The organism is Pseudomonas sp. SWRI77 (assembly GCF_014269105.1).
In the GTDB taxonomy this organism is placed as follows: domain Bacteria; phylum Pseudomonadota; class Gammaproteobacteria; order Pseudomonadales; family Pseudomonadaceae; genus Aquipseudomonas; species Aquipseudomonas capeferrum.
The window spans coordinates 1-115,343 of record NZ_JABWRV010000001.1 but is presented as its reverse complement, the minus strand read 5'-3'; the positions used below and the strand labels follow the sequence as shown (position 1 = coordinate 115,343).

Annotated in this window: 98 protein-coding genes, 2 tRNA genes and 1 other RNA gene; 54 read left to right on the top strand and 47 right to left on the bottom strand. The window is 61.1% G+C overall.

Annotated elements, in window-relative coordinates; translation table 11 throughout:
• The first annotated feature begins 693 nt into the window (after window positions 1-693).
• From HU766_RS00505 to HU766_RS00485, 5 genes are all read left to right on the top strand, one after another.
• Window positions 694-4,281, top strand: coding sequence for a DotA/TraY family protein (locus HU766_RS00505; RefSeq protein WP_238338536.1), 3,588 nt, complete (start codon window positions 694-696; stop codon window positions 4,279-4,281).
• Between the two features lie 156 nt (window positions 4,282-4,437).
• A complete protein-coding gene (locus tag HU766_RS00500) occupies window positions 4,438-4,857 on the top strand; it encodes a hypothetical protein (RefSeq protein ID WP_186652622.1) in 420 nt (139 codons plus the stop codon).
• A gap of 97 nt (window positions 4,858-4,954) precedes the next feature.
• Window positions 4,955-5,407, top strand: a complete 453-nt coding sequence (locus HU766_RS00495; protein WP_186652621.1) for a hypothetical protein — start codon at window positions 4,955-4,957, stop codon at window positions 5,405-5,407.
• A gap of 26 nt (window positions 5,408-5,433) precedes the next feature.
• A complete protein-coding gene (locus tag HU766_RS00490; protein WP_186652620.1) occupies window positions 5,434-7,233 on the top strand; it encodes a DUF2235 domain-containing protein in 1,800 nt (599 codons plus the stop codon).
• Between the two features lie 132 nt (window positions 7,234-7,365).
• The gene (locus HU766_RS00485) at window positions 7,366-7,800 is read left to right on the top strand and encodes a hypothetical protein (RefSeq protein WP_238338535.1); all 435 of its coding nucleotides are present in this window, start codon (window positions 7,366-7,368) and stop codon (window positions 7,798-7,800) included.
• A 48-nt stretch (window positions 7,801-7,848) separates the two neighbouring features.
• Here the strand turns inward: HU766_RS00485 and HU766_RS00480 are convergent, their stop codons facing one another.
• Entirely contained in the window at window positions 7,849-9,102 is a 1,254-nt protein-coding gene (locus HU766_RS00480; protein WP_186652619.1) for a DUF6685 family protein, read from the bottom strand.
• A gap of 38 nt (window positions 9,103-9,140) precedes the next feature.
• The gene (locus HU766_RS00475) at window positions 9,141-9,674 is read right to left on the bottom strand and encodes a hypothetical protein (protein WP_186652618.1); all 534 of its coding nucleotides are present in this window, start codon (window positions 9,672-9,674) and stop codon (window positions 9,141-9,143) included.
• Between the two features lie 305 nt (window positions 9,675-9,979).
• Here HU766_RS00475 and HU766_RS00470 point away from each other — a divergent pair, with 305 nt between their 5' ends.
• The gene (locus HU766_RS00470) at window positions 9,980-10,471 is read left to right on the top strand and encodes a hypothetical protein (protein WP_095063818.1); all 492 of its coding nucleotides are present in this window, start codon (window positions 9,980-9,982) and stop codon (window positions 10,469-10,471) included.
• Complete coding sequence (locus HU766_RS00465; protein ID WP_186652617.1) at window positions 10,468-11,175, top strand: OmpA family protein; 708 nt, start codon at window positions 10,468-10,470, stop codon at window positions 11,173-11,175. The genes HU766_RS00470 and HU766_RS00465 overlap by 4 nt, the downstream gene beginning before the upstream one ends.
• Here HU766_RS00465 and HU766_RS00460 read toward each other — a convergent pair.
• Window positions 11,143-11,490: a hypothetical protein gene (locus tag HU766_RS00460; RefSeq protein ID WP_095063816.1), complete on the bottom strand. Its 348-nt coding sequence runs from the start codon at window positions 11,488-11,490 to the stop codon at window positions 11,143-11,145. The two genes, HU766_RS00465 and HU766_RS00460, sit on opposite strands and share 33 nt — an antisense overlap.
• Before the next feature lie 111 nt (window positions 11,491-11,601).
• Here HU766_RS00460 and HU766_RS00455 point away from each other — a divergent pair, with 111 nt between their 5' ends.
• Together HU766_RS00455 and HU766_RS00450 are read left to right on the top strand one after the other, a co-directional pair.
• Window positions 11,602-12,213, top strand: a complete 612-nt coding sequence (locus HU766_RS00455) for a hypothetical protein (RefSeq protein ID WP_095063815.1) — start codon at window positions 11,602-11,604, stop codon at window positions 12,211-12,213.
• 85 nt (window positions 12,214-12,298) lie between these two features.
• A complete protein-coding gene (locus tag HU766_RS00450) occupies window positions 12,299-13,045 on the top strand; it encodes a hypothetical protein (RefSeq protein ID WP_186652616.1) in 747 nt (248 codons plus the stop codon).
• A 26-nt stretch (window positions 13,046-13,071) separates the two neighbouring features.
• Here HU766_RS00450 and HU766_RS00445 read toward each other — a convergent pair whose 3' ends face one another.
• The 9 genes from HU766_RS00445 to HU766_RS00405 all read right to left on the bottom strand — a co-directional run bounded on the left by HU766_RS00445 (window position 13,072) and on the right by HU766_RS00405 (window position 20,986).
• Window positions 13,072-13,521, bottom strand: a complete 450-nt coding sequence (locus tag HU766_RS00445; RefSeq protein WP_095063813.1) for a hypothetical protein — start codon at window positions 13,519-13,521, stop codon at window positions 13,072-13,074.
• Window positions 13,522-13,536: 15 nt separating this feature from the next.
• Entirely contained in the window at window positions 13,537-13,962 is a 426-nt protein-coding gene (locus HU766_RS00440; protein ID WP_095063812.1) for a hypothetical protein, read from the bottom strand.
• Window positions 13,963-14,057: 95 nt separating this feature from the next.
• The gene (locus HU766_RS00435) at window positions 14,058-15,377 is read right to left on the bottom strand and encodes a hypothetical protein (protein WP_186652615.1); all 1,320 of its coding nucleotides are present in this window, start codon (window positions 15,375-15,377) and stop codon (window positions 14,058-14,060) included.
• Between the two features lie 28 nt (window positions 15,378-15,405).
• A complete protein-coding gene (locus tag HU766_RS00430; RefSeq protein WP_186652614.1) occupies window positions 15,406-16,539 on the bottom strand; it encodes a M23 family metallopeptidase in 1,134 nt (377 codons plus the stop codon).
• 13 nt (window positions 16,540-16,552) lie between these two features.
• Window positions 16,553-17,728 (bottom strand): hypothetical protein, encoded by a 1,176-nt coding sequence (locus tag HU766_RS00425; protein WP_186652613.1) that lies wholly within the window; start codon window positions 17,726-17,728, stop codon window positions 16,553-16,555.
• A gap of 7 nt (window positions 17,729-17,735) precedes the next feature.
• A complete protein-coding gene (locus HU766_RS00420) occupies window positions 17,736-18,827 on the bottom strand; it encodes a hypothetical protein (protein WP_238338534.1) in 1,092 nt (363 codons plus the stop codon).
• Window positions 18,828-18,873: 46 nt separating this feature from the next.
• Window positions 18,874-19,629, bottom strand: coding sequence for a hypothetical protein (locus tag HU766_RS00415; protein WP_095063807.1), 756 nt, complete (start codon window positions 19,627-19,629; stop codon window positions 18,874-18,876).
• A gap of 12 nt (window positions 19,630-19,641) precedes the next feature.
• Window positions 19,642-20,475 (bottom strand): hypothetical protein, encoded by an 834-nt coding sequence (locus tag HU766_RS00410; protein ID WP_095063806.1) that lies wholly within the window; start codon window positions 20,473-20,475, stop codon window positions 19,642-19,644.
• On the bottom strand, window positions 20,468-20,986 hold the full coding sequence (locus tag HU766_RS00405; protein ID WP_095063805.1) for a type IV secretion protein IcmW: 519 nt from the start codon (window positions 20,984-20,986) through the stop codon (window positions 20,468-20,470). The genes HU766_RS00410 and HU766_RS00405 overlap by 8 nt, the downstream gene beginning before the upstream one ends.
• Window positions 20,987-21,190: 204 nt before the next feature.
• Between HU766_RS00405 and HU766_RS00400 the strand changes: the two genes are divergently transcribed.
• Window positions 21,191-23,341 carry a YraN family protein gene (locus HU766_RS00400; RefSeq protein ID WP_238338533.1) on the top strand — a complete coding sequence of 717 codons (2,151 nt, stop codon included), beginning with the start codon at window positions 21,191-21,193 and terminating at the stop codon, window positions 23,339-23,341.
• 81 nt (window positions 23,342-23,422) lie between these two features.
• Here the strand turns inward: HU766_RS00400 and HU766_RS00395 are convergent, their stop codons facing one another.
• The 11 genes from HU766_RS00395 to HU766_RS00345 all read right to left on the bottom strand — a co-directional run bounded on the left by HU766_RS00395 (window position 23,423) and on the right by HU766_RS00345 (window position 38,392).
• Window positions 23,423-24,193: an NERD domain-containing protein gene (locus HU766_RS00395; protein ID WP_186652611.1), complete on the bottom strand. Its 771-nt coding sequence runs from the start codon at window positions 24,191-24,193 to the stop codon at window positions 23,423-23,425.
• Window positions 24,194-24,259: 66 nt separating this feature from the next.
• Window positions 24,260-26,110 (bottom strand): 3'-5' exonuclease, encoded by a 1,851-nt coding sequence (locus HU766_RS00390; protein WP_186652610.1) that lies wholly within the window; start codon window positions 26,108-26,110, stop codon window positions 24,260-24,262.
• A gap of 320 nt (window positions 26,111-26,430) precedes the next feature.
• Window positions 26,431-26,745, bottom strand: coding sequence for a restriction endonuclease (locus HU766_RS26115; protein ID WP_346656640.1), 315 nt, complete (start codon window positions 26,743-26,745; stop codon window positions 26,431-26,433).
• Window positions 26,746-27,003: 258 nt separating this feature from the next.
• Window positions 27,004-28,440: a restriction endonuclease subunit S gene (locus HU766_RS00380; RefSeq protein ID WP_186652609.1), complete on the bottom strand. Its 1,437-nt coding sequence runs from the start codon at window positions 28,438-28,440 to the stop codon at window positions 27,004-27,006.
• Window positions 28,433-29,983: an N-6 DNA methylase gene (locus HU766_RS00375; RefSeq protein ID WP_186652941.1), complete on the bottom strand. Its 1,551-nt coding sequence runs from the start codon at window positions 29,981-29,983 to the stop codon at window positions 28,433-28,435. The genes HU766_RS00380 and HU766_RS00375 overlap by 8 nt, the downstream gene beginning before the upstream one ends.
• Before the next feature lie 305 nt (window positions 29,984-30,288).
• Window positions 30,289-33,762: a type I restriction-modification system endonuclease gene (hsdR, locus tag HU766_RS00370; RefSeq protein ID WP_186652608.1), complete on the bottom strand. Its 3,474-nt coding sequence runs from the start codon at window positions 33,760-33,762 to the stop codon at window positions 30,289-30,291.
• A gap of 198 nt (window positions 33,763-33,960) precedes the next feature.
• Window positions 33,961-34,248, bottom strand: coding sequence for a hypothetical protein (locus HU766_RS00365; RefSeq protein WP_186652607.1), 288 nt, complete (start codon window positions 34,246-34,248; stop codon window positions 33,961-33,963).
• Entirely contained in the window at window positions 34,245-35,225 is a 981-nt protein-coding gene (locus HU766_RS00360) for an integrase domain-containing protein (protein ID WP_186652606.1), read from the bottom strand. The genes HU766_RS00365 and HU766_RS00360 overlap by 4 nt, the downstream gene beginning before the upstream one ends.
• 942 nt (window positions 35,226-36,167) lie before the next feature.
• The gene (locus HU766_RS00355) at window positions 36,168-37,424 is read right to left on the bottom strand and encodes an integrase domain-containing protein (protein ID WP_186652605.1); all 1,257 of its coding nucleotides are present in this window, start codon (window positions 37,422-37,424) and stop codon (window positions 36,168-36,170) included.
• 187 nt (window positions 37,425-37,611) lie between these two features.
• Window positions 37,612-38,003: a transfer-messenger RNA gene (ssrA, locus tag HU766_RS00350) on the bottom strand.
• A gap of 98 nt (window positions 38,004-38,101) precedes the next feature.
• On the bottom strand, window positions 38,102-38,392 hold the full coding sequence (locus tag HU766_RS00345) for a hypothetical protein (RefSeq protein WP_186652604.1): 291 nt from the start codon (window positions 38,390-38,392) through the stop codon (window positions 38,102-38,104).
• Window positions 38,393-38,846: 454 nt separating this feature from the next.
• On the opposite strand from HU766_RS00345, the gene HU766_RS00340 reads away from it, so the two are divergent.
• Entirely contained in the window at window positions 38,847-39,095 is a 249-nt protein-coding gene (locus tag HU766_RS00340; protein WP_186652603.1) for a hypothetical protein, read from the top strand.
• Between the two features lie 327 nt (window positions 39,096-39,422).
• Here HU766_RS00340 and HU766_RS00335 read toward each other — a convergent pair whose 3' ends face one another.
• The 3 genes from HU766_RS00335 to HU766_RS00325 form a co-directional block, all read right to left on the bottom strand.
• Complete coding sequence (locus HU766_RS00335) at window positions 39,423-42,233, bottom strand: FAD-binding and (Fe-S)-binding domain-containing protein (protein ID WP_186652602.1); 2,811 nt, start codon at window positions 42,231-42,233, stop codon at window positions 39,423-39,425.
• A gap of 75 nt (window positions 42,234-42,308) precedes the next feature.
• Window positions 42,309-43,454 (bottom strand): FMN-dependent L-lactate dehydrogenase LldD, encoded by a 1,146-nt coding sequence (gene lldD / locus HU766_RS00330; RefSeq protein WP_033701621.1) that lies wholly within the window; start codon window positions 43,452-43,454, stop codon window positions 42,309-42,311.
• A 63-nt stretch (window positions 43,455-43,517) separates the two neighbouring features.
• Window positions 43,518-45,188, bottom strand: coding sequence for a lactate permease LctP family transporter (locus tag HU766_RS00325; RefSeq protein ID WP_033701618.1), 1,671 nt, complete (start codon window positions 45,186-45,188; stop codon window positions 43,518-43,520).
• Between the two features lie 257 nt (window positions 45,189-45,445).
• Here HU766_RS00325 and HU766_RS00320 point away from each other — a divergent pair, with 257 nt between their 5' ends.
• Window positions 45,446-46,213, top strand: coding sequence for an FCD domain-containing protein (locus HU766_RS00320; RefSeq protein WP_047583811.1), 768 nt, complete (start codon window positions 45,446-45,448; stop codon window positions 46,211-46,213).
• Between the two features lie 159 nt (window positions 46,214-46,372).
• Here the strand turns inward: HU766_RS00320 and smpB are convergent, their stop codons facing one another.
• Window positions 46,373-46,855: an SsrA-binding protein SmpB gene (gene smpB / locus HU766_RS00315; RefSeq protein ID WP_012312633.1), complete on the bottom strand. Its 483-nt coding sequence runs from the start codon at window positions 46,853-46,855 to the stop codon at window positions 46,373-46,375.
• 163 nt (window positions 46,856-47,018) lie between these two features.
• Here smpB and HU766_RS00310 point away from each other — a divergent pair, with 163 nt between their 5' ends.
• A complete protein-coding gene (locus HU766_RS00310) occupies window positions 47,019-47,453 on the top strand; it encodes a type II toxin-antitoxin system RatA family toxin (RefSeq protein WP_033701615.1) in 435 nt (144 codons plus the stop codon).
• A 60-nt stretch (window positions 47,454-47,513) separates the two neighbouring features.
• Here the strand turns inward: HU766_RS00310 and bamE are convergent, their stop codons facing one another.
• Window positions 47,514-48,047 carry an outer membrane protein assembly factor BamE gene (bamE, locus tag HU766_RS00305; RefSeq protein ID WP_033701613.1) on the bottom strand — a complete coding sequence of 178 codons (534 nt, stop codon included), beginning with the start codon at window positions 48,045-48,047 and terminating at the stop codon, window positions 47,514-47,516.
• A gap of 97 nt (window positions 48,048-48,144) precedes the next feature.
• On the opposite strand from bamE, the gene fur reads away from it, so the two are divergent.
• A complete protein-coding gene (fur, locus tag HU766_RS00300) occupies window positions 48,145-48,549 on the top strand; it encodes a ferric iron uptake transcriptional regulator (protein ID WP_019470441.1) in 405 nt (134 codons plus the stop codon).
• An 83-nt stretch (window positions 48,550-48,632) separates the two neighbouring features.
• On the opposite strand, the gene recN is transcribed toward fur, so the two are convergent.
• Complete coding sequence (gene recN, locus HU766_RS00295) at window positions 48,633-50,306, bottom strand: DNA repair protein RecN (protein WP_033701611.1); 1,674 nt, start codon at window positions 50,304-50,306, stop codon at window positions 48,633-48,635.
• 193 nt (window positions 50,307-50,499) lie between these two features.
• On the opposite strand from recN, the gene grpE reads away from it, so the two are divergent.
• The 8 genes from grpE (at window position 50,500) to HU766_RS00255 (ending at window position 60,956) form a co-directional block, all read left to right on the top strand.
• Window positions 50,500-51,054, top strand: a complete 555-nt coding sequence (gene grpE, locus HU766_RS00290; RefSeq protein WP_033701610.1) for a nucleotide exchange factor GrpE — start codon at window positions 50,500-50,502, stop codon at window positions 51,052-51,054.
• A 102-nt stretch (window positions 51,055-51,156) separates the two neighbouring features.
• A complete protein-coding gene (dnaK, locus tag HU766_RS00285; protein ID WP_033701608.1) occupies window positions 51,157-53,082 on the top strand; it encodes a molecular chaperone DnaK in 1,926 nt (641 codons plus the stop codon).
• Between the two features lie 212 nt (window positions 53,083-53,294).
• On the top strand, window positions 53,295-54,419 hold the full coding sequence (dnaJ, locus tag HU766_RS00280) for a molecular chaperone DnaJ (RefSeq protein WP_033701606.1): 1,125 nt from the start codon (window positions 53,295-53,297) through the stop codon (window positions 54,417-54,419).
• Window positions 54,420-54,432: 13 nt separating this feature from the next.
• Window positions 54,433-55,239, top strand: a complete 807-nt coding sequence (gene dapB / locus HU766_RS00275) for a 4-hydroxy-tetrahydrodipicolinate reductase (protein WP_033701604.1) — start codon at window positions 54,433-54,435, stop codon at window positions 55,237-55,239.
• 346 nt (window positions 55,240-55,585) lie between these two features.
• Window positions 55,586-56,722: a glutamine-hydrolyzing carbamoyl-phosphate synthase small subunit gene (gene carA / locus HU766_RS00270; protein WP_033701601.1), complete on the top strand. Its 1,137-nt coding sequence runs from the start codon at window positions 55,586-55,588 to the stop codon at window positions 56,720-56,722.
• A 106-nt stretch (window positions 56,723-56,828) separates the two neighbouring features.
• Entirely contained in the window at window positions 56,829-60,050 is a 3,222-nt protein-coding gene (gene carB / locus HU766_RS00265) for a carbamoyl-phosphate synthase large subunit (RefSeq protein ID WP_033701599.1), read from the top strand.
• Window positions 60,047-60,529, top strand: a complete 483-nt coding sequence (gene greA / locus HU766_RS00260; RefSeq protein WP_077068663.1) for a transcription elongation factor GreA — start codon at window positions 60,047-60,049, stop codon at window positions 60,527-60,529. Before carB ends, greA begins: the two co-directional genes overlap by 4 nt.
• Window positions 60,507-60,956 carry an MFS transporter gene (locus HU766_RS00255; protein WP_081874760.1) on the top strand — a complete coding sequence of 150 codons (450 nt, stop codon included), beginning with the start codon at window positions 60,507-60,509 and terminating at the stop codon, window positions 60,954-60,956. The genes greA and HU766_RS00255 overlap by 23 nt, the downstream gene beginning before the upstream one ends.
• A gap of 12 nt (window positions 60,957-60,968) precedes the next feature.
• Here HU766_RS00255 and HU766_RS00250 read toward each other — a convergent pair whose 3' ends face one another.
• Window positions 60,969-61,277, bottom strand: a complete 309-nt coding sequence (locus tag HU766_RS00250) for a YhbY family RNA-binding protein (RefSeq protein ID WP_033701598.1) — start codon at window positions 61,275-61,277, stop codon at window positions 60,969-60,971.
• Between the two features lie 102 nt (window positions 61,278-61,379).
• On the opposite strand from HU766_RS00250, the gene rlmE reads away from it, so the two are divergent.
• The 16 genes from rlmE (at window position 61,380) to HU766_RS00170 (ending at window position 77,337) form a co-directional block, all read left to right on the top strand.
• Window positions 61,380-62,006, top strand: a complete 627-nt coding sequence (gene rlmE, locus HU766_RS00245; protein WP_033701595.1) for a 23S rRNA (uridine(2552)-2'-O)-methyltransferase RlmE — start codon at window positions 61,380-61,382, stop codon at window positions 62,004-62,006.
• A gap of 203 nt (window positions 62,007-62,209) precedes the next feature.
• Window positions 62,210-64,114, top strand: coding sequence for an ATP-dependent zinc metalloprotease FtsH (gene ftsH / locus HU766_RS00240; protein WP_186652601.1), 1,905 nt, complete (start codon window positions 62,210-62,212; stop codon window positions 64,112-64,114).
• 8 nt (window positions 64,115-64,122) lie between these two features.
• On the top strand, window positions 64,123-64,974 hold the full coding sequence (gene folP / locus HU766_RS00235; RefSeq protein ID WP_186652600.1) for a dihydropteroate synthase: 852 nt from the start codon (window positions 64,123-64,125) through the stop codon (window positions 64,972-64,974).
• A 16-nt stretch (window positions 64,975-64,990) separates the two neighbouring features.
• Window positions 64,991-66,331: a phosphoglucosamine mutase gene (gene glmM / locus HU766_RS00230; protein ID WP_186652599.1), complete on the top strand. Its 1,341-nt coding sequence runs from the start codon at window positions 64,991-64,993 to the stop codon at window positions 66,329-66,331.
• A 65-nt stretch (window positions 66,332-66,396) separates the two neighbouring features.
• Complete coding sequence (tpiA, locus tag HU766_RS00225; RefSeq protein ID WP_033701590.1) at window positions 66,397-67,152, top strand: triose-phosphate isomerase; 756 nt, start codon at window positions 66,397-66,399, stop codon at window positions 67,150-67,152.
• 4 nt (window positions 67,153-67,156) lie between these two features.
• Window positions 67,157-67,552: a preprotein translocase subunit SecG gene (gene secG, locus HU766_RS00220; protein ID WP_047583813.1), complete on the top strand. Its 396-nt coding sequence runs from the start codon at window positions 67,157-67,159 to the stop codon at window positions 67,550-67,552.
• A 21-nt stretch (window positions 67,553-67,573) separates the two neighbouring features.
• Window positions 67,574-67,659, top strand: a tRNA-Leu gene (locus tag HU766_RS00215).
• 100 nt (window positions 67,660-67,759) lie between these two features.
• Window positions 67,760-67,836: transfer RNA gene (locus tag HU766_RS00210), tRNA-Met, on the top strand.
• Between the two features lie 130 nt (window positions 67,837-67,966).
• Window positions 67,967-68,425 (top strand): ribosome maturation factor RimP, encoded by a 459-nt coding sequence (rimP, locus tag HU766_RS00205; protein WP_033702568.1) that lies wholly within the window; start codon window positions 67,967-67,969, stop codon window positions 68,423-68,425.
• 59 nt (window positions 68,426-68,484) lie between these two features.
• Entirely contained in the window at window positions 68,485-69,966 is a 1,482-nt protein-coding gene (nusA, locus tag HU766_RS00200; protein ID WP_027595024.1) for a transcription termination factor NusA, read from the top strand.
• A 27-nt stretch (window positions 69,967-69,993) separates the two neighbouring features.
• Window positions 69,994-72,519, top strand: a complete 2,526-nt coding sequence (gene infB / locus HU766_RS00195) for a translation initiation factor IF-2 (protein ID WP_033701587.1) — start codon at window positions 69,994-69,996, stop codon at window positions 72,517-72,519.
• A 116-nt stretch (window positions 72,520-72,635) separates the two neighbouring features.
• The gene (gene rbfA / locus HU766_RS00190; protein ID WP_033701584.1) at window positions 72,636-73,034 is read left to right on the top strand and encodes a 30S ribosome-binding factor RbfA; all 399 of its coding nucleotides are present in this window, start codon (window positions 72,636-72,638) and stop codon (window positions 73,032-73,034) included.
• A gap of 3 nt (window positions 73,035-73,037) precedes the next feature.
• Entirely contained in the window at window positions 73,038-73,955 is a 918-nt protein-coding gene (gene truB, locus HU766_RS00185) for a tRNA pseudouridine(55) synthase TruB (protein WP_033701583.1), read from the top strand.
• Window positions 73,956-74,102: 147 nt separating this feature from the next.
• Window positions 74,103-74,372, top strand: coding sequence for a 30S ribosomal protein S15 (rpsO, locus tag HU766_RS00180; RefSeq protein WP_016489163.1), 270 nt, complete (start codon window positions 74,103-74,105; stop codon window positions 74,370-74,372).
• 247 nt (window positions 74,373-74,619) lie between these two features.
• A complete protein-coding gene (gene pnp / locus HU766_RS00175; RefSeq protein ID WP_033701582.1) occupies window positions 74,620-76,725 on the top strand; it encodes a polyribonucleotide nucleotidyltransferase in 2,106 nt (701 codons plus the stop codon).
• 261 nt (window positions 76,726-76,986) lie between these two features.
• On the top strand, window positions 76,987-77,337 hold the full coding sequence (locus HU766_RS00170; RefSeq protein ID WP_186652598.1) for a BON domain-containing protein: 351 nt from the start codon (window positions 76,987-76,989) through the stop codon (window positions 77,335-77,337).
• 81 nt (window positions 77,338-77,418) lie between these two features.
• On the opposite strand, the gene HU766_RS00165 is transcribed toward HU766_RS00170, so the two are convergent.
• On the bottom strand, window positions 77,419-77,721 hold the full coding sequence (locus HU766_RS00165; RefSeq protein WP_186652597.1) for a putative quinol monooxygenase: 303 nt from the start codon (window positions 77,719-77,721) through the stop codon (window positions 77,419-77,421).
• A gap of 60 nt (window positions 77,722-77,781) precedes the next feature.
• Here HU766_RS00165 and HU766_RS00160 point away from each other — a divergent pair, with 60 nt between their 5' ends.
• Window positions 77,782-78,195 (top strand): VOC family protein, encoded by a 414-nt coding sequence (locus tag HU766_RS00160; protein ID WP_047583816.1) that lies wholly within the window; start codon window positions 77,782-77,784, stop codon window positions 78,193-78,195.
• Between the two features lie 65 nt (window positions 78,196-78,260).
• On the opposite strand, the gene HU766_RS00155 is transcribed toward HU766_RS00160, so the two are convergent.
• The 13 genes from HU766_RS00155 to dksA form a co-directional block, all read right to left on the bottom strand.
• Window positions 78,261-81,191, bottom strand: a complete 2,931-nt coding sequence (locus HU766_RS00155; protein ID WP_186652596.1) for a DUF748 domain-containing protein — start codon at window positions 81,189-81,191, stop codon at window positions 78,261-78,263.
• 78 nt (window positions 81,192-81,269) lie between these two features.
• Entirely contained in the window at window positions 81,270-82,139 is an 870-nt protein-coding gene (locus tag HU766_RS00150) for an oxygenase MpaB family protein (protein WP_033701574.1), read from the bottom strand.
• Window positions 82,140-82,181: 42 nt separating this feature from the next.
• A complete protein-coding gene (gene acs, locus HU766_RS00145; protein WP_186652595.1) occupies window positions 82,182-84,116 on the bottom strand; it encodes an acetate--CoA ligase in 1,935 nt (644 codons plus the stop codon).
• A 154-nt stretch (window positions 84,117-84,270) separates the two neighbouring features.
• Entirely contained in the window at window positions 84,271-85,935 is a 1,665-nt protein-coding gene (gene pgi, locus HU766_RS00140) for a glucose-6-phosphate isomerase (protein ID WP_186652594.1), read from the bottom strand.
• Window positions 85,936-86,131: 196 nt separating this feature from the next.
• Window positions 86,132-86,995, bottom strand: a complete 864-nt coding sequence (panC, locus tag HU766_RS00135) for a pantoate--beta-alanine ligase (RefSeq protein ID WP_186652593.1) — start codon at window positions 86,993-86,995, stop codon at window positions 86,132-86,134.
• Window positions 86,992-87,792, bottom strand: coding sequence for a 3-methyl-2-oxobutanoate hydroxymethyltransferase (gene panB / locus HU766_RS00130; RefSeq protein ID WP_033701569.1), 801 nt, complete (start codon window positions 87,790-87,792; stop codon window positions 86,992-86,994). The genes panC and panB overlap by 4 nt, the downstream gene beginning before the upstream one ends.
• A gap of 246 nt (window positions 87,793-88,038) precedes the next feature.
• A complete protein-coding gene (gene folK / locus HU766_RS00125) occupies window positions 88,039-88,518 on the bottom strand; it encodes a 2-amino-4-hydroxy-6-hydroxymethyldihydropteridine diphosphokinase (RefSeq protein WP_186652592.1) in 480 nt (159 codons plus the stop codon).
• Window positions 88,515-89,903: a polynucleotide adenylyltransferase PcnB gene (locus tag HU766_RS00120; protein ID WP_033701566.1), complete on the bottom strand. Its 1,389-nt coding sequence runs from the start codon at window positions 89,901-89,903 to the stop codon at window positions 88,515-88,517. The genes folK and HU766_RS00120 overlap by 4 nt, the downstream gene beginning before the upstream one ends.
• A 798-nt stretch (window positions 89,904-90,701) precedes the next feature.
• A complete protein-coding gene (locus HU766_RS00115; protein WP_047583820.1) occupies window positions 90,702-92,141 on the bottom strand; it encodes a sigma-54 dependent transcriptional regulator in 1,440 nt (479 codons plus the stop codon).
• A 4-nt stretch (window positions 92,142-92,145) separates the two neighbouring features.
• Window positions 92,146-95,121 (bottom strand): sensor histidine kinase, encoded by a 2,976-nt coding sequence (locus HU766_RS00110; protein ID WP_077068659.1) that lies wholly within the window; start codon window positions 95,119-95,121, stop codon window positions 92,146-92,148.
• Window positions 95,105-95,281, bottom strand: coding sequence for a hypothetical protein (locus tag HU766_RS00105; protein WP_003250005.1), 177 nt, complete (start codon window positions 95,279-95,281; stop codon window positions 95,105-95,107). The genes HU766_RS00110 and HU766_RS00105 overlap by 17 nt, the downstream gene beginning before the upstream one ends.
• Window positions 95,282-95,582: 301 nt before the next feature.
• Window positions 95,583-96,470 (bottom strand): tRNA glutamyl-Q(34) synthetase GluQRS, encoded by an 888-nt coding sequence (gene gluQRS / locus HU766_RS00100; RefSeq protein WP_095063787.1) that lies wholly within the window; start codon window positions 96,468-96,470, stop codon window positions 95,583-95,585.
• A 63-nt stretch (window positions 96,471-96,533) separates the two neighbouring features.
• Complete coding sequence (dksA, locus tag HU766_RS00095) at window positions 96,534-96,980, bottom strand: RNA polymerase-binding protein DksA (RefSeq protein WP_095063786.1); 447 nt, start codon at window positions 96,978-96,980, stop codon at window positions 96,534-96,536.
• Between the two features lie 210 nt (window positions 96,981-97,190).
• Between dksA and HU766_RS00090 the strand changes: the two genes are divergently transcribed.
• Both HU766_RS00090 and sfsA read left to right on the top strand, forming a co-directional pair.
• Window positions 97,191-98,363 carry a pyridoxal phosphate-dependent aminotransferase gene (locus HU766_RS00090; RefSeq protein WP_033701559.1) on the top strand — a complete coding sequence of 391 codons (1,173 nt, stop codon included), beginning with the start codon at window positions 97,191-97,193 and terminating at the stop codon, window positions 98,361-98,363.
• Complete coding sequence (sfsA, locus tag HU766_RS00085; protein ID WP_186652591.1) at window positions 98,363-99,076, top strand: DNA/RNA nuclease SfsA; 714 nt, start codon at window positions 98,363-98,365, stop codon at window positions 99,074-99,076. Before HU766_RS00090 ends, sfsA begins: the two co-directional genes overlap by 1 nt.
• Here sfsA and HU766_RS00080 read toward each other — a convergent pair.
• A complete protein-coding gene (locus HU766_RS00080) occupies window positions 99,066-99,383 on the bottom strand; it encodes a Rieske (2Fe-2S) protein (protein ID WP_186652590.1) in 318 nt (105 codons plus the stop codon). The genes sfsA and HU766_RS00080 overlap by 11 nt on opposite strands.
• A gap of 149 nt (window positions 99,384-99,532) precedes the next feature.
• Between HU766_RS00080 and HU766_RS00075 the strand changes: the two genes are divergently transcribed.
• Genes HU766_RS00075 through HU766_RS00060 form a run of 4 tightly spaced genes read left to right on the top strand, consistent with a single transcriptional unit; the run spans window position 99,533 to window position 103,118 of the window.
• On the top strand, window positions 99,533-100,417 hold the full coding sequence (locus HU766_RS00075) for an ABC transporter substrate-binding protein (protein WP_186652589.1): 885 nt from the start codon (window positions 99,533-99,535) through the stop codon (window positions 100,415-100,417).
• A 50-nt stretch (window positions 100,418-100,467) separates the two neighbouring features.
• A complete protein-coding gene (locus tag HU766_RS00070) occupies window positions 100,468-101,451 on the top strand; it encodes an iron ABC transporter permease (RefSeq protein ID WP_162181160.1) in 984 nt (327 codons plus the stop codon).
• Window positions 101,451-102,218 carry a heme ABC transporter ATP-binding protein gene (locus HU766_RS00065; RefSeq protein WP_186652588.1) on the top strand — a complete coding sequence of 256 codons (768 nt, stop codon included), beginning with the start codon at window positions 101,451-101,453 and terminating at the stop codon, window positions 102,216-102,218. The genes HU766_RS00070 and HU766_RS00065 overlap by 1 nt, the downstream gene beginning before the upstream one ends.
• A 12-nt stretch (window positions 102,219-102,230) precedes the next feature.
• A complete protein-coding gene (locus HU766_RS00060) occupies window positions 102,231-103,118 on the top strand; it encodes a ChaN family lipoprotein (RefSeq protein ID WP_186652587.1) in 888 nt (295 codons plus the stop codon).
• Window positions 103,119-103,296: 178 nt separating this feature from the next.
• On the opposite strand, the gene HU766_RS00055 is transcribed toward HU766_RS00060, so the two are convergent.
• Window positions 103,297-103,575 (bottom strand): TfoX/Sxy family protein, encoded by a 279-nt coding sequence (locus HU766_RS00055; protein WP_047583985.1) that lies wholly within the window; start codon window positions 103,573-103,575, stop codon window positions 103,297-103,299.
• A 215-nt stretch (window positions 103,576-103,790) separates the two neighbouring features.
• The gene (locus HU766_RS00050) at window positions 103,791-105,353 is read right to left on the bottom strand and encodes an AAA family ATPase (RefSeq protein WP_186652586.1); all 1,563 of its coding nucleotides are present in this window, start codon (window positions 105,351-105,353) and stop codon (window positions 103,791-103,793) included.
• 116 nt (window positions 105,354-105,469) lie between these two features.
• Between HU766_RS00050 and mrcB the strand changes: the two genes are divergently transcribed.
• The 9 genes from mrcB to msrQ all read left to right on the top strand — a co-directional run bounded on the left by mrcB (window position 105,470) and on the right by msrQ (window position 115,333).
• Window positions 105,470-107,791, top strand: a complete 2,322-nt coding sequence (gene mrcB / locus HU766_RS00045) for a penicillin-binding protein 1B (protein WP_033701549.1) — start codon at window positions 105,470-105,472, stop codon at window positions 107,789-107,791.
• Window positions 107,792-107,806: 15 nt separating this feature from the next.
• Complete coding sequence (locus HU766_RS00040; protein ID WP_186652585.1) at window positions 107,807-108,595, top strand: tetratricopeptide repeat protein; 789 nt, start codon at window positions 107,807-107,809, stop codon at window positions 108,593-108,595.
• Window positions 108,595-108,921, top strand: coding sequence for a YqcC family protein (locus HU766_RS00035; RefSeq protein WP_186652584.1), 327 nt, complete (start codon window positions 108,595-108,597; stop codon window positions 108,919-108,921). The genes HU766_RS00040 and HU766_RS00035 overlap by 1 nt, the downstream gene beginning before the upstream one ends.
• 414 nt (window positions 108,922-109,335) lie before the next feature.
• Entirely contained in the window at window positions 109,336-111,060 is a 1,725-nt protein-coding gene (locus tag HU766_RS00030; protein WP_033702567.1) for an acetolactate synthase 3 large subunit, read from the top strand.
• 1 nt (window position 111,061) lies between these two features.
• On the top strand, window positions 111,062-111,553 hold the full coding sequence (ilvN, locus tag HU766_RS00025) for an acetolactate synthase small subunit (RefSeq protein WP_003250040.1): 492 nt from the start codon (window positions 111,062-111,064) through the stop codon (window positions 111,551-111,553).
• A gap of 55 nt (window positions 111,554-111,608) precedes the next feature.
• On the top strand, window positions 111,609-112,625 hold the full coding sequence (gene ilvC, locus HU766_RS00020) for a ketol-acid reductoisomerase (RefSeq protein WP_033701544.1): 1,017 nt from the start codon (window positions 111,609-111,611) through the stop codon (window positions 112,623-112,625).
• A gap of 149 nt (window positions 112,626-112,774) precedes the next feature.
• Entirely contained in the window at window positions 112,775-113,626 is an 852-nt protein-coding gene (gene pssA, locus HU766_RS00015) for a CDP-diacylglycerol--serine O-phosphatidyltransferase (RefSeq protein ID WP_027594991.1), read from the top strand.
• Window positions 113,627-113,705: 79 nt separating this feature from the next.
• The gene (gene msrP / locus HU766_RS00010) at window positions 113,706-114,719 is read left to right on the top strand and encodes a protein-methionine-sulfoxide reductase catalytic subunit MsrP (protein ID WP_186652583.1); all 1,014 of its coding nucleotides are present in this window, start codon (window positions 113,706-113,708) and stop codon (window positions 114,717-114,719) included.
• The gene (gene msrQ, locus HU766_RS00005; RefSeq protein ID WP_186652582.1) at window positions 114,719-115,333 is read left to right on the top strand and encodes a protein-methionine-sulfoxide reductase heme-binding subunit MsrQ; all 615 of its coding nucleotides are present in this window, start codon (window positions 114,719-114,721) and stop codon (window positions 115,331-115,333) included. Before msrP ends, msrQ begins: the two co-directional genes overlap by 1 nt.
• Window positions 115,334-115,343 lie beyond the last annotated feature (10 nt).

The window sequence follows — 115,343 nt, the reverse complement described above, 5'->3', positions numbered from 1 at the left end:
CGCTTTTTTCAGTGTTTTATAGTATCCCCCACCATGGCCGGATGTGCCGAGGCGGGTTGAGCGCGAAAAAAACCGCCCATTTTCAAGCTAGGCGCTGAAACCCCAGTGATACGGGCGTTTTCGCCTGTTGTTGCGTTTGCGTGCCTGGTGGGGCTGCGTAAGAGCAATCTACTTTTTTAGCGGTTTTGCAGCCATGTGAAAGCCTAATTGAAGATGAAATTTCGCCATTTCATGGATCATTCGAGAACGGGTCGAGTATGCGAATGGAGGTCGATTTAACCACAGGGGCAGTATGTGCATTTCAAGCAGTATTCATGATTTTTCATGGATTTAAGCTTGTTTATAGCCTGTTTTGATAGGTTTTACTGTGGTGAGCTGGCAAGCTTGGGTGGCTTGTGAGATCGCCGATTTTCAGCAGCGCACGCGTTCTGAAATCGTTTTGTTAGTTTTCTTTCGTAACATTTTTTTGATAATTCTGTGATGTCTGGTTTAAGATTGCCCGACCTTAGCTATCCGCAGGATTACGGCTCACAGGGTGGAACCATGGCTCAAGCTAGAACGCATGCCCGTCTAGGCCTTCGCTTACGCGGCTGCACGACAGCTCATCTCAAGGACGACGGAGCACTCCAAGGGGAATTCGTCGCGAACGATTCAGATAATCCGTCCGCAATTCGATTCAGGTAGGTATTCACAATGGCTCAGATGCCGTTCTCTCCGTGCAGCGATCCAAGCGCCTGCACCGACCAATCGGTCAAGATGCTAGGCCGGATATTCGGCCCGGTCATCGATGCATTGGTCAAAGGCACCGACCCCAATACGGTTGAGGCAAGCGCGAATATCCTTGCGACGATGTTCGGCTTCTTCAACAGCGGGATCCTGATCATCGGCTCGCTGATCGTCTCGTACGTAGCGGTGATGGGCGTGACCAACACCGCCAACGACGGTGAGGCGATGGGCAAGAGCTGGTCCTCGTTGTGGACGCCGGTACGGATCGTGGCAGGTGGCGCCGTGTTGCTGCCGACAACCAGTGGCTTTTCTTTCATTCAGCTCATCGTGCTGATGTTCGCCTTGTGGGGCGTTGGTTTTGCCAACGGCACCTATAAAGCGGGCATGGCCATGGGGGTTCTGTCCCCAAACGGTGTTGTCGAAGGGGTGAACTCCCCCGGCAACTTCTATGGGCTGCGCGATTTTGCCCGCGGCTACCTGGCGGGGTCTTACTGCGCGACGGCGGCCAACTCGATCTATGCCGACAACACCGCCTCAGGTGCACTCCCTGAAGTTGGCGCGAAAAAGAACAGGACCGAAGACAAATTCACCATTGTGGATGGCCGCAAGGAATGGGTTTTCGACCTGAAAGACCGCAACAAGGTTACCAACCTGGCGGGCGGCTCCGCGTTTTGCGGCTCTGTGAAAGTGGCCGAATACCAGGCGCAGACGAAGACGGACGCCACTGCCCAAGCCTTGGAGCAGATGCGCGTGCAGGTTCAGGGCATCAAGCGTGCAGCAGCCATCAACATGATGAAAGAGCTGGATGACTGGGTGCGGCAGTGGCCAGCCACCATCAATGATACGGGCTGGGATCAAGTCGACTCTGGCCAGTTCAACGTCATTGTGAACAAGTGGGAGCAGAAGGTGGCGACCGATATCGTCGCCCAGGTCACCAACCAGGCGTCGGGTGTCAACGGGGGCCTCGACGACTTCCTGAAGACGCTTACCAATGATGGCTGGGCGGCAGCCGGGGGGTGGTTCCAGCGTGTAGGCATGGTCCGCGGGCAAATTGCAGGCGTGCTTGCCGAGCCGGTGGGTGCGGTCAGTGCGCCCTCCCTGGGTGCACTGCCTGGCGATGCCCGGTTCTTTTTGCTGGCCAACAGCGTGACAACGGTCACTGAGGCAATCGACAAAAAGGCAGAAGAGAAAACCAGCTACAAATCTTCGACCTCGGCCAAGCCCGAAGACATCGCGAGCCTGATCCCCAAGGACCCCGGCAGCGATATCAGTGTCAGCACCTTGCGCGCCGACATGGATGCGAAGATGTCGTCGTTCGTCAACGGCGTGATGCTGAACGTGGTGGAGATCGCCACGGGGGCGGGCAGCAATGGGCAGACGCCGCTCTGCGGAACGGCGGGGCAGATGGGTGGCTCGCTCAACCGCATGAAGTGCGTGGGTGATTACCTGGTCGTAGCTCGGGCCGGCATTCTGGTGGCCGATGTCGCCATCAAAAGTGCGGGAACAGCGGTGAGGGTGCTTGCGGGTACGCTTTCGTCGGTCAAAGGCTTGGGCAACGGGTTGGACCTGGACAAGGTCGTGACCCCGCTGTGGGACTGGGTGATGGAAGTGCCGGTCAAGCAACTGGCGTTGATGGCCAGCTACATCGAGCCGCTGGCGTTCTATTTTGCTGTGTTCCTCCCCAGCTTGCCCTACACGCTGTTCATGATCGTTTTTGTTGGCTGGTTGCTCGCTGTGTTGCAGTCGATCATTGCGGCGCCGCTCTGGGCTGTGATGCACATGACGCCGGACCGTACTTTCGTGGGCTCGCAGACGCAAGGCTACCTGCTGTTGCTGTCGCTGTTCGCTCGCCCGGCGCTGGCCGTGCTTGGATTGTTCGCGGCGGTGTTGGTGTCCGACCCGGTGATCGACTACATAGCCCAGGGCTTTTTCGCCATGCGCGGTGCGGTGGTGACCTCCTCGGGCAATGTGGGCATCATTTCGGAGTTTCTGACCTTCGCGTGGTGGTTCATGGTGTTCGGGCTGACGTTGTTGCCCGTGTTGTACATGATCTTCGGCTTGCCCCAGACCCTGCCTGACCAGGTGCTCAGCTGGATCGGCGGGGGCCTCGGCAGCATGGGTGAGACCAGTGCGGTGGCAGATATGCGAGGCGGCATGAGCCGGGTTGGCTCGAGCGTTCAGGGCAGTGGTACCGGCATGCGCCTGGGTGGCGGCACCCAGGGCAGGCTGCCACCGCCTGATGGCGGTTCGCCCAATGATCCCAAGGGGGGGGGGCCTCGCGGCGGCGGTTCAGGCGGCGGCACGCCACTGCTCAGTGCAAACGGCCAAGGCGCAGGTGGGGCGGCATCGCGGGAGTCGGATGCGACCGGCGACAGTGCGCCGAGTGACAGCCGCACGAACGGCCAGCGAGTCAGTGATGCAGCTGGTGTTGCCCTTGGCCGGGCAGTTGCGGGGGGGGCCGCTTCGACAGGCAGGGCCATGCGCAGTGCCGGCAGTGCTGCGCTGTCTGCCGGCCGTGCGGGCGTGGAATCGTTCCGCGGCTCGGAAGCAGGCTCTATTGGTGGGCGCATGCGTGATGGGGTGAAGGCGGGCGCGTTGACGGCCGGTGCCGGTCTGGCGTCTGCTGCGAGCGCCGCCGGGGCCGATTACAAGCAAGCGTTTTCGACCGCTGGTGCGGAAGGCAAGGCGGCGTATCACGAAGGTGCTGACGCACGTATCCAGGCGTTCAAGGAATCGCTATCGGCCGGGGCAGCACCTGTCGGAGGGGGGGGCGATCAGGAATCAGCCGCCTCATCTGCCGGCGGTGCGGATGACTCCGGGCTCAGCGACCATCAGTTCAGCAGCGCGACCCTTGCTGCCGGGGCGTCCTCGGCCAGTAACGAAGGTGGGCAAGCGGCAGCTGCCGACGGCTCCGGCCTGAATGCGCAGGATGGCGGTGCGGGCCAGTCGGCGGGTCGCTCGGCAGCGTCTGCCGGGCAGCCTTATGCGTCCAGCGGCGCTGCACCGGGCGGTGCGGCGACCGGCGCAAGTGGCGGCGATCAACAACCGGCTGCATCATCCGCCGGGCGGGCAGGCGACGCTGGGGTCAAGGACCATCAGTTCAGCGGCGCGACGCTTGCTGCTGGGGCATCCTCGGCCAGTAACGAGGGCGGGCGCGGGGCCGTTGCCGGCGGAGCCAGCAGCAACGCGCAGGCTGGTGCTGCTGGCCAGTCGGCGGGTCGCTCCACGGCGTCTGCCGGGCAGCCTTATGCCGCCAGCGGCGCTGCACCAGGTGGTGCGGCGTCCGTCGCGGATGGCGGTGCTCAGCAGCCGGCTGCAGCCTCCGCTGGGCGGGCAGGCGACGCTGGGGCCAAGGACCATCAGTTCAGCGGCGCGACGCTTGCTGCCGGGGCATCCTCGGCGAGTCACCAAGGCGGGCAAGCGACAGCTACCGAACGCTCCGCCGGCACTGCGCAGGAGGGTGCCGATGGCCAGTGGACCGGTCGCGGCACATCGCGTGCCGGTGAGCCTTATGCTACCGGCCGCTCCAATGTCGGCCACGAAGAAGATCGATAAGCAGGCAGGCCGCCTTGCTCCGAGCGGGTGGCCATTTGCCCACGGATAGCCGGCAGGCGGGGAATTATTCCCGCCCTTGGCTGTCTTGGACGGTGACGCGCAATGGGTGTGCGCAACTTGATACGCGGCTGAGGCCGCGCTGAGCAGAGGCTTCGCATGGTTGATAATCCACTGGAAGACCAGCTTCGACGGCTCCTTACCGGGCTGGCTGATCAGGCCATCGTGCGTGGTGAACAGTTCTTCTACGATGGCGGGGAGTTGTATGCCGACGATGTAGCCGATATCGGCCTGGTGTCCGTGTTGTGCATTGCCCAGGCGTTATCCGAGCGTACGGGGCTGGGCGGGTTCGGCTATGAGTTCGAGCTGGCTGCGCCTGCCAACCCAATCTTTCCGCTGCACGCCAGCCCTCAAGGTGAGCTGCCTGACTTCTTTCGGGTGGCACCCTTCGTGGCGGCGGTTTTCTACGGTGAGGTGCTCGCAGCCAGGCAAGATCTGACGCTGTTGTACCGCGCTGCTGTACAAGCTTTGCAGGATGGCCCTGGGCGTGCCTTTGACAAGGTGGGGGTGGCGAGCTGATCGCTGCATCTTTTTGTCAAAATAGCCTGTTAGAAAATTGATTTTCACCATATCTGTAGTTAGTATTCAGGCTACAGTGCCGCGCTAGGAGCATCCCATGCACGACGACGAAAACACGCGTCAAGCGTCTGGTCCCCACGAAGAACTACCCCCTGGGGTATTTCCGCCGATGCCAGGCTACACCACTGCTGACCTGCTCGCGGTTGCCAACGCCCCCGTCGAAGCATTGCTCGAAGAGCGCGCTATCGACCCCGGCCTGATCCGCGAAACCGTCATTGCGTTAGCCGAGCATTTGTATGCAGCATTCGAGCGAAATGACATTCAGTACCAAATTGCCACGTGGTACCAGAAGCCCTACGACCACCCAGAAATGCGCACACGCAGTATCGAAATAATTGCGGAGCAATTCGGCGTCATTGCGCTGGATGCGGCGGCAGATTCTTTGGACGGCTCACCCTTGCTCCACCTGGGTGAGGCGTTCTACGGAGATTTTATGGAGCGCGCGGGTAACGCAATAAAGGCCCACATTCTCAAGTTGAATGAAGCCTGAGCCGTCGTTGTTCATAGGGACATGAAATGAGTAAATCTGTGTACTTTAGTGTGTACCTGGATGGTACGGCTAATAGCAAAGATAATGATAAACCCACGGGTAGCCACACCAATGTAGCCCGGCTCTTCGAGCTGGATACCGCGCAAGGTACCAATCTGGCTGTCAACTCCGACCATGTGCCCTTGAAGTACGACCCGGCGCAATACGCCGGGCAGTCGGAGAAGATCTACCTCGATGGCGTGGGCAGCCAGAGGTCGAGCACGCCCAATGCGTTGCTCGAACGGGGAACCGGTTTGGGTGGCCAGAACCGTATCGAGCAGGCCTACGACGCCTTCGTCGCCTTTTGCAATAAAAACCAGGACCTCGATATCGATGTCAACGTGATCGGCTTCAGCCGTGGTGCGGCGCAGGCCCGCGCGTTGGCGAACGAGATCATCGACCGGGGTGTGCCAAGGCTCGACAGCAACTGGAAACCCACCCGTGAGTATCTTGTCCCGCCGGGCCAGGCCGAGATTAACAAGCTCGGCATATTCGACACCGTTGCTTCCTATGGCATCCCCATCACCGATAGCCACCCGAACAAAAATCTGGAGATAAGCAAAAACGTCAAGTCGACCACGCATCTGGTGGCGATGCATGAATATCGCTCAACGTTCCCTTTGACCAGTGCGCTGCGTAATGACGACAACTCGCGCATTGAAGAGGTGAAGTTCGCGGGCGCGCATTCCCAGGTCGGTGGCGGCTACCGTAATGATCTGTTGGCCGCTGGCCCGCTGGCGTTCATGTACGATCGCTTGAAGTCGGCGGGCATCGAGATGGGGCCAATGCCGCCGGAAGAGTTGAAGCGTATCGAGCAGTACAATGCATTGATCAAAGACCCCGAACGGCTGCAGGAAGCGTTGATCGACTCTCGCCTGATCAAAGGCAACGAGGCATTCAAGCGCAATGCCGATGGGTCGTTCACGCTTGTCAATAATCAAGCCTTCCCGACCGAGCGCGGTACGCTCTTGCCGTTCAGGCGGCAGGACCAGCCGTTCGGCCAGCAAGTCAATGGTCGCAAGGTCATCTTTGAAAACGATGACTCGCTGGGCGAGCCGCTTGTCCAGCGCATCGGCAGAAAGGTAGGTGAGAAATTCTTCGCGTGGGACGAGAAGGCTGAAAATAGCGCGGCCACCCCTGAAAACCCAGCCGGCAGCAACATCAAGGACAGGCTGGCGACCCGCAAGGCTGAGCACGCGTCACGATTGGCAGCTCAGTCTCAGCAGCAAGTGGCGGAACTCTCGTCGTTGCTCGCAAGCTCCAAGCCCGAAGTCGAACACCTCAAAAGGTTGGCGCTTGAAGAGGTTCCGGTACCCAAGCCGGCCTTTTCAGCCAACTATGCCGTGGTACGCATTGACCCCGAAGGCTCCTCGGCATTTGCCGATCTGGGTTTTGAATACGAGGCCAGCCGCATTGTTGCCGATGCGGCTATCGGCGCCCTTGCCAAAGCGCCCTTGGGTATCGATGATCCGTTCATGCTGCATGACACCAACGGCAATGTGGTGGGCACCCTGGAGGCTGTGCATGAGGCGCCATCGTTTGCCAGTGCGCGCGGCGTGCTGGTCGCGATCGACCTGCAGCATATAGACCCGGCGGCGCAGGCAGGGATGCTCTACGATGGCTTCAAGCAAGCTGCAACCTGGATCGCCGAGCGACCAGAAGGCACCTTGAAGGACGCCTGCGAGATACCCGGCGTGGATGGCAAGCCATTGGCGCGTGCGATGATTGCCTATTCTGCCGAGCGCGAACTGGAGCGTACCGTCACTTGGGATGCCCCCGAGCCGTGAAAGGGCTCGACGTTGCGTTGCATCAACAACAGGTGTCGGTAGGCGCATGCGGTTACGCTTTTTGCAGGCTGCTTGCTTAGAATGCACCTGTTACCGACGTGGGTCGGTCAGTCAATCCGTAAGGGCTACATGATGAAAATCCACAAATACCAGCCAGGCACCTTTATCGAGGTCGATGACATGGCCGGTGGCCGCCGGGTGGGGATGGTCTGCAAGGATGGCGTGACGTTCTGGGATTTACTCGATTCCGACCTCTGCACACCGCTGACGATTCACCCTTCCATGGCGCCGCAGGCGCTGGGCACCTTGACCCAGTTTGGCCAGGGCAACGGGTTGGTCAAGGCGACTCAGGCGCTGGTCGGCCATTTGCGTGCAGTGGGTGATCAGCGCCTCGATAGCGACCCGCTGTTTGTCATGCGCGCGTTGTGGTTCGTGTCGCAGCGGGCGAGCGGGGCGCAGGCCGTGCCTGACGCCGCGACACTGCTTTGGGCGTGCGAACAGGCTCAAGGCCAGGCGCAAGCAGCAGCACGCATCCACCAGATGGCCAAGCAGTATTGTTCAGCGTAGCGACTGCACCCAACTGCTTGTTCGAGCCGAAACGTCCGAGCCCCGCCTTCAGTCGGGGCTCGGTGCATCTGGGGTTGCCTGGCTGTCCAGTTGCCGCTCATGAAGGGCTGCATAGCCGTCCACGGTAGCGCGCAGGGTGTTCTGGGAGTGGCGGGAGACAGCGCCTGGGCTGTGCTGGCAAAGGCCCTCGAACACGCTCTGGGCGTCAAGCCGATGCACGCCAAAGGCTTCCTCCAGCGTCGCTCGCTCCACGGCTGGCCAGTCCACCTGTGTCGCCAGTTCGTGGCGCAGGCTCGCCGCTGCATGCTTGCCGAACACGTGCGCCACGCCAGCCTTTGCTTCCAGGCCAGGCAAGGCCTCAATGCGCTTGCGCATCTCGTCCTGGCGGTCGCGACGTTGCACGGCTGCGTTCTCCGAGGCCAACTCCACCAGTATCTCGCCGACGTTGGTAAAGCCTTCGCTGGCAAAGACCTCGGCAACCTTGCGTGAGCGCGGTTCCTCTTTGGGCAGGAAGATGGCCAGGCCATTGTCATAAGGGTGTGGCAGATCGCCCCAGAAGTGCGTTGCCTTGAAGTCGCGCAGGGCATCGAGCGCGTCAGAGAAGTAGGCGTCCTTGGCAACGGCGTAGATGGCGTATTCGTCGTTCAGCTGAGCCACCGCATCGGCATCCAGGCCGTAGCGCTCAAGGCGGCCTTGCAAGGCAACGGGTTGTTGCAGGTGCCTGGCGATATGCTGGGCCGCGACAAAGTGGTGCGAACCGCCGCTGTTGACCAGGTACAAGCCGTCATCCCAGTCGTGCCTGACCATGAAGTCGGAGCCGCCATGAACAATGCGCACCTCGGGCCAGCGCAGGTTTTGCGCAAGGCCCTCCTGGCTCAGGTCTTGGGTGAATGCCTGGCAGGCCTGCTCTGCCATCTGCTGCATGGAGTTGAAGCGATACAGTTCGGACTTCGACGCCGACAGGCCGGACACGTCGGTGATGTCGCAGGCGAAGTCTGCTGTCGTCTCGCGCCTGCTGAGCCGGGCCAGTGCGGGGATGTGCCGGTGCTCACCCTGATAGCGGCCGTTGGCCGAGCGCCAGCCTCTGACTTCGCCGCTGCTTTCGCTACCGTGGCCGAAGCCGATGCGGTGCGACCATTCATGCCAGCGAACCACGCTCGATAACGCGATGACACTTGCAGTGTCATCGACCCGCCTGCGCAGGGCGGGTTGCTCGGCAATGACCCGTCGCAGCCGGGCAGGGATGCCCAGGTCGTCCTTGACCGTTTCCAGAAACTTTGCAGCCAGTGTTCTGAAGCTCATGGCATGACTCCATTCAGCGCATGTCGGTTGGCGTGGCGTTACTGGGTGGCCCGTTTGACGGCGTCCGCGGCGTCGCGCGCTGTGCGTTTGATGGTTTTCGCCACTGTGCGCACATCGTACGCGCAACTGATGTAGGTGCTGCCTGAATCTACATACAGCCACTGGTCATGGTTGCCGACCTCTTTCTTGTAGTCGCCGATTGGGTCCTTGGGGACGCCGGCCAGCTTGGCCACCGTCTGGATGCTTTCGCCGCTGAATGCGCCGGAGTAGGAGTTGAAATCACCTTCGCCATTGGAGCCTGGGTGCAGTGCAAGCCGGGTGACGGGGCGACCGAAAACGTCCAGCGGGTTCGGCACCGTGTATTCGCCATCGGACAAGTCCGAGGCCTGCACGATGGCTTTGCCCTTGGCTGCTTTAACCAGTGCTTCGAACTCTTCTGGCGAGACATTGCGTTGGCAGGTCAAGACCTGAGCCAGGCGTGCGTTGGCCTCAGGCTGGTCGACTTGCTCGGCGTACGCCCCAGAGCAGGCGAGCGAAACCAGCAGCGGTACGGCGAGGTGCAGTGCTTTCATGCGGCAGATCCTTCTGGATGACAAAGTGCTATCAATTTAGCCTGTTAGAAAAACGTTTTTTGCATGGCCGCAGTGTGCGCTACGCCTTGCGGGCGGTCAAGCGAACGTCAGTGCATCCTCAGGATTTCACCTTGACGGCAAATGGCCTCAAATTCATACTCGCCATCACGAGCAACATTTTTCTAACAGGCCATTTTGATAATTGACAGGACGTTGAACGCTGGCTGATCGGCATCGCCTCCGCATGCTGCGACGCTTGTCTTGAACATCACCGTTCAGCTGGCCCTTACAAGGAGTTTTCAGGCATGTCCTACCCATTACCGCCACTTGCTGTGGAGCCGGGCCTGAGGGTGGTGGGCGATCGCCGCGCGGCCTTGTGGCTTTTGCTGGTGCCATTGCTGGGGGCACTGCTGGCCTTCGTCATTGCGGTCGCTGCGACCATGATGGGTGAAATGGCTGAAGGCTCGCCACGCTTCTACGCCGCGGCACTGTCGTTCTCGGTGCTTTTGTTTAGCGTGATTCTGCTGCCGGCCTACCTGCTCAGCGTGGGCTGGTACGCCTGGTGGACGCACGGCGCTGACCACCGTCGGCTGCGCCTGGGCCTGTGGCTTGTCCCGCTGGTGGCGCTGCTGTTTGCGTGGTTCCCCGTCACCTTGGTGCCAGGCCTGAAGCCACTTGGCCAGGACACTATCGACCCGCTGCGCATGTACTTGCTGGCAGGCGCACTGACGCTGCTATTGGGCTATGCCTGGTCGCTTATCGTTTTCGTGATCCTGCGGTTCTGGAGAGATGTATGAGCACCCTGATTGTCACCCCGCGCAAATTGCTACCGTTGGTGTTGGCGGTAGTGTCTGCGGCGCTTGCCCCACACGCTTTTGCGGGGTTTGAATTGATTGAAAGCCCAGCCGCGCCGGTGTCTTATGTAACTGCGGCGCCCCACGTGGACGACACTGCGCAGATGCAGCAGACGATCAACGCGCTGCGTGTGGAAATCCAGAGCCTGCGGGTTCGTCTGGCAGCCGCAGAGGCCGATGCCAACGGCAGCCGCCAGGAATTGCTGGCCATCAGGGCGGGGCAGGAGCAGGTCCAGGCCTCGATCAACCACATGACGCTCAACTTCGCCTTTGGCCACTCAAGGTTCCGCCCCAACGCCGCCGATGAAGACGTGTTGGTGCGCTCTGCTCATGCCGCGCGGCAGGTGAAGATCTTTGGCTACACCGACAGTGTGGGCACCCTGGAAGCGAATCGCCGCGTTGCCCAGCTTAGAGCGGAAGCGGCGAAGATGTACCTGGTTCGGCGTGGCGTGGAGGCCTCGAAGATCAGTGCCCAAGGCCGGGTGGGGGACTATATTGCGTCCAACGACACAGCCAATGGCCGCGCCGCCAATCGCCGGGTCGAATTCGAGTTCTCGACCACGGCCAATGAAGCCAGGCCCTCCTATGAAGTCAGTGAGGGCCGCGCACCGGTATCAGGCCTGCAGGCGCATGTTATCCAGGAATAACCGTGCCTCGGCAGCTGCCGCGATCGTAGCGTCGGCGGGCGATTCCCAGGCCACCCCGTTGTAACGCAGGCTGTAGCTTTCGCGGCAGGGGTGAAAGCCGATATGGGCCCAGTCGATCCCTTCGCGAGCAGCCCACTCGCCGAGGATTTCAGACCGGGTTTCGCCGGCCGTACGACGTTTTTCGATTTGCCCGACCACGTCTGCAAACAGGCGCAGGTTCTCAAGGTCGATACTGACCGAGGCCGGGCCGATATTCAGTACTCCACCCGGGTTACCGGGGGCAGCTTGAAATGCGCAATGAAACTGATGGCTCATTGATACTTCCTTGAAGTTTGGGCTGCAAACATACACACACTGTTGACAGTAACTTTGACCTTGAAGCCGCTTCAAGTTCAGTCTAGTCGACCCGGTGCAGGGAAGTTGAACATGTATTCACTTGGTGAACTTGAAGCATTCGTGGCGCAGGCCATCAGTGGCAATGTGTTTGCGCAGTCAGGCGGCGGCTTTGTCAGCGTGATGGCCAAGAGCACCCCGGCCATTCAAAAAGACATCCCGGCGGCATTCGAGATGTACACGCTGCTGGAGCATTTTCTGAAGACGTTGCCCATTCGCCATGAGGCGCTGGGCTTCGGTGCACCCACCATCAACCTCGAACCGGGTATCGTGGTGAGTCACGACGGCGGCAAAGTGATTGCCTTGTTGCCGATCCAGGCCAACCAGTTGGGCGACGTGGCATTCTGGCTGGCCGATGCGCTGCCCAGCCGAGAGGTCAAGGCCATGCCCGGAACGCTGGCACTGATGTTCACTGTCGAAACCCACGATGCGATAAATCACCTGCTGCCCGAATGGCTGGCCGCTTTCTATGTCCAAGGGGATGCACGGCATTGTGTGCCGATCCTGGCGCTGAAGTCGGTGCTGGAAGACGAACGTTTCGGGGGCGACTGGGTAGCGGTCGCCGTGCACCGGCTGACGGAGTTCGCCTTGCCCCAGGCAGCGGCGGAGCAGGCAGCCGGCGCGGAGATCAAGACCACACGTTAGGCGCTGTCAGCCCTGATCGCGGCACCCATCATCTAGAGTGTGAGGCGTGTGACGCGACGATGCGCCAATGGAAGGAGGTAACGAAATGGACCAAAACTGGGCAGCACGCAAGGGCAACATGAGCCTGGACGGCGGCTACAACGGCTCTGCGCAACAGGCTGAGGCCAACCTCCACGTTGGCCGCGACCAAGGGCGCCGGGAGGGCTTCGAGCAGGGGCGCTCCCACGGTTATTCACAAGGCTGGGATGCGGGCGCGGCCCACGCCAACCAGAAGCTGGAGCCGCTGCGTGGGCACGTGCGCCAGTACTTCGCAGAGGCGGTACAGCTCAGGGACCATGTGAAGCGTCAGAAGGCGGTAATCGACCTGATGTACGAGCAGTTGTCGCAAGTCGCCAAGGCCAACGAAGCCAACCGCAGCGCAGTGGCCGAGGAGGCCCGCCTGACCAGTGTGGTCGCCGCCCTCAACAGCGCCAATGAGTTGCAGGAACTCACCATCAAGGCGATGGAGAAGCAATTCGAGTCCACGTTTGCGCAATCTGAGCTGAAGACCGAACAGTACCAGCGCACCCTGGTCTTCACGCAGGCGGCACAAGGGCTGCTGGAGGAGCTTGCCGGCGAAGATACGCCTGAGGCCCGGCGTATCCGTGAGCGGTTCGTCGAGCGTTATCAGCAGCAGGTGGCGCTGGGCCTGCGTGAGGGGCACATCCAACGCCCGCCGGAGCAGGATGAAACGTTCCAGAAACAGCTGCCTGAAACACACCAGTTCATCCTGAGCATGCAGGCGGCGGTTGCACCGCGCTCGCAACCGGACGACTCGGACCCAGCGCCCTAGGCGCTGAGCCGGGCAGCCTCGGCTGGCTATTGCGCCGGGGCTTCAGCGGGCGGCAGTGGGGCAGGTGGGGGCGCGTAAGGGGTCTCATGGCCAGGGTTGCCAGGCTCAGCGCCTTGGCCGCCGGAAGGTGGGGCGTCCGGCGGCACGCACACCAACCCCGTTCGCACCTGTGCAGGGTACTGTTGCACCTGATACCCATACGCCGGCGGTTGGCGCATTTCGGGGGCCTGGCAGGTGCCTTCGACGACCCCCTGCTGAGGCGTGGCGAAGTCACAACGTTCACCTTCATAGCGACCGGAACACGACCGGTAGGCGGATACGGGGGTGATCCGCGTCGGTACTGGCACGTAGATGGTGGTGTTGCGCGGCAACTCCTGCCACTGCTCTTCAGCCGGCTCAGGGGCGTTCTGAGCCTGGGCAGCACTCACCAGGGCCAATGCGCTCAACGCCAGGGCGATCGATAGGGTGTTTTTCACAGGCGCCTCCAGGCATTACATGCCAGGTTCGTAGTCCGAACCGCTGGTGCGTGCGGGTGCCGGGTCGCTGTGATCCAGACCGGCATCCACGTCTACGCCACGTTCTTTCATCTCACTGATCATGTATTCGTAACCGACTGTGAAATGGGCCATGTCGTAGCCAGGGTCAGCCTGTTTGATCTTCGACGTCAGCGAGACGATTTCCAGTTTCACCGGGTCAGGTGTTTCGTCGGTATCCCAGTTACCCGAGTTGTTCTCCAGGTTGTTCAAGTGGAAGGCCTGGCTGAACGCCTTGCCATCCACGGTGATTTCCTGGGCCAGTTTCTGATAGAGGTTCTTGCCACCCAGGCCCTCGTCCAGGCTGGCATCGACCACCCGCAGGAAATCCAGATGGGCCTCTGGCGTGGCGGTGAGTTCTTTCCAGTTGCTGTATTCTTTCATTCCGTTCTCCTTGCTTGGATGTTTATGCCTGCGCCTTCATGGCTCCATTCGGCATTGGCTTGGTGCTGAGCCTGCCGCCGGGGTGGCGGCCCCCATCACGGGGTGTAATCGTTGCCTGACGATGGGCCCGAAGGCTTGCCACGGACCATGTCGACGATCCCTTGGAGCATTTCCTTGAGCCGCTCGGCGATGCGCTGCATGACGTCTTTGAGGCGCTCCAGGTGCGATTGCGCTTCGCCGTCGAAGGCCGGTGTATTGCCGGCGTTGGCATGCATGCTCTGGCTGGACGTTTCGAGCCGGTTCTTGAGCTTGTCGTAATGCGGGCTGCCGTCGGTTTCCGGGTTCAGCAGCTCTTCCTGGGCGCGCCCGTATTGCCGCGCCCAGCCGGTGAGGGCCTTGTCCATGGCTTTTTTGTTGCTCTGGGCCTCGGGCGACTGGCCTACAGCCTCGACGAATGTTTCGTGCAGGTCGGTGAATTCGCCATCGGGCTTCATCTTCTCGATCACTTCGGGCACGGTCAGGCCGGTTTGCTCGGCGCGCGCTTCGATCTGCTGGCGAACCTGGGGCATGTTGTCCGCATTCCAGAAGGCAACATGTGCCTTCTCGTAGTTGCTGGCGGCTTTCTCGACCTGATCGACCCGGTATTCGGAAAGGCGAGGCAAAACCGGCACCCGGCCAGCCGTTTCTTCCGAGAACGCAGGCTCTGCGGCTTCCTGCGCCTTTGAGCCGCCGCGCCAGGCATTGGCCAGCGCGTCCGCACCCTTGCCAAGGCCCTGCATGGCAGCACCCGTCAACGACGCGACGCCACCCACCAGCTCGGCAGTGCCACGCAACAAGGTTTCGGCACCATTGGCCTCGCGCTCCGAGCGTTTGCCAGAGGCAGCGTCATTCTCATGCAAGGAGGCGTTGATCCGCCGCACTTCCTCGGGGTCGAGCGAGTCCATTTTCTTCTTCACATCGCCCGCCACCTGCATCAGCGCATCGAGTGCCACGGGGTCGATCTCGGTGCGGGCAGTTGGCGCCTGGCTGGCGGGGGTATCCCGGCCAGCAGCCGCCCCCTGCGGCGTTGCGTTGGCGTCAGCGGCCTGCAACGCTGCCGCATCGATCGAGCGTGCGCTCCAGGTGGCTTGCGCCGAATGCTCGGCGTTGCCTTGGTAATCCAGCTGCACAGCCTGGCCGCGCTGCACTGCAGCGCCGCGTATGGCTTGCTCAAGCTCGGCGCCCCACAGGGTTTGCTCGCCAGCGGGGGATTTCAAGGTGACGTAGTAGCTTTTTGGTTGTGCAGGGTCGTTGTGAGCGGGCGCCGCGCCATGATGGACCAAGATGCCTGCGTAACTGCGCCCTGGCTCGGCGTGCGGCCCGGCAGCAGAGTGAGCGACGGCCGGTTCAGGCTTCTCGAGTTCTTTGGGTTCCATCTTTGATTACCTTTTCGTGGGCGCCGCGTTATTCAATGGATCTGGACACAGCTCCTTTCTGGGCGCGCTGATGCGCCCAATCGGTCTGTGCCCGTTGACCTGCCAATTTCTGCGACGCGTAAACGGCAAGCAATGCTTCAACTTTTTCTTTCTTGCGATAAATCGCTTCCGACAGGTAATTGCTGACACCTGTCGCCCGGTTGTAGTCGACCCACAGGGCGCGGCTGGAAACGTGCGTGATGCTGTTGTTCCACTCAGCGTCGCTGAACCGCCGGGTCGCTTCAGTCATCATCATTTCCGAAACCGACATGGTGTCGTAGCCACCAATGGGGGCTGTCGGCAAGGCACCATAGCCATCGGCGTCAGACAAGTACATCTCAGGTGTTTTGCCATCTGCTTCGGCGAGTGCGGCATCGGCGTTGGCAGCGGCCACCTGCACGGGTTCGGCCGTGGAGTCGGGGGCGACGCCGCCTGAGGGCACATTGCCGAACAGGATCTGGTGTTGCGCCTTGGTATCCTTGCCCAGGATCGGGTAGTGCTCCGGGTGGCCATCCTGAATGGAATAAGTTTGGCAGAAATAGGGTGCCGGGTCAGTCTTGTAGCCAATGTCGTCCTGGCGATTGAACACGGGCGGTAACTGGGCCGGGTTAAAGGGCCCACGGTGAGCATTTTCGGCAAACGCCTTGGCCCTGGCCGCATCCTTTTGCGCGGTGCCATAGGTGAAGTGCAAATGCTTGGTCATGCTGCTGCTGGGCGTATTGCCCGACAGGCCAAGTTGCTGCCCGGGTTTTACCGTAGCGTAGCGCTTCACGCCATTAGCAAAACCGCTAAGGTGGTAATACGCGACGATATCGCCGTTGTCCCGTTTGATCAGCACTGTGTTGCCCGCCGACCCTCGGCTTCCGGCAAATGCGATGACACCTTCAGTGGTCGCGTACACCGGTTGCGACGCGCCACTGGTAGAGAAGTCGAGGCCATCGTGCATGTGCGCTTTCTTGTTGGCCGAGCCGAAGTTGCCCGAGCCGCCGCCGCGGAATTTGCCGAAACGCCCGGAAACAACTTCCTTGTCGGTCGGCGATACCATGCAAGTGTCGGCAATGGCGCTGTGGGCGTAAACCGCCAGCCCCAAGGCAGCCACGCCTCGCAAGATCGTTCTGTTCATACCTTGCGCTCCGTCACTTAACACTCTGCTTCACGTTTTGCTTGGCGGCATCCGAGGCGGCTTGGCTGGTGCGGGCTTGTGCGCCACCTGCAGTAACTTCCAGCGACACCAGCGAAGCCAGTTGGGCTTCCATGCTTTCGTATTGGCGGTACTGCTTCTCTTGGATGGCCAGGTCCAGCGCCTTGATCTTCAGCAACTCGACCAGCGCGCCGCGCTCGTTCTGCGCCGCCATCACCCGGGCCCAGCTGTCGTATTCGGCGGTGTTGCCCGAATAGCGTTTGACCTCGTTACGGAAGTGCACCGCCAGCGGCAGGTCGGAGCCTGTCTCCTTGCCCTCTACACCCGAGTAGTCGAGCTGGATGGCCTTGAGGCTGGAGAGTGCAGGCGAGACCAGCGCGTCTTTACGGGCCTTGGACAGGGAATAGTCTTCGGCGGCAGACGATTTGCCTGCCGATGCTGGTACCGGGCCGTCAGGCAGGCCAGCGATGTTGTTGACGAACCCGACCTTGGCCTCGTACAGCGTTTCGCCTTCCATGGCGGGTTCGAACAAGGTAGCCACGGTCAGGTCGGCGCCCGGCATCGACCCGGTCGATTGGCACATGCCCGAATCGGCCTGGTCTTGCGTGCAGAACTTCTGCCGTGCCTTCACCAGTGCTGACTGGGCGCTGATCGGCTCGGCATAGGTGCCCGGTGCGGCGACGATCTCGGCTTTGACCCGTTGGCGAACCTCGGTGGTCATGTCGGCATCGCGGTTGCTCATCAGCGTTCGGGTCGAGTAGACCTTGCACGGCGAGAAGCCTTGGCCGAACTCACCGCCATAGTCGAAGCGGGCCTGCTTGACCCGCTGGGTCTGCGCCAGCACGTTCAGCGCGGTCGCCGTTTGTTGCGCCGCATTGCGCCCTGCCTCGGCAACGGTGTTGGCCGACAGGGCTTTCTGCTTGGTCATTACCGCGATGGCGGAGGTCAGGCGCTGGCTTTGGGTCTCGAGCAACGCCGAAAGGGAGGCGTCGACTGTGGACACCGCCCCGTTGAGCGTCTGGGTAGCCGCCGTGAACGCCGGCGCCACGACGGTTTCCTGATACTGCGGTGGGCAGTAGGCCCAGGCCAGCGTAGAGGTGAGGGCCAGCGATATGCCGAACGACACCTTCCATTTACGCGACTCGCGCGCTTCGTCGAAGTCCTTTTTCATACGCATCTCATTGCACCGCCTGCTTGGCGGTTTCAGACAGCACCTTCTGATAACGCGACTCCAGCGGCGCGTCGAGGCGGTCGGACGAGGCGACCACCAGTGTCGCCAGGTTGGCGATCAGCCGTTGGTTCTGCTCGTACTGCTGCTGATGGATCCATACCTCGAGGCCGCCCATCTTGGCGGCCTCCACCAATAGCCCGCGCTGGGTCTGGCGCGCCAGGTTGCCCGACCACTGCTCGGCTTCCTTGCCGCCGAAGTACTGGTTCACACGCAGCTTGAGCACTTCGTTGGGCGACTTGCCGCCGAACTGGTTGCTGCGGGTGTTGGCTGCGTTGATGGTCGACAAGCTGTAGGCCGGCACCGACAACATCGAGTCCTTGCGGTTTTTCTGGACCATGTAGGTTTCACCGGCAGGCGTCGCACCGGCCTCTTTGGCAAGCTTCTCGTCCGGCGGGCCAATCACATGCTGAATGTAGGCAGTACGCGCTTCGGTCGTCAGCGAGTTCTCTTCCGCAGGCTCGAACAGCAGGGCGGCATTGGTATCGCCGCCGGGCAAGGCGCTGAGCGTGCACAGCCCGGCATCCGCCTCTGCGGCGGTACAGAACTTGTCGCGGTGCTCTTTCAGGCGCGCTTGCATCGCCTGGGAGGTTGACGTCACCAGGCGACCCGGGGAGGCGTCGAGTACACCGACTGCCGCCTTGGCCTTGGCGGCCAGGGTGGTGAAGGCCAGGTCCATCGATTTGTTCTTGGCCACCGTACCGCAAGGGTCGAAGCCTTGGCCGGTCGCCGCGTTGAAGTCGAGGTAGGCTTTGGCGACCGCAGTGTTCTGCTGCTGCGCACGAATGGCGTTCACCAGCTGTTCAGACGTTTGCCGGTTGTTGTCCGCCACCACGTTTGCAGACAGCGCTTCCTGCTTGGTGGCAATGGCCACCGCCGAAATGATCTGCTCGAACTTGGTCGTCATCTGCGCACCGAAGCTGGTGCCAAAGGCGGCAATATTGGCGCCCACTGTCGCCGTGTGCGTCGATATCTGCGCTGCGGTCCATGCCTCTGCGGGGCCGAAACCGTACAGCGCACCGTAGGAAACACTGGAGAGCATTGTCGACCCCGCGACAATGCCCGCTAACTTGAGCCGAAAATTCATATCACTGCCCTGTGAGCATTGGCACGCGACGGTCCGTCACTTGCCCTACGAGAGAGTTGGCAGCCATCGCGCTCATCGCCGAGGTGGCGAGCTGCTGCGACTGGGCGGCGTTGCAGGCGGCTGAGGTGCAGTCGATGTGCGCCTCGGCGCGCTGATCGGTGATCATCGCGGTGTAGGCATACGCTGCCGCCTCGCCTTCGGGGGCGAGGGTGTTCTCGCTGAACGGCCCGGCGTAATCCACATCCCAGCCCTGCATGCCGTTGGCGTTGAGCGTGCACATGCCCTGCCTGGCCTCGGACACGGTGCAGTAGGTATCGCGGTGCATGGCCAGGGCCGACTGATCGGCCGTAACCCTGGAGCCCACACGCTGGGAGGCGTAAGTGGCCATCAGCCTTGCCGTGTCCTTGTCACGCTGGGACACGGCCTCCACGAACAGCTTGCCCTGCTCCTGGGCCGTGCATTTGATGGTTACCGGCTGCCCAACGGCAGAATCGAACGATGTCACGGCCTTCATCACCCGGTCGGACATGTCGATGGTGCCTACCGCGTTGGCCAGCTGCTTTTTCGAGTCGCTGTCCACCTGCGAGACGACGTTGGCCGACAGCGCGGTCTGCTTGACCGTCACCGACCAGGCACTCATTTCGCTCTGCATCGTGTTGAAGAACGTCAGCACCGATGCCCAGGTCAGCGCCTGGGCCGGCAGCGCCGTGGCCCCGACCGCAAGACCCACCGCCAGAACTGCTGCGATCTTTTTCATCGACAGCCCCTTTTAGTTGAACAGGCCCGCAGCGGAGCTGGACGACCCGCTGTTCGAGTTTGGCGAGGCACTTGGCGTGCTGACGGGTGCCGGTGCTGCGCTGGCAGGCGCCGCTACGCTATTGGTGCTTGCTGGGGCCGTGGTACCCGTGCCGGCACCGGCGCCACCGCCGAAGTCGGTCTGCACGTAGTTGAACGGGTTCACATCCACGGTGTAGGTGGCTTCGTAGCCTGCCGCGGCGTTGTGGTAGCCGCTGCCCAGCTCTGGGTCGAGCGTGCTCATGCCCTGGCTGACCAGGCCGTTGGTGAGGCCGTTGAGGTCGCCCAGCGAGGTGCCGCTGCTGACCTTGCCAATCGCCTGGTTGATCGGCGTGGTAACCATCGAGGCGACCTGCTGTACCGCCGAACACACCTTTTTCTGCGCGTATTGCAGAACCGCCGCCTGGGCGGAGGCGAGGATGCTGCCCAGGCTCGGGATGGAGCCCGAGAGGTCGAACAGGCTGCTAAGGCCACCGAAGCAATCCGCCGTGGCGCTGAACAGCGACTCGACATTGGGTGTGGCCGACGCCAGCTCGGTATGGATCTTCAGCGCATCGCCGATGGAGGCGCCAATGGTGCCTTCCTTGGTGCCCTCGGCGCAGTCCTCGGCATCGGCCTTGATGGCATCGGCGACGACCGAATCCTGCTGCGAGATCAGGCTGCTCGACGTCGCGCCCAGGCTGCTGGTTGCCCCGAAAGCCGGCCCGGCCAGCACCAGCCAGGCGCCCAGCACCCCGCCCAGCACCGCGCGCTTGCCCACAGATTTGCCTATCGCCTGTGCGACAGGGTTCAAGCGTCCCTTATACATCTGCGTAACTCCCCATGATCTGTGATATCTCGCGCAGCCGCTCCCCGCAGAAAATCTCGCTGAGCAGGTGCGTCTTGCTGAAGGCATCCAGCCGACGCCGAAACGCCGCCAGGTCCATCGACTGCGCTGAGTCGCTGCCTAACAGCGCGGCCAGCGCCCCGGTGAAAGCTTCATTGCGTTGCGCGACATACCGCACCAGGTACATGCAGCGCGACGAAGTGAGGTGTGCCAGCAGCTCGGCGAATGGCTGCGGAAGCCGATGCAGCACGCGCGCATAGGCCTCCACGAAGGTTTGGATTTCTTGCATCAGCAGCTGGATTTCGAACTGTTGCCCGGGAGCGTCTTCGTCAAAGTCCACGGCCCAGCGGTCCACGCGGTCCATGGCCATCAGAAAATTCAGCAGCTGGACATTGCGCGACGACGCGGCGAAGTGGCCCAAAACGCCGTGTGCCGTGAGATCAAGCTGGTCGATGGGCGGCACGGCCGCATCTGAGGTTCTGTCTTCGTCCATTCCCTGCACTCGCTTAAAGCATACTGAAATACGCTAAAATGCATCCTGTTTCTAATTCTGTATCAAAAAGACTGGCGTATCAACTTTTTGACAAAAGGATGTAGTAGGTCTGAGTGCTGGGTCGCATTGCGCGTTCAGCTGAACGTAAGGCGTTCTGTGGGTCACGCTCTGGCTAGGAAGATGACGTAGGTATGGAGGCTTGGGATGTCAGAAAAGGAATTGCGGTGCCGGCAGCATTACCAGTCGGTTTATGAAAGGAAGCAGCCTGTACTCGGTAAGGGGAGGGCTCTCGATGAATCCCTGCAGCATTTTCTGGATCAGCGCCCTTCAGGTAAAAATCACTCGGCACTTGACCGCGCGACGGGTTTGGCTTCAGCACCGTTTTGGCGTGATGCAGATGCAGTTGCACACTCCGAACTGGCCAGCTTGGCGCTGAGCCGCCTGCTGCATTTTGATAATGCAGCCAGTGTCGACCTGCTGCTGGAGCTGGCCAGCCATGCGCCAGATACCCTCAGATGGTCAATTCGTTACGCGAAGGTGTTCGAGCGTACTGATTCACCGCTATGGCTTGCGCTTCGTACGGCACTCACGGGGGATGAGTGGCAGGAATTCTTCGGGGTCTGTGACCGTTTGCTCGATCAGCTCAAGCCCTTTGATGAGCTGATCAGCAACGCTGAAAAACAGCTTGAGCATTTGTCCCTGCTGGAATTGCTTTCCTACCTCAGTGTGCTGGCTTATCAAGCGTTCTCCGAAGATGCCCCCGCTGATCGTTCTGGTCAGCAGTGGCAGGTCTACAGCCGCATTATCTTGAACAAACTCAGGGCTTGTTCGGAAGAGGATTTTCGTCTGAACGAGGCGCGGATCGGGCAGTCACTGAAACGGCATCTGTCACCGATCATTTTCCCTGGGGCGTTTACCCCAGACTCAGTGAGATGCCGTGAAAACCTCAACTCACTGAGCGTAATGATTGCGGCAACGCACGAGCGAATCGACTACGAGGCTTCAATCGACTGGTTCTGCTTCAATCCTGAATGTCGTTACCAGTTAAAGCCGGGTGAGCCCGTTATCTACAATGAGTCGGAGGCGGGGACAGAGCGGTGGCAACGTACCGGGCGCAAGAACGACCTGCTTTGGCACTACTGGATAAATCGTGCCGTGGAGGCATTCAGTACTTCCAGCATAGCCACTGAAATTATCGGCTCGCCCGAGAACCATGAGCTGAACCAGCTGGCCTACATCAAGGCAATACGCAGTGAGCTGCAACTGCAGCAGATCTACGGCCTGGGTGACAAGCTTACGCTCGATGATGGTGCTGAAGTTCAGCTTCACTCTGTGTTGCTGGCGAGTGAGTTGACCTCGGTGTTTTTCCAGAAGCATTTTATCCAGCCCTACCAGGATTACCTTCGCGAGTCCGGCGTGCTCGCCCATGCGCTTGGTCGATTGGCTATGAGCGGCATGCGATCAGGGGAAAACAGATTCCCCCTGACATGGTCCGAAGAGGAAGCAAAAGTCCGCAGGATCAAAGGCTGGACGGTCAGCAAGGAATACCCGCAAGGCAGCGCCGATTCCGCCAAGGCAATTCTCAGGTTCTGGACTAGCGACCTCAAAGCGCTTGCACAGCAGTTGAAACAGCATCCTGGGAAGCCTGTGCCACGCCTGGCTGAGCAACCCTTCTACAAAGTTGGCCGCTTCAGTTTTCAGTTTCCTTGGGTGGTCTCGGAGCAGAACAACGTGACCGCCGCCATCAATAATTTGCGACGCGTGAACGCCCGCCGAGCCGATGCACAGGCAGAAACCCAGCGTGTAGAGCTGGCGCTGGCCGAGAGCCTACGGCGACGAGGCTTTGCCGTAGAGGTGGGCTATCGGCCTCCCGTTACAGAAGAAGACGATGCCGGTGAAGTGGACTTGATCTGCCATCAGGATGGTGTGTTGCTGCTCATCGAGGTCAAGTCGGGTTATATCCGTTCAACCCGGCATGAGGTTTGGCTGCATCGCACCAACACCTTGCGCAAAGCCGCTTGGCAACTACAGCGTAAGCGGATTGCGGTGGCTAAGGCGTTGGTGGCTGATCTAGGTCTGCGTACCAGGCTGGGCTATGACGCGCAGCATCCCGAGGTGGATCTGCGGGCCTGGATCGTTGATACGTCCATTGAACTCGATGGGCAGGCAGTCGATGGGTTCAGAGTGGTATCACGTGAGGCGCTGGAAGTCATTTTGCGCGACGAGAAGCAGCTTCTTAAACCGTTGGATCAGCTTGATGAAAGTGGTCGCGATTCATTGTTCCCTGAGGGGTTTACGGCGGATCGATTTGTGGCTGTTGTCGAGTCTGATGAGCTGTGGCGGGGTTTCTGCTAGCGCTTGGGCAGTCATGACCTTTGTACTCACTGCCCTATATAAACGCCCTGTCTACCAGACCTTCAATCGTCGTATTTCGGGCTAAAAACGCTGCATCGTTCGGCATTTGGGGAATGCCGAACAACCCCAAAACTGCTGCCCTGCCTTCGCCCCTGATTTGGCGGTCCGAACCAGCAGCGCATTGCCACATTTAGGGCATTGCCGCTCGGCTGTCGGGTCGCTGCGGCGTTTCAGGTTTTGCACATGCTCGCGGTGGGTAGCGCGGGTAGGGGCACGGCGGCCGGTTTGCAGGGTTTGCAGCATGGCGTTCACATCGGCCTCGGTGAAAACCGGCTGATTAAACGATTTGATGTAGCGAATGAACTTGCTGCCTTGGGTCACGTTGGCCGGCATCTGCGTTTTGAACGTGCTGTCACCGACGAAGGTGATCACCGAGTGCAGGTGCTCGGCATTCACGCCCAAGGTCGTTTCCAGTGCTTTGAGGTGCTTGTAGTTCTGCCGCAGCGGGTTCTGGAATTTGAACGTGCGCTTGTAGAGCTTCTGCGTCCACTGGGGCTGCTTTTCGCTGCCGAAGATCCAGCCGTTCATATTCTTCGTTTCCAGCACGAAAATACCGTACACCGAGACGAAAACGTGGTCGATCTGGGTGGTGCCGTCCGGGGTGTCCAGGGTGATGTTGTGCAGGCGGCGATAGGTTTGCTCGTTCAGGTACAGGTAGGCGAAGTAGCGTACAAGCAGCTCGCCGAGGTAGCCCTTTACACCTGGAGACTTGAGTGCGAAAAGCAAGATGACGAGGGGGATGAACCAGCTCAGGGGGATCCAGTGCTGGGTGATGATGGGTGTGAAGTCCATTTCTTAACCTTACAAAAATATGGGTGACAGCGGCTATTCCAAACCGCTGTACGAACAGCCGTTGACCTAAAGGCTGGCTTTTACTTGAGCGATTGCTTCCCCGAGACGTTCGGTGAAGCCCGACTCACCTTGATGGCTCATTACCAGGCGATCGACTGCGCGTGTCATCGCCACGTATAGCAAGCGCATCTCGTCAGCTTCATCTTCGCCCTTGGCTGGCATTTCATGCAGGCGCGGGATCATCACAAAACCAAACTCCAGCCCTTTGCTGGAGTGCATGCTGACGATTTTTACCGAAGGGTGGGCGTAAAGCTTTGTGCGCTGAGAGCTCACGCGTGCGGTGGTGTAGGGGATACCTGCCGCCTTTAGCGCCTCTTCAACCCAGAAGGCCTGCTCGGTATGCCGGTAAATGACCGCCATGTCGTCCCAGGCTCTGCCGTTTTCATGTTCTGCCCTCAGCCTAGCAACCAGGCATTGCGCCTCTTGTGCAGCCCCAGCAAGGCTTAGAAGCTGTGGCATCTCACCCCGGCGACCTGCACTTTGGGGTGCAAGCACAGGTACATGGTCGTCTTCGGCGTCGCGTGCGCTTAGCAACTCCTTGGAGAATGCATGGGCAACCGACAGCACTTCCAGCGTGTTGCGATAATTGATACGCAGCACCGTGGTACGGCCAGAAGCCTTGATGCCTACGCTGGCAAAACTGAACGCCAATTTTGTGCTCGGCGCTTTGCCGCGATAGATCGCTTGGGCGTCGTCATACAGTACCAATAGGTCCTCGCGCTCACGATCAACCTGATGTACGACCAAACGGAACCACTCGGGTTTGAAGTCATGCCCTTCATCAATCAGGATGGCACCGTACTGTTCGGGCGCGAGGGCGCCGCTTTCCATTTGCCGAAGCACCTCTTCTTCCAGTGCTTGAATAAACTTCGCCCCTTTCATTTCGGGGATGGCGAGTTTTGCTTGGGTCAGCAAACTGTGGCACCAGGCGTGAAAGCCTACGACGGTTACCTTGTGCTCCTGGCGGTGCTGTTGCAGCACCTGGTTCAAACGCGCGGCAAGTGTTTTGTTGAAGCACAAGACCAGCACCGGTTTAGTGGCTGCGCGAGCCAGGTACAAGCAGCGATAGACCAGGATCATGGTTTTACCGCTACCTGCCACACCGTGAATCACCCGATGGCCATCGCCCATTGAGCGCGCCAACTGCTCTTGCTGAAGGTCCATCACTTTCAGCAGGCAGGGAAGGGGCGCGTCTTGTTCACTGAACAACCCGAACTGGGCGGGCGCAGGGCTCAAGCGGATTTCGGGGAAAAGGTGATAGCGCACTCGGTCGATCTGTTCTGGTACAAGATGCACGGGAAACTGATGGACCAGCATCTTGCAAACTTGCTGTTCGAATACGCTGCTGTCGGCGGTTTCGTACATCTCGTCCTTGCAGATGACCCGCGTCCCCTCCATCGCGGCACCAAGCTGTCTTGCCTCGAACTCTTTGCGAGTGATCTCGGTGAGCACCACCCCCCAGCTGTACGGCATGATCAGCTTGCCGGGCCGGTAAGCCTCAGCACCTTGGGTCAGCGCGCTGTCTTTCTCCAGTGCCTGAACGGTTTCAAAGGCATTCTTGCGGGCCTGCGCCAGGGGATTGATAACGGTTTTTTCCTGACCATCATCATATTTTTTCACATCGCTGGCCGTTATCGAGATCAGCGAAGTCACTTTCCAGTCTTTGACTTCGAGCACCAATAGCCCGATTTTCGGGTGCAACAGGACAAAGTCAGGTTGCAGACCTTTTGGGCCTACTGGCACGTTGAACCAGCATAACCAGTCGTTTGAGAGCTTTTTCTCGAGTCGCTCCGCCAGGCGTTTTTCGCCGGGAGCGTCGAAGCGACAGGCACTGAGTGCCGGGAAGAGTTGGGCCATATCCTTATCGTCCATATCCAAAAACGCCGTGCACAGTAGGATTTAATGTCGCGAGGTGCAAATCCAAAAGGAGGAGGAGGGGCAGCGGCGCTGCAGGATTCACTGATCGCGATTTTGGGCCGTGAGGGGAGGGCTGGGGGTAGCGTTAAGTCAAGGCGGCTTGCTTGGTTTTACCAAATAGCAGCTGATAGGACCGGGGAGATCTGAAACAACGCTGTAGCTATCTATTTTTACTGGCTAATAGGTCGTTAGATAACCTATTTGGAATACCACCTGGAATGCTGAATGATCGGGATTCTGATGGACAGTGGTTGTTGAACTCAGCCGAGCGACTCGTCAAAGTAAACACTGTCGGGCCTAGGTACCTCGCAATGCTGCGAGCTGACGCCGACCTCGTGATCCAACATCAGACTGACCAGACGTTTACCGTCGACCAGCAAAAGCCCTTCGACCGAGGGTGCGAACTCGACCGTTTGGACAGTGAAGCCTGAGGTAGAGATGAATACACCACGTATGGCTTTCTGCCCTGCCAGGGCGCCATAGAACGCCTGCAAATCGGGGCGGGCTACAGTGCTCTGCCAGCGTTTAGCCTGTACGCAAACGCTTTCCAGCCCCGATGCGTCCAGCGAGATCACGCCGTCAATGCCGCCGTCGCCACTACCCCCGACTTTCTGCAGCGACTAACGGTTTGCGCTGAAGCCGAGGCTGTGCAGGACGTCGAGCACGATGTGCTCAAAGTACGTCGGCTCGCTTGCAATAGGCAATCCAGCAGGTTGCCCGCTAAGCTCGTGCACAGCTCTAAGATGGTTTGGATCAGGAGCTCCTGCGGGCTGCTAGTGAAAAGGTCGGTCTTAGCGATCGGCGATGACGTGTCGTTGCTCTCCTCCAGTGATTCAGCATCCGGTGCTGCCTTTAGCTTCAAGCTCAAGAGGTTCACAGCTAGATGTTCGACCCACTTTGGGCTTAACGGGGCCGGGTTGGCGACCGCGCCTGGCCTTAGGTGCTGCGGCGCGCTGGGCTTTAATGCGCTCTAACAGGACGCTGGCCGGTTCGTCGTTCGGGTCTTGCGGCACAAGCTCGCCGCGGAAGGCTCTTGTAAGGATGCTTTGGGTCAAGAGGTCGATTCGCGCCTGGGCGGCTTTCACACGGACTTCGAATTGGTCGGCGAAAGCGAATAGTTTTTCGACGCGACGGACAATTTCAGTTTGTTCATGGAGCGGCGGCAACGTGACCGGGTAGTTTAGGATTTGTTTTCCGCTGATATGTGGAATGTCACTGCCCGTTTGATTAGGGATTAAGTAGTTCGAGAAGGCGTAATCTGACAGGAGTAACATTAAATAGTCGTTTAGAATTTTTTGAGATTGCTTAAAGCGGCAGACTCGCTGAACAAGTAGGCAGGGAAGGTCTTCTCTCTTCGCTCTGGCAAGCTTCAGCCCAGCAGAAACTATTGGGCGATCCATTGCAAGAATGATGTCTCCCTCCGATATGAGCAAGTACTCAAAGCTTGATAATTTTTCTTCTGGGAAAAATTTTGTTTCTATCCAGCGCAGAGAGCCAGGCTCAATATTCTGCCCTCTAAGTAGTCGAATTCCATCGGCGGAAAACTCGCTGCTTTTGAAGGCATGTCCGATATCAATAGCAACAAAATCCCCAAGTTTTCCCTTGTTCCATTTTTCATAGCCTGAACTGCACTGCTCAGACGTCAACCGCCCGGAAGTAGCGGCGGTAAGGACAGACTGTCGGAAGCGCTTGAGCAGCGCGGGGATGCCGTCGATGCGGCTTTTCAGAGTATCGATCTGAACCATTAGCTCTTCGAGCTTGGCGGCGATACGGATTTGTTCGGCGATAGGCGGGACCGATAGCAGAATCTCGCCAAGTTTTCCTCTAGAAATTCTTTTTCGTGTAGTTCCCGAAGAGTTAAGCTCCATCTCGCGCCTGATAGGCGATGAGTTCAAAAAGTGCATCAGCCATTTGTTTGAAACTCCGCTGCTCCCAGCGCGGAAAACAGCAATATCAACCACTGTCAAGCAACGCTGGGGCATAGCAGGCAACAGGCATGCGCGACCTAGTGGGGCAGGCATTCGGGCGATGAGAACATCGCCTTCCTTAAGCTCCGTACAGTTCAGGATGGAAAACTTCTCGTCGTTCACGTAGCGAGAGGACTTATCGAAAAATAAACCGTCACCAATATCTGCGAGCTGCAACAATCTGTTCGCGCCATTGGGATCTTGGTCTTTACTTTCAATCCAGTCCCCATCCGAAAAAATCCCGTCTGCGCCTAGCAGGTCATTTAATGTTGCAGTTGTCCACCCCTTCGGCAGCTCAATCATCCCCGTTCTCCTTGGCGACCACCAAGCCCATCACCTCAGCCATCAACTGCTTCTGCGCCATCACCTCGTCCCCTGCCCCTAGAGCCTTCATCAGCTCTTCCAGCTCGTGCAGCGCCTCGGTCAGCTCAGCCATGGCCTCACCCGCCAGCACTTCCGGAGCGGGCAGGTCGGTGGCGTCGAGGCTGCTTTCGTCCTTGAGCCAACTGATATCCAGTGAGTCACCACGTGCGCTGCGAATATAGTCGCGGGTAAAGCAGCGGAAGCGGCTGGCTTCACCAATACCTTCAACATTTTCGCCGCGCGGGCTTGCACCGTTGGGATCTTCGCCATAGGCGTCCTCGAACGGCTTGAGGTGAATTTGACCGAAGGGTGTACGCTTGCCGAAGCTAGGCATGTTGCTGCGTAGGTCATAGATCCACACGCGCTTTGTGCAGCTTTCTTCCTGGCGCGGGTTTTCTGCAGTGCCCTTGTGGAAAAACAGCACGTTGGTCTTTACACCCTGTGCGTAGAAGATTCCAGTTGGTAACCGCAGAATGGTGTGCAAGTTGCACTTGTCCATCAGATCACGACGTACCTCAGTACCAACCCCTGCCTCGAAAAGTACGTTGTCCGGCAGTACCACTGCGGCGCGGCCACCGGGCTTGAGACCGCGGTAAATGTGCTGAAGAAAAGCCAACTGCTTGTTGCTAGTGCGGTAAGTAAGGTCGTCGCGGGTCGGGCCGCCGCCGCCTTTAGCGGTGCCGAACGGAGGGTTGGAAAGTATCATGTCCACTTTGGGCAGCCCTGCCCCGGCCTGACCGAGGGCGTTGCCCAGATGTACCACGCCTTCATCGTCGCCTTCCATGCCATGCAGCAGGGTATTCATCAGCGCCAAACGACGAGTGCCAGGTACCAGTTCCACGCCGACAAAGGCGCGATTGCGCTGGAAGGCCTGGGCTTTAGCGTCTAGGTCGTAGTAGTCGTCAGTGTGGCTTTTGATGTAAGCGTCAGCAGCAATCAAAAAGCCCGCTGTACCGGCAGCCGGGTCCTGGATTGTCTCGCCCGGTTGCGGCTTGATGCAGCGGATGATGCTGTCGATCAGCGGGCGCGGCGTGAAGTACTGGCCGGCGCCGGATTTGGTCTCGCTGGCGTTCTTTTCCAGCAGGCCTTCGTAAAGATCGCCGAGACCGTCCTCGCGTGCGCTAAACCAGTCGATGCCATCAAGGCTTTTGATCAGTTGCTCGAGGTGGCGCGGTTCCTTGAGGCGAGTCTGCGCGTCAGCGTAGATGGCGGCGATCAGCGGGTCAGGGTTCTTGCCAAGGTCCAGCAGCATCTGCCTGTAGTGGTCGAGCAGGTTGATGCCGGACTTGCCCGCCAGGTCTGGCCAACGCGCGCCCTGCGGCAGCTTGTGGCTGAAGGAGTCGTTGTTCTGAACCTGCTCATACTCCATCTTGATGAACAGCAGCAGCACCAGTTCAGTTACGTAGTCGCTGTAGTTGATTCCGTCGTCGCGCAGTACGTCGCACAGGCTCCAGAGTTTCTGGACGATGTCGGAGTTGGTCATTTTCACTCTCAAAGTAGATAGGGATACGAGCCTGCACTGCTTGTGCAGCGCCACTGCGAATCAATGTCGATGCCGGGGGCGGTGATAAAACCTTCTGACTACCGGGCAAAAAAAAACCGCTCGATTTGTGCATAGCTGCCGAAGCAGCCATAGGCATGGCGGGTGTGATGCAGGGGAGGTTATGCACGGCAGCCCTGTTTTGCAAGCTGATTCGGACACCGGCCCAGTGAGTGAAAAACTCGGATTTCTGCTCGACCGGGACTCGGGATAGACACCTACTGACAAGTCTTCGAATGAGCAATAGATCAAGCCGCAGACCACAAATTGTCGTTCAACGTTTCCAGCACTGCTTCCAATTTGCCGCCAAGGTAACGGTCCAGACCTTTGCTACCGCCATCGGTTCGGAACGTGTCATTGACTTGCTGCGGATCGACCACAACTTCATGCACCAACTGTTTGGCAAGGCGCTCCAGCCAGCGGCGCTGTACCGGGGTCCAGGCCTGCATGGCATAAATGCGTTTCATCGCCTCTGCCACACGTTGATCAAACGGCAGCAAAGCCTCGCCAATAGCGGCCTGACGAATAAATCCGAGGATGCTGGCAGCGATTTCCTGGTTGGTATGGTTTCGCCAGGCGCTTTTCAAGCTAGCTTCGCTGAAACCGTTTTGGTCCAGCAACAATCGTACTTCGCGCAAGTGTTCGCGAGTCAGATCCTTGGGGCGGTTGACCACTACGCCTAGCGCGGCGGACTGGTTCAATTGGTTGTGGATGAATTGGTGGAAGCTTTCCAGAAAGTCAGCCGGCTTCTGATACTTACCATAGTTTTGCTCACGTACTACGAGCTCGTCTTCGTGCGCGGAGATGATCGGATACCGCTCCGATCCAAGCAGGACACTGACAGCAGCCAGCTGGTTGATCAGTTCGCTATGTTGGCGAATGAAATGGGCGGCTTGCTGTGGTCCGAGCTCATGCAAATGGGTGTGCAGTTTGCCAGGGGCGACCCCCCAGACATCCTGCAACTCGTCGAGCTTCTGTTTGATGGCCGGGTTACTTTCGGCTTTGTGCTCGGCTTTGCGCAGAATGCGCATGACCCTTTGGTTCAATTGGTCGAGCACGTCATTGGCGTGACTGCTGTCTTCCTGGCTGCCGGGCGCGTCGTGGCTGGCGTCGTCAGTAAGCTCACTCATCAATTGCTCCAGGGAGATATTCGGGTTCTTGACCAACGGCTTCATGGTGTCGACTTCCTCCAGGCTGGCATAGAGGTCGACGGGGTCATAGATGCGAAATACCGTTTTACCTATTTCGTCACAGCGGCGGGTAGCTCGGCCTTTCATCTGCTCATAGAGAATGCGCGAGCGCACGCGGCGCATGAACACCAAGTTGCAGATTGTCGGCACGTCGATGCCGGTGGTCAGCAGGTCAACGGTGATGGCGATACTTGGGTGCGGTTCGTTTTTGTAGCGGCGAATAAGTTGCTCAACCTTGTCGCTCTGGCCAGTAATGATGCTTACCGTCGCTTCGTTGTACTGTTCCCCGTAAGCGTCCTTGAAGGCATCATCCAGCAGGTTTTTCACGCGCTCTGCGTGAGCCTGATTGACGCAGAAGATCATGGTCTTTTCTTCGCCGAAGGGGTCCAGTTCCTTGGCCAATTCATCGCAGATGACCTTGTCAAAGGCGGGCGTTATGACGCGGCGGTTGAACGACTCAATATTGAAGTTGAGCTCGTCCTCCAGTTCCGCTGTATCGACTTCACCTGTCTGGGTATTGATGACATTAACAGACTCGCCCTTTTCAAAGCGGATGCCATGCTGGGTAAGCTGGGTTTCGTAGCGGATCGGTGGCTCGTGGTCGATCAGCCAGTCGTCGGCCACGGCCTCCCGGTAGCTGTAAGTGAACACCGGCTTGCCGAAAATTTCGCTGGTCTGTTTCGCTGGTGTAGCGGTGAGGCCGATACGGCAAGCGTCGAAGTAATCGAGCACGCGACGGTACTGCGAGAGATATTGGCTGGCATCGCGCACAACCAGTTCGCCTTCGGTCATCTCCTGGTCGAGAGTGTACCCTCGGTGGGCCTCGTCAACGATGATGCAGTCGAACTCACCTACGGACGGTGGGTTGTCAGAGCGGAGAATTCGGCTGACCATGGCTTGCACCGTGGCCACCTGAACACGGGTTTCCGCTTCGGCAGCCATGTCGCCCAGCGCTTTAATGTCGTAGATCTGGGCCAGTGTGTGGTTCTGCTCAAGCGTGGTGTCGTTAAACGAATCAATAGCCTGCTGGCCAAGGGCACTGCGGTCGACCAGGAACAGAATGCGCTTGAAACGCTCGGCTTTGAGAAAACGGTACATCAGGCCAATGATGGTGCGGGTCTTGCCCGTGCCTGTCGCCATCGCCAGCAGGCAGTTGCGCTGATTGCCTGCCAGCGCCTGTTCTACGGCCTTGATGGCTTTTTCCTGGTAGTCGCGCAACTTCAGGTAGCCAAAACCTTCCTTAGCCAGCTTTTCCTCAGCCTCAGACTTGCTGCGTTTGAGCAGGTCGAGGAGGTCACCAGGTGTATGAAAATCTTGCAGTGGTCTTCGGGTGTTGGCAGGGCTCCGCAAATCGCGGAACCAGGTACCGGATTGTTCTGCGAGTTGCTTGATATATGGGCGACCATTGCAAGCAAAGGCAAAGGGTACCTGGAAGTGACCCCTGCTGCCGTCATTCCAAGGCTGGGATTCACCCGCCAACGGCCAAGGCTGCAGATGTTCAGCGCCAAGCCTGAATTCGCGGGCGTACCGCTCGGCTTGGGTAATCCGGTCGGCAACATTGATGCTTAGACGTTTTGCTTCGACAATTGCGATGGGTACCAGGCCGGCGAATAGCACGTAGTCCGCGCAGGCTTTCGGACCACTGGTGGGCCATTCGGCGATAGCCTTGTTTTTGCCTTTCTCCGGGCGCGTACCTTTGCTGTAAGTGAGTTCCAAAGAGTCCGCTTCCCAGCCAGCGTCGTTCAACTGTTGGTCGATGAGGATGCGGGTAAGGTCCTCCGACAGTTGGAATTTGCTGCTGGCCTTTTTGGTTTTCTCTGCAACTTGCTTGCTGGCCTGCGGCTGCGCGGCGAGTTGCTTTTGCAGTGCCTTAAGGCTTAGCTCATGTTCTGCGCGCAACTTGGTTAAAGCCGCTTCGTGTTCTGCTGCTAACTGCTTGTGGTTTTGCGACTCGGCATCCATCTGCTCAGCTAGGACTGAGTATTCTTCTGCTTCAAGCTTGAGCAGGGTGGTTAGTTGCTGGTTGCTTTCCAACTGCTGGCTGGACTCGCTGAGCTGCGCCCTGAGCTGTTCGATCTGGCTTTGCAGGTCGCGTAGCGAGGTGCTGGGGTCACTCGGCGTGACGAAGGGGCCGGGTTTAAATGAAGCGGTGTTCTTGCCAAATGACTGGTGGTACCAGATGGCCAAAGCGCGCCCCACCTTGAGCCCATCCATAGCCTCGCGGTGCTGCGTGCGAAACTCATGAGTGGCTTTGTTTCCTTCTACGCGCAAGGTGTGAAACAGGTTACGAATATTTTGATCCAGCTGGATCTCACGGCTGAGTTTGTACAGCAGATCAGACTGGGTGGTGTGGGCATCGAACTCGATACCGGCACGGCTGGCCAGGTCCTGGGCCAAGGCTTCGCCAAGCTGGCGCAGTTTGATCAGAGTGGTGTTTGGATCACTGGCGAATGCCTGCTCGGCCGTACGCGCAAGCTGAAGGAAAACGGGGTCGTGTTCCTGGAGGAAAGCAAAATTGCTGCTGGCTGCCATGGTCGTTCCTTCGGGCACTTGGCCACTCTGTGCGCGCATCACGCTCTGCGGATGTGTAGTTGGCAATAGCTTAACCAAGCTGAAGCGGGTTTGACCATGGCAGAAGGCCACGGTTGTACCGACAGAGCTCGTCTGCGGAGCTGTTGAATTAGCGCACTGCTGCTTTGGATCTTCTGTAGTCGATAGTGGCTGTCACAATCAGAACTTCGCTTTGAGGATGAACGTCCATGGCTTTTCTAAACGACGAGCGAGCAGACGCACGGTCAGCAAATAGTAATATCGCGTCGCGTCTCTGTGTCCAATTAGGCGATGCTCAAGGAACCAAACCATATGCTTTTTCTGCCAAGCCCAGGGCGTTTTTAGCGCCCAGCGATCTGCGATTTCGGTCTGGATGATTTGCGCCTGTCGCACATGTCGTTTCTGGGTTGCGTGCGAGCCGGTCAGCACGCCAGCTAAGAACAGCTCCATGTCAAATGGCTTACTCATGACCGTCCTCCAATGTACGCGGCGATCACGTCAATCCGAGCATGTCCCAGCTCATAGCTGATTTGCCTCCGGGCATCGCGATCAAGGTGCTTATCTAACTGGCAGCATTGACCGCCATTGATAGGTGCGTGGAGTTGGGTGATTTGTTCATAGCGCTCACAGGCGTACGCCGCTCGTAGCTCGTGGAGGCCTTTGAGGCTGTGGGCATGCAGGATGTCCCGAGCTGGGCGGATGATTTTGTGCAGAAAGCTCAGGTAGCTTTCGTGCGGCGCAATCAGGTTGCGGCTACCCGTAGGCGACACCTGCCGTGCAAACCCAAGTGCGTCTTGAACATGGTGGTCCACCGCGATCCATCGTGGCGCTGAGGCGCCAGCTCGGCCGCCTTTAGTGCCATCCTGGATATTGATCCTGCCTAGGTCGTTGGCCTCACGGCTCAGCCGTGGCAAGTCGGCTAGGATGGCCTCACGCATGCGCATGCCGGTGGCTCGCGCCAACAGAACGATTGCAGCGGCGCGTAGCTGATGTTGGCGACAAAGTGCATCGACGATCTGTTTAACCTTTGCGCGGTCTTGGCCCTGCGGCACCAACTGTCGAACCCCGCTGCGCTGCATACCCAATGCCTTGCTCGGACTGGGGAATTTCACATACTGATCACCGCGAAGCGCTGCCATGGTCCTGTTAACGCTGGATAGCCGGTTTTGTGCGGTGCTGACAGCAAGGTCACCGCGCCTAACCACGTCGCGCAGATACGCCGCATAGTCCGCCAATACCTTCCGATCAATCTGCCGCGCATCATTGATACCCGGTCCCTGTTCGGAGCGGCACCACTTCACGAATGCCTGCCACCGATCACTGTGCGCCTTGACCGTGCCGTAATGGCCTCCGCCAAACATGTCTTTCAGCGCTTGCGGCCCCGCGTAGCTCAGTTGTCTGCCGTAACCGAAATTTCGGCCATCGCGTCTACCCACCAATGCCATGTCAGTCACCTCATCAGCCGCTCTCCGATTCTCACCCCACGTCATCCCGCCAAGAATGTTGAGTGTTATCAGGGATCAAGGCCCCTGCGACCTGTGGGGATGTCCTCTAACGCGGGACTGGCGGCTCCTTACGTCCGGGAGCAAGGGCATCTCATGATCTGGCCTCCTGAGCACCGTTACCGATGGGCGGGTGGAGGCAGCGCTGGCTGACGAGACCTGCGCCTGAAGATCCTGAGCCATGTGCAAGCAGCAATGCGATGACCGGGGCATGCCTGACTGTCAGTCAGGTGCAGTCCATTCCTTGTTCTGCGGCACCATCATCTACAACGCTGTTGCTGGTGACATCGGCGTTTGTCACGCCGATTGTCACGAGGGGGAATGCCGCAAAGCCATGTGCGACAAGGGTTGCAGCAGTGGTAGAAGTGCCCGTCTCTTTCCACAGAAAGAGACGGGCACAGGTTGGCGCAAGATTCGGCCAAGCGGATAGGTTGCTGCAGGGCAGCGATGTACCGAGTATCTGGCGCACGAGCGCCATAGGTGTAAGAGCATCCATCACATGGGTAGTGACCGGGCGAGCTGCCGGATGCGAATCGCCCTTGGGGAGAACCACCGGGGGAGCGGCGTGACCTTCAAGGTTCGGGTCACCTGGGGTGCTGTCATCGACAGCCTTTGCACGGCCAGTTCTACGCCTGTGGATAAACCCGGTCAAGGGCCGAAATTCAGCGCTCTTGGGGGCGTGAAAAGCGGTTATCCACCGGTGGAATTCCGTGGTAAATCCTGGACAACGTCGTGGCTTTTAGCTTTTCAAAATAAGGTCCATCCAAACAGGGCGGCTTTGCAGCCCTGTTTGGATGGACCCGCGCTGAGAAGCGGATAAGCGAGGCTGCTTGCCCCGAGTCACGAACGTTCAGCTGTTACCGCAATTCTTGCGCCTGCACAGTGCTAACGAATCGGCACCACATTTTTGTCTCTGACCTGGCCGTATGCAGAAGCGAGCAGGCTGCCGGTGGCGGCTTTCTGGATGTACTCACTCCACCAGGCCATCATAGGTCGACGGCGCTCTATGTAGTCGGCCCGGTTGTAAGCGCTGCGCACCTCATCCTTGTCAACATGCGCCAGTGCGACCTCAATGAGTTCGGGGTCCCACCCATGTTCATTCAAGATGGTGCTGGCCATTGAGCGCATTCCGTGGCTGACCAAGCGATCCTGAAACCCCATGCGTTTCAACGCCATGTTGGCCGTTTGGCTATTGGCGTGGGTGCGTGGATTTCTGTCTGCCGGGAAGACGTATTCTCGATGGCCGCTGTGAGTCTTCAGTGACTCCAACAGTGCGACAGCGTGATCACTCAACGGAATGCTATGTGGGCGGCGCTTCTTCATCCGCTCCGCTGGGATAGTCCAGACACGCCTTTCAAAGTCGATGTCTGCCCAGCGAGTAGTCGCTGCTTCGGCGGGGCGAGTCATCGTGTGCAACTGCCATTCGATCAGGCAGCGGGTGGTGCGTTTGATGCTGGCGTTCGCGATCTCCAGCATGAGCTCGGGTAGCTCTTCGGGTGGAAGCGCAGCCATGTTCTCTTTCTTGGGCTTCTTGAAAACCGCCCTGATCCCGCTGAGCGGGTTGGCGAAGATCAGGCCGGAATTTACGCCGTAGGTCATGATCTCGTTTAGCCGCTGGCTAAGACGTTTGACCGTCTCCAGGCTACCTTTCGCTTCGATTGGACGAAGCAATGCGATCACCATCGGCGCGGTGATTTTCGTCAGTGGTGTCGTCCTCAAGTCGGGGAATACATGCAGCGAGAGTGACCGCCAAATGTCCTCGGCATAGGCCGGGGTGACCGAGTCTTTCTTGAGCTCGAACCAGGCGGTGGCCACGTTCTCGAAGGTGTGTTCCGTTTCTGCGCGCTTGGCTTCATTCAACGTATTGCGTTGCACCTTCGGATCAATGCCCTGTGCAAGCAGCTCGCGCGCGTCGACTGCCATCTTTCGTGCATTCGCCAACGACAGTTCGGGGTAGGTCCCGAAGCCGATGTTGATGCGCTTCTTGGTCACCGGTTCGCGGTAGTTGAAATTCCACAGCAACGAGCCGTTGCTGCGTACTCGGAGCTGCAAACCGTCACCGTCCGTGAGGACATAATCCTTGGACGCGGGTTTGACTCCCTTGAGCTGTCGATCTGAGAGGCGGAGAGTTTGAGCAGGCATGAGATTGTCCTCAGGCACTGATTCGGTATTCCAAAGATTAGCACCGGGTGAGCTGGAATACCGTCTGGAATACCCGAACGGCTGGAACTCAAAAACTCTCAAAAGACCGCAAAAGCGCTGGAAGCCGCGTATTTACTGGCTTCCAGGCACAAAAAAAGACGTCCGTGGACGTCTTTGTTTGATCATTTGGTGGAGCCGGGGGGATTTGAACCCCCGTCCGCCAGTACTCCGCTGTCGGTACTACATGCTTAGCCGTGTCTACTGATTTAATCCGCAGCCGCCCGACGGGCAGGGTGCTTTGGATGAGTTGGGTAAGTTTTAGTCGCTTTGCCCCCAACGTGCTACACGACGATCCTGTTCTGTATGACAATCATTTCGGGTTTACAGGCATCCCCTGATGATTGCTGGAGCCGAAGCTACCAGGAGAGCGGGCTCAGCTGCTTACGCAGCGAGAGCGTAACCCTCGTAGTTTTCGTCATTGGCAACTATAGAAAGTTGCAACAGTGGATTTACGAGTTCTGTTACCAACTCGGCATGCACCTAGAGTTTCGCTACCGGCGTCGAATCCTAATCGGCCCCACACTCAGCTCTAGCTGACCGTACCTTTCGGCACGTGGGCTGAGTATACGCGCTAAAGCGGGCGGCGTCGACAGCAGGTTCCGCCGCCCGCTTCAGGCTCAGGCACCGCCGCCGCCCGAGCCGCTGCCTTTCTCGGTTTTTTCCAGGCGTTCCAGGACTTTACTGGTAATGGCAATGCATTCCTTGGTGTCGCCCGAGGCCTGTGCGGCTTTGGCTTTGTCGACGTGCTCGGTGAGGGCTTTGTCCAAGCCCTCGGAGGTGGCGCCGGCGGTGGCCATGCTGTCGTCGATTTTCTGCAGGTTGGCGGTGCAGAGGTCGTCTGCGGCGAACACTGGCGAGGCCAGGAGGGTAGCGGCCGCGAAGAGGGCCGAAAGCGCGGTACCTTTCATGGGTGACTCCTTCTGAGGCCTCTGGAAGGTGGGCCTGTAAGGTGGACTGCGTAGGTTTGGCGAGGGTTCAATCGGGATGGTGGCGGGGCGATATGATGGGATGGCTAGGCGTGATTGCGTCGCTTTGGGCGGCGGGGCTGTAGGGGAATTCGGAACTTGAAACCAAATGCTTCAGGTGGAATTGGTTTAGGAATTATCCTACCGGCGCCGCAGCCGTTTCTCTGTTGTCGTTGATGAGCGCAGGGGCTAGTTTCCCTGGGTCGCCATGGTTTGGCGATCGGGTGTGAGAGCCCGGCGATTACATCGTGCCAGTGTTATGGCAGCCGTTCGTGGGCAGGCTTCGGCCTGGCCGGAATTCCGATGTTCGCCGGTCTCTCACCCCGCGTACGGCTGCCACCTCCTTCTGTGAGAGGAAGAGGGTGATAGCTCCGTTTATGACATCGGAGAATTCATCATGAAGAAGAGTGTTCCTGACCCACCCAGCCAAACGTCTCCACGTTCGTTCTACACCATCGACAACAAGGTGCCTTCACCTGAGGCGCTGTTGTACGCCATTCAGCTGATGCGCGGTATTGAAGACACCTTGGACGAATACATCTGCGGTAATGCCGGTGAGCCGGGTATCGGCATGCTGGTGAATTCGGTGCATAACGTACAGATGAGCAGGGCGTTGGCTGAGTTGGTGCTGGCACGCGAGCCTTGAGGGCTTTGGGGGCCTAGTGCTTGTCATGGCATTTTTGGCGCCCATGAGATCGAGCGCCGCCCGCGCGGCGCATCGCGACGCAAGGCCGCTCCTACATTTGTTTCGGGCCAGTTATTCCAGAGGCATTGGCGCGCGACCCCTTGGTGCCCGCCTCGATATCGCGTCGTACAAACAAGGCGGTCGCGCGCAAATGCCACAGACCTCACTGGCCCGAAACAAATGTAGGAGCGGCCTTGCGTCGCGATGCGCCGCGCGGGCGGCGCTCGATCTCACAGGCGCTGAACATGCATTGGCGAACACCTGTCAGCCCTAACGCCATCTCATGCTTCAGATACTACGCGCCCGCGTCACCCGATCCACCAGGTAAACCAACCCGTGATAATCAATGCCACTATGGCTGGACAACCCAATCTCACAGGTGCGGCTGGTAGAAATCCCTTCACTGCAATACTGCACCGCATCCTTCAAGCTCCGCAGCGAATGTGCATTGAGCTCCGGCGTGGTAAACCCCTTGTCCCCCGCAAACCCACAACAGTGAATCCCTTCCGGTATCACCACCTGCTTGCTGCACCGCCGCGCCAGGTCTATCAGCGCCTGGCTTTCCCCCAAGTGCTGGGTGCTGCAGGTCACATGCACCGCCACCGGCTCTTCCTGCGGGGTGAACTCCAGCCTGTCCAGCAGATGGCTACGAATGAAGCGCACCGGGTCGTACAGGTCCAGGCGGGTTTCCCCCAGGTCCTGCACCAGGCGCAAGGTACACGGGCTGGTGTCGCAGTAGATCGGGTCAAGCCCTCCGCGGCTGGCATGCAGCAGGGCGTTGATCAGCTCCTGGCGCTTGTGCTCAGCCTGCTCCGGGTACCCCTTGGACGCAAACGGCTGCCCACAGCACAGGCTGTCGGCGTTCTCCGGAAACACCACTTGGTAACCGGCCTTCTCCAGCAGCCCGCGGGTCTTGTCCAGCAACGAGCTTTGCTCCCGGTCTGCATAGGCCGGCCCCATCACGCGTGAAACGCAAGCCGCCAGGTACACCACCCGTGGCCGGGCATCATGGCTCGCCGGGCCAAAGTCGATGCTGCGCAGGGGCTGTGGCATGGCCGGGGTCCACTGCGGCAGCCGGCCTTTGCTGGCTTTGCTCAACGCTGTGCTCAAACGGCCCAGGCGCGGGGCGCCGAGCAGCTTGCGGGCGGTGTTGGCGGCGGTCAGGGTCAGGCGGGCACCGCTCAGTGCCGTGTGGAAGTGGTCGGCCAGCCAGTCGGCGGCCTTGTCGTGCTCGGCGGCCTGGCTGCGCAGCTTCTTCACCAGCTCGCCGGTGTTGATGCCGACCGGGCAGCGCTGGGCGCACAGGCCGGTGGCGGCGCAGGTGTCGAGGCCTTGGTATTGGTAGGTCTTGAGTAGTGCTCGGGTATCGATGCCGGCGCGTTTCTTGGCCTGGATATCACGCCACATGACGATGCGCTGGCGCGGGCTCAGGGTCAGCCCCTTGGACGGGCACACCGGTTCGCAGAAGCCACACTCGATGCACTTGTCGACGATTTCATCGGCGGCCGGCAGCGGCTTGAGGTTTTTCAGGTGGATATCGCGGTCTTCGCTCAGCACCACATCGGGGTTGAGGATGCCGTTGGGGTCGAGCAGGCGCTTCAGCGCCCACATCAACTGGTACGCGTCATGGCCCCACTCCAACTCCACGAACGGCGCCATGTTGCGGCCGGTGCCGTGCTCGGCCTTCAGCGAGCCACCGAACTCCACGGCCACCAGCTGGGCCACGTCGTCCATGAAGGCTTGGTAACGCTTCACTTCCTCGGCGCTGTTGAAGCCTTGGGTGAAGACGAAGTGCAGGTTGCCCTCCAGGGCATGGCCGAAAATGATCGCTTCGTCGTAGTGGTGCTTGTCGAACAGCTGGATCAGGCGGTTGACGCCCTCGGCCAGTTGTTCGATGGGGAAGGTCACGTCTTCGATGATCACCGTGGTGCCGGTCTGGCGCACGGCGCCGACGGCGGGGAAGGTGTCTTTGCGGATTTTCCACAGCTGGTTGTACACCGCTGGGTCTTCGCTGAACTCGACCTTCTGCTCCAGCGGGAACTCGGCAATCGACGCCATCACCTGCTGCAGTTGCTCATGCAGCAGCGTCTGGCTGGCCGCGCGGGACTCGATCAGCAGCGCGCAGGCATTGTCTGACAGGCCTTTTACCCACAGCGGCATGCCGGGCATGTTCTGCACCGAACGCAGGCTGCGCCGGTCGAGCAGCTCTACGGCAGACACCGGCTGGCGCTTGAGCAGGGTGACCGCGCGGCAGCAGCTTTCGACGCTGGGGAAGACCAGCAAGGCGCTGGCTTTGTGCGGGTGGTCGGGCACGGTGTCGTAGGTGACGGCGCTGATGAAGCCCAGCGTGCCTTCAGACCCAACCAGCAGGTGCTGCAGGATGTCGAGCGGCTGGTCGTAGTCCACCAGGGCATTGAGGGACAGGCCGGTGGTGTTCTTCAGCCGGTACTTGTGGCGGATGCGGTCGGCCAGTTCGGTGTTGGCGCGGGTTTCACGGCCCAGGCGCGCCAGTGCTTCGAGCAGGTCGGCGTGGCTGTGCTCGAAGGCGCTGACGCTGGCCGGGTCTTCGCTGTCCAGGCGGGTGCCGTCGGCCAGCACCAGGCGCAGGCCGGCCAGGGTGTGGTAGGTGTTTTGCGCGGTGCCGCAGCACATGCCGCTGGCGTTGTTGGCGACGATGCCGCCGATCTTGCAGGCGTTGATCGAGGCAGGGTCCGGGCCGATCTTGCGCCCGAACGGTGCCAGCCAGGCGTTGGCCTGGGCGCCGATCACGCCGGGCTGCAGGCGGATCTGCTCGCCCTGGCTGCGGATTTCGCGGCCGTTCCAGTTGTCGCCGAGCACAATCAGCACCGAGTCGCTGATGGCCTGCCCAGACAAGCTGGTGCCGGCCGCGCGGAAGGTCACCGGCACGCGCTCGCGCTGGGCCAGTTGCAGCAGGCCGACCACTTCGTCCTCGGACTCGACGCGCACCACCAGCTTGGGGATCAGCCGATAAAAGCTGGCATCGGTGCCAAAGGCCAGGGTGGAGGTGGGGTCGTCGAAACGGCGTTCGGCGGGTATCAGGCGCTCGGCATCACGCAGGAACGCGGCGGGCAGGCTCATGCAATCTCCTCGCGGGGCCGCGGCGTCTGGTGCGCCGCATGCCCCGGTCAATCAGGCGGTGTTTCGTGCAGGCGTTCAGGCGCCCAGTTCGCGGACCAGCGAGTCGCGGGTGATCTCGCTGATCGACTTGGCGCCGGTGAGCACCATGGCCACGCGCATTTCCTTCTCGAACAGTTCGAGCAGGTTCTTCACCCCGGCCTCGCCATGCACGGCCAGCGCCCAGAGGAAGGCACGGCCGATCAGCACGGTGTCGGCGCCCATGGCGATCATGCGCACCACGTCGAGGCCGCTGCGGATGCCGGAGTCGGCGAGAATCTTCAGCTCGCCCTTGACCGCATCGGCAATCGCCGGCAGGGCGCGGGCGCTGGACAGCACGCCGTCGAGCTGGCGGCCGCCATGGTTGGACACGACGATGCCATCGGCGCCGAACTTGACCGCGTCACGGGCGTCGTCGGCATCGAGGATGCCCTTGATGATCATCGGGCCCTCCCAGAAGTCGCGGATCCACTCCAGGTCTTTCCAGGAGATCGACGGGTCGAAGTTGTTGCCCAGCCAGCCGATGTAGTCGGCAAGGCCGGTGGGGTTGCCACGGTATTTGGAGATGTTGCCGAGGTCGTGCGGGCGGCCCATCACGCCGACGTCCCAGGCCCACTCGGGGTGGGTCATGGCTTGCAGCACGCGGCGCATCGGGCCGTTGCGCCCGCTCATGCCGGAGTGGGCGTCGCGGTAGCGGGCGCCGGGCACGGGCATGTCGACGGTGAACACCAAGGTCTTGACCCCGGCGGCCTTGGCCCGCTCCAGGGCATTGCGCATGAAGCCGCGGTCCTTGAGCACATACAGCTGGAACCACATCGGCCGGTTGATGGCCGGGGCCACTTCTTCGATCGGGCACACCGACACGGTCGACATGGTGAACGGGATGCCATGGGCTGCTGCGGCGCGTGCCGCCTGCACTTCGCCACGGCGGGCGTACATGCCGGTCAGGCCGACCGGGGCCAGGGCCACGGGCATGCTCAGGGTTTCGTCGAACAGCTGGGTTTCCAGGCTGAGCTCGGACATGTTCTTCAACACGCGCTGGCGCAGGGCGATGCTGGCCAGGTCCGAGACGTTGTGGCGCAGCGTGTGCTCGGCGTAGGCGCCGCCGTCGGCGTAGTGGAAGAGGAAGGGGGGCAGCTTGCGTTGGGCCGCGGCGCGATAGTCGGTAGAGGCGGAAATGATCATGGATTCTCGCAGCGTTGCTTGAGGGGAACGCCGGGCGCGCCTTGGCGCCCGGCCCCTTTCACTTTAGTGATGAACCAGCATGCCGGTCAGCCAGTAAGCCTGGACCAAGGTGATCAGGCCCACGATGGTGGCGAAGAACAGGCTGTGCTTGACGGTGAAGCGGAACAGGTCGGACTCCTTGCCCACCAGGCCGGTGGCGGCGCAGGCCACGGCAATGGATTGTGGCGAGATCATCTTGCCGGTCACGCCGCCGCTGGTGTTGGCGGCCACCAGCAGGGTGTCGTTGACCCCGATCTGGTGCGCGGTGGTGGCTTGCAGCGAGCTGAACAGGGCGTTGGACGAGGTGTCCGAGCCGGTCAGGAACACGCCCAGCCAGCCGAGGAACGGCGAGAAGAACGGGAACGCGGCGCCGGTGCCGGCCAGTACCAGGGCCATGGTCGAGGACATGCCCGAGTAGTTGGTGACGAAGGCGAAGGCCAGCACCATGCCGATCGACAGGATTGGCCAGCGCAGCTCCCAGAACGTCTCTTTGAAAGTGGTCAGACCAGTTTTGAAGTTGATCTTCAGCACCGCCATGGAGATCAGCGCCGAGAGGAAGATCGCGGTGCCGGTGGCAGAAATCGGGTCGAGCTTGAACACCGCTGGCATGGCGGTCGGCGCGGCAACGATCGGGGCGGTCTTGATCACCAGCTGGTCAAGGTGCGGGATGGCGAAGTTGAACACGAAGTTGTACATCGCACCGCCCGGCGCGAACGCGGCCTTGAACGGTTTCAGGGTCCAGATGGTGACCAGCACGGTGAGGATCAGGAACGGCGACCAGGCCTTGAAGATTTCGCCGAAGCTGTACGGGCTCGGCTGGCTGCCGCTTGATTGCACGACTGCGGCGCCGACGCTGCCCTTGGCTTGCGCGAACGAGCGCTTGGGCTGCCAGACTTTCAGGAACAGGGTCAGGCAGATCAGGCTGGCCAGGGCCGAGGTGATGTCGGGCAGCTCTGGGCCGATGAAGTTCGAGGTGAAGTACTGGGTCACGGCAAAGCTCAGGCCGGCGACCAGGGCTGCAGGCCAGGTCTCCTTCACGCCGCGCACGCCGTCCATCATGAACACCAGCCAGAACGGCACGAACAGCGACAGCAGCGGCAGCTGGCGGCCGGTCATGGCGCCGATGTGGAAGGCGTCGATGCCCGTCACCTGGCCGGCGACGATGATCGGGATGCCCAGCGCGCCGAAGGCGACCGGTGCGGTGTTGGCGATCAGGCACAGGCCGGCGGCGTACAGCGGGTTGAAGCCCAGGCCCACCAGCAAGGCGGCCGTGATGGCCACCGGTGCGCCGAAGCCGGCCGCGCCTTCCAGGAAGGCACCGAAGCAGAAGCCGATCAGCAGCACTTGCAGGCGCTGGTCGTCGGTGATCGACAGCACCGAGCTGCGGATGACTTCGAACTGGCCGCTCTTGACCGTGAGTTTGTACAGGAACACCGCGGCAACGATGATCCAGGCAATCGGCCAGAGGCCGTAGAGGAAGCCGTAACCCGCGGCGGCCAAGGCCATGTCGACAGGCATCTGGAAGGCGAAGATCGCCACCAGTATCGACAACCCGAGGGTGATGCTGCCGGCGACGTGGCCTTTGAGGCGGAACACGGCCAGGGCAAGGAAGAAGAACACGATAGGGATGACCGCCGCCAGTGCGGACAGGCCGAGACTACCAAGCGGGCTATAGAGTTGTTGCCAGGTTTGCATATGGGGTGGCCCCTAATTGTTGTTGGTCAGCACTGGCATTGGATAATTGGTAAGACCAATTTACAATGTCTGGGCGCTAGGTTAAAAGCGCTGTCGTGGGTGTGTCAATTTGTCCGACACAAAACTTTCGTCGCGTGCCGATGAGCGGGCGTCTGATGAGCTTGGAAAAAACACCGGGTGATGGGTGTGTGTGCAGCGCGGATCGGCGAGAATAGGCGCCCCCCTGATATTTGCCGGGGGTTTGTGGAGAGCATGTGATGGTTTTTGATCAGGTCCGCCAACGGCGCCTGTCCGACGACATCGTCGATCGGTTGGAAGGGATGATTCTCGAAGGCACGCTGACCTCGGGCCAGCGGCTGCCGGCCGAGCGCGTTCTGGCCGAGCAGTTCGGTGTGTCGCGCCCGTCACTGCGTGAGGCCATCCAGAAACTGGTGGCCAAGGGGCTGCTGATCAGCCGCCAGGGCGGTGGCAATTACGTCGCCGAGTCACTGGGCTCGACGTTCAGCGACCCGCTGTTGCAGTTGCTGGAGCACAGCCCCGAGGCGCAGCGCGACCTGCTTGAGTTTCGCCATACCTTGGAGGCGTCCTGCGCGTATTACGCGGCCCAGCGCGCCACCGAGCCGGACCGTGCACGGCTGAAGGCGGCCTTCGACGCGCTGCAGGACTGCTATACCCGGGTTGACCAGGTGACGCGGGCAGAGGAAGGCGCAGCGGATGCGCGCTTTCACCTGGCGATTGCCGAGGCCAGCCATAACGCGGTCTTGCTGCATACCATCCGCGGCTTGTTCGACCTGCTCAAGCGAAACGTGGTGACCAACATCGGCGGCATGTACCAACAGCGGACCGAAACCCGGGACATGCTGATCAGTCAGCACCGGGAGCTGTACCTGGCGATTGTCGAGGGCAGGGCGGAGGAGGCGCGGGAGGTTTCCAGCCGGCACATTTTGTATGTGCAGGAGGTGCTGGAAGAGGCGCACGAAGAGGCGCAGCGCGTGGCGCGGGCAGAGCGACGCAGCGGACGTTAAGCGGCCAATGCTGATGCGCCTCTTGTAGGCGCGGCCTTGCGTCGCGAAAGGACTGCGTAGCAGGCCCCGGATTTGTGCGTCGCCGCTGATATCCGGGGCCGCTTTGCGGCCCTTTCGCGACGCAAGGCCGCTCCTACAGCAAGCGCGCAAGGGCGGAATCTAGTCTTCCTTGCCCTTGTTCCGCACGGCACGCTGCAGCTCGCGGTTGGAATCGCGTTCGCGCACGGTGTCGCGCTTGTCGAATTCCTTCTTGCCCTTGCCAAGCGCGATCTCGCACTTGATCAGGTGCTTGCTCCAGTACAGCGCCAAGGCCACACAGGTGTAGCCCTTCTGCGCCACCGCCGCTTCCACACGCTCCAGCTCGCGCTTGTTCAGCAGCAGCTTGCGCGAGCGGATGGGGTCGGCGATGACGTGGGTGCTGGCCGTGGTCAGCGGGGTGATGTGGCTGCCGAACAGCCAGGCTTCGCCATCCTTGAGCAGCACGTAGCTGTCGGTCAGGTGCGCCTTGCCGGCCCGCAGGCTCTTTACTTCCCAACCGGACAGGACCAGCCCGGCCTCGAACTTGTGTTCGATGAAGTAATCGTGTCGCGCTTTCTTGTTTTGCGCGATGGTCCCGGTCGGATGTTTCTTTTGTTTAGCCATAGGGGCGGCATTATAGGCAACTCGATGCGTCGTCGGCTATGGGATTTCGGTGTGCTTGAGCCACCGCAATGAATACCGGACAATACAGGCCCTGTCGTAGGTACAGAACCTGTTTTCGGCACGCTGCGAAGCGCCGCCACCCAGCCTTGGAAGTGACGCCTGGATGACTACCCATATTCAACGCTCCGCCCTGCTGCCGTATCCCGCCCAGGCGCTCTATGATCTGGTCAATGACGTGGCCAGCTACCCGCAGTTCCTGCCGTGGTGCTCTGCCGCTACCGTGATCGAGGCCAGCGACACGCACATGCGGGCCAAGCTAGAAGTGGCCAAGGGCGGCATGAGCCAGCATTTCGTCACGCGCAATGTGCTGGTGCCGGGCCAATCCATCGAAATGAACCTGGAGGAGGGGCCGTTCTCCCAGCTGCATGGTGTGTGGGTGTTCAAGCCGTTGGGCGAGAAGGCCTGCAAAATCAGCCTGGACCTGTCCTTCGACTATGCCGGCCCCTTGGTGCGCGCCACATTGGGGCCGCTGTTCAATCAGGCTGCCAACACCCTGGTCGATGCCTTCTGCCAGCGTGCCAAGCAGCTGAATAGCTGAGTGCTGGCCGCAAACGAAAAAGCCCGGGCCTAGGCCCGGGCTTTTTAATGCCACCCGCGTTTATTGCGGGGAGGTTTCCAGCGGTGCTGGCGTCGGGACCGGCGTGGCCTCGATGGTGTCGATTTCGCGCTGGATGGATTCTTCCACCGAACCCGGCTTGGCCGGTTTCTCTTCAGGCTGAGGCGTAGCCTGCTCTGGCTGAGCCGCAGGGCTGACAGTGGTGTCGCTGCTGCCACCGAGGATTTCCTGGTCGCGGCTCACCCCTGGCATGAAGTCGCCCGACAGGCTGACCAGTTGGTCGCCCTCGTTGAAGAAAATGCTCATGCGCTCTTGCTGGCGTTTTCCGCCACCAGGTTGCAGGCTGTACAGGTAGTCCCAACGGTTGGTGTTGAACGTATCCTGAATCAGGGGGTTGCCCATGATAAACCTTACTTGCCGTCGGGTCATTCCCGGGCGTAATTGGTCTATCATGTCCTGCGTGACGACATTGCCCTGCTGGATGTCGATTTTGTAAACCCCGGGAAACGAGCAACCGGCGAGTGCGAGCAGTCCCACTAGGGTGAGGCTGGTTAGCAAGAGCTTGGTGTTTTGCATCGGTGGGCGACTTCCACTATCTTGGCTGGACAACGTAAACCCCGATCATACCCGTATTAAGAGAAGCTGCGAAGCAGCATCGGCGAGAAAGCTGACCATGGTTGAAAATAGCGAATTACGCAAAGCCGGTCTCAAGGTTACCCTGCCTCGAGTAAAGATCCTTCAGATGCTCGACTCTACCGAGCAGCGTCACATGAGTGCCGAGGATGTGTACAAGGCCTTGATGGAAGCTGGTGAGGACGTTGGCCTGGCCACCGTCTACCGCGTGCTGACCCAGTTCGAAGCGGCGGGTCTGGTGGTTCGCCACAACTTCGACGGCGGCCACGCAGTCTTCGAGCTGGCGGATGGCGGTCACCACGACCACATGGTCAACGTGGAAACCAGCGAAGTCATCGAGTTCATGGACGCTGAAATCGAGAAGCGTCAGCGCGAGATCGTGGCCGAGCATGGCTTCGAGCTGGTGGACCACAATCTGGTCCTGTACGTGCGTAAGAAAAAGTAACGATTTCGATCGTTATAAATAGCAAAGGCGACCTTCGGGTCGCCTTTGTGCTTTGTGCTGCAGGAAAATGCTGGGGGCACGGCTCACGCCTTGCCGCTGACCACCATCTTGCGCGCATGCGCCAGGGATTCCTTGGTGAGGTCGATGCCGCCGAGCATGCGCGCCACTTCCTCGACCCGTTCGCGTTTGCCCAGGCTGGCCACCGCCGTGTGGGTGGTGTCGCTGTGGCGCACCTTGTGCACGAACAGGTGGTGGTGCCCTTGCGCCGCAACCTGCGGCAAGTGGGTTACGGTCAGTACCTGGCCGCGCTCACCCAGCCGGCGCAGCAGTTGGCCGACGATTTCGGCGGTGGGGCCGCCGATGCCGACGTCCACTTCGTCGAAGACCAGGGTAGGGATGCGTGAGGTCTGCGCGGTAATCACCTGGATGGCCAGGCTGATGCGTGACAGCTCACCACCCGAGGCCACTTTCGCCAGGCCTTTGAGCGGTTGCCCCGGGTTGGCGCTTACCAGCAGTTCGATCTGCTCCAGGCCGTGGGGCGACAGGTCGTTGCCCTCGTTAGGGATCAGTTCGATACAGAAACGCCCGCCCGGCATGCCCAGGCGCTGGACCTCCAGTTCCACGGCCACCGCCAGTTGCTGGGCGGCCTGCTGACGCAAGGCGCTCAGCTCGCGCGCCCGTTCCTTGTAATGCTGGGCATAGGCCGCCAGTTCTTCGCCCAGGCGCTCGATCGACTCGTCGCTGGCGTTCAGGCCTTCCAGCTCTTCCATCAACCGTTGCTGCAGGTGGGGCAGTTCGGTGGGGTGCACGCGGTGCTTGCGGGCCAGGGTATAGATAGTGTCGAGGCGTTCTTCCAGGGCCTGCAGGCGCATTGGGTCGGCGTCGAAGTGATCGAGGAAGCGGTTGAGCTCGCCCACGGCTTCTTCGACCTGAATCTGCGCACTGGCGATCAGGTTGGCGGCCTCGCCCAAGGCTTTCGGTGAGTTGCTGGCGGCGCCCAGCCGGTTGAGGCTGGCGGTGAGGGCGCTGAGCACATTGCCCGAGTCGCTCTCGCTGCACTGGTCGATGACCTGGCGGCAGATGCCGAACAGGGCCTCGGCATTGGTCAGGTTCTTGTGTTCCTGCTCCAGCTGCTCCAGCTCGTTTTCGCCCAGGCCGAGGTTGTCCAGCTCTTCCAGCTGATAGCTGAGCAGCTGGTGGCGGGCGCGCTGCTCGTCACCTGAATTGGACAGGCGCTCCAGCTCCAGGCGGGTCTGGTTCCAGCGTTTGGCAGCCAGTTGCACCTGGCGCGCCAGGTCGATGGCGCCGGCGTACTCGTCCAGCAGGCGCCGATGGGTGTCGGTCTTGAGTAGCGACTGGTGCTCGTGCTGGCTGTGGATGTCGATCAACAGCTCGCCGAGCGACTTCAAGTCGCCCAGCGGGCAGGGCGTGCCATTGATGTAGCCGCGGCTGCGGCCTTCGGCGGTGATCACCCGGCGAAGGATGCACGGGCCGTCGTTGTCCAGGTCGCGCTCGGCAAGCCAGGTGCGCGCTTCGGGGATATCTGCCAGGTCGAAGGTGGCGAGGATGTCTGCCTTGTCTGCGCCGGGGCGCACCACGCCGCTGTCTGCACGGTCGCCGAGGGCCAGGCCGAGGGCGTCGAGCATGATCGATTTGCCTGCGCCGGTTTCGCCGGTGATGACGGACATGCCGCGGGCAAGTTCGAGGTCAAGGTGCTCGACGATGGCGTAGTTGTGAATAGACAGGTGCAGCAGCATGGGGGCGGCTCCCGAAGGGTCAGGTCTGGTTATTTATACAGTACTTTTTTCTACCCTGACAATGCCCGCTCGCACATTCTCATCCGCCCGGGAAAACCATGTTGCCCCTTGAAGCTGGTTTTTCCGGCCCCATATAGCCGACAACAAAGGCGAGCCTGGCTCGCAATCCAGAAATCTGCGCAGGAGAGACCCAATGGCTGACGAACAGCTGAATGAGAAAGACCTTAACGTCGAAGAGACTGGTGCAGCAGATGTCGGCGCCCGTGTTCTGGAGCTCGAGGAACAGCTGGCCGCCGCCAAGGATCAGTCGCTGCGCGCCGTTGCCGACTTGCAGAACGTGCGCCGTCGCGCCGAGCAGGATGTCGAGAAGGCGCACAAGTTCGCCCTGGAAAAATTCGCTGGCGACCTGTTGCCGGTGATCGACAGCTTGGAGCGCGGCCTGGAACTGTCCAATGCCGACGACGAAAGCATCAAGCCGATGCGTGAAGGCATCGAGCTGACCCTGAAGATGTTCCACGACACCCTCAAGCGCTACAACCTCGAGGCTGTCGACCCGCACGGCGAACCGTTCAATGCCGAGCACCACCAGGCCATGGCCATGGAAGAAAGTGCCGAGGTCGAGCCTAACAGCGTGCTCAAGGTGTTCCAGAAAGGCTACCTGCTCAACGGCCGCCTGCTGCGCCCCGCCATGGTGGTGGTCAGCAAGGCGCCAAGCGCCGCTCAGCCTTCGATCAATGAAAAGGCTTGAAATCTGTCGGGGCAACCCCATCTAGGTGTCAAGCCTTCAAGTATTACCGCAGTTGGCCAAAGTAGTCGCTGCTAACCAAATTCAAGTTTCGGGAGAGTTAACATGGGTAAAATCATCGGTATCGACCTGGGGACCACCAACTCGTGCGTCTCCATCCTGGAAAACGGTAACGTCAAAGTCATCGAAAACGCCGAAGGTGCGCGTACTACCCCTTCGATCGTGGCCTATGCCAACGATGGCGAAATCCTGGTAGGCCAGTCTGCCAAGCGTCAGGCTGTCACCAACCCGCACAACACCCTGTTCGCCGTGAAGCGCCTGATTGGCCGTCGCTTCGAAGAGCAAGTGGTGCAAAAAGACATCGAGCTGGTTCCGTACAAAATCGCCAAGGCCGACAACGGTGACGCCTGGGTCGAAGTCAACGGCCAGAAAATGGCGCCGCCGCAAATCAGCGCCGAAGTCCTGAAAAAGATGAAGAAGACCGCCGAAGACTACCTCGGCGAGCCTGTCACCGAAGCGGTCATCACCGTGCCGGCCTACTTCAACGACAGTCAGCGTCAGGCCACCAAAGACGCCGGCCGCATCGCGGGCCTGGATGTAAAGCGCATCATCAACGAACCGACCGCTGCGGCACTGGCCTATGGCATGGACAAAGCCAAGGGCGACCACACTGTCATCGTTTATGACCTGGGTGGCGGTACCTTCGACGTTTCGGTCATCGAAATCGCCGAAGTCGACGGTGAGCACCAGTTTGAAGTACTGGCTACCAACGGCGACACCTTCCTGGGTGGCGAAGACTTCGACATGCTGCTGATTGACTACCTCGTCGAGGAGTTCAAGAAAGAGTCCGGCATGAACCTGAAGGGCGACCCGCTGGCCATGCAGCGCCTGAAAGAAGCCGCTGAAAAGGCCAAGATCGAGCTGTCGTCCGCGCAGCAGACCGACGTCAACCTGCCGTACATCACTGCAGATGCCACCGGTCCTAAGCACTTGAACGTGAAAATCTCCCGCGCCAAGCTGGAGTCGCTGGTTGAAGGCCTGGTGCAGCGCACCATCGAGCCTTGCCGCATCGCGCTGAAAGATGCCGGCATCGACGCCAGCAAGATCGACGACGTGATCCTGGTCGGCGGCCAGACCCGTATGCCGCTGGTACAGAAAACCGTTGCCGACTTCTTCGGCAAGGAAGCCCGCAAGGACGTCAACCCGGATGAAGCCGTCGCCATGGGCGCCGCTATCCAGGGTGCTGTTCTGGCCGGTGACGTGAAAGACGTACTGCTGCTGGACGTCAGCCCGCTGACCCTGGGTATCGAAACCATGGGTGGCGTGATGACTGCGCTGATCGAGAAGAACACCACCATCCCGACCAAGAAGTCGCAGGTGTTCTCGACTGCCGACGACAACCAGAGCGCCGTGACCATTCACGTGCTGCAAGGTGAGCGTAAGCAGGCTTCGAGCAACAAGTCGCTGGGCAAGTTCGACCTGGCCGAGATCCCGCCAGCACCACGCGGTGTTCCACAGATCGAAGTGACCTTCGACATCGACGCCAACGGCATCCTGCACGTCGGCGCGAAAGACAAGGCCACCGGCAAGACCCAGTCGATCGTGATCAAGGCCAACTCCGGCCTGTCCGATGACGAAATCGAGCGCATGGTGCGTGACGCCGAGGCCAACGCCGAGGAAGACCGCAAGTTCGAAGAGCTGGCCGCTGCCCGTAACCAGGGTGATGCACTGGTTCACTCGACCCGCAAGATGGTCGCTGATGCAGGTGACAAGGTCACCGCTGAAGAGAAAACCGCCATCGAAGCGGCAGTCGTTGCCCTGGAAGCCGCTGTCAAAGGCGACGACAAGGCCGCGATCGAAGCCAAGGTCGAAGAGCTGTCCAAGGTCTCCGCGCCAGTGGCTCAGAAGATGTACGCCGAGCAGCAAGCCGAACAGCCTCAGGGCGGCGCGCAGCAGGCCGAACCGGAAGCCAAGCACGATGACGTGGTTGACGCCGAGTTCGAAGAAGTAAAAGGCGACGACAAGAAGTAATTTTTGCATGTTGTCGGCCAGCTCACCGCCGTTTGGCGGTGAGCTGGTAGGATGTCGCCGCGCGGGGGCTTGCTCCCGCGTTGGTGTGTCTGGAATACGCGAATTTTTACAGCATCTGTCAGGACGCATTCGCGCGGCAGGTGCTTACGGCACAGCGCCCATGCGCCTATGCGCAGCGCTCTGTCGAACGCCCTCAAGAGTGCAAATGACCTATGGCAAAGCGTGATTATTATGAGGTCCTGGGTGTCGAGCGTGGCGCCAACGAAGGTGATCTCAAAAAGGCCTATCGCCGCTTGGCGATGAAGTACCACCCCGACCGCAACCCGGGCGACAAGGAGTCGGAAGAGCAGTTCAAGGAGGCCAACGAGGCCTACGAAGTGCTGTCCGATGCCAGCAAGCGCGCGGCCTATGACCAGTATGGTCACGCCGGCGTCGACCCTAGCATGGGTGGCGGTGGTGCCGGCTTCGGTGGTGCCAACTTCTCCGACATCTTCGGCGATGTGTTCAGTGATTTCTTCGGTGGCGGCCGTGGCGGCTCGCGCGGTGGCGCCCAGCGTGGCAGCGACCTGCGTTACACCCTGGAGCTGAACCTGGAAGAAGCGGTGCGTGGCACCACGGTCAGTATCCGCGTTCCTACCCTGGTCAACTGCAACCCTTGTGATGGTTCCGGCGCGAAGAAGGGCTCGACCCCGTCGACCTGCCCGACCTGCGGCGGTATCGGCCAGGTGCGCATGCAGCAAGGCTTCTTCTCGGTGCAGCAGACCTGCCCGCGCTGCCATGGCCAGGGCAAGATCATCACCGACCCTTGCGGCGCGTGCCACGGCGAAGGCCGTGTCGAGGAATACAAGACGTTGTCGGTCAAGGTGCCGGCAGGTGTCGATACCGGTGACCGCATTCGCCTGTCGGGCGAGGGCGAGGCCGGTACCCATGGTGGCCCGACTGGCGACCTGTACGTGGTCATCAACGTGCGTGAGCACGAGATCTTCCAGCGCGATGGCAAGCACCTGTACTGCGAAGTGCCAATCAGCTACACCGACGCTGCCCTGGGTGGCGAGCTGGAAGTGCCGACCCTCGATGGCCGGGTGAAGCTGAAGATCCCGGAAGGCACCCAGACCGGCAAGCAGTTCCGTCTGCGCGGCAAAGGTGTGGCACCGGTTCGCGGTGGTGGGGCAGGTGACCTGCTGTGCCGCGTGGCGGTAGAAACCCCGGTCAACCTCAGCCGTCGCCAGCGCGAGCTGCTCGAAGAGCTGCGTGATTCGCTGGAAGGCGACAGCTCCCATTCGCCCAAGGCCAATGGCTGGTTCGATGGCGTGAAGCGCTTCTTCGGCGATCTCTGACAAGGAACAGGTTATGCGACGTATTGCGGTAATGGGCGCGGCAGGGCGGATGGGCAAGACCCTTGTCGAAGCTGTGCAGCACCAAGCGCCTCAGGCGGGTTTGACGGCGGCGATCCATCGCCCTGACAGCAGCCTGGTAGGGGCTGATGCAGGGGAGTTGGCGGCCTTGGGTCGTATTGGCGTGCCGATCTCCGACGACTTGGTCAAGGTTGTGGACGAGTTCGACGTGCTGATCGACTTCACGCACCCTTCAGTGACCCTGAAGAACCTCGCGTTCTGCCGCAAGGCGGGCAAGGCCATGGTCATTGGCACTACTGGCTTTACGCCGGAAGAGAAAGCGTTGCTGGTCGAAGCGGGCAAGGATATCCCGATCGTCTTTGCCGCCAACTTCAGCGTTGGCGTCAACCTGTGCCTGAAGCTGCTGGACACCGCAGCGCGCGTGCTGGGCGACGAGGTCGACATCGAGATCCTCGAGGCGCACCACCGGCACAAGGTCGATGCGCCATCAGGTACTGCGCTGCGCATGGGTGAAGTGGTGGCTCAGGCGTTGGGGCGTGACCTGAAGGAAGTGGCCGTGTATGGCCGCGAAGGCCAGACCGGTGCGCGTGATCGCCAGACCATCGGCTTCGCTACCGTGCGTGCCGGTGACGTGGTGGGTGACCACACCGTGCTGTTCGCTGCCGAAGGCGAGCGGGTGGAGATCACCCACAAGGCCTCGAGCCGCATGACCTTCGCCAAGGGTGCGGTGCGTGCTGCGCTGTGGCTGGATGGGCGTGAGCCGGGGCTGTACGACATGCAGGACGTGCTGGGGCTGCACTGATCTGTGTGGGAGCGGCCTGGTGTCGTAAGAGGGTCGCAGAGCGGGCCCGGGGGGGTAGCGGCGCGGCTGGAATCCCGGGACTGCTGCGCAGTCCTTTCGCGACGCAAGGCCGCTCCTACAGGTTTCCAATGCCAGCGAGGTCAGCCTGTCGCAATCATGTGTTTTAGAGACACATATACGGTAGACCGAAAACGCACTTTTCTGTAAGCTACAGCTTTAGTGTGTCCACTAAAAGCGCGCAGCGAATTGAATTCAGCACATGAAAGCGGGGTGACGTGTCCATACGTCACTCCGCTTTTTTGCAACCTGCGATCGCCCTTTCATGCTTGATTTACGGGAGGTCTTCTTGACAAAGCCAGCCATACTCGCCCTTGCCGACGGCAGTATTTTTCGCGGTGAAGCCATCGGTGCCGACGGTCAGACCGTTGGTGAGGTGGTGTTCAACACCGCTATGACCGGCTACCAGGAAATCCTTACAGACCCTTCCTACGCCCAGCAAATCGTTACCCTGACCTATCCGCACATCGGCAACACCGGTACCACCCCGGAAGACGCCGAGTCGAACCGTGTCTGGTCTGCCGGCCTGGTCATCCGTGACCTGCCGCTGCTGGCCAGCAACTGGCGTAACACCCAGTCGCTGCCTGACTACCTCAAGGCCAACAACGTCGTTGCCATCGCCGGCATCGACACCCGTCGCCTGACCCGTATCCTGCGTGAAAAGGGTGCGCAGAACGGCTGCATCCTCGCCGGTGACAACATCAGCGAAGAAGCCGCCATCGCCGCTGCCCGCGCCTTCCCGGGCCTCAAGGGCATGGACCTGGCCAAGGTCGTTTCCACCAAAGAGCGTTACGAGTGGCGCTCCAGCGTGTGGGAACTGAAAACCGACAGCCACCCGACCCTGGAAGCTTCCGAGCTGCCTTACCACGTGGTCGCCTTCGACTACGGCGTCAAGCTGAACATCCTGCGCATGCTGGTTGCTCGTGGCTGCCGCGTGACCGTGGTGCCTGCCCAGACCCCGGCCAGCGAAGTGCTCGCACTCAACCCTGATGGCGTGTTCCTGTCCAACGGCCCTGGTGATCCGGAGCCTTGCGACTACGCCATCCAGGCCATCAAGGAAGTCCTTGAAACCGAGATCCCGGTATTCGGTATCTGCCTCGGCCACCAACTGCTGGCCCTGGCCTCCGGCGCCAAGACCGTCAAGATGGGCCACGGCCACCACGGTGCCAACCACCCGGTCCAGGACCTGGACACCGGCGTGGTCATGATCACCAGCCAGAACCACGGTTTTGCCGTTGACGAAGCCACGCTGCCGGGCAACGTCCGCGCCATCCACAAGTCGCTGTTCGACGGTACCCTGCAGGGCATCGAGCGCACCGACAAGAGCGCGTTCAGCTTCCAGGGCCACCCTGAAGCGAGCCCAGGCCCGACTGACGTCGCGCCACTGTTCGATCGTTTCATCGATGCCATGGCCAAGCGCCGCTGAGCATCCTGCATCAAGGCCCCGGGCCGGCTCGCGCCGCGCCCGGAAGCGCCTGACCCAGATTGTTCAAGACGGCTTGCCGACTGACCCGCGGATTTGAGTGACAACCATGCCAAAACGTACAGACATCAAAAGCATCCTGATTCTCGGCGCTGGCCCGATCGTGATCGGCCAGGCCTGTGAATTCGACTACTCCGGCGCCCAGGCTTGCAAAGCCCTGCGCGAGGAAGGCTATCGCGTCATCCTGGTGAACTCCAACCCGGCCACCATCATGACCGACCCGGCCATGGCCGACGCCACCTACATCGAGCCGATCAAATGGCAGTCGGTGGCCAAGATCATCGAGCAGGAGCGCCCTGACGCCGTCCTGCCGACCATGGGCGGCCAAACCGCACTGAACTGCGCCCTGGACCTGGAGCGCCACGGCGTTCTGGAAAAGTTCGGCGTAGAGATGATCGGCGCCAACGCCGACACCATCGACAAGGCAGAAGACCGTTCGCGCTTCGACAAGGCGATGAAAGACATCGGCCTGGAATGCCCGCGTTCCGGTATCGCCCACAGCATGGAGGAGGCCAATGCGGTCCTCGAGAAGCTCGGCTTCCCATGCATCATCCGTCCGTCCTTCACCATGGGCGGCACCGGTGGTGGTATCGCCTACAACCGTGAAGAGTTCGAAGAAATCTGCGCCCGTGGTCTGGACTTGTCGCCGACCAAAGAGCTGCTGATCGACGAATCGCTGATCGGCTGGAAGGAATACGAGATGGAGGTGGTCCGCGACAAGAAGGACAACTGCATCATCGTCTGCTCGATCGAGAACTTCGACCCGATGGGCGTGCACACCGGCGACTCGATCACCGTTGCCCCAGCACAGACCCTGACCGACAAGGAATACCAGATCATGCGCAACGCCTCGCTGGCGGTGCTGCGTGAAATCGGTGTCGAAACCGGCGGTTCCAACGTGCAGTTCGGTATCTGCCCAGACACCGGCCGCATGGTCGTGATCGAGATGAACCCGCGTGTATCGCGTTCGTCGGCCCTGGCTTCCAAGGCCACCGGCTTCCCGATCGCCAAGATCGCCGCCAAGCTGGCTGTCGGCTACACCCTCGATGAGCTGCAGAACGACATCACCGGCGGCCGTACCCCGGCGTCGTTCGAACCGTCGATCGACTACGTCGTCACCAAGCTGCCACGTTTCGCCTTCGAGAAATTCCCGAAAGCCGACGCCCGCCTGACCACCCAGATGAAATCCGTGGGTGAAGTCATGGCCATCGGCCGTACCTTCCAGGAATCCCTGCAGAAAGCCCTGCGCGGCCTGGAAGTCGGTGTTTGCGGTCTGGACCCGAAAGTTGATCTGGCCAGCGCCGAAGCGGCCAGCATCCTCAAGCGCGAGCTGACCGTGCCGGGCGCCGAGCGTATCTGGTATGTGGCCGACGCCATGCGTTCGGGCATGACCTGCGAAGAGATCTTCGCCCTGACCGGCATCGACATGTGGTTCCTGGTTCAGATGGAAGACCTGATCAAGGAAGAAGAGAAGGTCAAGACCCTGGCCCTGTCGGCCATCGATAAAGGCATGATGCTGCGCCTCAAGCGCAAAGGCTTCTCGGACCAGCGCCTGGCTGTGCTGCTCGGCATTACCGACAAGAACCTGCGTCGTCACCGTCACAAGCTGGAAGTGTTCCCGGTCTACAAGCGCGTCGACACCTGCGCTGCCGAGTTCGCCACCGACACCGCCTACCTGTATTCGACCTACGAGGAAGAGTGCGAGGCCAACCCGTCGACCCGCGACAAGATCATGATCCTGGGTGGCGGCCCTAACCGTATCGGCCAAGGCATCGAGTTCGACTACTGCTGCGTGCACGCGGCCCTGGCGCTGCGTGAAGACGGTTACGAGACCATCATGGTCAACTGCAACCCGGAAACCGTCTCCACCGACTACGACACCTCCGACCGTCTGTACTTCGAGCCGCTGACCCTGGAAGACGTGCTGGAAGTCTGCCGTGTCGAGAAGCCGAAGGGCGTGATCGTTCACTACGGCGGCCAGACCCCGCTGAAACTGGCACGCGCCCTGGAAGAAGCCGGCGTACCGATCATCGGTACCAGCCCGGACGCCATCGACCGCGCCGAAGACCGCGAGCGCTTCCAGCAGATGGTTCAGCGCCTGAACCTGCTGCAGCCGCCAAACGCGACCGTGCGCAGCGAAGACGAGGCCATCCGTGCCGCTGGCGGTATCGGTTACCCACTGGTGGTGCGCCCGTCGTACGTACTGGGTGGTCGCGCCATGGAGATCGTCTACGAGCTGGACGAACTCAAGCGCTACCTGCGTGAAGCCGTACAGGTGTCCAACGACAGCCCGGTGCTGCTCGACCACTTCCTCAACTGCGCCATCGAGATGGACGTGGATGCGGTCTGCGACGGCACCGACGTGGTGATCGGCGCGATCATGCAGCACATCGAGCAGGCCGGCGTTCACTCCGGTGACTCGGCGTGCTCGCTGCCACCGTACTCGCTGCCGGCTCACGTGCAGGACGAAGTTCGCGAACAGGTCAAGAAAATGGCCCTGGAGCTGGGCGTTGTCGGCCTGATGAACGTTCAGCTGGCCCTGCAGGGCGACAAGATCTACGTGATCGAAGTCAACCCGCGCGCTTCGCGTACCGTGCCGTTCGTCTCCAAGTGCATCGGCACCTCGCTGGCCATGATTGCCGCCCGCGTGATGGCGGGTAAAACCCTGAAAGAGATCGGTTTCACCAAAGAAATCATCCCGAACTTCTACAGCGTCAAGGAAGCCGTCTTCCCGTTCGCCAAGTTCCCAGGGGTTGACCCGATCCTCGGCCCTGAGATGAAATCGACCGGTGAAGTCATGGGCGTCGGTGACAGCTTCGGTGAAGCGTTCGCCAAGGCTCAGATGGGTGCCAGTGAAGTGCTGCCAACCGGCGGTACCGCGTTCATCAGCGTGCGTGACGACGACAAGCCACAAGTGGCTGGCGTTGCCCGCGACCTGATCGCCCTGGGCTTCGAAGTGGTTGCCACTGCCGGCACCGCCAAGGTTATCGAGGCGGCAGGCCTGAAAGTGCGCCGTGTGAACAAAGTGACCGAAGGTCGCCCGCACGTGGTCGACATGATCAAGAACGACGAAGTGTCGCTGATCATCAACACCACCGAAGGCCGTCAGTCGATCGCTGATTCCTACTCGATTCGTCGCAATGCGCTGCAGCACAAGATTTACTGCACCACCACCATTGCGGCCGGTGAAGCCATCTGCGAAGCGCTGAAGTTTGGTCCCGAGAAGACCGTTCGTCGCTTGCAGGATCTGCATGCAGGACTCAAAGCATGAGCATTACCAAATACCCGATGACCGTCCAGGGCGCTCGCGCCCTGGAAGAGGAGCACCTGTTCCTGAGCAAGACCGAGCGCCCGCGCCTGAGCCAGGCTATCGGTGAAGCACGCGAGCTGGGTGACCTCAAGGAAAACGCCGAATACCATGCCGCCCGTGAGGAGCAGGGCATGGTCGAGGCGCGTATCCGCGATATCGAAGGCCGCCTGCAGAACTCGGTGGTGATCGATGTGACCTCTATCCCGCACACCGGCAAGGTCATTTTCGGCACTACCGTCGAGCTGGCCAATACCGAAACCGACGAGCGCGTGAAGTACCAGATCGTGGGTGAAGACGAAGCCAACATCAAGCTGGGCAAGCTGTCGGCAGGCGCGCCGATTGCCCGTGCCATCATCGGCAAGGAAGAAGGTGATATCGTCGTCATCAAGACGCCAAGTGGCACGGTCGAGTACGAGATTGTCGAAGTCCAGCACATCTGACCGGCGCCTGCGGGCGCCATCCCTTGAAGGGATCCTCTGGCAGCTGGCCCAGGTTTTCTGGGTCGGCGGCTTGTGGGTGTTTCATGTGGGGCTGGTGCCCGCGCTCAAGGTCAGTGGCCTGGCGCCCCTGCTGGTGCAGGATATTGCCGGGCAGATCGACCGCTGGTTGATTGGCGTGGCCTTGCTTGGCTTGTTGACCCAGCTGGCGGTATTGGCGAGGGTGGATGGCCTGGCGGCCTGGTGGCGACAGTTCCGTGGGCAGATGCTGTTGCTCGGCTTTGGTGCCTGCGTGGGGTATTACACCTTGCGCTACGGTATATCCGTGGGCGAGCGCTGGCAGATGTTCTGTTTCCTGGTGCTGGGTTTTTCCGGCATCGTACTGGTGGCCCAGCCAGTACCGGTCAGGGCGCGCAAGGCGCGCCACTGATCGGAGCAGCTATTACTTGAAGCGGTGGACGTTCGACAGCTGCTTGTTCGGCTGTGGGTTCTTGCGGTAGATCAGCGCTTTCTTGCCGATGGTCTGCACCAGTTCAGCACGGCCGACCTTGCACAACTCGGCAATGGCGGCAGCGCGTTCTTCGCGATCTTCGGAGCGAATCTCGACCTTGATCAGTTCATGATCGGCGAGTGCGCGTTCCAGTTCGGCGGCAACGCCTTCGTTAACACCATTGCCAGCAACGATCAGGACCGGCTTCAGGTCATGACCAATGGACTTGTATTGCTTCTTCTGCTCGTTATTGAGCGGCATAATCTGACCCTTTCCGTCTGATTCTGTAAAATTGACAGGCATTTTACCCGAGGGCCCCCGGCTCCGCCCAGTCAATCACGACGCATATCATCGAGGTGCCCCGTGGTACAACGTTCCAAAAGCAGCGCTAACTGGCTGCGTGAGCATTTTAACGACCCTTTCGTCAAACAAGCGCAGAAGGATGGCTACCGTTCGCGTGCAAGCTACAAACTGCTTGAGATCCAGGAAAAGGACCGGTTGATCCGCCCGGGCATGAGTGTGATCGACCTCGGCGCAGCCCCAGGAGGCTGGTCGCAGGTGACCAGTCGTCTGATTGGTGGCCAGGGCCGTCTGATTGCCTCCGATATCCTGGAAATGGACTCGATCCCGGACGTGACCTTCATTCAGGGTGACTTCACCCACGATGAAGTGCTGCAGCAGATTCTGGAAGCGGTCGGCGATTCGCATGTAGACCTTGTGATTTCCGACATGGCCCCCAATATGAGTGGTACGCCTGAAGTGGACATGCCGCGCGCCATGTTCCTTTGTGAGTTGGCGCTTGACCTGGCAACCCGCGTGCTGAAGCCTGGTGGTGACTTCCTGATCAAGATTTTCCAGGGCGAAGGCTTCGACATGTACTTGAAGGACGTTCGCACCAAGTTCGACAAGGTGCAGATGCGCAAGCCGTCGTCTTCGCGGGATCGCTCGCGTGAGCAGTACCTGCTGGGTAAAGGTTTCAAAGGCGTGTGAAAGGCGTGCTACGGGGTGGCTGATAGTTAATTCCAATCGGCCAGCCCGTCAGGATCGTCCGAACTTCGTGTAGTCTAGGTTTCACAAAGGGTTACAGACGGTGCCTGCGGATGCGTAGGTAATGTAGTAAGTTAGGGCGATGAATATCATGCGAGGCACGGCTGCGTCGTGCGCCGGCCTCAGAGGGTAGCGAATTGAACGACATGGCAAAGAATCTGATCCTGTGGTTGATCATCGCAGCTGTCCTGGTGACAGTGATGAACAACTTCTCAAGCCCTAACGAGCCGCAGACCCTCAACTACTCCGACTTCATCCAGCAGGTCAAGGACGGGAAAGTCGAGCGTGTGACCGTCGACGGCTACATCATTACCGGCAAGCGCGCTGACGGCGACAGCTTCAAGACCGTGCGCCCGGCCATTACCGACAATGGCCTGATCGGCGACCTGGTCGACAACCACGTGGTCGTCGAAGGCAAGCAGCCCGAGCAGCAGAGCATCTGGACTCAGTTGCTGGTAGCCAGCTTCCCGATCCTGGTGATCATCGCGGTATTCATGTTCTTCATGCGCCAGATGCAAGGTGGTGCAGGCGGCAAGGGCGGGCCGATGAGTTTCGGCAAGAGCAAGGCGCGCCTGCTGTCCGAAGACCAGGTCAAGACCACCCTGGCAGACGTCGCGGGTTGCGACGAAGCCAAGGAAGAAGTCGGCGAGCTGGTCGAATTCCTGCGTGACCCGGGCAAGTTCCAGCGCCTCGGCGGCCGTATTCCTCGCGGCGTGTTGATGGTCGGCCCACCGGGTACCGGTAAGACCCTGCTGGCCAAGGCCATTGCCGGTGAGGCGAAAGTGCCGTTCTTCACCATTTCCGGTTCGGACTTCGTTGAAATGTTCGTCGGTGTCGGTGCCAGCCGTGTGCGCGACATGTTCGAGCAGGCCAAGAAGCACGCCCCGTGCATCATCTTCATCGACGAAATCGACGCCGTGGGTCGCCACCGTGGCGCCGGTATGGGCGGTGGTCATGATGAGCGCGAACAAACCCTCAACCAGCTGCTGGTAGAGATGGATGGCTTCGAGATGAACGATGGCATCATCGTCATCGCCGCGACCAACCGTCCGGACGTCCTCGACCCGGCACTGCTGCGTCCTGGTCGTTTCGACCGCCAGGTGGTGGTTGGCCTGCCGGACATCCGCGGCCGTGAGCAGATCCTCAAGGTGCACATGCGCAAGGTGCCGATCGGCGAGAACGTCAATCCGGCGGTCATTGCCCGTGGTACCCCAGGCTTCTCCGGTGCCGACCTGGCCAACCTGGTCAACGAAGCATCGTTGTTCGCTGCTCGCTCCAACAAGCGCCTGGTCGAAATGAAAGAGTTCGAGCTGGCCAAAGACAAGATCATGATGGGCGCCGAGCGCAAGACCATGGTCATGTCCGAGAAAGAAAAACAGAACACCGCCTACCACGAAGCCGGTCACGCCATCGTCGGTCGTCTGGTGCCTGAGCATGACCCGGTCTACAAGGTTTCGATCATCCCGCGTGGTCGTGCCCTGGGTGTGACCATGTTCCTGCCTGAAGAAGACCGTTACAGCCTGTCCAAGCGTGCGCTGATCAGCCAGATCTGCTCGCTGTACGGCGGCCGTATCGCCGAAGAAATGACCCTGGGCTTCGACGGCGTCACCACCGGTGCCTCCAACGACATCATGCGTGCCAGCCAGATTGCCCGGAACATGGTCACCAAGTGGGGCCTTTCCGAGAAGCTCGGCCCGTTGATGTATGCCGAAGAAGAAGGCGAGGTGTTCCTCGGTCGTAGCGCCGGCAGCCAGCACGCCAGCGTGTCGGGTGAAACCGCCAAGCTGATCGACTCGGAAGTGCGCAGCATCATCGACCAGTGCTACGCCACGGCCAAGCAGTTGCTCACCGACAACCGTGACAAGCTCGATGCCATGGCTGAAGCGCTGATGAAGTACGAGACCATCGATGCCGACCAGATCGACGACATCATGAATGGTCGTGCCCCGCGCGAGCCTCGCGATTGGGATGGTGACTCGGCTTCGGGTACCCCGGCAGCCCAGGATGATCGCCCGGAATCGCCGATTGGCGGCCCAGCGGCTCAACACTAAGGGCATCTATGAGTTCAGTGCAGTACCCGACCCGGTTGCCTTGCGGCAACCGGGTTCTTGATTTGTCGCGTACCCATGTCATGGGTATCCTCAATATCACCCCCGACTCCTTCTCCGACGGCGGGCGCTTCAGCCAGCGCGACGCTGCGCTGCGGCATGCCGAAGCGATGGTCGCCGCAGGCGCCACGCTGATCGACATCGGTGGCGAGTCGACGCGCCCTGGGGCGCGTGCCGTGTCCGTGATCGAAGAAATCGAGCGCGTGGCGCCGATGGTCGAGGCAATCAATAGCCGCCTGGATGTGGTCATTTCGGTTGATACCTCCACGCCTGCGGTCATCCGCGAGTCTGCGCGGCTGGGGGCTGGGCTGATCAACGACGTACGCGCGCTGGAGCGCGATGGTGCCCTGGACGCGGCGGCCGATACCGGCCTGCCGGTGTGCCTGATGCACATGCGCGGTGAGCCGGGCAATATGCAGGACGACCCGCATTACGATGATGTGACAGCGGACGTTACGCGATATCTTGAACAACGGATGGCCGCTTGCGCTGCGGCGGGCATCGATGCAAACAGAATCATTCTTGACCCAGGCTTCGGTTTCGCCAAGACACTGGCGCACAACCTGAGCCTGTTCAAGCACATGGAAGCGCTCTATCGCCTTGGGCGCCCACTGCTGGTGGGTGTTTCACGAAAGAGCATGATCGGCCTGACGCTGGATCGTCCGGTCGGCGAGCGTTTGTACGGCAGCCTGGCGCTGGCAGCGTTGGCCATGACCAAGGGGGCGAGCATCCTTCGCGTCCATGATGTGGCCGAAACTGTCGATGTGGTACGCATGATCGCTGCGGTTCAACACGCCGAATAAGAACATTGGAGTCGCTATGAGCAGAAAATACTTTGGTACCGACGGCATTCGTGGCCGCGTCGGCGAATTCCCGATCACGCCGGACTTCATGCTGAAGCTCGGCTGGGCGGCTGGCATGGCTTTCCGCAAGCAGGGCCATTGCCGTGTGCTGGTGGGCAAGGACACGCGTATTTCCGGTTACATGTTCGAATCTGCGCTCGAGGCCGGGCTTTCTGCGGCCGGTGCCGATGTGATGCTGCTCGGGCCGATGCCGACCCCGGCCATCGCCTACCTCACGCGTACCTTCCACGCTGAAGCCGGCATTGTCATCAGCGCGTCGCACAACCCGCACGACGACAACGGCATCAAGTTCTTCTCTGGCCAGGGCACCAAGCTGCCTGACGAAGTCGAGTTGATGATCGAAGAGTTGCTCGATCAGCCGATGACGGTGGTCGAGTCGGGCAAGCTGGGCAAGGTCTCGCGCATCAACGATGCGGCTGGCCGCTACATCGAGTTCTGCAAGAGCAGCGTGCCTTCGAGCACCAGCTTCGACGGCCTCAAGCTGGTGGTCGATTGCGCCCATGGCGCCACGTACAAGGTCGCGCCAAGCGTGTTCCGCGAACTGGGTGCCGACGTGACCATTCTGAATGCTCAGCCTGATGGCTTGAACATCAACGAAGGCTGTGGCTCTACCCATATCGAGTCGCTGCAGGCCGCCGTGCTGGTGGGCCATGCCGACCTCGGTATCGCCTTCGATGGCGACGGTGACCGGGTGCTGATGGTCGATCACACGGGTGCCATCGTCGACGGCGACGAGTTGCTGTTCATCATCGCCCGTGACCTGCATGACCGCGGCAAGCTGCAAGGCGGGGTAGTGGGGACGCTGATGAGCAACCTCGGCCTTGAGCTTGCGCTCAAGGAGCTGGATATCCCGTTCGTGCGGGCCAAGGTTGGCGACCGTTACGTCATGGCCGAACTGATCGAGCGCGAGTGGTTGGTCGGGGGGGAAAACTCCGGGCATGTCGTGTGCTGCAACCACACCACCACCGGTGATGCGATCATCGCCGCGCTGCAGGTGCTGATGGCCCTCAAGCGTCGCGGGGAGACACTGGCCCAGGCCCGTCAGGCCCTGCGCAAGTGCCCTCAGGTACTGATCAACGTGCGCTATGGGGCAAGCAAGGTCGACCCTCTGGAGCACCCTGCGGTGCAGGAAGCCAGTGCCAAGGTCACCGAGGCGATGGCCGGTCGCGGTCGCGTGCTGCTGCGCAAGTCCGGTACCGAGCCGTTGGTGCGGGTCATGGTCGAAGGCGACGACGAAAGTCAGGTTCGCGGCCATGCCGAAGCCCTGGCGAAACTGGTCAGCGAAGTTTGTGTCTGAAGGCGCTTGCCAGCGCAGATCTGGTTGGGTAAGATCTGCGCCCACTTTGACCGACGAGGTAAAGCATGCGTCGCCCTATGGTAGCTGGTAACTGGAAGATGCACGGTACCCGCGCCAGCGTCGCTGAGCTGACCGAGGGCTTGAGCAATCTTGCCCTGCCGAGCGGAGTGGAAGTCGCGGTATTTCCACCGGCCTTGTTCATCAATCAAGTGATCGATGGCCTGGCAGGTAAAGAAATAACTGTCGGCGCACAGAATTCTGCTGTACAACCCGAACAGGGTGCGCTGACCGGGGAAGTTTGCCCGGAACAGCTGGCCGAAGTGGGCTGCAAGTTGGTGTTGGTTGGGCATTCGGAGCGTCGCCAGGTCATCGGCGAGAGTGATGAAGTGCTGAATCGCAAGTTTGCAGCCGCACAGGCCAAAGGTTTGAAGCCCGTGCTGTGTATTGGGGAAACCCTTGAAGAGCGCGAGGCGGGCAAGACGCTCGAAGTTGTCGGGCGTCAACTAAGCAGTATCATCGAAGCGTTCGGTGTTAAGGCTTTTGCCAATGCAGTAATTGCTTATGAGCCTGTATGGGCCATCGGCACTGGCCTTACGGCCACGCCCCAACAGGCTCAGGATGTGCATGCTGCCATCCGCGGCCAGTTGGCGGCAGAAGATGCTGAAGTGGCTGCGAAGGTGCAGCTGCTCTACGGCGGCAGCGTGAAGGCGGCCAATGCGGCCGAACTGTTCGGCATGCCGGATATCGATGGGGGGCTCATTGGTGGAGCGTCCCTGAACGCAGACGAATTCGGTGCAATTTGTCGCGCCGCAGGAAACTGAACAAATGCTGGAAACAGTCATCGTTGTTTTTCATCTGTTGGCAGCGCTGTCGCTAGTAGTGCTGGTTCTGTTGCAACAGGGTAAGGGTGCGGAAGCAGGTGCATCTTTCGGCGCAGGTGCCTCAAATACTGTGTTCGGAAGCCAAGGCTCTGCAACCTTCCTAAGTAAATTCACTGCAATACTCGCTGCCACTTTCTTTTTGACAGCACTTGGGTTAGGATACTTCGCCAAGGAACAAGCTCACAAGCTGACCCAGGCGGGCCTTCCAGATCCAGCAGTGTTGGAAGTGAAAGAGCAAAAGCCGGCAGTGAATGATGATGTACCGGTGCTCCAACAGCAGAAGAGCGAAGCCACTCCGAGTACGGGTGATGTACCTCCTCCGGCAGAAGAGCAGAAGTAACGGGTTTCAAGAAGTAGTATTGCCGAGGTGGTGGAATTGGTAGACACGCAACCTTGAGGTGGTTGTGCCCATAGGGTGTAGGGGTTCGAGTCCCCTTCTCGGTACCAATTGAAGCAAGAGAGCCCGCTTTATGCGGGCTTTCTTGTAGGTGGAGGTCGGATTGACCCCGTACGGGGTTCGGTCTTATACTTTCGCCCCCAGCTTTGTCGCGGGGTGGAGCAGCTTGGTAGCTCGTCGGGCTCATAACCCGAAGGTCGTTGGTTCAAATCCAGCCCCCGCAACCAGCTTTAGCGGAGCCCCTTTTCAGGGGCTTTTTGCTAGCCGAACAGTTTTCGGCGTCGTTGTCCAACGGCGCTTTCAGGGATGGGCGCTTCGCCCATTTTTTATTTGCACAGCATGCACGAGGGGGTTCAGGTGTCGAGCAAGCTAGAACAGTTGCAGGCCTTGTTGGCCCCGGTGGTCACGGGGCTGGGCTTCGAATGCTGGGGGATCGAATTCGTCTCCCAGGGCAAGCATTCGGTACTACGTGTCTACATCGATAAGGAAGGCGGCATTCTGGTGGACGACTGCGCTGAAGTCAGCCGTCAGGTCAGCAGCGTCCTCGATGTGGAAGATCCGATCAGCTCTGAATATACCCTAGAGGTTTCTTCTCCTGGCATGGAACGCCCGCTGTTCACGCTTGAACAGTTTGCCTCGCATGCCGGCGAACAAGTGAAGATCAAGCTGCGCTCACCCTTCGAGGGTCGTCGTAACTTCCAGGGCCTTCTCCGCGGTGTGGAGGAGCAGGATGTGGTGGTCCAGGTGGACGACCAGGAGTTCCTGTTGCCGATCGACTCGATCGACAAGGCCAATATTATTCCCAGTTTTGACTGAGACGTGCCGGGCCCGGCGGACTATCCGGGCCCAATGGCTTGCGCAAGGCGAGGCGTACGATGAGCAAAGAAGTACTGCTGGTTGTTGAATCGGTATCCAACGAAAAGGGTGTACCGCCCGGCGTCATTTTCGAAGCGCTGGAAGTGGCCCTGGCCACTGCAACCAAAAAACGTTTTGAGGACGAAGTCGACCTGCGTGTGGAAATCAACCGCCACACCGGTAGCTACGAGACCTTCCGTCGCTGGACTGTGGTCGATGAAGCCGATCTTGATGATCCGGCAATCGAGACCTGGTTGAGCAAGATCCACGAGACCCACCCTGAAGCCAAGGTCGGTGACGTGATCGAGGAGAAGATCGAGTCTATCGAGTTCGGTCGTATCGCCGCCCAGACCGCCAAGCAGGTCATCGTGCAGAAGGTCCGTGAGGCCGAGCGCGCCCAGGTGGTCGATGCCTACCGCGAACGCGTGGGCGAGATCATCTCCGGTACCGTCAAGAAGGTTACCCGCGACAACGTCATCGTTGACCTGGGCAACAACGCCGAGGCCTTGCTGGCTCGCGAAGACATCATTCCCCGCGAGACTTTCCGGGTTGGCGTGCGCCTGCGTGCGCTGCTCAAGGAAATCCGCACTGAAAACCGTGGCCCCCAGCTGATCCTGTCGCGCACTGCGCCACAGATGCTGATCGAGCTTTTCCGCATTGAAGTGCCGGAAATTGCCGAGGGCCTCATTGAAGTCATGGCTGCCTCCCGTGATCCGGGTTCGCGAGCCAAGATCGCCGTCCGCTCCAAGGACAAGCGCATCGACCCGCAAGGTGCCTGTATCGGCATGCGCGGTTCGCGTGTCCAAGCCGTATCCGGAGAGTTGGGTGGTGAGCGTGTGGATATCGTCCTGTGGGACGATAACCCGGCGCAGTTCGTCATCAACGCCATGTCGCCGGCTGAAGTCGCGGCGATTATCGTTGACGAGGATGCCCATGCCATGGACATCGCCGTCGCCGAAGACAACCTTGCCCAGGCCATTGGCCGTGGCGGTCAGAACGTTCGTTTGGCCAGTCAGTTGACCGGCTGGACCTTGAACGTGATGACCGAAAAGGACATCCAGGCCAAGCAGCAAGCAGAAACCGGTGACATCCTGCGCAACTTCATCGATGAACTGGAAGTCGACGAGGAGCTGGCCCAAGTGCTGGTCGACGAAGGCTTTACCAGCCTCGAAGAAATTGCCTACGTACCGTTGGAAGAAATGCTCAACATCGATGGCTTTGACGAAGATATCGTCAATGAGCTCCGCGCTCGAGCCAAGGACCGTTTGTTGACCAAGGCCATCGCTACCGAAGAAAAACTGGCAGACGCCCATCCGGCCGAAGACCTGCTCTCCCTTGAGGGCATGGACAAGGACCTGGCGGCGGAACTGGCGGTGCGCGGCGTGGTTAACCGCGAAGACCTGGCCGAGCAGTCGATCGACGATCTGCTCGACATCGACGGCATCGACGAAGAGCGTGCCGGCAAGTTGATCATGGCCGCCCGAGCCCACTGGTTCGAGTAATTAGGCGCGGCCTGAGGAGAGAAGTGCATGACGCAAGTCACGGTGAAAGAACTGGCCCAAGAGGTCGAGGCACCGGTAGAGCGCCTGCTGCAGCAGATGCGTGAGGCAGGTCTGCCGCACACCGACGCCGGTCAGGTAGTGACCGACAATGAGAAGCAGACTCTGCTGACTCATTTGAAAAGCAGCCACAAGAGCAAGGCGGAAGAGCCGCGCAAGATTACCTTGCAGCGCAAAACCACCAGCACCCTGCGTGTCGCCGGTAGCAAAAGTATCAGCGTAGAAGTACGCAAGAAGAAAGTATTCGTGCAGCGCAGCCCGGAAGAAATCCAGGCTGAGCAGAAACGCGAGCAGGATGAGCGCCGTGCGGCGGAAAACGCTGCGCGCGACAAGGTTGACGCCGACGTTCGCCAGCGCAACGAAGATCAGGCCCGCCGTCAGGCTGCTGATGCCGCCCCTGCGGCCCCAGCTGCCAAGCCGGCTGCCGCTGCCGCCGCACCTGCGCCGGCACCGGTAGTCGCTGACGCGCCTGCCTCGGAAGATGCCGCTGCGCGTGCTGCCGAGCGCAAGAAGGACGAGACCCGTCGCAACGAAAGCCGCACTCGTGATGACGACCGTCGTCGTGGCGAGGCGCCTCGCGTGTCGATCAAGGTCAAGGTCAAGGAGAAGGAAAAAGCACCGACTCCACGCGCTGCTCCGCGTACCACCGAAGAAGAGAGCGATGGCGCTCGTCGTGGTCGTGGCGGCAAGGGCAAGCTGAAGAAGCGTAACCAGCACGGCTTCCAGAGCCCGACCGGCCCCGTCATCCGTGACGTGACCATCGGTGAGACCATCACGGTCTCGGAACTGGCCAACCAGATGTCCGTCAAGGGCGCTGAAGTGGTCAAGTTCATGTTCAAGATGGGCACCCCGGTTACCATCAACCAGGTGCTCGACCAGGAAACCGCTCAGCTGATCGCAGAAGAGCTGGGCCACAAGGTCACCCTGGTCAGCGATACTGCCCTGGAAGACTCCCTGGCCGAATCGCTGAAGTTCGAAGGCAAAACCGAATCGCGCGCCCCGGTCGTTACCGTCATGGGCCACGTTGACCACGGTAAGACCTCGCTGCTCGACTACATCCGTCGTGCCAAGGTTGCTGCTGGCGAAGCCGGCGGTATCACCCAGCACATCGGCGCCTACCACGTGGAAACCGACCGCGGCATGGTCACCTTCCTCGATACCCCGGGCCACGCTGCGTTCACTCAGATGCGTGCTCGTGGTGCCAAGGCGACCGACATCGTCATCCTGGTGGTGGCGGCGGACGACGGCGTGATGCCGCAAACCCGTGAAGCTGTTCAGCATGCCAAGGCAGCTGGCGTGCCACTGGTTGTTGCCGTGAACAAGATCGACAAGCCTGGTGCCGACCTCGATCGCATCCGCAACGAGCTGTCCGTCGAAGGCGTGACCTCCGAGGAATGGGGTGGTGACACGCCTTTCGTCAAGGTTTCGGCGAAGATGGGTACCGGTGTGGACGAGCTGCTCGAAGCCGTTCTGCTGCAGGCCGAGATCCTCGAACTGAGCGCTACCCCGACCGCACCTGGTCGTGGTGTCGTCGTCGAATCGCGCCTGGACAAGGGCCGTGGCCCAGTGGCGACCATCCTGGTTCAGGACGGTACCCTGCGTCAGGGCGACATGGTCCTGTGCGGCTCCAACTATGGCCGCGTACGTGCCATGCTCGACGAGAACGGCAAGCCTGTGAAGGAAGCTGGCCCGTCGATCCCGGTCGAGATCCTTGGCCTGGACGGTACCCCGGAAGCCGGTGACGAGCTGTCGGTGGTTGCTGACGAGAAGAAAGCCCGCGAAGTTGCCCTGTTCCGTCAAGGCAAGTACCGCGAGGTCAAGCTGGCCCGTGCTCACGCTGGCAAGCTGGAAAACATCTTCGAGACCATGGGTCAGGAAGAGAAGAAAACCCTCAACATCGTCCTCAAGACCGATGTACGTGGTTCCCTGGAAGCGTTGAACGGCTCGCTCGGCGGCTTGGGCAACGAGGAAGTACAGGTTCGCGTGATTGGCGGCGGTGTGGGTGGTATCACCGAGAGCGACGCCAACCTGGCGCTGGCGTCCAACGCGGTGCTGTTCGGCTTCAACGTGCGTGCCGATGCCGGTGCGCGCAAGATCGTCGAGCAGGAAGGTCTGGATATGCGTTACTACAACGTGATCTACGACATCATCGAAGACGTCAAGAAGGCCCTGACCGGCATGCTCGGCAGCGATGTTCGCGAGAACATCCTGGGTGTCGCCGAAGTGCGTGACGTGTTCCGTTCGCCGAAGTTCGGCGCCATCGCTGGCTGTATGGTCATCGAAGGTACCGTGTACCGCAACCGTCCGATCCGCGTTCTGCGCGAGGACGTTGTGATCTTCGAAGGCGAGCTGGAATCGCTGCGTCGCTTCAAGGACGACGCTGCCGAAGTACGTTCGGGCATGGAGTGCGGTATTGGCGTCAAGAGCTACAACGACGTCAAGGTCGGCGACAAGATCGAAGTCTTCGAGAAAGTCCAGGTGGCTCGTACCCTCTAAGGGCGAGCTTGCCGCAAGCCCCCGCTACAGGGCGGTTGGCGGCGCCTTTACAGGTAGCGCCCGGTCAGGCATCAGCTTGACCGGGCGTTTGCCGCTTTAAGTTACAGGTAGCAAGAATGGCCAAAGAATATAGCCGTACCCAACGTATCGGTGATCAGATGCAGCGCGAGCTGGCTGAGCTGATCCGCCGCGAAGTCAAGGATCCACGTGTCGGCCTGGTGACCATCACCGCCGTGGATGTCAGCCGCGACCTGGGCCATGCCAAGGTGTTCATCACCGTCATGGGCGAGGAAACGCCAGATGCCGTGAAGCAGTCGCTCAAGGCACTGAACAGCGCCGCCAGCTTCCTGCGCCTGCACCTGGGGCGTTCGATGCAACTGCGCAGCGTGCCCCAGCTGCATTTCCACTTCGATGAAAGCGTCAGCCGCGGTGTACACCTGTCGGCGCTGATCGAGCGTGCAGTGGCTGAAGACCGCCTGCACAAGGCTACCGACGAGCTGGACACCAAGGAGTAAGCGGTGGCCCAGGTCAAACGTATCCGCCGCAACGTCAGCGGCATCATCCTGCTGGACAAGCCACTGGGCTTCACCTCCAACGCGGCACTGCAGAAAGTGCGCTGGTTGCTCAACGCGGAGAAGGCCGGCCACACCGGCAGCCTCGACCCGCTGGCAACCGGCGTGCTGCCACTGTGCTTCGGCGAAGCGACCAAGTTTTCGCAGTACCTGCTCGATTCCGACAAGGGCTACGAAACCGTCATGCAGATGGGGCAGACTACCAATACTGCCGATGCTGAAGGCGAGGTCCTGCAGACCCGTGAAGTGACCGTTGGTCGTGCCGACATCGAGGCGCTGCTGCCCCGTTTTCGTGGCCCGATCAGCCAGATACCGCCGATGTACTCGGCGCTCAAGCGTGACGGCCAGCCACTGTACAAACTGGCTCGTGCTGGAGAGGTAGTGGAGCGCGAGGCGCGTTCTGTTACTATTAACCGCTTGGAGTTGCTCGAGTGCGAAGGCACCCGTGCACGGTTGACGGTAGGATGCAGCAAAGGCACCTATATCCGCACCCTGGTGGAGGATATCGGCGAAGCCCTTGGCTGTGGCGCTTATGTCGCCGAGCTGCGCAGGACCCAGGCCGGGCCCTTCGAGCTGGCACAGACGGTGACCCTCGAGGAACTCGAACAGGCCCATGCCGAAGGTGGCAACGAAGCGCTCGATCGCTTCCTGATGCCTTCCGACAGCGGGCTGCAGGACTGGCCAATGGTGAGTTTGTCCGAGCACAGTGCGTTCTACTGGCTGCATGGCCAGGCAGTACGTGCGCCGGATGCACCGCAGTTTGGCATGGTCCGCGTACAGGATCACAATGCGCGCTTCATCGGTATCGGTGAAGTGAGCGAAGACGGGCGCATTGCGCCACGTCGGCTGATTCGGTCGGAATGACCGAAACCGCAGGGTCTGGCTTCGGCCGGGCCCTACGGGATCAAGGGTGGCTGTCAGTAGGCACGGTCACACCTTTCATATTAATACAGGGATTTGTCCCTGGCCTATTGGACCCCGCTCGCGGGATCCGTTATCAGGAGAAGCCAAATGGCCCTCAGCGTTGAAGAAAAAGCTCAAATCGTTACCGACTACCAGCAAGCTGCTGGCGACACTGGTAGCCCGGAAGTTCAGGTTGCTCTGCTGACCGCGAACATCAACAAGCTGCAAGGCCACTTCAAGGCCAACGGTAAAGACCACCACTCGCGTCGTGGCCTGATCCGTATGGTTAACCAGCGTCGTAAGCTGCTGGACTACCTGAAGGGTAAAGACACCACTCGTTACAGCGCCCTGATCGGTCGCCTGGGCCTGCGTCGCTAATAGCGGCCTGGTCAGTGGTGTGCATGGCGTCTCATGCATTGGCAACGCTGCCTGGCAGCGTTGTCTTTGGGCACGCCATGCGTATCTCCGAGGTTGGCAGCCTGGTTACGTTGAGCGGTTTTCCGCACTTCGGCCAGGCTCCCAGCCTCGTGTTGTATCTGGACGGTCAATGGGGCCGATTCCCCGTTCTGCCCAAGAATTCGCAAGAAACCAGTTCCCCCCAGAGCCACTGAAAAGGTAGGAAACCGTGAACCCGGTAATCAAGACATTCCAGTTCGGTCAATCGACCGTTACTCTCGAAACGGGCCGCATTGCCCGTCAGGCAACCGGCGCAGTGCTGGTTACCGTCGACAACGACGTCACCGTGCTGGTGACTGTGGTAGGTGCCAAGCAGGCCGATCCAGGCAAGGGTTTCTTCCCGCTGTCGGTCCACTACCAGGAAAAGACCTACGCCGCCGGCAAGATCCCGGGTGGCTTCTTCAAGCGTGAAGGCCGTCCTTCCGAGAAAGAGACCCTGACCTCGCGCCTGATCGACCGTCCGATCCGCCCGCTGTTCCCTGAAGGCTTCATGAACGAAGTCCAGGTCGTCTGCACCGTGGTTTCCACCAGCAAGAAGACCGACCCGGACATCGCTGCGATGATCGGTACCTCGGCTGCCCTGGCTATTTCCGGCATTCCGTTCGAAGGCCCGATCGGCGCCGCCCGCGTAGCCTTCCACGAAAGCACCGGCTACCTGCTGAACCCGACCTATGAGCAACTGGCTGCCTCGAGCCTGGACATGGTCGTTGCCGGTACCTCCGACGCCGTACTGATGGTTGAATCGGAAGCCCAAGAGCTGACCGAAGACCAGATGCTGGGCGCCGTACTGTTCGCCCACGACGAATTCCAGTCCGTTATCCAGGCTGTCAAAGAGCTGGCCGCCGAAGCGGGCAAGCCGACCTGGGACTGGAAACCCGCTGTTGCCAACACCGAGCTGCTCAACGCCATCCGCGCCGAGTTCGGCGAGGCTGTTTCGCAGGGCTACACCATCACCGTCAAGGCCGACCGCTACGCGCGCCTGGGCGAGCTGCGTGATCAGGCGATCGCCAAGTTCTCCGGTGAAGAAGGCCAGCCTTCGGCTTCCGAAGTCAAAGAAATCTTCGGCGAAATCGAATACCGCACCGTTCGCGAAAACATCGTAAACGGCAAGCCACGTATCGATGGTCGTGACACCAAGACCGTTCGCCCGCTGAGCATTGAAGTCGGCGTGCTGCCGAAGACTCACGGTTCGGCACTGTTCACCCGTGGTGAAACCCAGGCCCTGGTCGTCGCGACCCTGGGTACTGCGCGTGACGCCCAGCTGCTGGACACCCTCGAAGGCGAGAAGAAAGACCCCTTCATGCTGCACTACAACTTCCCGCCGTTCTCGGTGGGCGAGTGTGGCCGCATGGGCGGTGCTGGCCGTCGTGAAATCGGCCACGGCCGTCTGGCCCGCCGTTCGGTACAGGCCATGCTGCCTGCCGCCGACGTGTTCCCGTACACCATTCGTGTGGTATCGGAAATCACCGAGTCCAACGGTTCGAGCTCCATGGCTTCGGTCTGCGGTGCTTCCCTGGCCCTGATGGACGCCGGTGTACCGATGAAGGCGCCAGTGGCCGGTATCGCCATGGGCCTGGTCAAGGAAGGCGAGAAGTTCGCCATTCTGACCGACATCCTGGGTGACGAAGACCACCTGGGCGACATGGACTTCAAGGTTGCCGGTACCGCCAAGGGTGTTACCGCACTGCAGATGGACATCAAGATCAACGGCATCACCGAAGAGATCATGGAAATCGCCCTGGGCCAAGCCCTGGAAGCGCGCCTGAACATCCTCGGCCAGATGAACCAGATCATTGGTCAATCGCGTACCGAGCTGTCGGCCAACGCCCCGACCATGATCGCGATGAAGATCGACACCGACAAGATCCGTGACGTCATCGGTAAAGGCGGCGCCACCATCCGCGCCATCTGCGAAGAGACCAAGGCTTCGATCGACATCGAAGACGATGGCTCGATCAAGATCTTCGGCGAAACCAAGGAAGCGGCTGAAGCAGCTCGTCAGCGCATCCTGGGCATCACTGCAGAGGCCGAAATCGGCAAGATCTATGTCGGCAAGGTCGAGCGCATCGTTGATTTCGGTGCCTTCGTCAACATCCTGCCTGGCAAGGATGGCCTGGTGCACATCTCCATGCTGAGCGATGCTCGCGTCGAGAAGGTCACCGACATTCTGAAAGAAGGTCAGGAAGTGGAAGTACTGGTACTGGACGTGGACAACCGCGGCCGTATCAAGCTGTCGATCAAAGACGTTGCCGCGGCCAAGGCCTCCGGCGTCTAAGCGACTGACGCGCAATGAAAAAAGAGCCCTTCGGGGCTCTTTTTTTATGCCCGCAGGGAACCTTTTGCACAGTTGCATCTTGCACGCAGGTTTACCCCGCAGGTTGCAAATTGCACGACTCATGCAAATGCCAGTATGTATAAGTCATTGATTTATAAAGGTTAAGTGGAAGAGGGAAAACTGGCACAGCACGTGCAACTACCTTCATACCTGCAGCCAGGAATAACGGCGCAGACCTTTCGAAAAACAGGAGTGACTCACATGAAGAAGTTCGCCATTGCTGCCGCTACTGCTACCGCTCTGACCCTGACCATGGCTAACGCGGCATTTGCAGCCCAAGCCACCCAGGCTCCAGTCATGTTGGCTGCCAATACAGTGGACGATGCGAAACAGGAAGGCTCTGATACTTGGATCACCACCAAGGTCAAAGCTGATCTGCTGACTGAAAAAGGCATCCCAGGCAGCGACATCAAAGTCGAGACTAGCCAAGGTGTGGTGTCGCTGTCTTCGGATGTGAAAGTCACCGATTCGCAGAAGGAAGAAGCGGTACGGATCACCAAGAACATCAAGGGTGTCAAAAGCGTAATGTCTGATGGCCTGAAGTCCGAATAAGGAATGTCCCATAGGCCAAACGGAATTGGCCACTTTTCAGGAAAGCCCTGGCATCACTGCCGGGGCTTTTTACTGTGCGCCTCAGAAAACCGGGTTACGGGCGATAACGTCGCTCTCGAAACACGCCTGCTCGACGATCAGCGGTTCGACCAGCGGGCGACTGTCGCGAAAGTGCGCTGTCAGGGTGTGTGCCTCGTAGGCGGCATCGTCACGGTAGATCTCGTAGAGGTAGATCACGTCGGGATCGAGGCGGTCCTGAGACACGTCGAACACCAGGCAACCGGGCTCGGTTGCTACGGAAGCAGCGGCATTGGCCTTGATGGCGGTCAGAAAAGCCTCGGCGCTGCCGGGCTTCACGCGTGTCTTGATAAACAGGCTATACACATGGCGCTCCTTTTGTTTTAAATTCAGATCTGAATTGTATACAAAAAAGGAGTTTCGCCAATGTCCGAGTTGCCTGCCCGCCCTGGCCGTCTGAATGGCCTGCGCCATATTGCCTTGCTAGTCCCTAACCTTGAGGAGTGCGAGCGCTTTTACGTCGACGTGCTTGGTATGGAGGTGCTCAACCGGGCCAATGAAGACTTGGTCTACCTGACCTGCGGTAACGACAATTTGTCATTGGGGCGCGGGGCGGGGGCGGCCAATGGTTTGCAGACTCTCGACCACTACGGCTTCATCGTCGACAGCGTGGAAGAGCTGGAGGCCTGGTACCAGTACTTCAAGGCGCGCGGGGTGACCTTGCTCGACCGTCCATTCAACCATGGGGACGGCGCGCGCAGCTTCCACTTGCTGGACCCGGCAGGTAACAAGGTACAGCCGCTGTATCACCCGGCGGTGTCGGGCCAGCGGTTGGCCTGATTGCAGCTTTTATTGCCGGTACCGGCCGCTTCGCGGGGCAAGCCCGCGAAGCGGCCCGGGGTTGATCACTCGGCATCCAGGTGCATCGGGGTGATCACCCGGCCATCCTTCTCAGCCTGACCCAGGGTGGTATCGATGAAGTACACCCGGTCGTCTTCCAGCTTGCCCTTGTCCACCAGGTAGTCCTTGATGCTGCTGGCCCGCTCCTGGCCGAGCGTACGCAGCAAGGGGGCGCTCTCGGCCCAGGACTTGATCACCGCTTCACGCAGCTTGGCGGTGCGCTCGTCGCGCCCCAGTTGTTCCCACTCAGCCGGTGGTTGCTGCTTCAGGCGATTGCGGTAGATGCCTTCGAGCATCGCCGGCTTGTCGCTGTCGTCGACCACCAGCATCGAGGCATTGGCAGGCACCTTGTCGCCACGACGCTGCAGGATCTTGTACCAGGTGGCCTGGTACTCGCGGTCCAGGCGCTGCTGGGCGATCAACGGGCCGTCGCTGGTCTGCGCGCTGGTGCCTTCGATTTCCAGGCGCAGCTCCGGGCGCTCCTTGAGGGCCGAGGCCAGTTTGTCCAGCGACGACTGGGCGTCGCCACTGAGTTCACTCGAGCCCGGGGCGAATGACACGTTGCCGAGGTCTTCCGAGCCCCCGCCAGCAATCAGCCCGCCAATGAACTTGAACGGTGCCTGGGCCGCGCGCAACACCAGGTTGCGCAGGGTTTGCCAGACAATCGGCATGACGCTGAACTGCGGGTTGTTGAGGTCACCCGTCACCGGCAACTCGATGGAGATCTTGCCTTCGGTATCCTTGAGCAGCGCAACCGCCAGGCGGATCGGCAGGTCCACGGCATCCGGGCTGTCGACCTTCTCACCCAGCTGCAATTGCTCGACCACCACCTTGTTCTCGGCCTTGAGCTGGCCGTTGGTAATCAGGTAGTGCAGGTCAAGGTTGAGCCGGCCCTTGCGGATACGGAAGCCTGCGAACTTGCCGGAGTAGGGCGTCAGCGTGGTCAGTTCGACCCGCTTGAAGCTGGTGGCGATATCCAGGCTGGCCAGCGGGTTGAACGGGTTGAGCGCACCCTTGATGGTAACCGGCGCATAGCGGTCGACCTTGCCCTTGATGTCCACCTTGGCCGGGTTCGGCTTACGGTTGTCGATCGTGCCGACCTGGCCGTTGAGCTGTTGCACGGCCGTGGCGAAGTTGGGCGTGAGGGACAGGTCAGCGAAGTTGGCCGAGCCGTCGTTGATGTCGATCTGGCCGATGTGTATGCCCAACGGCTTGTCGTTGCTGGCCGGTTTGGCAGCCTTGGACGCAGGCGCGTCGGCCGGTTGCGGGATCAGCAGGTCGTTGATGTTGGTGGTGCGGTCTTCGTTGATGATGAAGCGCGCATAAGGCTGCAGCAGGGTCACCTTGTCGATCGACAGGGCATCACCGTGCACATACGACAGGCCGTCGACGTTCACTTGCTGCCACTTCACGAAGTCGCGGCCCTTGATGGTGTCGAGCGTATGCAGCTGGTTGACCTGGGCCTTGCCGGCGACGTTGAAGGCCAGTGGCTCGGTACTTTTCAAGTCGACCTTCAGGTCGCTGGCGAGCATGCCGCTGCGAAGTTCCAGGAGGATGAACGGGCTGATGTAGGCCTGGGCCACACGCAGGTCGATGTCACGTGTGCTGACATCCAGCTTGGCCCAGATCGGCGCCAGGTTGACCTGGCCAGTGGCCTGCAGCTTGCCTTGCTTGCCCACACCGGTATCGAGCTTGAGCGTGAAAGGCGTCTGGTTGAGGCTGTCGAAGCCTTGCAGGTCGACATTCAGCGGGCCGACGTCCAGGGCCACGGGTTCCTTCTGGCTGCGGTCTGCCAGGTGCACGCTGTAGTTGCGCAGCTGCACGTCCTTGAGCAGCACCTGCCAGGGCTTGCTTGGCGTGTTGGCGGTTTGCGCATCGGGCGCAGGCTCGGCAGCGGCGGGTTCGGCCTTTTCCTTGGGGGTGGGCTTGGCCGGTTGGCTGGCGAACAGCTTCTGCCAATCGAGTTGGCCATCTTTTTCCAGCGCAGCCCAGGTTTCGAGTTTTTCGCTACGAATCTTGCCGACGATCACCTGTTGCTTGGCCAGGTCGATGGAGGTTTCACTCACCTCAAGGCTGGCCAGACGCGCGAGTTTGCGCCCATCTGGCGCCTTGATGGCGAAAGGCGCGATGCGTACCGAGGTGTTGTCCAGCAACAGCTCGGTCTGCTTGGACAGGTTGAGCTTGTAGTGGGTATCGAGGCTGATCACGCCGTCTTCGAGCACCAGCGGCACGGCATCACGCACATACGGCCAGAACAGTTTCATCTTGCCGTCGGTGATCTTCAGCGTGCCTTCGGAGGCGATCGGCGACAGGCCAAGGGTGCCTTTCCAGTCGATGCGCCCACCGTTGGGGCCGTTGGCCACCAGCGTCATGTCGGCATTGTCGTCCGGCAGGGTGCTGAGGTTTTTCAGCTCCAGGTTCATGTTGTCGTAGAGGAATTCGATCGGCTCGCTCGGGCGTTGATCCTCGAAGTGCAGGTAACCTTCGGTGAGCTTGATGCTGCCGATGCGAAGCGGGAACGGGTCGCTGGGCGGCTGGTCCGGCTTGGCCTCACTGGCGGGCAACTTGAACAACTGGGTGAGGTTGAGCGTCCCGTCCTTGGCAAACAGCACTTCGTTGCGCGGTTTGTCGAGTTCCACCGCGGTCAGGTGCAGGGCACCGCTCCACAGGCTGTCGAGCGAGAGGTTGGCGTACAGCCGCTCGAAACCGACTTGTTCCTTGCCAGGCTCGCCGATCTGCAAGCCCCATAGCGTCAGTTCGAGGCTGAAGGGGTTCAGCTCGATGCGCTGCAGGTGCGCCGGCACGCTGGCATAGTGCGCCAACTGCTGGTTGGCGATGCGCAGGGCGACACCGGGAAGAATGAGAAAGCCGAGCAGGCTATAGAGGGCTACGAGGGCCAGCATGGCGCCGAGGGCGCGAGTCAATCCTTTGTACATGTGTCGCTTCGTCTGTCTAAGCAGGAGTGCTTGGAGTATGGCACGTTAAATCAGTTCCGCTGAGGCGACCATTTCGCCTCATTCGATGCCCATGCGGCGCTTTGCCCGATGCGCCGAGCCGTCGCGCATGGCCCAGCGCAGTACCGGCGCCGTGCGTTGCAGGCCAAGGCGGATCATGCGGCGCTGCAAGGGGCCTTGTTGCAGGCCCAGCATGGCCTGGGCCCAATCGGGCAGCAGGTCGATGCCCGCGTTCAGCATCAGCTTGCCGACAGGTTGCGCCAGGCGGCTGGGGGCCGGTGCGGCAAGCAGGATGTCGACCACCTCGAAGCTGCGCGCATCGCTCTGCAACTGCGGGCGCATCTGCCGCAGGTAGTCTTCGACTTGCTGGCAGGAGCGCGGTACATCACGGGCGCCAAGGCGTTCGGCGATCAGGGCAATCTCGTTGTAGTAGGCATCCTGCTCGGCACGCGGCAGGTGCGGGTTGCGGTAACGCAGGTGGGCGGCGAGGAAACTGCTCACCTCGGCGACGTGCACCCAGGTCAGCAAGCCCGGGTCGCTGGCCGCATAGGGGCGGCCATCCGGCGCGGTACCGGTGACTTGCAGGTGAATGGTGCGGACCTTTTCGATCAGCCAGTCGGCGTCGCGGGTCGAGCCAAAGGTGGTGCCGGAAATGAACTGGCTGGTGCGGCGCAAACGGCCGAGCAGGTCCTGGCGAAAGTTCGAGTGGTCCCACACCCCGGCCAGGGCCAGAGGGTGCAGCAGTTGCAGCATGAGGGCACTGATGCCGCCGACCAGCATGCTCGGGAAGTCACCGTGTACCTGCCAACTGATGCTTTGCGGGCCAAACAGGCCAGGGTCGCCCTTGGGCGATTCCAGGTCGAGCTGGCCGAGGGCCAGCCCGGTGAGGCTCATGACCTGGGTTTCGATGCGGCGGCGAAGGGCTTCCATGGCGACCTGTCGTTCAGGGCGGTCATGAACATGTGCCGCCGGCTATTGGTTGAGGCGTTTGTCGATCAAGCCCTGGACCACGCTCGGGTCGGCCAGGGTCGAGGTATCGCCGAGGTTTTCCAGCTCGTTGCAGGCGATCTTGCGCAGTATACGCCGCATGATCTTGCCCGAGCGGGTTTTGGGCAGCGCCGGCGCCCATTGGATCAGTTCCGGTTTGGCGAAGCTGCCGATTTCCTTGCTGACCAAGGCCAGCAGTTCGGCCTTGAGCGCGTCGTCCGGGTCCACGCCGTTCATGGTCGTGACAAAGGCGTACACCCCCTGGCCCTTGAGGTCATGGGGGTAGCCGACCACTGCCGCTTCGGCGACGCTGTCGTGCAGGACCAGCGCGCTTTCCACCTCGGCCGTGCCGATGCGGTGGCCGGACACGTTGATAACGTCGTCGATGCGCCCGGTTATCCAGTAGTCGCCATCGGCATCGCGGCGTGCGCCGTCACCGGTGAAGTAGTAGCCGGGCAGGGGCTTGAAGTAGGTTTCGACCATGCGCTGATGGTCGCCATAGACGCTGCGAATCTGCCCGGGCCAACTGGCCTTGATGGCCAGCAGGCCGGCGCCGGGGCCTTCGATGAGTGCGCCTTTTTCGTCCAGCAGCACTGGCTGCACACCGAACATGGGCTGGCTGGCGCAGCCGGGCTTGAGCCGCTGCGTGCTGGGCAACGGGGTGAGCATGATGCCGCCGGTTTCAGTCTGCCACCAGGTATCGACGATCGGGCAGCGCTTGCGCCCGACTTCTTCGAAATACCATTCCCACGCTTCCGGGTTGATCGGCTCGCCAACACTGCCGAGCAGGCGCAGGCTCTGGCGCGAGGTGCTCTGCAGCGGGCCGGAGCCTTCGCGCATGAGGGCGCGCAAGGCCGTGGGCGCGGTGTAGAAGATGTTCACCTGGTGCTTGTCCACCACCTGCCAGAAGCGCGATGTGTCCGGGTAATTGGGCACGCCTTCGAACATCAGCGAAATCGCACCATTGGCCAGCGGGCCATAGACGATGTAGCTGTGGCCGGTGACCCAGCCCACGTCCGCCGTGCACCAGAACACCTCACCCTCGCGGTAGTCGAACACCACCTTGAAAGTGAGTGTGGCCTGCAGCAGGTAGCCTGCGGTGGTATGCAACACGCCTTTGGGTTTGCCGGTGCTGCCAGAGGTGTAGAGGATGAACAGCGGGTCTTCTGCGCCCATGGGTTCGGGCGGGCAGTCGTCACCCGCCTGCTCGGTTGCCTGGTGATACCAGAGGTCGCGGCGTTCATCCCAGGCGATGTCGCCACCGGTGCGGCGCACGACGAATACGCTGCTGACATCGGGGCAGTTGGCCAGTGCCTTGTCGACGTTCAGCTTCAGCGGGATGCGCTTGCCCCCGCGCACGCCTTCATCGGCGGTGATCACGGTGCGGCAATCGGCATCGAGGATGCGGTCGCGCAGGGCATCGGGCGAAAAGCCCCCAAACACCACCGAGTGCACAGCGCCCAGCCGCGTGCAGGCGAGCATGGCAAAGGCCGCTTCAGGGATCATTGGCATGTAGATGCAGACCCGGTCGCCCTTTTTCACCCCACGCGCTTTCAGGGCATTGGCCAGGCGGCAGACCTGGCGGTGCAATTCGCGGTAGCTGATGGCCTTGGCGTCTTCAGGGTCGTCGCCTTCCCAGAGCAAGGCGGTCTGTTCGCCGCGCGTGGCCAGGTGGCGGTCGATGCAGTTGTAACTGACGTTCAGCTGGCCGCCGTCGAACCAACGGGCCTTGCCGGTTTTCAGGTCGCATTGCTGCACGCTCGACCAGGGCTTGACCCAGTCCAGGCGCTTGGCCTGCTCGGCCCAGAACGTATCGGGGTCGTCGACCGATTGCTGGTAGAGGCGGCGGTACTCTTCGTCAGTGAGGGCGGCCGATTGGCTGACGGCCAGGGCCTGGGGGTAGTCGCGTATATCGAACATGGCGGTTGTCCTGCTCTTGTCGGGGCGATGGACTGCAACGGCTATTCGATGGACAAGTGTAGCCAGGCTGGGTTCGCCTGGGCATGAAAGACGAAGGGCCCACCTTGGCGGTGAGCCCTTCTGTCATTTCAGCTGGCGGGTGGCCCCGCTGGCATCAACCGCGGTGACGGCCGCGGAAGTAGTTGATCAGGCCCTGGGTCGAACCGTCTTCGGCGCTGTCTTCCAGGCTGCCTACAAGGCGCTGGTAGACACCCTTGCCCAGCTCTTTGCCCAGCTCCACGCCCCACTGGTCGAAGGCATTGATGCCCCAGATCACGCTCTGCACGAAGACCTTGTGCTCATACATCGCCACCAGTGCGCCCAGGCGACGCGGGCTGATGCGCTCGACCACCAGGGTGTTGCTCGGGCGGTTGCCCGGGATCACCTTGTGTGGTGCCAGCTTCTCGATGTCTGCTTCGTTCAGGCCTTTGCCGCGCAGTTCGGTCTCGGCTTCGTCACGGGTCTTGCCGAGCATCAGCGCCTGGCTCTGCGACAGGCAGTTGGCGTACAGCCACTGGTGGTGGTCGGCAACCGGGTTGAAGCTCACCACCGGCACGATGAAGTCGGCCGGAATCAGCTGGGTGCCTTGGTGCAGCAACTGGTGGTAGGCATGCTGGCCGTTGCAGCCAACGCCACCCCAGATTACCGGGCCGGTGTCGGTGTTCACCGGTGTGCCGTCCTGCAGCACGCGCTTGCCATTGGACTCCATGTCCAGCTGTTGCAGGTGCTTGGTGATGTTACGCAGGTAGTGGTCATACGGCAGGATCGCATGGCTGCGCGCGCCCCAGAAGTTGCCATACCACACGCCCAGCAGGGCCAGCAGCACTGGCATGTTCTGTTCGAACGGCGCGGTCTGGAAGTGCTGGTCCATGGTGTAGGCGCCAGACAGCAGCTCCTTGAAGTTGGCGGTGCCGATGGCCAGGGCGATCGGCAGGCCGATGGCCGACCACAGCGAATAGCGCCCACCCACCCAGTCCCACATCGGGAAGATGTTTTCTTCACGAATGCCGAAGGCCACGGCGGCGGCCTTGTTGCTGGAAACAGCGATGAAGTGGCGATACAGCTCGGCTTCCGAACCGCCCTGGGCCAGGTACCAGGTACGCGCGGCCATGGCGTTCTTCAGCGTCTCGAGGGTGTTGAACGACTTCGACGAAACGATGAACAGGGTGGTTTCGGCGCGCAGGTTGGCCGACAGTTCGTGGAACTCGCTGCCATCGATGTTCGCCAGGTAGTGGCAGCGCACGCCACGTTGCGCGTAGGGCAGCAGTGCCTCGGAGACCAGCTCGGGGCCGAGGAACGAGCCACCGATGCCGATGTTGACCACGTCGGTGATCGGTTTTTCGCTGTAACCGCGCCACAGGCCGTCGTGGATGCGCCCCACCAGTTCAGTGATCTGGTTGAGCACCTTGTGCACTTCGGGCATCACGTTGACGCCGTTGACGCTGAGCTTGTCGCCGACCGGGCGGCGCAGGGCGGTGTGCAACACCGGGCGGCCTTCGGAGGCGTTGATGATCTCGCCGTTGAACATCGACTTGATGGCATCTTGCAGGCCGACTTCTTTGGCCAGGTTCACCAGCAGGTCACGGCTTTGTTCGTTGATCAGGTTCTTCGAGTAGTCGAGAAACAAGCCGCAGCAGCTCAGCGAGAACTGGTCAAAGCGCTTGGGGTCGGCGGCGAAGGCGTCACGCATGCTGAAGTCTTGCATGGCGTCGCGGTGTTGCTGGAGCGCCTGCCATGCGGGCAGGGCCGTCACATCATGGGGTGTACGGTAATACGCCATTGCGGAGGGTTCCTTGGTGCGTTGTGAGGCCTTGGACATTGGCCTTGGCTGTCAGTTGCAGGCAGTCATTATAGGCATTGGCGGCGCGGGGGGAATGGGGGGCGTGACGGGATATCGCGGGGCATCTGCACGGTGTGTTGCGGGGGCGGCCTTGCGCCGCGAAAGGGGCGCAAAACGCCCCCGGAAAACCGCGTGATCAGGCGGTCTTGTCTTCCACGTGCAGGTACAGGTTGTCGATCAACCGGGTGTTACCCAGGTAAGCCGCCGCGATCACCACCAGGTCCCGATCATCGATCAGCGCCGGGCGCAGGCTCACGGCATGGCGAATTTCCAGGTAGTCCGGGCGCAACCCCGCAGCGGTCAGTTGCGCCAGCCCTTCTGCGGTCAGTGCCGCAAAATCACGCTGGCCACGGCCAAGCGCCGCCCCGATGTGCTGCAGGGTGCGGTACAGCGCAGGCGCGGTAACACGTTGCTCGGGCGTGAGGTAACCATTGCGCGACGACAGCGCCAGGCCGTCCTCGGCGCGCACGGTAGGCTCACCGATGATCTGGATGGGCATGTTCAGGTCGCGCACCATGGCGCGGATCACGGCCAACTGCTGGAAGTCCTTCTCGCCGAACACGGCGAGGTCCGGCTGGACCATGTTGAACAGCTTGCTGACCACCGTCGCCACACCCTCGAAATGCCCTGGCCGGCTGGCGCCGCACAGGCCTTCGGAGAGCTGGGGCACGCTTACCCGGGTTTGCACGCTCATGCCGTCGGGGTACATCTCGTCGACAGTCGGGGCAAACAGCAGGTTGCAGCCGGCCTGGAGCAAGCGCTCCTGGTCGGCAGCCAGGGTACGCGGGTAGGCGTCGAGGTCTTCATTGACGCCGAACTGCAGCGGGTTGACGAAGATGCTGGCAACCACGAAATCGGCTCGCTGGGCGGCCTTGGTCACCAGGGCGGCATGGCCGCTGTGCAGGTTGCCCATGGTCGGCACGAACGCGATGCGCTTGCCTTCGCCGCGGGCGCGGCCAACGGCGGCGCGCAGTTCACGGACGGTCTTGACAGTGTTCATGCGCTGAACCCATGTTCGCTGGCGGGGAAGCTGACGTCCTTGACCGCCTTCACGTAGGCGGCGAGGGCGCTGTCGATGTCCGGCTGGCCGGCCATGAAGTTCTTCACGAACTTCGGTACCCGGCCACTCAGCGACAGGCCGAGCATGTCGTGCAGTACCAGCACCTGGCCATCGGTGGCGCTGCCGGCGCCGATGCCGATCACCGGAATGCTCACCGCCTGGGTGATTTCCGCTGCCAGTTCACTAGGCACGCATTCGAGCAGCAGCATGGCCGCGCCGGCCTGTTCCAAGGCAATGGCGTCGGCACGCATCTGCCGCGCCTGGGCTTCCTGGCGGCCCTGCACCTTGTAACCGCCCAGCACGTTGACGGTCTGTGGCGTCAGGCCCATGTGCGCACACACCGGTACACCGCGCTCGGCCAGCAGGCGAACGGTCTCGGCCAGCCAGGCGGCGCCTTCGAGCTTGATCATGTGGGCGCCGGCCTGCATCAGCGTGGCGCAGTTGGCGAAGGCCTGCTCGGGGGTGGCGTGCGCCATGAACGGCAGGTCGGCCAGAATCAGCGCGCCATCGTTGCCACGCTTGACGCAGGCAGTGTGGTAGGCCATTTCCGCCGTGGTCACAGGCAGTGTGCTGTCGTGGCCTTGCAGGACCATCCCCAGCGAGTCGCCCACCAGCAACACTTCGACACCGGCCTGGCTGGCGGCCTTGGCGAAGGTCGCGTCGTAGCAGGTCAGCATGGTGATTTTTTCACCCTTGGCCTTGAGGCCATGCAGGGTGGTCAGGGTTACTTCAGGCATGTAGGAAAATCCTCGTTCAGGCGCTGTTAAAACGACTGCATACAACGCGTGTAGTCATCTTCCGGAGCGGCACATCATCGCGCGTGATGTTCGCAGGTCCGTCCGGGCCTAAATACGGGTATGCGGCACAGGGGTGCCACACGGGACGCCTATAGTCGTGAGCGAGGTGGGGGAAGTCAATCACCCTGTTACCGCATTGTTACGAACAGGGTGTTACTGGCGTTACCGTCGCCTGGAGCGCCCGAATTACAGGCGCTCGAGACCGACGAACGGGCAGGCGCTGATGAGCTCGGCGAGTTCGCGGCCATCGGGCAGGCAGAAGCCGTCTGGCACCAGTTCGGCCAGGGGGTACAGCACGAAGGCGCGGGCGTGCATGTGGTAATGCGGTACCTGCAGGCGCGGCACGTCGATCAGCTGGTCGCCAAACAGCAGGATATCCAGGTCGAGCGTGCGAGGGCCCCAACGCTCCTTGCGCACGCGGCCCTGGTCATTTTCGATGGCCTGCAGGGCGTCGAGCAGGGCCAATGGCTCGAGCGAGGTGTCGAGCGCCGCCACGGCGTTGGTGTAGCGCGGCTGGCCAGGCAGCAGCGAGTCGCTGGTGAACAGGCCCGAGGCCGCCACCAGGCGGGTGCCTTCGGCCTGGCCCAGCGCCTGGAAGGCGTTCTGCAGTTGTTCTGCAGGCGCGTCCAGGTTGCTGCCCAGGCCGATGTAGGCGCGCGTTGTCACTCGAACGCCTCGTCGCCACCGCGTTTACGCTTGCTGGGGCTGCGTTTGCGCTTGCGCGGGCCGGCGCCGGTACCTTCGTCGCGGCTGCCCAGCTCACGGATCATGTCGCGGCGCTGGCTGTCGTTGGCATCTTGGTAGTCAGTCCACCATTGGCCGAGGTCATCGGTTTCCTCGCCAGCGCTTTCACGCAGCAGCAGGAAGTCGTAACCGGCACGGAAGCGCGGGTTGTCCAGCAGTTGGTCGGCGCGCTTGCCGCTGCGACGTGGCAGGCGTTCCTGCATGTCCCAGATCTCGCGGATCGGCAGGGTGAACCGCTTCGGGATAGCAATGCGTGCGCACTGTTCGGCGATCAGGTCGTGGGCCGCACCGTTCATGGCTGGGATCGGTGGCACACCCTGGTTTTGCAGGTGCAGCACACGGGCCGGCAGGGCGGGCCACAGCAGCGCGGCGAAGAGGAAGGCCGGCGTGACCGGTTTGCCCTGTTTGACGCGCAGATCGGTGTTGGTCAGCGCCTGGCTGATCAAGGTGTGGGTGTAGCTCGGGCGTTCGTCCAGGGCTTGCGCGCTGGCCGGGAACAACGGCTCGAACAGCTGCAGGTCGACCAGCATTTCGAAGGCCATCGCACCTTGGCCCGAGAGGAACAGCTTCAGGCTTTCCTCGAACAGGCGCGCAGGCGGTATCTCGCGCAGCAGCGGGGCCAACTCGCGGATCGGCTGCACCGTGTGCTTCTCGATGCCGAAGTCGAGCTTGGCGGCGAAACGCACGGCACGCAGCATGCGCACCGGGTCTTCCTGGTAGCGGTGGGTCGGGTCACCGATCAGGCGCAACAGGCGGTTGCGCACATCGTGCACGCCGTTGGCGTAATCGAGGATGCGCTCGCTGACGGGGTCGTAGTAGAGGGCATTGATGGTGAAGTCGCGGCGTTGCGCGTCTTCTTCCAGGGTGCCGTACACGTTGTCACGCAGGATGCGGCCACTGGCATTGTGCGACGAACGGTGGTTATCACCTTGGTCGTCTTCCGAGTGGTGGGCGCGGAAGGTGGCGACTTCGATGATTTCACGGCCGAAATGCACGTGGACCAGCTTGAAGCGGCGACCAATGATGCGCGCGTTACGGAACTCGGCACGGACCTGTTCGGGCGTGGCGCTGGTGGCGACGTCGAAGTCTTTGGGCGTGATGCCCAGCATCAGGTCGCGGACACAGCCACCGACCAGGTAAGCCTGGTAGCCCGCACTCTGCAGGCGCTCGACGATGTTCACCGCGTGGCGGCTGAACTGGTGGCGTTGCAGCGAGTGTTGGCTCTTGTTGATCACCTCGGGCGTGGTGCGCCTGTGGTGCTGGCCCGGTACGGGAGGGCGGAACGACTGGAACAGCTTCTTCAGCATGGGATGCACTGTTTGAAGGAATGTTCGGCCAAGAATAGGAGAATGGCCGCATGATGGGCGGGGATTCTAGCATTTACTCAAGGAATGGTGTAGGCGGGTAGCAGGATGACTGCCAGAAGGGAGAAACGACAAGGGGAGCTTAAGCTCCCCAAGAAGTCGTTGCGTGCTCTTATTATTTTTTTGCTGGGCTTTTTGTTTTTGTTGAGTGCCCTGCCCACAAATCGCAAAGCTTGTGGACGACCCCTAATCCAGGGGTAAAGAGCAAACGGATTGCTTTGGCCGCTGATGTCACGTTGATCTGTCGATCCAACCAGTTCAGGCGCTGCTTTTTAGTGCAGTTTTTGTTGTTCTCTGCCTGGTCGTGGGGCAAGCCCCAAACACGCATCCTCTCCAAAAGAATCAGTTAGCTGCGCCTCCGCCGTCTTGTTTTTATTGTGCGTGAGCCGTTTCGTCTTGTTCTTATTATGAGTTGCAGTGCTTGTTATTGTTTTTGTACTAAGCATATAGCAGGTGCCGTGCCAACTTTTCGAAACCCAATGAAATCAAGGGTTTGCAGGTTTTTGCAGGATTCTGGTGGGCGGAAAATGGCGGGGTTTCGTTACCGTACACCTCGGCAACTGTTACGTCTGAAAGGTTGGGTAACAGATTTTTGCGGTAACTGATGTGTTACCTGGGGTGTGCCCAAGGCCAAGTGTGTTCGCCACAACCTGTTCAGCGCCTATGCGATCGAGCGCCGCGCGGGCGGCGCTCGATCTCCCAGGCGCCGCACTTGCTGCGGCGAACACTGGGCAGGTTGAATTACTCGCTGGTAGCGTTACTCTTGCGCCGCGGGATGCCCAGGCGCTGACGGCGTTCCCACAGGCATTTGCGGCTGACGCCAAGCTTGCGGGCAAGCTCTGTCTCGGTCATGTGGTCCTGGTGCTCCAGGACGAAGTGCTGGAAGTAGTCCTCCAGTGACAGGTCCTCGGTCGGCTCATGGCTGGCATTGCCAGCGCTGGCGCCGCCCAGGGCGTTGTCGAGCAGGTCGTCGTCTTCCAGGTCGCTCAGCTCGATGTCGATGCCCAGCAGGTCGGCGGAAATTTCTGCGCTCTCGCTGAGAATCACCGCGCGCTCGACGGCGTTTTCCAGCTCACGCACGTTACCCGGCCAGCTGTAATGACGAATGGCCTGTTCGGCGTCGGCAGAGAAGTGCAGGTCATCACGGCCGATGCGTGCGCTCTGGCGGGCCAGGAAGGCGCTGGCAATCTCGTTGACGTCGCTGCCGCGCTCACGCAGGGCGGGCAGTTTCAGGGCGATCACGTGCAGGCGGTAATAAAGGTCTTCACGGAACTGGCCGGCCTTGGCCAGGTTTTTCAGGTCGCGGTGAGTCGCGGCAATCAGGCGCACATCGACCTTTTGCGACTGCACCGAGCCGACCCGGCGGATTTCGCCTTCCTGCAGCACGCGCAGCAGGCGAGCCTGTGCTTCCAGTGGCAATTCGCCGATCTCATCGAGGAACAAGGTGCCGCCGTCCGCCGCTTCAACCAGCCCAGCGCGCCCTGCGCTGGCGCCGGTGAAGGCGCCTTTTTCGTGGCCGAACAACTCGGACTCGATCAGGGTCTCGGGGATGGCCGCGCAGTTCACCGAGATCATCGGTGCCTTGGCCCGCCGCGACAGGTTGTGCAGGGCGCGGGCGACCAGCTCCTTGCCGGTGCCCGATTCGCCCTGGATCAGGACATTGGAATCGGTCGGCGCCACCTTGCGGATCTTGCTGTACATGTCCTGCATCGGCGGGCACGAGCCGATGATGCCAATTTCGCCGTTGGCCGAGGCATTGCTGCCCTTGTCGGCAGCGGCGGCCTTGCCGTTGCTGCGCGGCTCGGTAGCCGGTGCGGCAGCGGGCGCGCTTGGCCGGTCACGGAGGATGCGCGCCACAGCTTGTAGCATCTCGTCGTGGTCGAAGGGCTTGGCGATGTAGTCCACCGCGCCCATTTTCATCGAATCCACCGCCGAGCGCAGGCTGGCGTAACTGGTCATGATCAGTACCGGGGTGCCCTGGCCGAGCTTGATCAGCTCGGTGCCAGGTGCGCCCGGCAGGCGCAGGTCGCTGACGATCAGGTCGAAGGTGGCAATGCTGAAGCGTTCCTGGGCTTCCTGCACCGAGCCGGCTTCGCTGACTTGGTACTGGTTCCGCTCGAGCAGGCGACGCAAGGCCGAGCGGATGATGGTTTCGTCTTCGACGATCAGAATATGCGGCATTGATTCAATTCTCTCGACGGTCTCGAATTTCAGGGGACGTCGCTACGACATGCCGGGGCAGGGTCACGCGGATCCGGGTGCCACGTTGCCGTTCGATATCGGCAGGGCTGTCGATGGTGATTTGCCCATAATGCTCTTCCACGATGGAATAGACCAGAGCGAGCCCCAGTCCGGTTCCTTCGCCCGGGTCCTTGGTGGTGAAGAAGGGTTCGAACAGGCGGTCCATGATGTTCTTCGGGATGCCACTGCCCTCGTCTTCGACGATCAGGTCGACGGTGTGTTCGCTGATTTCGCTGCGCACGCGCACGGCACTGCCGGGCGGCGACGCGTCGCGGGCATTGGAGAGCAGGTTGATCAGCACCTGGGCCAGGCGCTGGGGGTCCCCTTCGGCCCAGTGTTCCGGGTCGCAGAGGTTGAAGAACTGGACTTCGAAGTTGCGCCGGTTCAACGCCAGCAGGCCGATGGCATCCTGCGCCACTTCGGCCAGGCACACCGGCTCTTCGCTGTTCTGGTGGCTGCCACCGGCATGGGCGAAGCTCATCAACGACTGGACAATGCGCGATACCCGTTTGGTCTGCTCCAGAATCTGGCTCGACAGCTCGGTGATCTCGCCATCGCCCTCGCGTTCCTCGCGCAGGTTCTGCGCCAGGCAGGCGATGCCGGTGATCGGGTTGCCGATTTCGTGGGCCACGCCCGCCGCCAGGCGGCCGATGCTGGCCAGGCGCTCGGAGTGCACCAGCTTGTCTTCCAGGGCCTGGGTTTCGGTCAGGTCTTCGACCAGCAGCACCAGGCCGCTGTTACCCGGTGCCAGTGGCTCGTCGATGGCGGCCTTGTGCAGGTTCAGCCAACGGGGCTGGCCGTCGAGGGCCAGGCGTTGCTTGTGCAAGTGTTCGTCGGGCAGGTCGATGAAGCCTTGCAGCAGGCCGCGCCACGGTTCGCCGATGGTCACCAGGCGCGACCCGACCACGTGCTTGGCAGCGATGCCGGTGAGCTCTTCCATGGCCTTGTTCCACATCAGGATCTCTTGGTCCTTGGCCAGGGAGCACACGCCCATGGGCAGTTCCTGCAGCGTCTGGCGGTGGTAGCGGCGCAAGGCGTCGAGCTCGGCGGCAAGGCCGGTCAGGCGTGAGTGATAGTCTTCCAGGCGGCTTTCGATGAAGTGGATGTCTTCGGTGACGTAGTTTTCGTTGCCGGACTTGTAGGGCAGGAAGGTCTCGACCATGTCCTGGGCCACGCTCGGGCCCATCAGGCCCGAGAGGTTGGCCTCGATGCGGTCGCGCAGGCGGCGCAACGCGTAGGGGCGGCGCTCGTCGAATGGCAGGTAGAGGTCGCGCAGTGCTTGTTCCACTTCTTTCTGCGCGGCCTTGGCGCCCAATGGCTTGGCCAGTTGGGTGGCAAACTCCTGCGGCGAGGCGGCATGCAGCTCACGGCGCTGCGGGCGCCGCACGTTGTCCACCGCGCACGCTTCGGCGGCGCTGACCTCTTCGCTGCTGGCGTTGGTGAACAGCGAGATCAGCGTAAACAGCAAGACGTTGGCCGCCAGCGAGGCGATGGCCGCCATGTGCCAGCTGGTGTCGTCGAGCACATAGATCATGTCCAGCAACGGGATGTAGAAGCCCTGCAGGTTGCCCAACAGCGGCAGCAGCATGGTCACCATCCACACCAGGGTGCCGGCCAGCAAGCCGGCGATGAAGCCGCGGCGGTTGGCGGTCGGCCAATACAGTACCGACAGCACGCCCGGCAGGAACTGCAAGGTGGCGACAAACGCGACGATGCCCAGGTTGGCCAGGCTCTGATGGTTGTTCTGGGTCAGGTAGAACATGAAACCGGCGGTGATGATGGCGACGATCAGCGCGCGGCGTGTCCATTTCAGCCAGCGGTAGATGTTGCCTTCGGCCGGCGGCTGGTACAGCGGCAGCACCAGGTGGTTGAGGGCCATGCCCGACAGCGCGAGGGTGGTGACGATGATCAACCCGCTGGCCGCTGACAGGCCGCCTATATACGCCAGCAGCGCCAGCGCCTCGTTGTTGGCAGCAATGCCAAGGCCCAGCGTGAAGTACTCGGGGTTGGTGCTGGCGCCCAGGCGCAGGCCGGCCCATAGCACCAGCGGCACGGCCAGGCTCATCAGCAACAGGAACAGCGGCAGGCCCCAGCTGGCACTGACCAGCGAGCGCGGGTTGAGGTTTTCGGTAAAGGCCATGTGGTACATGTGCGGCATGACGATGGCCGAGGCGAAGAACACCAGCAGCAGGGTGCGCCATGGCCCTTCCTGCAGCGGTGTGTGCAGTGCGGCCAGGGCGGTCTGGTTCTGCAGCAGCCACACTTCAAGCTCGTGCGGGCCGCCGAACACACCGTACAAGGCATACAGCCCGATACCGCCCAGGGCCAGCAGTTTGATCACCGACTCGAAGGCAATGGCAAACACCAGCCCTTCGTGCTTCTCGCGCGTGGCGATGTGCCGCGAGCCGAAGAAGATGGTGAACAGGGTGATCAGTGCACAAAAGGCGAAGGCCACCCTGGCCTTGACCGGCTCGCCGGTAAGGATGCTGATCGAATCGGCCACCGCCTGGATCTGCAGGGCCAGCAACGGCAATACGCCAATCAGCATGATGACGGTGGTCAGCGCGCCGGCCCAAGTGCTGCGAAAGCGAAACGCCAGCAGGTCGGCCAGGGACGATAGCTGATAGGTGCGGGTGATCTTGAGGATCGGGTAGAGCAGCACCGGCGCCAGCAGGAAGGCCCCGGAAACCCCCAGGTAGCAGGCCAGGAAGCCATAACCGTACTGGTAGGCCAGGCCGACCGAGCCATAGAAGGCCCAGGCACTGGCATACACGCCCAGCGACAGGGTGTAGGTCAGCGGGTGGCGAATGATCGAACGGGGAATCAGCCCGCGCTCGCTGATCCAGGCCACGCCGAACAGTACCATCAGGTACGCGGCGCTGATCAGGATCATCTGGGTCAGGCTAAAGCTCATCGGCATCTCGTTGGCTCTGCAGGATGAAGGTGACGACGATCAGGATCAGCCAGAGCAGGTAGGGGCGGTACCAGGCACCGGTTGGTTCGATCCACCAGTCCATGATGGCCGGGGAGAACAGGTAGATCCCCACGACCAGAAGCAGGACCAAACGATAGATGTACATGCTGGCCTCGATGGTTGGGCGCTGCGGGCTTGGACTTATTATTGGCGCAAATGGCGGGGGGGATGCTAGCGGGAATCCATTGCGTTAGCCAAGGTTTTGAAAGTATTGGGCTTTTGATTTTGGTGAGATGCGCGGTGTTTAGCATCACGCGATTCCTGTAGGAGCGGCCTTGTGTCGCGATGGGGCGCGTAGCGGCCCCAGGATTTCAGCTCTGCCGCACCTATTGCCGGGGCTGCTTTGCAGCCCTTCGCGACACAAGGCCGCTCCTACACTGACCGCATTGGCCGGTCAGATCCGAGGCTCAGCGCAAATCAGCTTCAGGCACTGTGGTCCGCTGCGCAATCGCCTCCGGCCGCCACTGCTGGCGGGCTATCGCCAACACTTCAGCCGGCGTAGCCAACAGCAAATCGGGGTCTGCTTCCTGCCCCAACGCCCGCAATGCCCGCAACAGCAGCGGTGTAGCATGCTCCGCCTGCAGGGGTGGCGAACGGTACGACTTGCCCAGCTTGTGCCCATCCGGCTGCACGATCAGCGGAATATGCAGGTAGCGCGGCTGCGAGAACCCCAGCAGCTCTTGCAGGTACAGCTGGCGCGGTGTGTTGTCCAGCAGGTCGGCCCCGCGCACGATATCGGTAACACCTTGCCAGGCATCGTCCAGCACCACGGCCAACTGATAGGCGTACAACCCGTCACGGCGCTGGATGACGAAGTCGCCTACCTCGCGGCCCAGATGCTGCTCGAACGTGCCCTGCACCCGGTCGCTGAACCGGTAGATCAACTCCGGCACCCGCAGGCGGATCGCCGCACCTTCGCGGGCATGCCCGGCGTTACGGCACAACCCCGGGTAAATGCCGTTGTGGCCTTCGAGCTGTTTGCGCGAACAGGTGCAGGCGTAGGCCAGGCCCATGTTGAACAGGCGGTCGACCACGGCTGCATAGGCATCGTGGCGCTGGCTCTGGAACACCACCTCGCCGTCCCACGCCAACCCGTAGCGCTCCAGGGTCTGCAGGATGGCATCGCGGGCGCCGGGCATTTCCCGGGGCGGGTCGGTGTCTTCCATGCGCAGCAGCCAGCGGCCATTGACGGCGCGGGCATCGAGCCAGGAGGCGAGGGCGGCCACCAGCGAGCCGAAGTGCAGAAAACCGCTGGGGGTAGGGGCAAAGCGCCCGATGTAGCTGGAGTCGTTCATGGCTGTCGTGCGTCTGAAAATGAAACGGGGCGCAAGATGCGCCCCGTTCGGATGGGAAAAGGATCAGCCTTTGCCGACGGTTTTTTCCTTTTTCTCCGCGATTTCCTTGCAGTCGAAGCACAGGTCGGCGGTTGGGCGGGCTTCCAGACGGCGCAGGCCGATCTCGATGCCGCAGGATTCACACCAGCCGTATTCTTCGTCCTGGATCAACTGCAGGGTTTTATCAATCTTCTTGATCAGCTTGCGCTCGCGATCCCGACTACGCAGTTCCAGTGCAAACTCTTCTTCTTGGCTTGCACGGTCTGCAGGGTCAGCGAAGTTGGCCGCTTCTTCCTTCATGTGGTCGACGGTTTTATCGACACCCTCCATGAGGTCTTGTTTCCAGGCGTTGAGGACTTTGGTGAAGTGATCTCGCATGGGCTTACCCATGTACTCCTCACCCTTTTTTACCTCGTAAGGATCGACGCCATGAAGAGATTGATTCGATTTTTGCTTTTCTAGGGTGGACATGAATAGACCGCCTCTTACTCATCTGATCCAATGCGCAGGCTGCTCCATCTCCGGCAACTACCGGCCCTGCGACTGCTAGCCGCCGAACTTACCAGATAGATCAGGGGTGCGCTACCCCGCCCGATCCAGATAATTGACAGCGGCGCGAGCCACACGTTCGGTAGTGCGCAGAGGTAGAATCTCCAGTTTAGACCCAATTGAGAGAAGGTCATGGCCCACCCCTACAGTGCGCGCAGCCGCGCCATCGAACCCTTCCACGTCATGGCGCTGCTGGCGCGGGCCAACGAGCTGCAGGCGGCCGGGCACGACGTGATCCACCTGGAAATCGGCGAACCGGACTTCACCACGGCTGCGCCCATCGTCGAGGCCGGCCAGGCGGCATTGGCTGCGGGCCACACCCGCTATACCGCCGCCCGTGGCCTGCCGGCGCTGCGTGAGGCGATCGCCGGTTTCTATGGGCAGCGTTACGGGGTGAGTGTCGACCCCGAGCGCATTTTGATCACCCCAGGCGGCTCTGGCGCGCTGTTGCTGGCCAGCAGCCTGTTGGTCGACCCCGGCAAGCACTGGTTGCTGGCCGACCCGGGCTACCCCTGCAACCGCCACTTCCTGCGCCTGGTTGAAGGCGGCGCACAGTTGGTGCCGGTGGGGCCAGAGGTCAATTACCAACTGACAGCCGACCTGGTTGAGCGCTACTGGGACAAGGACACGGTCGGCGCCCTGGTCGCCTCGCCGGCCAACCCGACCGGAACGGTGCTGGACCGTGCCGAGCTGGCCAGCCTGTCCGCCGCCACCCGCGAACGCCATGGCCACCTGGTGGTGGACGAGATCTACCACGGGCTGACCTACGGTATGGATGCCCCCAGTGTGCTGGAAGTGGACGATGAAGCCTTTGTGCTGAATAGTTTTTCCAAGTATTTCGGCATGACCGGCTGGCGCTTGGGCTGGCTGGTGGCGCCGCCTGGCGCGGTGGCTGACCTGGAGAAACTCGCGCAAAACCTGTACATCAGTGCGCCGAGCATGGCCCAGCATGCTGCGCTGGCGTGCTTCCAGCCGCAAACCCTGGCGATTCTGGAAGCGCGCCGTGCCGAGTTCGCCCGCCGTCGCGACTACCTGCTGCCGGCGTTGCGCGAGCTGGGCTTCGGCATTGCCGTGGAGCCCCAGGGGGCCTTCTATCTGTATGCCGACATCAGCGCCTTCGGCGGCGATGCCTTCGCCTTCTGCCGGCACTTCCTCGAAACCGAGCACGTGGCGTTTACCCCTGGGCTGGACTTTGGCCGCCACCTGGCAGGGCATCACGTGCGGTTTGCCTACACCCAGAGCCTGCCGCGCCTGGAACAGGCGGTGCAGCGTATCGCTCGCGGCCTGCGCAGTTGGCAAGGCTGATGGCATTCTTCCCTCCACTCGAGCAGGGGCGCCTGCTGCGTCGCTACAAACGGTTTCTGGCGGACATCGAACTGGCCAGTGGCGAGCAGTTGACCATTCACTGCCCCAACACCGGTTCCATGCTCAACTGCATGCGCGAAGGCGGGCAGGTATGGTTCAGCCGCTCCAACGACCCCAAGCGCAAGCTGCCCGGCACCTGGGAAATCAGCGAAACGCCACAGGGGCGGCTGGCCTGCGTGAACACCGGGCGCGCCAACGCACTGGTTGAAGAGGCGTTGCGGGCCGGTGTGATCAGCGAGCTGGCCGGGTTCACGGCGCTCAGGCGCGAAGTGGCCTATGGCGAAGAGGGCAGCCGCATCGATTTTCGCCTGGAGTTCGACAGCGGCCCGGCCTATGTCGAGGTCAAGAGCGTGACCCTGGGCTACCCCGACACTGACGTTGCGGCATTCCCCGATGCCGTCACCCAGCGCGGCGCCAAGCACCTGCGCGAGCTGGCGACGTTGGCCCGCAATGGTGTTCGTGCCGTGCAGCTTTATTGTGTGAACCTGACCGGGGTCGGAGCGGTGCGCCCAGCCGAGGAAATCGACGCGGCCTATGCCCAGGCATTGCGCGCCGCCGTGGCTGAAGGGGTCGAGGTGCTGGCCTACGGCACCCATCTGGATGCCGAACGCATTGTCATCAACCGCCCATTGCCCGTGTTGCTCAACCCGTGAGCCAGATGCCCTGGCTGTCTTCGTGGCAGCCCAGGGCCTGCAGCACCTCGCCCTCGCAAGGCCCAGCCACGCATTCGCCGTTCTCTATAAGAAACAAGGCGCCATGATGGGCGCAGTGAATCAGGCTGGCGCTGTCATCGAGAAACGCATCGGTTGCCCAGTTCAGGGGGATGCCCCGGTGTGGGCAGCGGTTGCGATAAAGGTACACCTGGCCCTGGCGGCGGACGCCGAACAGGTCGACGCCGTCTACGCTGAAGGCGCGGCTGTGGCCCTCGGCCAATGAGCTGGAAGTACAAAGCAAGTGCATGGCAAGGAAGACTCGTGAAACACGTGATGGCTTGACGCTTCAATGCGAATAATTATCAAATTGCCCGCATTCGCTGCGCCCAGCCGTCTATGGTGCGCAGTTCCGCCGCCCGCCACAAGGCGCGCGGCCCGCCTTCAGAAGGAAATCCGATGATGCGCCGCCCCGTCGCCCTGATCGCCCTGTGCGCAGGTTTAGTGCTGTCTACCCAGGCCCTGGCTGCCGAACTGCCGCAGCGTTGGGTCAGCGCTGGTGGCGCGCTTAGCGAATGGGTCAGTGCGCTGGGCGGCGAAGCGCACCTGGTTGGCGTCGATACCACCAGCCAACACCCCGAGTCGCTGAAGGCGCTACCGAGTGTCGGCTATCAGCGGCAGTTGTCCGCCGAAGGCGTTCTGAGCCTGCGTCCTGATGTGTTGGTGGGTACCGAAGAGATGGGGCCGCCACCGGTGCTGGCGCAGATCCGCAAGGCGGGCGTGCGGGTTGAACTGTTCTCGGGCAAGGCCGAACTCGACGCGGTCGATGAAAACCTCAGGCACCTGGGGCAATTGCTTGGTGCAGAGCAACAAGCCACTGCGCTGGCAACAGGCTATCGCCAGCAGCTGGATGCGCTGCAGGCCGAGGTCAAGCAGGCCCAGGCGGGCCAGAAGGCGCCCGGCGTGTTGCTGCTGGTTGGCCATGCCGGTGCCAAGCCGTTGATCGCTGGCCAAGGCACCACGGGCGATTGGCTGCTGCGACAGGCCGGGGCGCGCAACCTGGCGGAGCACCAAGGCTACAAGAACTTCTCCAGCGAAGCGCTGGCAGCGCTGGACCCGGACGTGGTGGTGTTTTCCGACCGTGCGTTGGCCGATGAGCAGGCGCTGCAGGCGTTGCTCAAGGAGAACCCGGCGCTGGCGGCCTCCCGTGCGGTGCGTGAGCAGCGCCTGGTGTCACTCGACCCGACGCTGCTGGTGGGCGGCCTTGGGCCACGCTTGCCGGCGACCCTGCGCACGCTGGCTGGGGCCTTCTACCCAGCAGCCAAGGCCAGCTTCGCGCAATGAAGCAGCGCGTTCAGCCACGCACACTGATCGTCTGCCTGAGCCTGTTGTGCCTGTTGGCGGTGTGGTTGTCCCTGGCCCTGGGGCCGGTCAGCCTGCCGCTGTTCGATACCTTGCGCGCGGGCCTGCGTTTGTTGGGGCTGCCCGTGGCGGGTGATGACCTGCAGCAGGCCGAGATGATCCTCGGCCAGATCCGCCTGCCGCGTACCTTGCTGGGGCTGGCGGTCGGGGCGGTGCTGGCGCTGTCCGGCGTGGCCATGCAGGGGCTGTTCCGCAACCCGCTGGCCGACCCGGGGCTGGTGGGGGTCGCTGCCGGGGCGGCGATGGGCGCTGCGGTGGCCATCGTCGGTGGCAGCTGGTTTGGCGGCATGCCCGATGTGCTCGCGCCCTATCTGTTGTCGCTGTGTGCCTTTATCGGTGGCCTGGGGGTGACCGCGCTGGTCTATCGCCTGGGGCGGCGTGACGGCCAGACCAATGTCGCCACGATGTTGCTGGCCGGCGTGGCGATGACCGCATTGGGCGGCGCAGCGGTGGGCTTGTTCTCTTACCTGGCCGATGATGCCACCTTGCGCACCTTGACCTTCTGGAACCTGGGCAGCCTCAATGGCGCCAGCTACGAGCGGTTGTGGCCGCTGCTGATGGTGGCCGGGGGCGTGGCGTTGTGGTTGCCGCGTCGGGCGCGGGCGCTGAATGCCTTGCTGCTGGGTGAATCGGAGGCGCGGCACCTGGGTATCGAGGTGGAGCGGCTCAAGCGCGAATTGGTGTTCTGTACCGCGTTGGGAGTGGGTGCGGCGGTGGCCGCCGCAGGGCTGATCGGCTTCATTGGCCTGGTGGTGCCGCACCTGGTGCGATTGCTGGCAGGGCCCGACCATCGGGTGGTGTTGCCCGCCTCGTTGCTGGCCGGGGGTGTGCTGATGCTGTTCGCCGACCTGGTGGCGCGGCTGGTGCTGGCGCCGGCCGAGCTGCCGATCGGTATCGTCACCGCCCTTATCGGTGCGCCGTTTTTCCTGGTCCTGCTGATTCGAGGGCGTAGCTGATGTTGCAAGTCGAGGGCCTGCACCTGCGGCGGGGCAGCAATGAAGTGCTGCATGACGTCCACCTGCAACTGACCCCGGGGCAGGTCGTGGGTGTGCTCGGCCCCAATGGCGCGGGCAAGAGCAGCCTGCTGGGGGTGTTGTGTGGCGAGCTGGCCCCCGGCCAGGGGCGAGTGACGCTACAGGGCAGGCCATTGACTGACTGGGCCGGGCAGGCGCGGGCACAGCGCCTGGCGGTGCTGCCGCAGGTGTCCAGCCTGGGCTTTTCGTTCAGGGTCGAAGAGGTGGTGGCCATGGGGCGGATGCCCCATGGCAGCGGCCAGCTGCGCGACGCCGAGATCGTCGAAGCGGCCTTGCGTGCGGCGGATGCCTGGCACCTGCTGGGGCGCAGCTACCTGGCATTGTCGGGCGGTGAGCGGCAACGGGTACACCTGGCCCGCGTGCTGGCCCAGCTGTGGCCAGGTGAGCAGGGCACTACACTGCTGCTTGACGAACCGACCTCGATGCTCGACCCGCTGCACCAGCACACGACCCTGCAAGCGGTGCGGCGTTTCGCTGATCGCGGCGCTGCGGTGCTGGTGATCCTGCATGACCTGAACCTGGCGGCACGCTACTGTGATCGTATCCTGCTGCTCGAACAGGGCCGCTGCCATGCCCTTGCATCACCCCAGGAGGTGTTGACGCCGGGGGCACTGAAGGCGGTGTTCGGCATCGATGTGCTGGTGCAGGCGCACCCCGAGCGCGGCCACCCGCTGATCATCACGCGTTAGGAGGCATTGCCGATGCGCCATCCGTTGCTGTCCGGTCTTGCGCTGTGCCTGGTGCTGGCGTTGGCGGGGTGCCAGGCCAGCCTGCCGCCGTTACCGGGCTGGCAGAGCCCCGAAGGGCGTGCCCACGCCCAGCTTGGGCAAATCACGGACCTGGCCAGCGGCCGGCTCATCAGCCCTGAGCAACTGGTCAGGCAGTTGGCCGACGCGCCACGTGTGCTGGTAGGGGAGAAGCATGACAACCCCGATCATCATGCGTTGCAGTTGTGGCTGTTGCGCGCCCTGCAGGCTCAGCGCCCCCAGGGCAGCCTGCTGCTGGAGATGCTGCAGCCCGAGCAGCAGCCGCTGGTCGACACACTTGAGGCGCAGCAAACGCTGCCTGCGGACCTGCCCAAGGCACTGGCCTGGGAGGATGGCTGGGACTGGCAGCTGTACGGGCCTATTGTGACGCACGCTTTGCAGGGCAACATTGCGCTGTTGGCCGCCAACCTTTCGCCCGCGCAGATGCGCCAAACCTATCGCCAGCCGGCGCCGTTGTCGGGCGCGCGTTCCAATGCCCCAGGGGTGAAGGCCGCGCTGCTTGAGCAGGTGCGTATCGGGCACTGCGGCCTGCTACCGCAAAGCCAGTTGCCAGCCATGCTTGCGGTCCAGCAGCAACGTGACCGGCGCATGGCCGAACGCTTGATGGCGGCACCGCAGCCGGCCTTGCTGTTGGCGGGCGCTTACCACGTACGCAAGGACCTGGGGGTGCCGTTGCATCTGGCCGACCTCGGGGCGCAGGGGCGCAGCGCGGTCGTGCTGTTGGCCGAGGTGGGGGAAGAGGTCGAGGCGGGTATGGCCGACTATGTCTGGTTCACGGCGGCGGTGCCTGAGCAGGACTATTGCGCTCAACTGCGTCAGTAAGGCCAAACGGCAGGCAAAAAAAAGACCCGGCAAAAAGCCGGGTCAATAACCGTGATTAGCCTGATGAGGAGATAATCTGAGAGTCCGAACCAGGGGCTTTCAGTTTATCCAACCAGTCTCGCGACCAGTTGTGATAATCATAACGATTCTCATTTCGGAGTCAATCCCCTGCACAGGTTTATTTTGAATTTTTTTGCGGAGGTCTTTTTTCATCCAGTTGTTGATTGAGCGCTTCCTTTCGTTCGATCGGCAAATCATTCCAGTGCATGTCCAGCAACGCGCCTTCTATGGCGTACAACAGCACTTTAGAGGCCCGGAACCCTCGCGTTTTTACCGCCTGGTACGCACCCACCGCGCCCAGGCGGCGCAAATCCGACGCACTGTGGATACCGGCTGCGTGCAACCACTGCGCAGAGGTCTTGCCAAGATTCTTCAGATGCTGCAATTCATCGTTCATCGAGCCTCCTTGCGATGGCTGAACGGGTCTTGGGGATAAATCGCGAGCAGGTCAGAGAGGAGTGTAGCGGGGCTTGGAAAATGCGCGGCTTTTTGCCATCTGTGGCGACGAGCAGCCCTGAATACGGGGCCTCTGGCTTTCAGTAGCCGCCTCTTTTGGTGTGGCAGGGCCCCAGTGGGGCGGGTTTACCCGCTACCACAGGGGCCCTGCGAGGATTACAGGCCCGGCAAGCGCTGACGCACCTGTTCGATCACCTGGTCCATGCTGGCACCTTCCTGGGTGTCGACGCGCTTGCTGACCAGCAGTTCTTCCTCGCTCAACGCATCACGGCTGGCCTGTTGCGCCTTGACCACCTCCAGGGTGGCGTCCGACGGGTCGCTGTTTGCGGCTTGGCGCTGGGCCAGCCAGCTGGCAATGACCGCCTCCGGTGCGTGGCAATCGAGGATCAAGAAGGGGACGCCCGTCTGGTTGGCGACATCTGCCGCCGCCTGGCGCTGTTCACGCTTGAGGTAGGTGGCATCCAGCACGACCGGGAAGCCCGCGCGCAATACCGTCTCCGCTACCTCGTGCAGGCGCTGGTAGGTGGCGGCACTGGCATCCTGGTCATAGATGCCGGCAGTCAGCTGGCCGACGTTTGCTTGCTGCTGTTCGCCGAACAGGCGCTTGCGCTCGACATCGGAGCGCACGCGGATCGCGCCCAGGGCCTCGACCAGGCGCATCGCCACGTGGCTCTTGCCCACTGCCGAGACGCCATGGGTGATGGCCAACAGCCGCGAAGGGATGGCGCTGTAGCTTTCCGCCAGGTTGGCGTAGTTGCGGTAGGTGCGCAGGGTCGTGGCGCGTTGCACGCCATCGGCATCGGCCGGCATGCTGAACAGCGCCACCTTGGCGCGCACCAAGGCGCGGTAGGCCTTGTAGAAGTTCAGCACTTCCAGGCCTTCATAATCGCCGGTCAGTTCCAGGTACTGGCTGACGAAGCGCCGGGCCAGGCACTTGAGGCCGCGGTCTTCCAAGTCCATGGCCAGGAAGCCGGTGTCGGCCCAGACGTCGGTCATGCGGAACGGTTCGTTGAACTCGATGCAGTCGAAGATCACCACCTTGCCGTTGATCACGGTGGCGTTGCCCAGGTGGATGTCACCGTGGCATTCACGGGTGAAGCCATTGGCCTTGCGGGCCGCGAACAGGCCTTGGAGCCGCTCGAAGCTGCTACGTGCCCAGGCCTGGAGGTTGTCCAGTTGCTGCAGGTCGGCCTTGTCAGTGAGGAATGGGCGGATCTGTTCGAAATTCTGCTCGACCGGGGCCATCACGCTTTCAGGTGAGCCGTAAGGTTGCTCTGCCGGCACCTTGGGCGTCTGCAGGTGGAATTCGGCAACCTGCCGGGCCATCTGGTCGATGTGCTCGGCGTTGAGCTCGCCGTTGGCCTGCAAGGTGCTGAGCATCTGCCCTTGGGGGAACTGGCGCATCTTCAGTGCGTACTCGATGGCCTCGCCCTCGCCGCCGATTTGCGGGGCTTCGGCACTGCCGGTGATCGGCAGCACTTCAAGGTACAGGTCTTCGGTCAGGCGCTGGTTCAGGCGCAATTCTTCGTTACAGAAATGCGCGCGCTGATCCAGGCGGGTGAAGTCGAGGAAGCCGAAGTTCATTGGCTTCTTGACCTTGTAGGCGTAGTCGCCAGTCAGCAGGACCCAGGAGATATGCGTCTCGATGAGTTGGAACCCATCCACGGGGTGAGGGTAGAGGGCTGGGTTCTGCAACGCAGTAATAAGAGCTTGGCTCACGGGAAATCCTTCCGAGGGCAGGGAATTCGAATGCGCCATTATGGTCAATGGTGCCGTCCCTGCATACCGCCGGGGGCGCCTGCCCAGCCTTTACAAAGTGCGTATAATCCGCCGCCATGACTCGAACTCGAAACGCTCGTACCCCTCAGAAACGCCCGACCGGCCGCTCTCGCGCCTGGCTGGGCTGGGCTTTGAAGCTCAGCCTGGTCGGCCTGGTGATCATCGCCGGCTTCGCGGTTTACCTCGATGCTGTCGTCCAGGAAAAGTTCTCCGGCAAGCGCTGGACCATCCCGGCCAAGGTGTATGCCCGGCCGTTGGAGCTGTTCGTCGGCCAAAAACTGAGCAAGAACGACTTCCTCACCGAACTCGACGCCCTTGGCTATCGCCGTGAAAGCGCGGCCAACGGCCCGGGCGCAGCGGCAGTCAACGGTAATACCGTCGACCTCAATACCCGTGGCTTCCAGTTCTACGAAGGGATGGAGCCGGCGCAGTTCGTGCGCGTGCGCTTCTCTGGCGATTATGTCGCCGGGCTTTCCGGCGCCAACAACGGCAAGCTCGATGTGGTACGCCTGGAGCCGCTGATGATCGGCGGCATTTACCCGAAAAACCTCGAAGACCGCATCCTGATCAAGATCGATCAGGTGCCGCCGTACCTGCTCGAAACCCTGGTGGCAACCGAGGACCGCGACTTCTACAGCCACTTTGGCGTGTCGCCCAAGTCCATCGCCCGTGCGGTGTGGGTCAACACCTCGTCCGGGGCCATGCGCCAGGGCGGCAGTACCCTGACCCAGCAGTTGGTGAAGAACTTCTACCTCACCAGCGAGCGCAGCCTCAGTCGCAAGCTGACTGAAGCGATGATGGCCGTGCTGCTGGAGCTGCATTACGACAAGCGCGAGATCCTCGAGGCCTACCTCAACGAGGTATTCGTCGGCCAAGACGGCCAGCGTGCGGTGCATGGCTTCGGCCTGGCCAGCCAGTTCTTCTTCAGCCAACCGCTGTCAGAGCTCAAGCTGCACCAGATCGCCTTGCTGGTGGGCATGGTCAAGGGGCCGTCCTACTACAACCCGCGGCGTTATCCTGACCGCGCCCTGGCCCGTCGTAACCTGGTGCTCGACCTGCTGGCCGAGCAGGGCGTGGCGAGCAAGGACGTGATCGAGGCGGCGAAGAAGATGCCGCTGGGCGTGACCAAGCGCGGCAGCCTGGCAGACAGCTCGTTCCCGGCGTTCCTCGACCTGGTCAAGCGCCAGTTGCGCCAGGACTACCGCGACGAAGACTTGACCGAAGAAGGCCTGCGTATCTTCACCAGCTTCGACCCGATCCTGCAGATGAAGGCCGAAACCTCGATGAACGAGACCTTCAAGCGCCTGGCCGGGCGCAAGGGGGCTGACGAGGTCGAGTCGGCGATGGTCGTGACCAACCCGGAAACCGGGGAAGTCCAAGCGCTGATCGGCAGCCGTCTGTCGGGCTTTGCCGGCTTCAACCGGGCCATCGACGCAGTGCGGCCGATCGGTTCACTGGTCAAGCCGGCGGTGTACCTGACCGCCCTGGAGCAGCCCAGCAAATACACCCTGACCAGTTGGATACAGGACGAGCCGTTCTCGGTCAAAGGGGCCAACGGCCAGGTTTGGCGCCCGCAGAACTATGACCGCCGGCCCCATGGCACCATTTATCTGTACCAGGGCCTGGCCAACTCCTACAACCTGTCGACGGCCAAGCTCGGCCTGGAAGTGGGCGTGCCCAATGTGATCAAGACCATTGGTCGGCTGGGCGTGAATGTCGATTGGCCAGCCTTCCCGGCGATGCTGCTGGGGGCCGGTGGCATGTCGCCGATGCAGGTCGCGACCATGTACCAGACGATTGCCAATGGTGGTTTCAACACGCCGATGCGCGGTATCCGCAGCGTGCTGACCGCCGAGGGCGAACCGCTCAAGCGCTACCCGTTCCAGATTCAGCAAACCTTCGACCCGGGTTCCATCTACTTGGTACAGAACGCCATGCAACGGGTGATGCGCGAAGGTACCGGCCGTTCGGTGTACAACGTGTTGCCGCGTTCGCTCACCCTGGCCGGCAAGACCGGTACCAGCAACGACTCGCGTGACAGCTGGTTCTCCGGCTTCAGCCAGGACCTGCTGGCGGTGGTGTGGATGGGCCGCGACGATAACGGCAAGACGCCGTTCACCGGTGCCACTGGCGCCCTGCAGGTCTGGACCAGCTTCATGAAGAAGGCCGACCCGTTGCCGCTGGACATGCCGCAGCCGGACAACATCGTGCAAGCCTGGATCGACCCGTACAGCGGGCAAGGTTCTGATGGCAGCTGTCCGGGAGCGGTGCAGATGCCGTATATTCGCGGCAGCGAACCGCCCGCCGGGGCAACCTGTGGCGGTGAGCAGAATCCGGCAGAATCGGTCATGGACTGGGTCAAAGGCTGGATGAATTAAGCGCGAGCTGCATTGATGAGGTGTGAAGTGAATAAGTGGCTGTTTCCTGCCTTGACGGCGTTGGTTGTGCTTCAGGGTTGCTCCAGCGTCCAGCGTGGCAATATCCCGGTGGTCGACTCGAGCACGCGCGTGTCCAACAGTGAACGCGTAACGGCCAACCGCTCGGCGGCTGGCATGAACAGCGGCACCTCACACGCGCAAACGCTGCCTGAGGACTCCGGCGTGACCGTGATGATTCCGCAGGGTGCCGGTGCCTCGGGCATCCAGACGTTCCCGGCCGCCAATGGGGCGGCACCGATCAGCGCCATGCCGATTACCCCTGGCCCGGTCTCCACCGGGCCGATGACCACCAACCCCAACCCGATTGCCGACGAACCGTTCGACATCGCGTCGATGAACAGCACGGCGAAAGCCAGCAGCGCACCGACCGGTATTCCGCGTAGCACTGCCGCAGCCGGTGGGCTGTCTGCCGATGAACAGCTCGACGGGCCAGTGCTGGCGCTGTTGACCACTGCCCAGCAACAACAGGGCAGTGGCGACTTCAATGGTGCTTCGTCGAGCCTGGAGCGTGCCCAGCGTATCGCGCCGCGCGAACCGCAGGTGCTGTTCCGCCTGGCCCAGGTGCGCCTGGCCCAGGGTGATGCCGCGCAGGCCGAGCAGTTGGCCCGCCGAGCCCTGACCTATGCCAATGGCCGCCCTGACCTGCAGGCCGAACTGTGGAACACCATCGCCCAGGCCCGCGAGAAGCAAGGTGACAGTGCCGGTGCGGCGCTGGCGCGGCAGAAGGCACGGGTGAACTCGTAATGATCGAGCAACGCATTCTGGACATCGCCGACCACCTGCTGCTGATCGAGCGTGAACTGAAGGTGCAGGGCTGGTGGGACGATGAGCCGCCCAGCGATGAAGCGCTGGCCAGTACCGTGCCCTTCGCGGTCGACACCATGAGCCTGGAGCAGTGGCTGCAATGGATCTTCCTGCCGCGCATGAAGATCATCATCGAGCTCGGCCAGCCGCTGCCTAACGCGTCGGGCATTCTGGTAATGGCCGAAACGGTGTTCACCGATCGCCCGGAGCAGAGTCGCGAGCTACGGCGCCTGCTAGCAGAGTTCGATCAATTGATCGCTGCTTGAGCCTGATTTCTTCTCTTTTTCCTTCAAGGGCCGCAGATTGTGGCCCTTTTTTATGGAAATCTTCTTAATTCTGCTGCTGCTATCCTTTTTAGTGGTGGCAGGAATTCATCTTGAGGAAAAATTGGCAATAATTTTTCTTGACTTGTAGCCGCCAAATCACAAGAATCCAACTTCCGCTGTAGAGGGACTGCCAGAAGCAGACCCGCTAAGCAGATCATGAGGCGCACACCCGCGCCGACCTGTAACACCCCGCAACGCGTTACCTCGCGCTGGGTGGGAAAACCCCGCAACACTCTGGGGCGCTCCCAATACTTGCTCAGTCAGTGCTGACGTTCGCTCGTGCTCTGCTTGGCAGTAAACCTATTAAGACCCGTCCACTAGGGACGGTATTCTGGCGTTTTAGAGGTGAACAACGTGGAGCTTTTATCTGGCGCTGAGATGGTCGTCCGCTTCTTGCGTGACGAAGGCGTTAAGCACATCTACGGGTACCCTGGCGGTGCTCTTCTTCATGTTTACGACGCCCTGTTCAAGGAACCGGAAGTCGAACACATCCTGGTTCGTCACGAACAGGCTGCGACCCATATGGCGGACGGCTACGCCCGTGCCACCGGCAAGGCCGGTGTGGTGCTGGTAACCTCCGGCCCGGGTGCGACCAATGCCATCACCGGCATTGCCACCGCCTACATGGATTCGATTCCGATGGTCATCCTCTCCGGCCAGGTGCCTAGCACCATGGTGGGTACCGATGCCTTCCAGGAAACCGACATGATCGGTATCTCGCGGCCGATCGTGAAGCACAGCTTCATGATCAAGAACGCCACCGAGATCCCTGAAGTTCTGAAAAAAGCCTTCTATCTGGCGCAATCCGGCCGTCCCGGCCCGGTCGTGGTCGACATTCCAAAAGATATGACCAACCCGGCCGAGAAGTTCGAGTACGTCTATCCGAAGAAGGTCAAGCTGCGCTCCTACAGCCCGGCGGTACGTGGCCACTCCGGCCAGATCCGCAAGGCCGCCGAGATGCTGCTGGCTGCCAAGCGCCCCATCGTCTATGCCGGTGGTGGCGTGATCCTCGGCGGTGGCTCCGAAGCCCTGACCGAAATCGCCAAGTCGCTGAACCTGCCGGTTACCAATACCCTCATGGGTCTGGGTAGCTACCCGGGTACCGACCGTCAGTTCGTCGGCATGCTCGGCATGCACGGCAGCTTCACGGCCAACATGGCCATGCACAATGCCGACGTCATCTTCGCCGTCGGCGCGCGCTTCGATGACCGCGTGGTCAACGGCCCGGCCAAGTTCTGCCCGAATGCCAAGATCATCCACATCGACATCGACCCGGCGTCGATTTCGAAGATGATCAAGGCCGACGTGCCTATCGTGGGCCCGGTCGACAGCGTCTTGAACGAGATGCTCGGCATCCTCAAGGAAATCGGCGAGCAGCCTGACAAGGCCGCCGCAGAAGCCTGGTGGAAGCAGATCGACGAGTGGCGTGGCGATGGCGACCTGTTCCCTTACAACAAAGGGGACGGCAGCGTCATCAAGCCGCAGACCGTGATCGAAACCCTGTGCGAAGTGACCAAGGGCGATGCCTTCGTCACCTCCGACGTTGGCCAGCATCAGATGTTCGCGGCGCAGTACTACCGCTTCAACAAGCCGAACCGCTGGATCAACTCCGGTGGCCTGGGCACCATGGGCTTCGGTTTCCCGGCGGCCATGGGCGTCAAGCTCAACTTCCCGGATCAGGACGTGGCGTGCGTCACTGGCGAAGGCAGTATCCAGATGAACATCCAGGAGCTGTCTACCTGCATGCAGTACGGCCTGCCGGTAAAAATCGTCAACCTGAACAACGGTGTATTGGGCATGGTCCGCCAGTGGCAGGACATGGCGTACAACGGCCGTCATTCGCACTCCTATGTCGAGTCGCTGCCTGACTTCATCAAGCTGGCCGAGGCCTATGGCCATGTGGGTATCCGCATCACCAGCCTGAAGGACCTCAAGCCGAAGCTGGAAGAGGCGTTTGCGATGAAGGACCGCCTGGTGTTCATCGACATCGCGGTTGACCGTACCGAGCACGTCTATCCGATGCAGATCAAGGATGGCTCGATGCGTGACATGTGGCTGAGCAAGACGGAGCGTACCTGATATGCGGCACATCATTTCCCTGCTGCTGGAAAACGAACCCGGTGCCTTGTCTCGCGTCGTTGGCCTGTTCTCCCAGCGTAACTACAACATTGAAAGCCTGACCGTGGCGCCGACCGAAGACCCGACCCTGTCGCGTCTGACGCTGACCACCGTTGGCCATGACGAAGTGATCGAGCAGATCACCAAGAACCTGAACAAGCTCGTCGAAGTGGTGAAGCTTGTCGACCTGTCGGAAAGTGCTCATATCGAGCGCGAACTGATGCTGGTCAAGGTCAAGGCCACCGGAGCCCAGCGCGCCGAAATCAAGCGCACCACGGATATCTTCCGTGGCCAGATCGTCGATGTGACCGCCAGTGTGTACACCGTGCAACTGAGCGGCACCAGCGACAAACTGGACAGCTTCATCCAGGCCATCGGCACCGCATCGATTCTCGAAACCGTGCGCAGTGGCGTCACCGGCATTGCCCGTGGCGACAAAGTGCTCAGCATCTAAATTCAAAAATTAGCGATGGCTCCGCAGGGGCCGAGATATAACCAGGGGTATTTTCATGAAAGTTTTCTACGATAAAGACTGCGACCTTTCCATCATCCAGGGTAAGAAAGTCGCCATCATCGGTTACGGTTCCCAAGGCCACGCCCAGGCGTGCAACCTGAAAGACTCCGGTGTAGACGTTACCGTCGGTCTGCGTAAAGGCTCGGCCACCGTTGCCAAGGCCGAAGCCCACGGTCTGAAAGTTGCCGACGTGGCTACCGCTGTCGCTGCTGCCGACCTGGTCATGATCCTGACCCCGGACGAGTTCCAAGGCGCTCTGTACAAGAACGAGATCGAGCCGAACATCAAGAAAGGCGCCACCCTGGCCTTCTCCCACGGCTTCTCTATCCACTACAACCAGGTTGTTCCGCGTGCCGACCTCGACGTGATCATGATCGCGCCGAAAGCCCCGGGCCACACCGTGCGTTCCGAGTTCGTCAAAGGCGGCGGCATCCCTGACCTGATCGCTATCTACCAGGACGCTTCCGGCAACGCCAAAAACGTTGCGCTGTCCTACGCTGCAGGCGTCGGTGGCGGCCGTACCGGCATCATCGAAACCACCTTCAAGGACGAGACTGAAACCGACCTGTTCGGTGAGCAGGCTGTTCTGTGTGGCGGTACCGTCGAGCTGGTCAAAGCCGGCTTCGAAACCCTGGTCGAAGCGGGCTACGCGCCAGAAATGGCTTACTTCGAGTGCCTGCACGAGCTGAAGCTGATCGTTGACCTCATGTACGAAGGCGGCATCGCCAACATGAACTACTCGATCTCGAACAACGCCGAGTACGGTGAGTACGTCACCGGCCCAGAAGTCATCAACGAAGAATCCCGCAAGGCCATGCGCAACGCTCTGAAGCGCATCCAGGACGGCGAGTACGCGAAGATGTTCATCTCCGAAGGTGCCACCAACTACCCATCGATGACCGCCAAGCGCCGCAACAACGCTGCCCACGGCATCGAAGTCATCGGCGAGCAACTGCGCTCGATGATGCCTTGGATCTCGGCGAACAAGATCGTCGACAAAGCCAAGAACTAAGTTTCTCGCAACATGAAAAACGCGGCTTCGGCCGCGTTTTTTCGTTTAGGCAGCCGGCATCTGGTATAAAGCAGACCAGTGGCCTGCCGTCAGAACCTGTTTCGCAGGCCCGTGTCGAACATATTCCACCCTGTTGCAAGGTACCCTACATGAGCGAACGTCCCGAAGAGCCGAACAAGCCCTCCGACGCCGAAAGCCTGCTACCTGTCGATGAGCACATTGAAGAAGGCCATGACGCCGAAGGGCGCAAGGTCCGGCATCGCGGCATTTATTTGCTGCCTAACCTGTTCACCACCGCCAACCTGTTCGCCGGCTTCTATTCCATCATCAACTCGATGAGCGCGCAGAGTGCGCTGAGCGCCGGTGACCCGCGCGAGGCAAGCAAGTACTTCGCCTTCGCCGCCATCGCTATCTTCGTTGCCATGGTGCTCGATGGCCTTGATGGCCGTGTAGCACGCATGACCAACACCCAGAGCGCCTTCGGCGCCGAGTACGATTCGCTGTCGGACATGGTCGCCTTCGGTGTGGCCCCGGCGCTGCTGGCCTTTGGCTGGGCACTGGGCGACATGGGCAAGGTCGGCTGGATGGTCGCCTTCATCTATGTGGCGGGCGCCGCTCTGCGGCTGGCGCGCTTCAACACCCAGGTGGGTACCGCCGACAAGCGTTACTTCATCGGCCTGGCCAGCCCCGCGGCTGCCGGGGTGGTTGCAGGTACCGTGTGGGCCTTCAGTGACTACGGCATCCAGGGCTCCAAGCTGTCGTTCCTGGTGGCGCTGCTGGTTGCGGCTGCGGGCATGCTGATGGTCAGTAACATCAAGTACAACAGCTTCAAGGAGCTCGACCTCAAAGGGCGCGTGCCGTTTGTGGCTATCCTGGCTGTGGTGCTGGTATTCGCGGTGGTCTTCAGTGACCCGCCCCGCATTCTGCTGCTGATCTTCCTTGCCTACGCGGCGTCTGGGCCGATCCAGTTCCTGCTGCGGTCTCGCCGTCGTAAGTCGTGACAATGATTTAATGATGGAATAACCCTCCGGCTCCATAGTCTTACTGGTACATCCGTTATCCAGTGCTGTGGAGCCGTCCATGCTCATCAAGCTACCCAGGTCGTCCGAGTGCAATGCATCGGAGATCACCCCCGAAGGTCTCTATCTCTCTCGTCGCAGCTTGCTCGGTGGTTCGCTGGCAGGGCTAGCCCTGGGCGCACTGCCAGGCCTGGCGCATGCGGCCGAGGCCAGCCGTTACGCTGATGTCGAGGCGGGCGCCGCACCAGGCTGGTTCAGCGACAAGCTTGCTGCCACGCAATGGCAGGCGGTAACGGTCAAGGGCGAGGCCATCACCCCGTTCAAAGATGCGACCCAGTACAACAACTTCTATGAGTTCGGGCCTGACAAGGGCGACCCAGCGGCCAATGGCGATAGCTTGAAGACCGAGCCGTGGTCGGTGGTGGTCGATGGCGAGGTTGGTAAGCCAGGGCGCTATGCCCTCGAAGACTTCGTCAAGCCGTATCAGCTCGAAGAGCGCATCTACCGGTTGCGCTGTGTCGAGGCCTGGTCAATGGTCATCCCCTGGCTTGGCTTCCCGCTGGCGCAGGTACTCAAACAGGTAGAGCCGACATCGAAAGCGCGCTACGTGCGATTCGAGACGTTGAAGGACCCGGAGCATATGCCCGGGCAGCGCTCAGGCTTTGCCTTGATCGACTGGCCTTATAGAGAAGGGTTGCGCCTGGATGAGGCGATGCACCCCTTGGCGATTCTGGCGGTGGGCATGTATGGCCGCGAGCTGGCTAACCAGAATGGCGCGCCGCTGCGGCTGGTGGTGCCGTGGAAGTATGGGTTCAAGAGCATCAAGTCGATCGTGCGTATCAGCTTGGTGGCCGAGCAGCCGCAAACCACCTGGGAGGGGCTGGCGCCAGACGAGTATGGCTTCTATGCCAACGTCAACCCGGAAGTCGATCACCCGCGTTGGAGCCAGGCGCGTGAACGCCGTTTACCCAGTGGCCTGTTCAGCCCCAATGTGCGGCAGACCCAGATGTTCAATGGCTACGCCGATGAGGTGGCGTCGCTGTATACCGGCCTCGACCTGCGGAAGAACTATTGATGCGTTATCCCCGGTTGCGCCTGGCCATCTTTATAGTGGGGTGCGCGTTGCCGCTTTGGTGGTTGTATGAAGCGGCGATGAGCCTGCTGGGGCCTGACCCGGGCAAGATCCTGATGGACCGGCTGGGTTTGGGTGCGCTGACGTTCTTGCTGGTGACGTTGAGCATGACGCCGTTGCAGCGGCTGACCGGGTGGTCGGGCTGGATCGTCGTGCGCCGGCAGCTGGGGTTGTGGTGTTTTGCTTATATCGTGCTGCACATCCTTTGTTATCTGTTCTTTATTCTGGGGTTGGACTGGGGGCAGTTGGCTGTCGAGCTACGCAAGCGGCCCTACATTTTAGTGGGTGCGCTGGGTTTTCTTGGTTTGCTGGCCCTGGCGGTCACCTCCAATCGGTACAGCCAGCGGCGGTTGGGCGCCCGTTGGAAAAAGCTGCACAAGCTGGTGTATGTGATTCTGGGGTTGGGGTTGCTGCATTTTCTGTGGATTGTGCGCTCGGACCTGCGGGAGTGGGCTATCTATGCGGGCATTGGTGGTTTGCTGATGGTATTGCGGATTCCCGCAGTGGCGCGGCGCGTGCCGCGGTTGGTGGGGCGGCGGGGGAGAGTGGCTTCGTAGGGGCTATGCT

Bases quoted from the DNA above. Each gene is read 5' to 3' on its own strand.
- HU766_RS00480 (WP_186652619.1), bottom strand. From the start codon at position 9,102: ATGAGCTTCAGAACACTGGCTGCAAAGTTTCTGGAAACGGTCAAGGAC.
- HU766_RS00505 (WP_238338536.1), top strand. From the start codon at position 694: ATGGCTCAGATGCCGTTCTCTCCGTGCAGCGATCCAAGCGCCTGCACC.
- HU766_RS00355 (WP_186652605.1), bottom strand. From the start codon at position 37,424: ATGCCTGCTCAAACTCTCCGCCTCTCAGATCGACAGCTCAAGGGAGTC.
- dksA (WP_095063786.1), bottom strand. From the start codon at position 96,980: ATGTCCACCCTAGAAAAGCAAAAATCGAATCAATCTCTTCATGGCGTC.
- pgi (WP_186652594.1), bottom strand. From the start codon at position 85,935: ATGGCGTATTACCGTACACCCCATGATGTGACGGCCCTGCCCGCATGG.
- glmM (WP_186652599.1), top strand. From the start codon at position 64,991: ATGAGCAGAAAATACTTTGGTACCGACGGCATTCGTGGCCGCGTCGGC.
- HU766_RS00060 (WP_186652587.1), top strand. From the start codon at position 102,231: ATGCGCCATCCGTTGCTGTCCGGTCTTGCGCTGTGCCTGGTGCTGGCG.
- HU766_RS00450 (WP_186652616.1), top strand. From the start codon at position 12,299: ATGGACCAAAACTGGGCAGCACGCAAGGGCAACATGAGCCTGGACGGC.
- dnaK (WP_033701608.1), top strand. From the start codon at position 51,157: ATGGGTAAAATCATCGGTATCGACCTGGGGACCACCAACTCGTGCGTC.
- HU766_RS00490 (WP_186652620.1), top strand. From the start codon at position 5,434: ATGAGTAAATCTGTGTACTTTAGTGTGTACCTGGATGGTACGGCTAAT.
- HU766_RS00320 (WP_047583811.1), top strand. From the start codon at position 45,446: ATGGTTTTTGATCAGGTCCGCCAACGGCGCCTGTCCGACGACATCGTC.
- HU766_RS00390 (WP_186652610.1), bottom strand. From the start codon at position 26,110: ATGGCCCAACTCTTCCCGGCACTCAGTGCCTGTCGCTTCGACGCTCCC.
- panB (WP_033701569.1), bottom strand. From the start codon at position 87,792: ATGCCTGAAGTAACCCTGACCACCCTGCATGGCCTCAAGGCCAAGGGT.
- HU766_RS00425 (WP_186652613.1), bottom strand. From the start codon at position 17,728: ATGAAAAAGGACTTCGACGAAGCGCGCGAGTCGCGTAAATGGAAGGTG.
- HU766_RS00375 (WP_186652941.1), bottom strand. From the start codon at position 29,983: ATGACCAACTCCGACATCGTCCAGAAACTCTGGAGCCTGTGCGACGTA.
- folP (WP_186652600.1), top strand. From the start codon at position 64,123: ATGAGTTCAGTGCAGTACCCGACCCGGTTGCCTTGCGGCAACCGGGTT.
- carB (WP_033701599.1), top strand. From the start codon at position 56,829: ATGCCAAAACGTACAGACATCAAAAGCATCCTGATTCTCGGCGCTGGC.
- HU766_RS00360 (WP_186652606.1), bottom strand. From the start codon at position 35,225: ATGGCATTGGTGGGTAGACGCGATGGCCGAAATTTCGGTTACGGCAGA.
- HU766_RS00500 (WP_186652622.1), top strand. From the start codon at position 4,438: ATGGTTGATAATCCACTGGAAGACCAGCTTCGACGGCTCCTTACCGGG.
- msrQ (WP_186652582.1), top strand. From the start codon at position 114,719: ATGCGTTATCCCCGGTTGCGCCTGGCCATCTTTATAGTGGGGTGCGCG.
- HU766_RS00160 (WP_047583816.1), top strand. From the start codon at position 77,782: ATGTCCGAGTTGCCTGCCCGCCCTGGCCGTCTGAATGGCCTGCGCCAT.
- sfsA (WP_186652591.1), top strand. From the start codon at position 98,363: ATGGCATTCTTCCCTCCACTCGAGCAGGGGCGCCTGCTGCGTCGCTAC.
- HU766_RS00485 (WP_238338535.1), top strand. From the start codon at position 7,366: ATGAAAATCCACAAATACCAGCCAGGCACCTTTATCGAGGTCGATGAC.
- HU766_RS00250 (WP_033701598.1), bottom strand. From the start codon at position 61,277: ATGCCGCTCAATAACGAGCAGAAGAAGCAATACAAGTCCATTGGTCAT.
- HU766_RS00410 (WP_095063806.1), bottom strand. From the start codon at position 20,475: ATGTATAAGGGACGCTTGAACCCTGTCGCACAGGCGATAGGCAAATCT.
- dapB (WP_033701604.1), top strand. From the start codon at position 54,433: ATGCGACGTATTGCGGTAATGGGCGCGGCAGGGCGGATGGGCAAGACC.
- HU766_RS00400 (WP_238338533.1), top strand. From the start codon at position 21,191: ATGTCAGAAAAGGAATTGCGGTGCCGGCAGCATTACCAGTCGGTTTAT.
- panC (WP_186652593.1), bottom strand. From the start codon at position 86,995: ATGAACACTGTCAAGACCGTCCGTGAACTGCGCGCCGCCGTTGGCCGC.
- fur (WP_019470441.1), top strand. From the start codon at position 48,145: ATGGTTGAAAATAGCGAATTACGCAAAGCCGGTCTCAAGGTTACCCTG.
- HU766_RS00035 (WP_186652584.1), top strand. From the start codon at position 108,595: ATGATCGAGCAACGCATTCTGGACATCGCCGACCACCTGCTGCTGATC.
- HU766_RS00105 (WP_003250005.1), bottom strand. From the start codon at position 95,281: ATGTACATCTATCGTTTGGTCCTGCTTCTGGTCGTGGGGATCTACCTG.
- dnaJ (WP_033701606.1), top strand. From the start codon at position 53,295: ATGGCAAAGCGTGATTATTATGAGGTCCTGGGTGTCGAGCGTGGCGCC.
- HU766_RS00325 (WP_033701618.1), bottom strand. From the start codon at position 45,188: ATGCAAACCTGGCAACAACTCTATAGCCCGCTTGGTAGTCTCGGCCTG.
- HU766_RS00470 (WP_095063818.1), top strand. From the start codon at position 9,980: ATGTCCTACCCATTACCGCCACTTGCTGTGGAGCCGGGCCTGAGGGTG.
- HU766_RS00430 (WP_186652614.1), bottom strand. From the start codon at position 16,539: ATGAACAGAACGATCTTGCGAGGCGTGGCTGCCTTGGGGCTGGCGGTT.
- HU766_RS00090 (WP_033701559.1), top strand. From the start codon at position 97,191: ATGGCCCACCCCTACAGTGCGCGCAGCCGCGCCATCGAACCCTTCCAC.
- HU766_RS00110 (WP_077068659.1), bottom strand. From the start codon at position 95,121: ATGCCGATGAGCTTTAGCCTGACCCAGATGATCCTGATCAGCGCCGCG.
- ftsH (WP_186652601.1), top strand. From the start codon at position 62,210: ATGGCAAAGAATCTGATCCTGTGGTTGATCATCGCAGCTGTCCTGGTG.
- HU766_RS00170 (WP_186652598.1), top strand. From the start codon at position 76,987: ATGAAGAAGTTCGCCATTGCTGCCGCTACTGCTACCGCTCTGACCCTG.
- HU766_RS00080 (WP_186652590.1), bottom strand. From the start codon at position 99,383: ATGCACTTGCTTTGTACTTCCAGCTCATTGGCCGAGGGCCACAGCCGC.
- HU766_RS00475 (WP_186652618.1), bottom strand. From the start codon at position 9,674: ATGAAAGCACTGCACCTCGCCGTACCGCTGCTGGTTTCGCTCGCCTGC.
- HU766_RS00150 (WP_033701574.1), bottom strand. From the start codon at position 82,139: ATGGAAGCCCTTCGCCGCCGCATCGAAACCCAGGTCATGAGCCTCACC.
- HU766_RS00415 (WP_095063807.1), bottom strand. From the start codon at position 19,629: ATGAAAAAGATCGCAGCAGTTCTGGCGGTGGGTCTTGCGGTCGGGGCC.
- recN (WP_033701611.1), bottom strand. From the start codon at position 50,306: ATGCTGCTGCACCTGTCTATTCACAACTACGCCATCGTCGAGCACCTT.
- HU766_RS00075 (WP_186652589.1), top strand. From the start codon at position 99,533: ATGATGCGCCGCCCCGTCGCCCTGATCGCCCTGTGCGCAGGTTTAGTG.
- bamE (WP_033701613.1), bottom strand. From the start codon at position 48,047: ATGCAAAACACCAAGCTCTTGCTAACCAGCCTCACCCTAGTGGGACTG.
- HU766_RS00435 (WP_186652615.1), bottom strand. From the start codon at position 15,377: ATGGAACCCAAAGAACTCGAGAAGCCTGAACCGGCCGTCGCTCACTCT.
- HU766_RS00440 (WP_095063812.1), bottom strand. From the start codon at position 13,962: ATGAAAGAATACAGCAACTGGAAAGAACTCACCGCCACGCCAGAGGCC.
- HU766_RS00340 (WP_186652603.1), top strand. From the start codon at position 38,847: ATGAAGAAGAGTGTTCCTGACCCACCCAGCCAAACGTCTCCACGTTCG.
- mrcB (WP_033701549.1), top strand. From the start codon at position 105,470: ATGACTCGAACTCGAAACGCTCGTACCCCTCAGAAACGCCCGACCGGC.
- HU766_RS00055 (WP_047583985.1), bottom strand. From the start codon at position 103,575: ATGAACGATGAATTGCAGCATCTGAAGAATCTTGGCAAGACCTCTGCG.
- HU766_RS00040 (WP_186652585.1), top strand. From the start codon at position 107,807: ATGAGGTGTGAAGTGAATAAGTGGCTGTTTCCTGCCTTGACGGCGTTG.
- HU766_RS00120 (WP_033701566.1), bottom strand. From the start codon at position 89,903: ATGCTGAAGAAGCTGTTCCAGTCGTTCCGCCCTCCCGTACCGGGCCAG.
- msrP (WP_186652583.1), top strand. From the start codon at position 113,706: ATGCTCATCAAGCTACCCAGGTCGTCCGAGTGCAATGCATCGGAGATC.
- HU766_RS00405 (WP_095063805.1), bottom strand. From the start codon at position 20,986: ATGGACGAAGACAGAACCTCAGATGCGGCCGTGCCGCCCATCGACCAG.
- tpiA (WP_033701590.1), top strand. From the start codon at position 66,397: ATGCGTCGCCCTATGGTAGCTGGTAACTGGAAGATGCACGGTACCCGC.
- rpsO (WP_016489163.1), top strand. From the start codon at position 74,103: ATGGCCCTCAGCGTTGAAGAAAAAGCTCAAATCGTTACCGACTACCAG.
- smpB (WP_012312633.1), bottom strand. From the start codon at position 46,855: ATGGCTAAACAAAAGAAACATCCGACCGGGACCATCGCGCAAAACAAG.
- pssA (WP_027594991.1), top strand. From the start codon at position 112,775: ATGAGCGAACGTCCCGAAGAGCCGAACAAGCCCTCCGACGCCGAAAGC.
- acs (WP_186652595.1), bottom strand. From the start codon at position 84,116: ATGTTCGATATACGCGACTACCCCCAGGCCCTGGCCGTCAGCCAATCG.
- HU766_RS00465 (WP_186652617.1), top strand. From the start codon at position 10,468: ATGAGCACCCTGATTGTCACCCCGCGCAAATTGCTACCGTTGGTGTTG.
- HU766_RS00455 (WP_095063815.1), top strand. From the start codon at position 11,602: ATGTATTCACTTGGTGAACTTGAAGCATTCGTGGCGCAGGCCATCAGT.
- ilvC (WP_033701544.1), top strand. From the start codon at position 111,609: ATGAAAGTTTTCTACGATAAAGACTGCGACCTTTCCATCATCCAGGGT.
- HU766_RS00310 (WP_033701615.1), top strand. From the start codon at position 47,019: ATGACTACCCATATTCAACGCTCCGCCCTGCTGCCGTATCCCGCCCAG.
- HU766_RS00155 (WP_186652596.1), bottom strand. From the start codon at position 81,191: ATGTACAAAGGATTGACTCGCGCCCTCGGCGCCATGCTGGCCCTCGTA.
- HU766_RS00395 (WP_186652611.1), bottom strand. From the start codon at position 24,193: ATGGACTTCACACCCATCATCACCCAGCACTGGATCCCCCTGAGCTGG.
- HU766_RS00345 (WP_186652604.1), bottom strand. From the start codon at position 38,392: ATGAAAGGTACCGCGCTTTCGGCCCTCTTCGCGGCCGCTACCCTCCTG.
- gluQRS (WP_095063787.1), bottom strand. From the start codon at position 96,470: ATGAACGACTCCAGCTACATCGGGCGCTTTGCCCCTACCCCCAGCGGT.
- HU766_RS00420 (WP_238338534.1), bottom strand. From the start codon at position 18,827: ATGCTCTCCAGTGTTTCCTACGGTGCGCTGTACGGTTTCGGCCCCGCA.
- grpE (WP_033701610.1), top strand. From the start codon at position 50,500: ATGGCTGACGAACAGCTGAATGAGAAAGACCTTAACGTCGAAGAGACT.
- rbfA (WP_033701584.1), top strand. From the start codon at position 72,636: ATGGCCAAAGAATATAGCCGTACCCAACGTATCGGTGATCAGATGCAG.
- HU766_RS00335 (WP_186652602.1), bottom strand. From the start codon at position 42,233: ATGAGCCTGCCCGCCGCGTTCCTGCGTGATGCCGAGCGCCTGATACCC.
- secG (WP_047583813.1), top strand. From the start codon at position 67,157: ATGCTGGAAACAGTCATCGTTGTTTTTCATCTGTTGGCAGCGCTGTCG.
- nusA (WP_027595024.1), top strand. From the start codon at position 68,485: ATGAGCAAAGAAGTACTGCTGGTTGTTGAATCGGTATCCAACGAAAAG.
- lldD (WP_033701621.1), bottom strand. From the start codon at position 43,454: ATGATCATTTCCGCCTCTACCGACTATCGCGCCGCGGCCCAACGCAAG.
- hsdR (WP_186652608.1), bottom strand. From the start codon at position 33,762: ATGGCAGCCAGCAGCAATTTTGCTTTCCTCCAGGAACACGACCCCGTT.
- HU766_RS00460 (WP_095063816.1), bottom strand. From the start codon at position 11,490: ATGAGCCATCAGTTTCATTGCGCATTTCAAGCTGCCCCCGGTAACCCG.
- HU766_RS00115 (WP_047583820.1), bottom strand. From the start codon at position 92,141: ATGCCGCATATTCTGATCGTCGAAGACGAAACCATCATCCGCTCGGCC.
- ilvN (WP_003250040.1), top strand. From the start codon at position 111,062: ATGCGGCACATCATTTCCCTGCTGCTGGAAAACGAACCCGGTGCCTTG.
- HU766_RS00495 (WP_186652621.1), top strand. From the start codon at position 4,955: ATGCACGACGACGAAAACACGCGTCAAGCGTCTGGTCCCCACGAAGAA.
- HU766_RS00065 (WP_186652588.1), top strand. From the start codon at position 101,451: ATGTTGCAAGTCGAGGGCCTGCACCTGCGGCGGGGCAGCAATGAAGTG.
- HU766_RS00365 (WP_186652607.1), bottom strand. From the start codon at position 34,248: ATGAGTAAGCCATTTGACATGGAGCTGTTCTTAGCTGGCGTGCTGACC.
- greA (WP_077068663.1), top strand. From the start codon at position 60,047: ATGAGCATTACCAAATACCCGATGACCGTCCAGGGCGCTCGCGCCCTG.
- HU766_RS00380 (WP_186652609.1), bottom strand. From the start codon at position 28,440: ATGATTGAGCTGCCGAAGGGGTGGACAACTGCAACATTAAATGACCTG.
- infB (WP_033701587.1), top strand. From the start codon at position 69,994: ATGACGCAAGTCACGGTGAAAGAACTGGCCCAAGAGGTCGAGGCACCG.